The sequence below is a fragment of the Paenibacillus solisilvae genome, from assembly GCF_042656405.1.
GTDB classification, from domain to species: Bacteria; Bacillota; Bacilli; order Paenibacillales; family Paenibacillaceae; genus Paenibacillus_Z; species Paenibacillus_Z solisilvae.
Genome location: NZ_JBHSOW010000121.1, coordinates 1 through 110,222, shown reverse-complemented (window position 1 = coordinate 110,222; position 110,222 = coordinate 1). Strand labels below are relative to the sequence as shown.

Genomic DNA, 110,222 nt, shown 5'->3' with positions numbered 1-110,222 from the left:
GGAAGAACAGGAAAAGCTGATGGCCGTTGCCGGCGGATACGGTTCGCCTTTCGGACAATTCTAAATCTTGTTATCCCCTCCGGGAACGTTTTCTCGTCTTCCGGAGGGGGTTTAATGTCCCGTGGTGAGCGGTGCTGGTGAAGCCAGATTGATCGGGCGTTGAAAATATCATTCGGGGGCGAAGTTGAAATGGATCAAAAAAGTAAAACGGCAGGTCAAGGGTAATCCCTTAACCTGCCATTTTTGTTTCGCGAAATTGATTTCCCAATTATACGCGTTTAGGAGCCAGTTCAATCGCTTGGCGAAGAGCTTCCTTCATGCTCTGCTCGTCAGCAATTCCTTTACCGGCGATATCAAATGCGGTACCATGGTCTACGCTGGTCCGAATGATAGGCAGACCAACGGTAATGTTAACCCCGGCCTCTAATCCAAGCACTTTAATAGGGCCATGTCCTTGATCATGGTACATCGCCACAATGATATCAAAATCGCCACGTGTTGCGCGGAAGAACAGTGTATCAGCGGGCAATGGTCCTACAACTTGAATTCCTTCTTCTTGTGCCTGTTTGACAGCAGGGATAATTTTTTCCTCTTCTTCTCCATAGCCAAAAAGTCCATTTTCCCCGGCATGCGGATTAATACCGCAGACAGCAATTTTAGGCGATGTATAGCCTGCCTTTTGCAGCGTTTCATGCGCCATGCGAATGACTTTATAAACACGTTCCGGATTGATCATTTTAACGGCATCAATAATTCCAACATGAGTTGTTACGTGAATAACCTTGAGCTTTGGCGCAGACAGCATCATCGAAAAATCTTTCGTATCCGTTAAGTCGGCCAAAATTTCAGTATGACCCGGATAAATATGCCCGCCTTTGTGAAGTGCTTCTTTGTTCAATGGAGCTGTACAAATAGCATCGATCTCACCGGCATTGGCAAGTTCAATCGCTTTCTTTAGAAAGCTAAAGGACGCATGTCCAGCTTCGGCGGATACTTGTCCAATTGGAAGATCCGCTGGAAGCAAGTTCAAATCTAGACAGTCCACTGTGCCATATTGAAATTGAGCCTCCGAGACAGATTGAATGCTGCGGATTTGCAGTCCGGTTTGAACGAAGCGATCAGCTCTCTCCATGATTTTAGAATCTCCGATGACGAAAGGTCTGCAAGACTCATAAACCAGGGGATCATGTAGTGATTTCATAATGATTTCAGGGCCAACGCCTGCAGCGTCTCCCATAGTAATACCAATAATGGGTTTATTCATTTGATTGTACTCCCTTCAGAACCTTTTTTGAATTCAGCAAACTATTTTCATTACCAAAAGCGCCGGCCTTCGTGACAACCCATAAAGGTTTATTCCCTACAAGTTTTCCTAGTGGAATCCCGGGTTCAATTTCTTTGATAAGTTCAATACCAGATACACCAAGATGTTTGCATACGGCCTTGGCCGTATCCCCGCCAGTTAGGATAACCCCTTGTAGTTCTACCTCTTTCATAATACCGGAAGCAATCTCACCCAATATATTTGCAATTCGGTTGGACACTTCCGTATGATTGAATCCTCTTTCGGCGCCTGCTGCTTTAGACGATTCGACATGCTCCGGAGAGGAGCTTGCATAAAGGGATACATCCGATCCTGCTGATATAGCAGTCAGGAGTTCTGTCCGACAGCGCTTGATCTCCTGCAAACTACCCTCATCGGAAGTGATGATCTTAACCGTGTTTAATTCCACAGCTGTTACCAGCGGATTCATGTTGTACGTAAAAACCTGGCTGCGGGTTACTTTGGAAATGCTTCCGGCAACTAAGAGTACAGGCTTATTGGAGACAGTTAGAGTTAGAGGTGTACTGCTTCTAACCGGAAAAGATAACGCCATTGGAAGGTAGTCTGCAAGTCCTGCTGATCCTGCCCATAGTATTCGATAATCACTTGCAGCCATCATTTCAGCGATTTGCTGCACATCTTCTTCTGTAACAGCATCGAATACAATAATCTCGATATGCTCCTGAAGCAAAGCTTTTATGTGGGATAATACCTGTTTATTACCTGCATGAAGTGTTTTTAAAGGTATAAGTCCGACTTTCCGTTTCGATTGAGAGGTAAAAAGTTTTACTAAGTTTGACTCTTTAACGGGACACTTGGGATCTCGGGCAATTTCCGTTTGATCAATCGGTACGCCATGCAGAAAATGGATGCCATTTAATGTAGTTCTGCCTATTTTAGGAAAGGCGGGGGCTACAACTGCAAAATCCACTTGGATTTTATCCATTACAGCGTCTATTTCTATACCCAAATTACCTCGCAGCGTAGAATCCATTTTTTTGTAAACATGCTTAAAACCTGATTGCTTTACCTGGATCGCTGCTTCCGTTACCCTTTTGAAAGCAACTTCCTGGGAAACGGAACGGCTATCCGTATCTAGAACTACAGCATCCATTTCTTGAGTGTCGGCAGAAAAATGCTCTAAATCAAAGATAACTTGGGTTTCAAGGCCCTTTCTTGCGAATTGCACACCTGAATCAGAAGCTCCGGTTAAATCATCTGCAATAATAGCTATGGTTCTAATGATATGCTACCTCCTTACAAAATCTACCTTTTTTATTTAAAGGCGTACAAAGGTCCCGGAAGTTAGTTCCGGGAAGATATACGCTGAAATAAACTATATAATTTGATTTTTGGCACCAATTTTTTTGGAATACCAAGCAGTAACGATCGGTACAAGTATGGCTGTTACGATAACACAGGAAGCAACTAAGGCAGTTGCAGAAGGGACAAGGGGGGCATAAGCTGCATTGGCGGCAGCTACAGCAGCGGGAACACCAGCTGCGTTACCGGCAGTTGAAGCAGCCGACAATCCGGCAATTCCGTTGCCGCCTATTAATCGGTCTGTAAACAGCAAAGTTACACCTGTAATTAGAACGACAGACATACCCAGCAATACGCCTAAGAAACCAGCTTTCCAAACATTCTGAAGATCAAGGCCTGCACCAAGAGCGAAAGCAAAGAAGGGAACCAGAACTGGAACGGCTTTTCCAAGAAACTCTCTCATTTCTTTATCTAAGTTCCCTAATATCATTCCTACGATAAGCGGTAAAATCGCACCTACAAAGGTTTGCCATGGAAAAGCTGCCAATCCCGCCACTCCTAAAGTGACCATCGTAAAGAATGGCCCGGATTCCAGGCTCATAACCGAGTAAGCGCCGACATCTTCTTTTTTGCCGAATTGGCCCATTAAAGCCATATATAATCCACCATTGGTATCATTCATAGCGGCTACAATAGCTAGAACGGAAATTCCTGCAAAAAATCCACTGTTTACCATGCCATTTCCAAGGAATTGTGCTGATATGAAACCGACAGCCATGGCTATAATAATTTTTGTGACGAGTAAGGTACCTCCTTTTTTCAGAATATAAGGAGTTGCCTTGAAATTAATTGTTGATCCCATACAAACGTAAAAGACTCCCAAAATCGGCAAAGCTCCTGTCATAAGAGCCCCTGTAAATGAACCAAAAGTTTTGCCCATACTTGGAAATAATGTGGTTATTACCGCTCCTAAGAGTAGCGGCACGATCATCATGCCTCCAGGAATTCGTTCAATTGCTGCCTTAATCCTCATGTTGTGACCCTCCTGATATATAGTGCGATCTTCAATAGTAGTTGTTGCAATATGCAACATTTTGAATTGAACACGCTTTACAAACTTATTATAATGGAGGCGTACTCATGCATCAATACAAAAAGTGTTTAATATTGCAACATATTCTTTAGTTTTCGCCATAAAGTAGAGCGATTAATGCCTAATCGATTGGCAGTTTTCGATTGGTTCATGCCTTCATTTTGAAGGATTTCCCATAATACTCTTTTTTCGATCTCCTCCCATGTGCCTGATAAGTTTAAAAGTACAGAGTGGCTTGCTGCTTCCGTTTGTAATGTTTCCTTAACTTTGAGCCATCCTTCCCTTGCTTCCTTGATGCCTATATAATTTCCATTTGTAACCGAAAGCATGCATTCTAAGACTATTTTCAATTGGTGTATGTTTCCTGGCCATAGTTTTTGCAAAAGATCTTCTTCTAATACTTCTTGTCGTATGCCGACAATTTGCTTGCCATGGCGTGAATTATAATTGGCAATTAGGACGCGGGCTATCTCTCCAATATCCTCTAGCCGCTCACGAAGCGGCGGCAAATGTAAGCTGGTATCTGCGAAAAGCTTGACAAAATCTTTTAACATTTCTTCTTTTTTTAATAAAATTTTTATCGAAAGCAGTGAAGTAACTATAAGGTGTGTATGAGTTCCAGCTTGTACGGCAGCAAGCAGCTTTCGCTGGAGATCCTGACTGACATGCTGAATTTCTTGGAGACAAATGGTTCCGACCGATTCCATATAGAGCAGCCCTGGCGCGATATCCGTACCAAACAAAATAGACTCTTGTTCTGTTTCTGTTAATGTGCTGCACGGAAGGACGTATAATCCATCACTGTTTTGTTTGCTTGCAGAATGTATAGCTTGAGAAAATAAACGCTTCCCGCTGCCAGCTTCCCCTGTAATCCATATAGGCTTATCAGTTTGGGCAAGTGCCTTAGCCCGTTTGATGGTTTGCTGGATAATGAAGCTAGAGCCTATTACCTGTGCGAAAGTAGCAATACGGTCACTCACTTCAAAGACACTGGAAACAGGATTTTTAACACTATTTTCTTGGGGATACATATAGACTAAATAGGTATGCTCAATTGCTATAGAAGGAACAACAATTTCAATTTTCAATTGGCGCTTATGGAACCATTTTGTTTTTTGTTTATTTACAGAGGTTACATCACTTTTGGAGACTTCCTCTAAATAACGACCCCAAGCCGGGTCAATGCCTGCAAGATTCATTCCCCGCATGACCGAATTATCGTAACCTAATAATAACGAGGCAGCATGGTTTGCATAACGAATAACGCCTCGGTTATCTAACGCAAGTACTCCTGTCCGGTGATGTTCTAAGATATGTTCAAAAAAACGTTCGTTTTCCTGAGCTTTCAATATAACATCATAGATGCGTTTTACTTCTGAGAGTGCCTCCAATACGGATTCACGACCTGATGTAATAAGGATGCCGTTATAACCCATCTCTTCAGCTGTACGTACCGTGATTGCATCTCCAAGGACGATTTTTACGCCGTGCTCAAAAGCTTTTTGCAGCGAGGCATGGGCTTCGGATTCATGTTCAATCGAATAAATCGGAATTTCAAAATCGAGCAGGCTCGAAACGGCCGCAGCTCCACGGCATATATTGGGGAAGCCGATGATAGCTACCTTGGTGTTGGAGTCTTTAACTAAGGTAAGAACCCGTAAAATATCGTAACCTGAAACGGGAATATCCACTACCGGAGTAGAGACATGTTGTCTAATAACCGATGAGGTTCCCCCCCGGCTTAAGATGACGTCGTAAGATTGTCCTTTGGTCCCGTCTACGATTGGAATGGCATTCTGAAGATCGGCAACTTCAATATCCATCTCTATCCGTGAATCTTCAAGAGATATACTTTCTAATAAACCCTTTAACCCGGGATAAGGGGCAATGGCTAATACTTTGATTTTCATCTTGCGACCTCGCTTATAAGAAATGTTGATTGTTGCAAAATATAACAACTCTTATTAATTATACACGAAAGTAAAGGACTTTTCCGTTCAAGTGTGAATATAAAAATTCGCTTCGCTTGTAATACGGTGAACCGTATCGCAAGCGAAGCGAATTTTTATTGAATGAATAACAAGGACAACCTCAAAAGGCTGTTGCGATTTATGAATCAGGCTTATCTTATATTTCCATTATTTGTATTGTTTTGGAAAGCAGCTGAGGGTCTAGCTTTTTGATGAATTCATAAAAACGGATAGCCAGTTGTAATTGAAATAAATGTTCAGGGTCTCTAACAGAAATCTGCAGAATCGACTCAATACGCTCTAATCGGTATAAAACCGAATTATAATGACGGAAAAGTAATTTGGCCGTTTCCTTCACATTTCCGCTCTGATAAATATAACAACTAAGCGTTTCTAACAATTCGTCGTTATTTTTACCTTCTTTTCTTAATAAAGGCTTTAGGATTTGCAACAAGGGCAGTATTAATTCTTCATTATTAGCCATTCCATAAAAGCTGTGATAAATGCCTAACTGTTCAAAGTAGCAAAGAGAGCGTTCAGGGTCAATGGCGGCAAAGATGCTAAGGGTATCCTTTGTTTCCCGGTAAGCAGCATGTATATGGTCTATCGTTTTTGTTGAGCTGATGCCCAGCCTAATAAATTTCAGGTGCGCTTCATCCTTTAAATACTGCTCTATTTCGGGCAATGAGAAGCTTTTGTTGGAGTAAACCTTTTCTGGAATAAGGATTGCTAATTGCTGGTCGATGGGGACGATTAAAATTTCTTGTTGAACTAATGTCTTGTTCCGAAGGATACGATCCTGCAGAGGAATTTCACCAATGCTCGATGTCAATATACATATATAACGGTCATACAAGGATAGCCCAACAGCGGATGCTTGAAGAAGAATGGCCTCTTTCTCCGTAATTTCTCCCAGTATCCATTTCCGTAAAAAGATTTCCTTGAATCGTTCCTCCACATGATGAATGCCATATTGATTCGTTAACTTAAGCGCTAATAGTTTAACAGCATGCTGTAAGATCATCACATGTGATGGTGAAAGCTGCAGGTCTGATTGATTGAAGGCGAGATAGCCTAAACATTCGGAATTACGCTCAATTGGAATCCAGCAAGTATTTTTTACCCCATTGGATTGGTTATATAGTTTGATCCCCTCGTAGGCTTGAACCCGGGCTTGACGACTCGATAGCATACCTCTTTCCGGCCATTCCAACCCCTCAATGGGACAGATGCGTTCACCTTTAAAAGTCAACAGAGAAAATTTGTGGCTTAGGTAGAACGACAAATTTTCTACAAATGTTTTCAAGCTTTCTCCCATAACGAGAAGTTGTGTCAGATGCTGCAAACTTTGATGGACTTGGTCCATCATTCGGACTTTATGACTTAAGATTTCATCCAATACTTCGGAAATGACGTGCGAAAAATTGGTTTCCATAGAAAGGTCTATGATAGGGATCTGGTAAATATCAGCATGCTCCAGCATTTTTTTGGGGAGAGTATAAATATAGCGTTTCCTTTTTATTGCGATAGCCGTAATGTTTCTTTCAGCAAGTCCGATGATCAGTTTTTCCTGAGCCAGAATATTATCTTTAATTGAAAATCCGGTAGTAAGCAGAAGGTCTCCGACTCGGACCTGCTCGTAAATATCAGGAACCTCCATGACATTTACATTGGTAACAAGGCGATGAATTCCGCTCTTTCCGGCTAATATGGGTTGATTATTGAATAAATGACTTCTCCTCTGGATCAGCTCGACAACAGAAATACCATCCATTGTTTATTCCTCTCCTTTGTTGTATGTGGAATATAAAATTACATAACATGGTGATTCACATCAACAAAAGTCGATTGTAACTGAATTACAAAAAATATAGATCGATTTGTAGTGTGATAATAATGAAAGAGGCAAATGCATGTAATATATTATAACATAAGAAGGAGAAATGAAATAACTTCACATATTTTCAAGAAAGGTTGGCTGCAAAATGGGGATGAAAATTGGGGTATATAAAGTGGCTATGGATTCACCCGGCGATACATCCAAGCTTGAAAATCTGATTCGAAATGGGGAAATCGATCCCGAGAAGATTATCGCATGTATTGGAAAGACGGAAGGAAACGGAGGGGCCAATGATTTTACCCGGAAGCTCGCTACATTAAGCTATCAACTGATGCTGTCAAGATATATCGGAAAGGAACAGAGTGAAACCATTGTTTTTGTTTGGTCTGGCGGGACGGAAGGGGTTCTTTCACCGCATGCCACTTTTTTTACTAGAAATGATGACGAGATGGACGAGTTGGACAATAACGTTCCAGGGTTGGCTGTCAGCATCCAAACCACTGCGGATATTCCCGCGGAGCATATTGGCCGTATGCCCATGGTTATAGAAGTAGCTCAAGCTGCAAAAAAAGCGATGACGGACGCAGGAGTCAGCCATCCAGAACAGGTGCATTATGTTCAGGTCAAGGGTCCTCTTCTTACACCTACACATCTCCGTGAAGCCGCAGTTAGTGGAAAGGAGCTTGTAACCAAAGATCCGAATCTATCCAAGGGTTTTGCCAGGGGGGCTATGGCTTTAGGAGTGGCTCTGGCTTTAGGTGAAATCCAAGAAACTGATTTAAGTGAAGAAATAATTAATAAGGACATGTCCCTCTACAGCAGCGTCGCCTCTACTTCAGCAGGAGGGGAAATGACGAACTGTGAAGTCATCCTTATGGCGAATACCAATAAAGGCAGTGGACCTTACAGCATAGGTCATTCTGTATTAAAGGATGCAATTGACACATCAGGGATCTGCCAAGCTATACGTAATGCGGGATTGGATGCAATAAATATACCAACTGTAGAACAGCAAAATCAGATCGTGGCGGTTTTCGCTAAGGCTGAAGCGAGTCAGGAGATCAGAGGGTGGAGAACGACGATGTTATCCGATGCGGATATTCACTATGAGCGACATGCCAGAGCGGCTGTGGGCGCTGTTATCTCCAGCATTACCGGTAACTCAGGCATATTTGTCAGTGGTGGAACGGAGCACCAATGTCCTCCCGGCCACGCGCCGATTGCGTGTATCGTGAAAAAAAATGTGGATTAAGATAAGCGAGGAATGAAATGGGTAATTACTGGAATGTATTGCTTGAAGTAGTATTACCGATTTTCATGACCTGTCTATGCGGGATCCTGATTCAGAAATGGAGACGGATCGATATCCAAAGCCTTGCGGATGTGAGCTTATATATATTAGCTCCTTGTCTTGTTCTTGTTTCTCTGGCTGAATCCAAGCATAATACCGCAAATATCAAGGCCATCATCCTTTTTACTTTATTGCATACCCTCATTTGCTGGGCTGCAGCCTTGTTAACTTCCTACCTGCTTCGCTTTAAAGAAGAGTCCAAGGCGACCCTCTCTTTAACTACCATCTTTGGAAATGCCAATAATTACGGACTGCCCATACTTTTGCTTGCTTATGGGGCGGACGGTTTCTCACAGGGTATCAATTATGTGATTATGCAAATCATACTTGTAAACACGTTAGGGCTTTACATTGCTTCAAGAGCCAAAGTGAGTACAAGGCAAGCGCTTTTGCAAATTGGTAAAACTCCATTGCTTTATTCAGTCCTAGTAGGAGTAGTCATATTTGTGAGTCACATTGCAATCCCCAAAGGTATTGCGAACGGATTGCATTTAATGGGAAATGCGTACGCAGCGGTAGTTATCCTGATACTTGGCGTTCAACTCCGCAATATCAGCTTGAATGGAATTAAAAGATGGGAGGTTTGGGTTGCAGTAGGCTTAAGAGTAGTCATCGTACCGATACTTTCTATGCTCTGCATTGCATTATTGGGTATAAAAGGTCTCTTGGCCTCGGTCTTATTGGTACAATCGAGCATGCCTGCAGCCATCAATACTTCCGTGCTGGTTACCAAATATGGCGGTGATAAAGAATTAGTCACATTAACTGTAGCTATCACAACGATCATCAGTTTCGTGACACTGCCCTATTACATCAATATGAATTGACCATGAGAGGAGTTAGGGGAACTTGGATATGTCTACAGAACGGCAAAATCGTCCTTTTTCGATAATAGATGCAACTTTCAACGAGCTTCAACAAGCCATGGAAACGGGAATGGTCACTTCCAGAGACTTGGTGGAGACCTATTTGAATCGTATTGAAGCCAATGACCGCAAAGGACCTAAACTCCAAGCAATGCTTTCGATAAACCCTTATGCCTTAGAACAAGCGGATGAGCTTGACAAAGAAAGACAGCAGCAAGGTTCAAGAGGGCCTCTGCACGGGATCCCAATTGTAGTTAAAGATAATTATAATACAGCAGACATGCCGACTACTGGAGGGACAAAAGCACTTGCTGGTTTTGTTGCTTCAACGGATTGCCATATTGTTCAAAATCTTCGAAACGCGGGAGCTATTATTTTAGGAAAGACAAATCTGCATGAATTAGCCTTATTTGGATTGTCGTGGAGCACACTGGGGGGTCAAACGAAAAATCCATATGATTTAACCAAAACCCCAGGGGGGTCCAGTGGAGGGACCGGTGTGGCGGTAAGCGCCAACTTCGCTGCAGCCGGTACAGGAACCGATGCGGTCAATTCCATTCGGTCCCCAGCATCGGCAAACAATTTGGTCGGTATTCGTCCCACGAAAGGTTTAATGAATCTCGAAGGGATCTTGCCGGTCTCATGTACACAGGATAACGCAGGTCCAATCGCAAGAACCGTAGAGGATGCAGCTATTTTGTTTGAGGCTATGGAAGGTTACAGCCATACGTATAGCAGTGATTTAAATAATCACGGACTCAATGGGAAGAGAATCGGAGTTTTACGCAGCTTTTTCGGCAAATCAGAGGTGCATGAAGAGGTAAACCTGATTGCCGAACATACATTACGTCAAATGCAGGAATTAGGCGCCCAGATGATCGACTTGGCCGCGATTGATTTGGAGGCGGAACGGCTGCTCCTGGAACTTGATGTACAAAGGTTTGAAATAAGGAATGAGCTAGAACGTTATTTTACAATCCATCAGGCTCCTGTTCAGACGATGGAAGAACTTCTTATTAAAGGGAACTACGAACCATCGATCGAAAAGTTTTTGAAAACGGCAATTGCTATAGAAGAGCCTCTTAACCATCCTGAGTATCACAAACGTTTGAAAAAAATTAATGAATTAAAGGAAGAGCTGTTATCTATTTTTTCTGAGCACCTTCTGGATGCCCTCGTTTATCCTCATCAAAAAAGATTGGTTGTTGATATAGGGGAAGCTTCTCAATACGATAGAAACGGTATTCTTGCTGCGCTAACTGGATTTCCTGCCATAACATTTCAAGGCGGCTTTTCAAGTCCTTCTAAAACGGCTCCTATAGGTATACCGATTGGGATCGAACTATTAGGGAAGCCTTATGATGACGCTAAGATCATACAAATGGCTTATGCTTGCGAAGCAGCGGTAAAGGAAAGAAGAATTCCTCCCTTTACTATTAACGATATTTAGATTGTGTAAGTAAATGTAACATAAAATAATAATAAAACAGTCATTAAATATGAATTAATTAGAAATAAAGGATATTTATGGGTCAATAATTTTTTATATATAGAACTAAACATGACATTGTAATCACAATATTGTTGACATACAACAATAACCGCGTTATATTATATAACAACAACACATTGGTTAGACCATTGGTCCAAATTGGTTAGACCATTAGTCCAAATGGGGGAATAAGTTTTATCGGAGGAAATTATCATTGAAAATTACATGGGTAAAACCTTGCTTATTTTTACAGGCGTACTCATATGTGCGATCGGAAACGTGTTTTTTGCAATTCCCAATCACATTACCGCCGGCGGAATAACGGGTCTAAGTACACTGCTCTATTATTGGTTTAACTGGAATATGGGTGTCGTATATTTTTTGTTAAATGTACCTTTATTCCTGATAGCATGGCGCTTTAGTAAATCTTTATTTTTTCAATCCATTTCCGGTATGCTGCTTTGTTCTATCATGATCGGATTATTAACACCGCTATCAGAGGTATACGGAGTCAAGCATCTATGGGAGGGGAGCTGTTTCGGAGGTCTGGTAATGGGGTTAGGGCTGGGCATCCTGGGTTTTGCCAATGCAAGTCTTGGTGGAGGCTCGTTAACCGGAAAAATACTGAACATGAAATACGGCTTTTCCTTCAGCTTGAGTACGATGCTGATTGACGCATCCGTTTTACCATTTGCCTGGTTTGGCATTGGAGCCCATCAAACGTTATTTTCCATCATTTTTGTCGTAAGCAGCGCATTTGGAATCAGGATTGTTGACTTCTCTATCAGATCCATATGGACAGCCAAAAATATAAAACTATCGGGTGATAAATCATGAATCCAAATGAAATGTTTTGGGAAAAGTTAGAAAGTGCTGGTGTAATAAATGAAGCGCAAGCCTGGAAGTGGATCAATGATACGATTCCGAAGGCAGCGCATTTTGTGGAATCAGATCCGGAGTATCAAGGAAAAGAAATTCAAATGGATCTACGATTTGTTGAGCCTTCTACGGTTCCTTTATGCAGATGGATGGGTTGTTATCCGGAATTGAAGGATGGAAGAGGCGATTTGACGGCTATTGCGGATTGGTCCTTCTCGCTCTACACGCAATATCTTTCCATTGAAGAAGCTTTTGAGGATAAAGAGCTGCTGCAGCAAGCATTTCTTGATCAGTCAAGGATCAAAATCGGAATTACAAACGATGTCTATCAACCCTTCGCTCCACTGCCAAACGATTACAGCATGGTTAGACATCACGCCCTCATCTTATATTTGTCGTTCGATTGGCTGACGCAGGAAGAGAAGGAACGCTGGAAAACGGTATGCCGTAACGCGGGTGAATTTGTTGTCAAAGCCTTGAAAGGCAGCAAGAATCCCTTGGAAGACATTCGTCAATGGGAGAACAATGGACGTCAAGTCATGTTAGCAACCGCATCGCTTACCAACACAAAGGAGGGGGCGGAACAGATCTTGCAGGATGAGATCGTTATGCAGGATGTCAAACGTTATTACTCGCTCACCTATTTTGGAATTGATGTTTTAGCGCGCAGTCATGCCAAAGCCGGTGATTCCGACGAATGGAATTTTGAACAAATAAAGGCGCTGTCACAAGATGATTATCTCGAGCAATCCATTATCGATTATATTGCAGACTGTAATAAAGGAAGTGTAGGCATATGAAAATATTAGTATTGGGTCCTGGGAAAATGGGAGAAGCGATGTCACGATTACTGCTGAAAGCCGGACATGAGCTTCATGTGTTGATGAACCGAAATCCGGAGCCGGTGCAGCGGTTGGTCTCCGATGGAGCGGTGATGGTAACCGATTTGCTACAAACTGCATCTGAAGCTGATATTGTTTTTTCGATGCTCCCGAATTTGCCTGAAATTGATAGTTTATTGTTTGATAGAGGCGTTATGAATGTGATGAGAGAGGGAACATTGTTCCTGAATATGAGTACGGTCTCGCCAACAGGCATACAGCAATTGTCTGAGCGATTGGCAGGAAAAGGAATTCATACGATTGATGCGCCGGTAAGCGGTGGACCGGTCAAGGCAACCGACGGTACGCTTGCGATTATGGCAGGCGGGGACAAAGAGATATACGATACCTACTTGCCGTTGCTGCAGATTATGGGAGAGCATATCTTTCATACTGGACCTGTAGGAACCGGACAAGTTGCCAAGCTTTGCAACAATTTACTGGCTGCCATCATCATGACTGCTAATGCGGAAATCTTGTCCATGGGTGTTAAAGCGGGAGCCGATGCTAAACAAATTAGGGAGATTCTACTCCAATCAACCAGCTCGAACCGTCTTTTGGCAGACTGGATTCCTAAAACAATATTGGAAGACACCTATGAACCCGGCTTCGCTTTGAAGTTAATGTATAAGGATATCGATCTGGCCTTGCAATTAAGCAAGTCGGTGGATACGCCATTGTTTCTTGGAGGTATAACCCAGCAGCTTTTCCGTATGTTAATAGGTCAAAATCCGGAAAATGCCAATTCTGACTATTCTGTGATTGGAACGTTCTATCAAGACGCTTCAAATATCCGTATCGCTGACGGTAAACCATTAAGAAACGAGGAGTGATAGTTTATGGGGGCAGAGATAGTCATTGACCAAGTCAACATGATTTTCGGGTCCAAGGAAAAAGCAGTCACAGCATTAAGCGGTATTCAGCTTGAAATCGAAAAGGGAGAAATCGTTTCACTGCTTGGGCCGTCAGGCTGCGGGAAATCGACGCTGCTCCGCATAATGGCCGATTTGTTAACGCCAACCACGGGAAAAGTTCTTGTTGAGAACGAGGCGCCAATACAAGCGCGTCTCCAACGAAAGTTTGGAATCATCTTTCAAACGCCGACCTTGCTGGAATGGCGAAATGTGATCGATAACGTTTCTCTTCCCCTTGAGTTTCTCGGTCTTAAGAAACGCGAACGGAAAGAAATCGCAATGGAGCAGTTGACCATTGTCGGACTAGAAAAATTCGCAGAATACCATCCTTGGCAGCTGAGCGGCGGGATGCAGCAGCGTGTCGCGATCGCTAGGGCGCTCACCTTTAACCCGCCAATCCTGTTGATGGATGAGCCTTTCTCCGCATTGGATGAGTTTACCAAGGAACGTCTTCATTTGGAAGTGATTCGGATTCAACAGAAGACCGGGAAGACCGTCGTGTTTGTTACGCATAGCATTCCGGAAGCCGTCTTTTTGTCGAATCGAGTTGTGGTCCTTTCTGCTCATCCGGGCCGAATCAATCATATCATGGAAGTTGACCTTCCTGAACCAAGAGATCTCTCGGTGAGGGAGCATCCGAAGTTTTTCAACTACATGACCCAGGTTCGAAAATGCTTTGATGGGGGCGTTTATGATGAGGATCTTCTTGCTTAATAAAAAAAATATCAATTTTATATATTGGCTTTTCACCATTTACCTTTTATGGGAAGCTGTTGCTTGGAGTATCCGAAATGTGCTGCCAGTCAATATGCCAGGCACAAAGTGGCCCTATATCTCTCGCATCCTTCCTTTTATCATGAACAATTTACCGCAGCTCCTTCAACAGGGGGGAGTCACCTTTCTAAACGCCATGTCCGGTTTCTTCGTAGGAGGCTTGGTCGGACTTGCGTTAGCCGTGTTGATGAGTCTCTCAAAAACAATCGAGCGAACGATAACGCCCTATATTGTTTCTTCTCAAATGGTTCCGATCATCGGATTGGCTCCGATCGTTTTTGGAATTCTGCACAATGCAGATTTATCGCGAATCACTATGGCCGCTTATGTGACTTTCTTCCCAGTAACCATAAACAGTCTTGCAGGGCTTAGCGGAGTGAAAAAGGAACAGAGGGAACTGTTTAACTCTTATGCCAGTCCGACGTGGAAATATTATTGGAAACTGGCCATTCCCGCAGCACTTCCACAGTTTTTTTTAGGATTAAAGCTTTCTGCTCCGTTGTCCATCACGGCATCTATCGTAGTGGAATTAATGGGGGCGCCAAACGGTATCGGCGTGCTTATGGTGAGCAGTCTTTATTATGGTTCCGCGCAATCGGATATGTTCTGGGCTACTGTATTCTTCAGCGCTATTATCGGATTAGCTGCTTTTCTGCTCATTTCGCTTATCGAGCGTCTCATTACACCATGGCAGCCTGAATTCAGAGTAAGAGGGGGGAGAGGGAAGTGAAGACGGATGGACAAGCCATTATTTATAAGGAAACTTACTCTAACCCCACTTTTTTAAGTTGGCTCTCTAAAAATCATTACAGCTTTTATCCTTGGCTAGTAGGGATTCTCATGCTGCTGTTATGGCAGCTGCAGGTTCTTCATCGACTGTTTAGATTGGAGCTGTATCAGCTGCCTATTCCTTCCGGCATATGGGGAGCGTTTCGCGATCAATACGATTTGCTGCTGAACTATACAGGTTATACGGGGATTGAAATTTTTGGGGGATTTCTTATAGGATCGCTGCTTGGGTTTCTCATTGCGATTCCTGCATCCTTATTTCCAGATGGAGGACGCGGGGGCATTGCAATTATCGCGATGATCAATGCTGTTCCGATTGTCGCCTTGGCTCCTGTGATGAATAACTGGTTTGGCGACGGAGTTGCATCGCGGATCGGCGTTGTATCTGTGCTGACTATGGCGACGATGTGCGTCAATACATTTAAGGGAATGACATCCATTGACCACTCTTACTTTGAATTGATGCAGTCGTATGCGGCTTCGAAATGGAAGGTTTTCTATAAAATCAGGCTGCCCCACGGTTTGCCGAATGTTTTTGCAGCGCTGAAAATCAACATGACCACTAGTATTATCGGAGCGATTGTCGGAGAGTTTTTCTATGCTTCCCGCGGACTCGGATATTTACTCTCGGATCAAATCAAATTGGCGAATATGCCTCTTTCATGGGCCTGTATTACACTAGCAGCTATTCTTGGCATCACACTTTATTTCGTCGTTCAATCGACGGAAAGGTTTTTCATACCTTGGAAAAAATCTCATTCGGGAAAGAGTTGATTGGCAAAGGAAAAAGAAAAAATCGGGAAGTGTTTTAAGCTCCAAAAAAATGCATCTAGTAAAACAACATTTGAGAGGGTGGAGAGAAGTATGAAATTTAAAAAGAATAGTGTGCTGCTGCTTGTTTTTATGTTGATGATGTCGGTTGTCTTGGCTGCTTGTGGTAATGGAGGAAGCAGTACGGACAGTACGGGGAACGCCGCCGCTGACAATACTTCTAGCAATACTCCACAAAAATTGACAAAGGTTTCAGTTCAACTTAAATGGGTTCCCCAAGCGCAGTTCGCAGGTGTATATGTAGCTAAAGCAAAAGGTTTTTTCGCTGATGAAGGTATTGATGTGGACATTCACCCAGGCGGACCGGATGTTATCATTGAACAACAAGTCGTAAACGGAAGCGCCGATATCGGAATTACCGGAGTCGATAGTTTGTTGGTCAATCAAGAACATGGACTTCCGATCGTCTCGATTGCTCAAATTTTGCAAAAGAGCAGCCAGCTGCTAATGACCAAAACCAAGTCCGGGATTGATACTCCTGAGAAAATGACGGGCAAAAGAGTAGGTAACCAAGGGGGAAGCCAGCAGTTCCAATTGCTATCTTTCTTAGATAAATACGGTATGAGTGCGAAAAATGTTCAATTGGTAAAACAAGGATTTACGATGGACCAGTTCTTAAACGATCAATTGGATGTCGCTATGGGCGCAATCTTTAACGAATATCATGTTATTTTGGAAAATGGATATAAACCGGAAGATCTAAAAACCTACAGTTTTGGAGATGCCGGCGTCGGAATGCTGGAAGACGTTCTGATCGCGAAGAAGGACTGGCTGGCAGACAACCGTGACCTGGCCGTGCGTACAACCCGGGCTATTCTCAAAGGATGGCAATACGCGATCGCAAACCAGCCGGAAGCTATTGATATCGTTATGAATGAAATAGCCAAGGGTTCATCTACACGTGAGCACCAGGAAACGATGCTTTTGGAAATTGCCAAGCTGATTTTACCTCCAGGAAGTCAAGCTAGCAGCTTAGGTCAAATTGACCCTGCTGCATACCAAAATACTGTAAATATTGCTGAGAAATATGGAATTGTGAAAAATAAGGTTGATCTGACAAAGGTTTACGATAAAACCATTGCAGAAGATGCGGCTAAAGGACTGTAAAGAAGATAAAACAGGGACAGGGCGGGTGAATGGTTCATCCGTCCGTTCTCCCATAATATGGAGGTAAACTTATGAAAACTATAATCCAAAATGGCACTATCATTACAGAAGCGGGTTCGATTCAAGCAGACCTCCTGATTGACGGTGAGCAAATCGCAGCAATCGGCAGCATTACGGGGGATCAAGCATCTGCGGATACCATAATTGATGCGAAAGGCTGCTATATATTACCAGGCGGCATTGATGTCCATACACATTTGGATTGGAATTTTGCCGATTTGAAGACGGCAGATGATTTTGTGACTGGTTCTAAGGCGGCGGCTGCGGGCGGTATCACTTCGATTATCAATTTCACCAATCGCAGGGAAGGACAATCCTTGTACGAAGATCTTTTGGAATGGAAAGAGCGTGGGAAGCCATGCAACGTGGACTATGGATTCCATGTCATTATCAACGATTATAATGAACAAATGCTTGAGGACCTGCCTAAGCTTCTGGAGGCGGGAGTAAGCTCAATCAAGCTGTTTATGGCCTACAAAGACGTTTTCCAGGTGGACGATGGCGCGATGTTCGAAATTATGAAAGAGACAGGCAAGCTTGGCATCATGACCAATGTCCATGCGGAGAATGGGGATGTTATCGAACAGTTGATCGCAAGGCACATTCGTGAAGGTAAGACCGATCAGGTCTACCACAGTCTGAGCCGGCCAGCCGAACTCGAAGCTGAAGCGGCGCACAGGGCAATTGCCATCTCGGATTTGGCGGACGCCCCTTTGTATATTGTGCATGTCAGCAGCGCGTTGTGCATGGATGAAATCGCTGCTGCGAAAGCGATGGGGAAAAAGATTTACGGTGAAACATGCCCGCAGTATCTTGCACTTGACATAACAGATTTGGAAAAGCCGGATGGCAGCAAATATGTATGCTCGCCGCCTCTCCGTGAAAAATGGAACCAGGAAAAGCTGTGGGAGGGATTGTCAAACGGCACACTTTCCACCATTGGTTCTGACCATAGTCCTTTCCATTACGCAGATAAAGAACGTCTAGGCGGCAACGATTTTTCAAAAGTTCCGAACGGAGTTCCAATGATTGAGGATCAATACGCTGTCGTTTTTCATCACGGGGTAATGGAAGAGCGAATCTCGCTTGATACATTTGCACGTATCACCAGCACAAATCCGGCCAAATTGTTCGGCATGTATCCTCAAAAGGGTACCATTGCTATTGGATCGGATGCAGACCTTGTTATTATGGATCCGAGTCAATCTCGTGTGATCTCAGAAGCTACGCAGCAGCAAAATGTTGATTACAATGTATTTGAAGGCAAAGAAGTAAAAGGCGTGATTCGCTATGTGTTGTCCAGAGGGGAAGTTATTGCTCAAAACGGCGCATATACCGGACAAGAAAGCCGGGGGAAATATTTACATCGTTTACCGGTAAGTGATAACATGAAACTATAATATCATCTTATAGGATTGGGCTGTTTATTTTGAAACCTATCGGTAAGAATAATCGTAAATTTGAAGACGTTTTAATTCAGATAAAAGATGAAATTGTATTGAAAAACCTGAAGCCCGGCGACAAGCTGCTGCCTGAAAGGGAGATGTCCGAAACCTTACAGGTTAGCAGGACGTCTGTAAGGGAAGCGCTGCGCATCCTGGAATTTTTCGATGTCATTCAATCGAAACCTGGGGAAGGTACAACCATAAGAAAACCGAACATCGCTAACTTGTTAGCGAATTTCTTTCCCTTTTTTCTTCTGCCGACTTCCATAAACATCGAGTTACTAGAGGCGCGGAAGGTGTTGGAGGGCGGCATTGCGGCATTGGCGGCTGAAAAACGTACACATCAAGATATTGAGAAAATGCTAGAAGCCCTAGAAGGCTTGCTTTCGGATGATTTGGATATACAAATTCAGTCTGATCTGGACTTTCATCAAGCGATGTCCCATGCTGCAAACAACAAAACACTTTCGGATATTTTATTCGTTGTATCCGATGTTTTTGCCAAGAACCTTCAATCTAATCGTTTGCATTTGTTCAAGATGCCCGGCGCCAAAGAGATGTTATATGCTCAGCACGAATCTGTTATCGAAGCAATTGCAGCCGGTGACGGAGAGAAAGCGAGAGAAGCGCTTGAACAGAGCTTGGATTTTGCTATTGAAAGGATCAATCATTCTAAGCTTCATAAAACGTTAGGTAACAATCATTGACTTATTAAATGGAAAAGAATGTCCTTTTTCCTGCAGCTATAGAAGGGATGAGCATCATTTATGAAGCCTTACGTTTTTATCGACAGACCGATTCCCGCTGAAGCAGAAGCTTATATCGCTGAGCATTGCGCTTACTCGATTTGGGATCGGAAAGATCCGATACCGCCTGATGTATTACAAGAAGAACTGTCACAGGCTAACGGATTATTAACCTCTGGCAGGAAAATAGACAGCAGCTTCCTTGAGGCAGCTCCTCGGCTGAGAGCTGTCAGTACGATCAGCGTTGGTTACAACCATTTTGACATAACGGCCATGAAGGCCCGCGGGGTGATTGGGACGAATACGCCTGACGTTCTGAATGAAACCGTAGCCGATCTGGTATTTGCCCTAATCCTGAGCTCTGCTCGCCGAACACCGGAGCTTGACAGATACGTGAAAGACGGGCTTTGGAAGCCGGGTGACAATGAAAATTTATTCGGCATTGATGTTCATCACTCTTCACTCGGCATCATCGGCATGGGCCGAATCGGTGAAGCGATCGCTCGTCGAGCGAAATTCGGTTTCAGCATGGAAGTAAGCTATTGCAACCGATCACGCAGGGAACATGCAGAGCAGCAGTACGGTGCAGTTTACATGACCCTGGAGGAGCTGCTTCGAACGTCGGATTTCGTTTTACTGATGACGCCGTTGACTCCGGAAACCGCTCGTTTGATCGGACGGGATCAATTTAGGATGATGAAGAAGACAGCCATTTTCATTAATGCTTCGCGCGGTCAGACGGTTGATGAAACGGCTTTAATCGAGGCGCTGCAGGAAGGAACAATACGTGCAGCAGGACTTGATGTGTTCGATCGTGAGCCGATCGATCCTGACAGTCCCTTGCTGCGGATGCCGAATGTGGTGACTTTACCGCATATTGGATCGGCAACCGCCCGTACCCGTTACGAGATGGCGATGCTGGCGGCACGCAATCTGGTACTTGCCGTCACCGGACAAACTCCGCCTAACGTGGTTGCGGAACTTTCCTAGGCGTACAGTTCAAACGATTTACAGGAAGACTCAAGATCAGTCAGCATCCTATATGCGAATGATGATAGATAATGTATGCATTGGTTTAACTGGAAAGATAGGTTTTAAAATAGAGCGCGGCCTTCGGGTCAGCGCTCTTACTTTGTAATAAGGTTGAAAATTATTGTGAAGCTTGAAGCATTTCGTCTCATGCGTGCTCACCTTCCTTCTCCTTATTCTTGCGGATTGCACCGACAAACCATAATAATAGTGGAATGAATATAAAATTTACAGGAAGCACAAAGGGGATTAAGTATTTCTGGTTGTATTCGATCCCGAAAAGTTCGTTAGCGGGCAGCATGGCAAGGAAGAGAACAATAGGTATAACGACCCAAATCAATGCTCGCCAATTTTGGATGCGAAAAAATTGCGCAGTGCCGTAGCAGCATATAAACACGTACAAACTTAATTTGATAAAAAAGCTTGTCATCCAGACCACAATAATGATTACATCCACATTTTGAATAAACTCCATCATGGAAATAAATCGGACTACATCATAAAATGCATACATCATACGACCAGATAAATTAGGTCCGAAAGTCATGATGACGAATAGGGTAGCGATAAAAACAAAACCGAACGCAATGCCCACTCCCCATATTGCTTGGGATGGCCCCTTCTTTGGTTCGTTCATAAAGGCTATGAGCATCACCAACATGAAAGTTTCCGCCAACAGGGAAGTCGGCGATAGAGAGCCTTTCATTATATCCTTCCAACCGGAATCCGTAAAAACTGGAAGCAGCATATGCCAATCCAGATTGTTCAAGCTTAGACAGAAAATGAATATAAGCGTGATAAAAATTAGAGGGCCTATTACCTCGCTGCACCGTGCAATTCCTTCTATGCCACCTTCATATAGAGCGTATAAAACTAAGAGCAGCATGGAAGCAATGAGGATAAGTACGGGTGTTCTGTGAAACAACGCAAGGTGAAGGAAGTCCGAGGACCTACGTATAATAACAGCCGACCCTGTATACCATTGGAAAAAATAAGTTATAATTACGATTTTTCCGAGCCATTTCCCCAAGATCGTCTGGGTAAATTCGATGAAGGTTTGATTAGGATAAAGAACAGAAACCTTGGCTGAAACGTATGTAATTCCAATACCGGCCACCCCGGCTAACAGGACAGAAATCCACGCGTCTTGTTTAGATTGAGCTATGGCCTGAGTTAATCTAAGCAAAATCATTCCGATTTGCATAGAAAATATTAACCATAAAATCTGTAATCCGGATATTTTCAAGTCTACGTCTCCTTTCCTGTTCGGAGTCTTATGTCCTGAATTTGAATAAAGTGGTAATAAAACAAACATTTAATAAACTTGTTATTCCCATTAATAGTAATATCAATCCAAAATTACTTATTTAACTCAATTACATTACTGCAGTATGAAATTGGCAAATAAGCTTTGATTATTCCTATAAATATCTGTTTAGCCGTCGTTCAATAGCTAGGCTTGCTAGGCAGTCATTCCAGACGGTTCAGAAAATACGAAACGACCGCTCTCCCGTGGAATACCGAGAAGCGGCCGCTGCTTAATATAAATGTCTTAGATTGTAATGGTTATGTGCGGGTTTAATTCCTGCTGACTGTCCGGAATACCTCTTCTTGGCTCTGCGGCTTGTCCCGTGGCCTCAACCAGCCTATAACGGCACCTCCCATGCAGAAAAGGAAGCAAATTCCAAACAAGACCCGCAGAGATAAGTTAACATTATTTTCGCTAGAGTCGTACCCCATGTCGCCTACAAGCAAAGTCGCCAGACCTATCCCGGCGATCATGCCGAGGTAACGGACCAGCGCAAGCAGGCTGCCGGCCAAGCTAATCTTCGATTCGGGGGCGGAGCTCATGATTTCCGCGTTGTTTGTCGCATGGAACAATCCCATGCCAATTCCAAATAATACGAGATGAAAACTTATACTGATCACCGTAACAGAGCTGAAGCAAGCGATAGACAGCATCGATACCGAGCAGAACAGAGATCCTAACGTTATTGGAAAAAAACCGCCGTAGCGGTCACGAAACCAACCGGCAAAAGGGGCGACCACTCCCATGAGAAGCGGCTGTAATATAAGAAGTGCACCGGTGATCGAGGTCGAATAGCCGAGCTGCCCTTGGAGGTAAAACGTGATCGGAATGATCGTCGCCACCTGCGACAAATTGATGAAGAAGCTGCTGGCGTTGCCGAGCAGTATTTTACGCTGGCTGAATAGTTCGCGGTCGATTATACCGTAAGTAATGCGTCTCTGGTATAACCATAAAGCGAAAATCAGAAAAAGACCGATTGCAGCTTCGACCTTAGCCGCAGACGTAAATCCGTTGGAATCTTTGCTTGCTTCAGCGGCCAGCATCAGAACTGAAACGGCAGCCGCAAGCAGGAGTGAACCGGGGATGTCCAACGATCCTTTCATTCCGCTGCCTTTGCTGCGAGGAAACCAACGAAGACCAAGTATAAAGGCGATTAAACCGAGCGGAACGTTTATTAAAAACAGCCAAGGCCAACTCGTAAATTCAAGCAGCATTCCGCCTAATGCCGGGCCTGTCAATGTACCGGCGGATATGACGATAGCGTTAACGCCAAGGGCGCGGCCCCGTTCATGATCGGGGAACAACTGGCGAACTAACGCCTGGCTGTTGGCCATGATCATGGCGGCCCCCAAGCCTTGCAGACATCTGGAAAGCAAAAGACCGAAGAGATTGTGTGAGAAGACTATCAACAAGGAACTGAGACTGAATATGAAAAAGCCCCAGCTGTATATTTGACGTCGTTCCAGCCGGTCCGACAGCTTTCCGAGGAAAGGGAGCAAGGCTGCCATACCCAGCAAATAGATAGTCGATACCCATTGTATTTGCGCTAATGGAACGGAAAACTGCTTGGACATCATTGGCAGGGACACATTCACGATGCCGACATCCAATGTAGACATGAGGGTGCCCATGTTAATAATTTGCAATATGGCCCATCTCTTCGGGTTGCTTGTCATGTTATTTATATTCACCCCATTCCTGGAATCAGTCTTAGGAATAGAAATCGATTACTATACAATTCCATTATATCTCAATTAAATCTATTGTCCAAAAGATTTATTCCAAATATTCAAATTAATTTGCTGCAAATGGCTCCATTCGTTGAATTCAATCGAATCGGTTCGGTTCGGCTCGAAAAATAAGCTATTGACGTCCGCGAATTGTGTTAGTATCATGTAAACATACTTAACATAAGCGATTATATCTCATCAAACAGCTTCGATAATTAAAATGTTCCGATGATTAAAATGTTCTGAGGTACATGATCCATTCTTGATTTTTTTTCGAAAAAAAGAAATCGATTTCTATAAATTCCCTTCTACCTTGATCCATTCATTTTACAATTGGCTCCTTAATCTGTGTATAACGTAAGTTGTTATATAATTTAATTCTAAAATAGGAGGTAGTCATTTTTAACGAGTAATAATATCAGATTTTTCAGACTTTAATTTACCTCTCAAGCTTTGTGACAAATCATCTTGGAATGGAACATTTTTTCCTTGAAACGAGAAGATCACGTAAGGAGGAATGATTGGTCAATGAGAAATGTTTCGGACGAACAGCATGCGAGAGAAATCTCCAAAACCATGTACCGGTATGACAAGACGGCGAGCCATCGTTCGGCAGTTTTAGACGATGTAGGGAAAGAGCAGGTTCAACGTTATTTGGAAGAAGGGTACCTTGTCATCGACCGGTTTCTTTCGGATCGGGAAATAGGAGCGGCGCTGAACGAAATATCTGATATTATTCATGAGCGGCTTCAAGGTCCCAAAGTCCAGTTCATTAAACCGAAGCATGAATTAAAAACCCCTGAGGAACGGGAACTGGCAGTCCGGAAAGTATACGATTATATCGATTACGCACCGGTACTTCATGAAATTGCGCACCATGAAAGACTCCTTCAAGTAATTGAGAGCCTGCTTGGCGATAAACCAATGCTGGTCGGAAATCAGGGACTCCTGAAGCCTCCATACGGAGGAACGGAAAAGCCGTGGCATCAAGATATGGCTTACGGCGGATTATTCTTCAAAAAGCAAATTCTCGGCGTATGGATCGCTCTCGACGAAGCCGGGCTGGACAACGGATGCATGCATATCATTCCCCGTTCGCATTTGGGAGGTGGCGTGCCTCATTATTCGATTCGTGACTGGCAAATGTGCGACAGCCATGTAGATGTGGAGCGTGACGTTGCCGTACCTCTCAAGCCTGGAGGAGCACTTATTTTTTCCGGTCTTCTACATCATGGAACCCCCGCTAACTTCTCTGCCCAAAAAAGACGCGCTCTCCAGCTGCGTTATGCGCCGGCATCTTCGAAACTTATGAAAAAAGAAGAATTTAAGTTGATGTTTACAAACGAATTGACGGACGCGGAATGCTGATCCCCTATTAGAAATCGATTACTATCATAGAATGCAACTAATAGAAATTCCCATCTGTTTACTTCGTCAAATATTATCCACGGCGCTTCGTTTAGCCGAAGTTGAGAACTTTATTTGATCAAGGGAGGATTTTTTCAATGGTTAAAAGAAGACGAACGCTTGCCGCCACGGTAGTACTGGTTTCCGTGATTGCCACGACCGGCTGCCAATCCCAGGGAAATAAAGTGGATTCCACCGCAAAGCTTGATTTGTCCAAGCCTGCGGAAAATTATTCGCTGCCTATCGTAACAGATGGATCTGTTACGCTAACGTTTTCAGGGAACGATAATTATTACGCTCCCAGAAGTTTTTCGCAAAATCTTCCGGTATGGGCACAAATCGAGAAAAAGACCGGCGTAAAAATCAAATGGGACGTCACTCCCTCCAGCCAATACCAGCAAGTGATTAAAGTGCGCTTGGCGGCTGCCCAGGATTTGCCGGACATTATTACTATCCCTGACCAGTTTCCAACGAAGCTTGCAAGTGACGGGTTAATTATTCCGCTGGATGGACTGATTGATAAATACGCTCCGAATATTAAAAAATATTTACAAGAGAACCCGGATCTTTACAAGTATATGCAGGCACCGGACGGCAAAATTTACGCTATTTCTGCAGATGTCACCGGAGCGGCCTACGCGGATCCGAACGGTCTAATTATTCGACAGGATTGGTTGGATAAATTGGGGCTAACGGAACCGAAAACGTTGGACGAATGGTACACGGTGCTGAAGGCATTTAAGGAGAAAGATCCGAACGGGAACGGAAAGCCGGACGAAATTCCGTATTCCCCGAATTATAATTTGGATGGAATCAACGTCTTCGGAAGCGCATTAGGTCTGCATTTGTTTTACAGCTTTGGTTACTTTCCGGACGAGAACGGGAAGATTCAATATGAATGGATGGACCCGAGAGCCGAGAAATTGATCGTCTGGTTAAATAAAATTTACAAGGAAGGTCTGCTCGATCCCCAATTTTTAAAAAATACCGACAGTGACATCTTTTCTAATATTTCAAGAAACCTTGTAGGTTCAACTAACCATTTTATAAACAACGTGAACCGCTATAATGTCGCGCAGCAGAACGCCGGTATCAAAGATGTCAATTGGCAGCTTACGCTTCCGCCCGAGAATCCAGGGTATAAGGGCTTTTATGAGAAGTACGGTCCGATGAGCGGGTGGTGGGGAATCAGCAAGGACTCCAAAAACCCGGAAGTTGCGATCAAATGGCTGGATTATATTTATGCCAGCGAAGAAGGCAGCACCGCGCTCGCTTATGGAATCGAAGGCCAAAGCTATACGATCCAAAACGGACAGCCCGAATTTACAGACTGGGTCGTTCATAACCCGGACGGATTATCATTTAATGAAGCGCTCCGTTATTTGGGAGCCATGCCTACAACGCCGTGGATCAGAAACGCCAAAGGTCCTCTTTACCAACAAGCTGCCGCTATTCTCAGAAAAGACCCGAAACTCGAAGAGATGGCAAAGAAGGTCGAATCGTATCTGACCGATCCTGTTCCGCTCAGCATGCCTTCACTCGACGAAATCCAACAGGTCTCCAGCATTCAAACTGATATCGATACATATATGGAAGAAACGCTTTCGAAATTTATAACCGGACAAGAAGAAATCGATTGGGCAAAATTCGTTTCCACACTCAAATCGATGGGGATCGACGAGATAATCAAAACCAAGCAAGCCCAGTATGATCGGATGACAAAATAGGAGGGGATAAGATGAATGTCAGGGTGGAATTTCAGGCGGATGTCCGGAAGAGCGATCTGCAAACCGATATCCGTCATAGCTGGATTCAGCAGTTGATCAAGCATGCCAGACGTGATAAAGTCCTGCTCCTCATTATCTCGCCCGTGGTCCTCTATTTTTTCATCTTTCATTACATTCCAATGTACGGTATCATCATTGCTTTCAAAAAATTTCAGCCCATAAATGGGATCCTTGGCAGTCCGTGGGCTGGATTTATGTATTTTGAGCAATTTTTCAATTCCATTTATTTTTGGCGGCTGCTGAGAAATACGCTGCTATTGAGCTTGAACACTTTGTTCTGGGGATTTCCGGTACCGATTCTGTTTGCTCTCCTAATAAACGAATTAAGAGAGAGTCTGTTCAAGAAGACCGTGCAAACAATCAGCTATTTGCCGCATTTTATTTCGATCGTTGTGGTGATCGGTATGATCGTCAACTTTACTTCACCGACAGACGGTATCATTAATCTGCTGCTGGCTAAGCTGGGTATGGAGCCGATTAACTTTTTAAACAGCCCGGATTGGTTCCGTACGATTTATGTCTCTTCTGGCATTTGGCAGGGGTTTGGATGGGGATCGATCATCTATTTGGCGGCGATCTCCGCCATTGACCCGCAGATCTATGAAGCGGCCGAAATCGACGGTGCTCGAAGATGGCACAAAATGATGCATGTCACTTTACCCGGCATACTTTCCACCGTCATCATTTTATTCATTCTTGCCGTCGGCCAATTGATGGAAGTAGGCTTTGAAAAAATATTGCTGCTCTACAGTCCGACCACATATGAAACGGCTGATGTCATCTCCACTTTTGTGTATCGGAGAGGTGTCATAAATTCCGAGTACAGCTTTTCCGCCGCAATCGGGTTGTTCAACAATTTGATCAACTTGACGCTGCTGTTGACTGTCAACTATGCAAGCAAAAAAGTTTCGGAAACTTCGTTGTGGTGATGGGAGGGATGCGGTCTTGGTGTCGTTTAATAAATCGACCGGCGAGAAGGTAACGAATGTGTTGATTTACATCAGCATGTGGGTTGTCATCATTATTACATTGTATCCGTTCATCTATGTTTTCAGCATGTCGGTCAGCGAACCTAAATATGTCGTGGATAAATCTGTATGGCTCTGGCCGAAAGGCTTCTCACTCGGTTCTTACGGCAAGGTATTCGAAAATCCGGATATTTGGAGGGCTTATTCCAATACGATTTTCTATACGGTTGCAGGAACGGTGATTAACGTCTTGATGACGATCCTAGGAGCTTACCCCCTATCGAGGCGCGGTTTTTTTGCCCGCAAGCAGCTTATGATTTTCATTGCCTTAACCATGTTTTTTAGCGGCGGGTTGATTCCTTCCTTTCTCTTAATCAATAAGCTTGGTCTGTACAATACACCGTGGGCGATCCTGCTTCCAGGGGCAGTCAGCGCGTTTCTCATCATTGTTGCGCGTTCATTCTTCCAAGGCATCCCTGAGAGCTTGCACGAATCCGCCAAATTGGACGGGGCGAACGATTTTACGATTTTGCTTCGGTTGATTATCCCGTTGTCCATGCCGATCATAGCTGTATTGACCTTATTCTACGCCGTCGGGCATTGGAACAATTTCTTCTCGGCGATGATTTATTTGCCGGACGCCAAGCTGCAGCCGCTGTCGTTATATATGGTCAAAATTCTAATCCAGAATCAGGATAGAATGACAGAGGGCATGTCAGACCAAAGCGACATTGCTTTGTTCGCCCTACAAGTGAAGTATTCCATTATTATCGTGGCGGTGCTTCCGATTCTGGTTGTGTATCCGTTTTTGCAAAAGTATTTTGTCAAAGGCGTTATGATAGGTTCCCTGAAAGAATAGAAATGCTGCGAAAACCAGCGAGATTGGGAGGATTAAGATGAAGAAATATGCGATTGTCGGTACTGGAAGCAGGGCGCTGCACATGTTTGCCAAGCCCATGTTCACGGAACTAAAGGATGACGTGCAACTGGTTGGGGTATACGACATTAACTTGCTTAGGGCCAAATTGTTCAGCCAAGAGTGCGGGGATGTTCCGGTTTACCCCGATTTTGACAAGATGCTAAAAGAAGGCGAGCCGGATACCGTTATCGTAGCGACAGTCGACCAGTTTCACCACGAATACATTATTCGCGCTCTGAACGCAGGCTGCGATGTTATTTCGGAGAAGCCGCTTACTACCGACGCCGAAAAATGCCGGGCCATCCTTGAGGCGGAACAGCGGACGGGACGGAAAGTCGCTGTGACGTTTAACTGTCGTTACATACCGTACGTCGCCCGGATCAAGGAGTTGATCAAGGAAGGAGCGGTCGGGGATATTCTCAGCATTCACTTTGAATGGAATCTCGACACTAGGCATGGGGCGGATTATTATCGCAGATGGCATCGGTCGATGGCAAACAGCGGAGGCCTGCTGATCCATAAAGCGACCCATCATTTCGACATGCTGAACTGGTGGCTTGAGGAGGACCCTGAAGAGATCAATGCGTTCGGTTCTAGACGGTTTTACGGGCCAACCCGGGAGAACAGGGGGGAACGATGCTTAACCTGCAGCCATTCGGATAGCTGTGAATTTTATTTCGATATTACGGCGGACGAATTCGCCAAAACCCATTATTATGAGGTGGAAGCTGCAGACGGCTATATCCGGGATCAATGCGTGTTCGGCGATGACATCGACATCTACGATACGATGGCCGTCAATGTCCGCTATTCGGGAGGTGCCTTGCTGACCTATTCGCTGAATGCCCACTCTCCTTACGAAGGTTGGAAAGTCTCGATCAACGGATCCTTGGGCAAAATCGAAGCGCAGGATATTCACAGCGGTCTGCAGGCGGACGAACCGACCCGATGGATTCAGGTGTACAACCGGAAAGGAGAGCAGCTTAGCTATGCGATTGAAAAAAGCGGCGGCGCCCATGGCGGAGGGGATGAACGCTTGCGAAGAATGATATTCGTCGGAGACGTGGCCGATCCGCTCGGCCAGCAGGCCGGCACCCATGCAGGAGCGATGTCTATGTTGATCGGGGCTGCTGCAAATCTATCGATCGTTTCAGGGAAACCCGTTACCATTAAGGAACTTCTGCATGAACCAAAGGAGGAGACAATCGAATGCGTATCCAAAGTTTAGAGAATTACACACTCTCGATTTATGATGTGAAGGATCAATTGAAGCGAATGGTTTACTCCCGTTCCCAAGAGGCTTTTGCGGATGGAGACGAAGCGCGCGACACGATTCAAACCAAGGAACAGTTGGAGGAGCGCCGGACTTACCTAAGGACGAAGTTCATTGAAGCCATTGGCGGGCTGCCTCCCATGGATACCCCTCTCAATGCGAGGGTACTTGGCGCGGTAGCTGGTGATGGATTCTCCATTGAGAAAGTCGTGTACGAATCCAGGCCAAATACATTCGTCACGGCGAACCTATACGTGCCGGAGGACATCAAGTCGCCTCGGGGTGCCGTACTGTTCATGTGCGGTCACCATGATGAGGCGAAACACCATCCGGAATATCAGACGGTTTGCCAGTATCTGGTTCAAACGGGGTTGGTCGTCATGGCGATCGACCCGATCGGGCAGGGAGAACGGCTTAGTTATTACGAACCTTCCATACAAAAGCCCACAGTAAGAGGCTGTACGGGTGAACACGATTACGCGGGGAGCCAATGTTGGCCGCTTGGCGACGGTCTGGCAAGATATTTCGTGCACGATGGGATGAGAGCGATTGATTACTTGTGCACCCGTCCCGAAGTCGATCCTGCCAAGATCGGCGTGACCGGAAATTCCGGCGGCGGGACTCAAGTCTCCCTGATGATGATTTGCGATCCGCGCATCGCCGCGGCCGCTCCGGCAACGTTTATTATGAGCCGGGAAATTTATCAGCTGGCAGGCGGGGCGCAGGATGCTGAGCAGATCTGGCCCGGCATGTCCGCGCTGGGCTTTGATCACGAAGATATCCTTCTCTCTCTCGTGCCGAAGCCGGTCTTGGTCATGGCTGTGAGATACGATTTTTTCCCGCTCGAAGGGACGCGAAGGACGATCGCACGGACGAAACGTTTTTGGGATATGTACGGGGCAGGGGATTGCCTGCAATCGGCGGAGGACAATTCGGTCCATCGTTATACATCCGTATTGGCGAAAACGGCCGCCCAGTTTTTCTCCAAGCATTTGCTCGGGGAAGCGGTAACACCTTCCGACGATCGAATCAAACCGTTCGAACCGGCAAGCTTGTGGTGTACAAGATCCGGTCAGGTCCGGGGGGAATTCCCGGAAGCGCGAGCGGTCTATGAGGAGAACTGGGACCGGGCGGATGAATTGGAAGCCTTGCGTTCGGAGCATACCGAAGAGCAGCGGAGGGAGAAAGCGCTGTTCTGGCTGAGAGAGAAGGTCTTCTCTCTACGAAAACCTTGCGATTTGAATCCAAGGCTTTACATGATGCAAGGGCAGGTTGACGAGCTTCAAGTGTACAATGCAATCTGGTGGGCGCAGGAAGGAATCTTTAATCATGCTTTTGTTTTCAGGGATTGCCGGTATGAAGGCATCGAATTGCCGGTAACTTTTGCCGTATGGGACGGCGGAACCAGCCGCATGCATGCTCATTTGCAGTGGCTGCGTCATACCTGCGCTATAGGAAGAGCCGTTATCGTGCTCGATGTTTCCGGTGTCGGACCTTTGACTCCTCATTCGTTGATGAATAACGACCCGTTGGAGCTTTATGAAATCATTCACAAATTAACGAACGATTTGATGTGGTTGAACGACAGCATGGCGGCGCTGCGAACCTTTGATGTAATCAGGGCGCTTGATCTACCGGGATGGCTTCCGCACATGAAAAGCGATGATTTGCAACTCTACGCAAGCGGATGCCAAGGGATGTACGGCGAATTGGCGTCGGTATTGGACAGACGGATCCGGAGTATTAAATCAGAGAACGGTTTGGGAAGCGTCGCGGACTGGGTGAGATCGAGGCATTATGATACACACGATATTATGAGCGTCGTGCTGCCGGGAATGCTTCATTATTTTGATTTGCCTGATCTGGTAAAATGGCGGACTCAAGTCATTCAGAAACAAGAAGTATAAATGTAGAAGATTCCTGTTCTTCCTTGCAGGCCGATTGTTCCTCGCATGGGGACTGCTCGTTGTCTTCCTGCTGTTCGTATTCCTCCATGCCAATGAGCTGTTAGAGGGCGAACCGCAGAAGGAGTGAAGCCGTTTGTTTATGCGGGCGACAATCGGTCTGATCAGTACGGCACTTATAGAAATCGATTACTAGACTCCCTGTCTTTTATCGTTTTTTTCGATTCAATTAACTAGCTCCTACAATATATAGGGAGGTATATTAAATGAATTTATTATCTACGATTAAAGGTTCGATGCTGGAATCCTGGTTGCCTTCCGGTTGGGATTTGGCGGCAATCGACCGATGTTCCGGACATTCGCCGGAGCAAGTTTTTGATCGGCAGAACCATTGGAATGACGAATTTCAGCCTGTCATTTGTGACACTATCCACGAATTTGATACATACATGGGGCACGAAATGGCTCTGAAGATTAAAGCCTCCAGGGAACGTGGAGAAAAGCTTGCGATGATTCTGCCTGCCGGGCCTATGGGAATGTATAAATGGGCCGTTTATTTTCTTCAGAGTTGGGGGGTCCATACCGATCATGTGTATGGTTTCAATATGGATGAATGGAGCGATTCGGAAGGAAATACGCTGCTGCCGTCCAATCCTGGTTCTTTTCAATATGGAATGGAACAAGCTTTCTACGGTCCATTAGGGGAGTTAACCGTTCCTGAGAACCAAAGAAATTTCGCTACGAAAGATAATCTTCCAAGGTATGCGGATAAATTGAACGACCTTAAGGCGCAAGGTGCAAAGTTGATTGTCGTTTACGGGATCGGCAGAGTATTCCACATTGCCTTCTGGGAGCCGCATTTTGCCGCAGAATTTGAAAGCGAACAGGAATGGGCGAAACAGACGCATCGTCTTGGCGCTAACCTGCATCCGCTGACGATCGAACAAAACGCCATTACAAGCTTTAAGAGCCGCACGACTCTGGTCCCTTGCTATGCAAATACGATTGGACCGGGCTTGTTCCTCCAAGCCGATTATGCGATCGGAGGAGCCGACGGCGCCATGGGCCGGGGTATGATGTGGCAGGGAATGTCTTTATGGACGACATTAAGATACGGCCAATCCCCTTGGGTTCCATCGTCTTATATGCCTACAATGCCGGGCAAGTTATTTTTCTTGAAGGAACTGGCCGGTCCTCTGACGGCTGAATTGAATTAGGTACGAAAAGGAGAAGCTGCGATGAACATTCTAGCAATTGGTGCCCACCCGGACGATTTGGAAATTTCCTGTGCCGGAACTTTGACAAAATTGAAGCAGGCTGGACATGAAGTGGTTTTATGCCATGCCAGCAGCGGAGATAAAGGCCATTACCAAATTCCTGCGGAGGAGCTCATCCGTATCCGTCAACTGGAAGCGCAGCAAGCGGGGGAATTGATCGGCAGCCGGGTCATTTCCCTGGGGTTAAAGGATGGAGAGATCCATTCTGAAAATGAATCTGCAAGGACTGTATTTATCGAACTTATTCGCTCGGTTCAACCCGATATGGTGATCACTCATGCGCCTAATGATTATATGCCCGATCACGTTGCCGTCAGCAAGCTTGTTTTTGACACGACATTTATTGCGACTATTCCCGGGTTTTCCAACCTTTATCCGATTGCCAAAAAAGTACCCGCCTTATTTTATATGGATAATCTCTCCGGGATTGATTTTCAACCAACGATTTATGTCGATGTCACCTCTACGTTTAAAACGAAGCTGGACATGCTTCGGAAACACCAAAGCCAGTTGGTCTGGTTAAAGGAACATGATGAAGTAGACATTGTAGATTTTGTTGAAACATTGGGGAAAATGAGGGGCATTCAGGCAGGATGCAGATATGCAGAAGGATTTATTCAGCATATGGCATGGACTCGGCCCAATTCGGTAAGATTCCCTGTTTGAACCAGGCGATTTTTTCTATGCCGCTTAATTGAAGGAGGTCGTAAGGATGACGATCAAATTTGCTGTAGTCGGGACAGGCTGGGTTGCCGGGGAATACTTGAAAGCGATCAATGGCCATCCACAAGCAGAAATTTATGGGGTAGTGTCCCGAAACCGCGATCATGCCCAACATCTAATAGCCCGGTTAGGAATACAAACAAGGATTTTTGATTCATATGAGCAAGCGGTGAAAGATCCGCAAGTAGACGCGGTCGTTCTCTGCTCTACGCCGGACGTTCGCGCGGAACAAACGATTCTGGCTGCACAGCATGGAAAGCATCTTGTGATTGAAAAGCCCATGGCCATGGATAGGGAAAGCCTCTGGGCGATGGCTCAAGCTTTAGAAGAAAATCCGGTAACGACCGTCGTCAGCTTTGTTCTCCGTTGGAACCCGGCGTTTAACACCATCAAGTCTTTGATTGACGACGATGCATTAGGCCGCGTCTTTATGGCACAAATTGATTACTGGCACCATATTGGCCCGCACTATGATCAATATCGCTGGAGCAGCAAAAAAGAACTGGGAGTAAGCAGCATGCTTTCCGCGGGCTGCCATGCGGTAGATGCCGTTCGTTATTTTGCCGGTGATGTCGAGGAAGTTACTGCCTACAGCTGCTCGACGTGGTCACATTCGGAATATGAATTTGATCCGAACGCCATTGCCATCTTTAAATTAAAGAACGGCGGCATTGCCAAAGTTTCTTCATCCCTCGAATGCAAGACCCCATATAAATTCAACATTCATCTCCTTGGCGAGAAGGGTTCGGTTATGAATAACCAACTTTTCACACACAAACTTCCCGGTCAGACCGATTATGCGACTATTCCCACGATCCTTCCCGATAGCGGAGATGTAACCCATCATCCGTTCGTACAAGAAATTGAAGATTTTGTAGAAGCGATACTGGGGGGAAGACAATCCAGATGCGATTTCTTCGATGCCTTCAAATCGATGGAAGTTTGTTTTGCGATCGATGAATCGGCCGCAACCGGAAATAAAATCACTTTACCGTTGTCGGGATAGGTCGATCCGCATATGACAGGCAACTCAAATCCGCTGCACAACGCCGACCGGTAAAAACCGGTGGAAGGGGGATAAACATGCCCGTTTTAACGCAACCCGCAAGGAGTCAAACCGTTCTGGCTGCACACGGACGAAGAAAAAAGTTGAGTCGTAATGATTTGATGGGCTTTGTTTTCGTCTCACCGTTAGTATTTGGGATTTTGGCTTATGCGATCTATCCGATGTTCGTCGCACTTTATATAAGCTTCCAACAAACGTCAGGCGCGACGTTGGCGGGAAAATGGGTCGGGTTGTCCAACTATAATTATATACTTCATGATCCGGTCTTTTGGAATTCACTTTATAACACCTTTTATATGGGCATCTTGTCCGTTGCTTTGGGGATCACCGTTTCGTTCGTTTTGGCCAGCATGATCAACAGTGTCAAGGGTGCCCGGTTTAAAAATATTTTCAAGGGTGTTTACTTCCTGCCCAATGTCGTGTCTGCAGTGGCAACGACCCTGTTGTTTTCTTTTCTGTTTTTTCCGACGAATCAAGGGCTATTGAACTTTGCTTTGGGAATTTTCCACATTGAGCCAATCGGTTGGTTTACGGACCCGAAATTTTCTCGTTTCAGTATTGTGCTGATGAGTATGTGGGGAGCGCTTGGCTATAACACGATTATTTTCATTGCCGGTTTGCAAAATGTCCCCCGGGATCTGTATGAAGCCGCCGAGGTTGATGGAGCAAACGGTTTGAAGAAGTGGCTGCACATAACAATTCCGTATATGCGGCCGATCTTCGTGTTCATGATCGTTTTGGGTACGATCGGCAGCATGAAACGTTTTACGGATGTTTGGCTCATCGGCGGAACGGCCGGAAACCCCGGGGGGACGTTATTGACCTCGGTCTTGTATATTTACAGGAATGCTTTTCTGGCCGGACAGATGGGATTGGCAACAGCGGCATCCTACCTTTTGTTCATTGTCATCCTCATCATGACGTTTTTCATGCTTAAATTGAATCGAAAGAAAGACAGTTTTGATTGACGGGAGGGATGAACCATGTCTGCCTTCGTATTTAAGGCTGCTTCCAGGCGCCGCAATGAAGCCATCGTCCAATGGATGCTGTTGATCTTATTAACCATAGGTTCTTTTGTCATGATCCTACCCTTGATATGGATGCTGAGCACCAGCTTTGACTGGTCTGCCAGACTTGAAATCGGTTTTCCGCCGAGATTTTGGCCCGAGGATCCGTCTTTAAAAAATTATAAAGCGGCATTTACTAACGTTCCCATGTTGAAATACATTTTCAATTCATTGGTGGTCAGTGCCGGAGTCATTGGTGTGAGTGTCATGTCCGCGCTGCTGTCCGGGTACGCTCTCTCCAAAATCCGTTTCCGGGGATCCAATCTGGTTCTCGTTCTGGCTTTAAGCACAATCATGATCCCGTTTGAAATGACCATGATTCCGCAATTTTTGTTGTTCAGCAAAATAAACCTGATCGATTCGTACTGGGCTTTTTATTTGCCGGCATTGAACTACGCGTTTGGAACCTTTTTGGCCAAAGCGTTTATCGACCAGCTTCCCTCAGGTTTGCGGGAGGCGGGCGTCATCGACGGGGCCAATGAGTTCACGGTATTCGGTAAAATCTATTTTCCGATATGTACCCCTATTGTTGCGACGCTGGTCATCCTATTATTCCTTGGGGTATGGAACGACTTGCTATGGCCGCTGTTAGTGCTGAAGAGCGCGTCCAAATTTACGATCCAGCTGGGCCTTGCGATGTTCACCTATAACAACGGGATCAACCGTTTCCCATCGATTATTATGGCAGCCACGATCGTAAGTCTAGTACCTGTTATCTTCGTATATCTTTTTCTCCAAAGATATATCATCGAAAGTATTGCTCTGTCAGGGATCAAACAGTAATAGATTCCGTCTGACAAATCTGGTGGCGGGATCGATATAAAGCCAAGTTGTGTAACCGCGGTGTCAAATTGCAATTCAAATTGAAAGGAGTCTGACTATGAAAAAATTTGTTCTCCTTTTCCTAGCAATGACGATGGCCTTTTCTCTTGCAGCTTGTTCTTCGAACTCGGAAACCGCATCCGATGACGCGCCGGCAGTTACCAAAATTTCAGACATGTCAGGAACCGTGAGGGTTGCCTTGGCGGGCTGGCAGCTCGATAACGGGATCGATCCTCTTACCGGTTCGGATAGCGTCGGACTTAATCAATTCCTGAATGAAACCTTTAAGAAAATGTACCCGAACATTAAATTGGAGATCTATCAGGTCCCTTGGGAAAACGCAAAGGCCAAAGAATATTCTATGCTGCTGTCTAATGACGTTGACGTGTTGTATACCGGCGGAGCGTACGCATCCCAATGGTATCAAGAAGGAATGCTGCGTGATATAGATGATCTGATAGCAGGAGATTCGAAATTCGATCCGAACATTTATCTAGATGGGGTTTGGAGTAATTCTTACAGCACGAAGTCCCCAGATAAGAAGCATCAGTTCGGTATTCCTGCCGTTCTCGGAAGAAGAATGACCATTTATGACAAGAAGCTGTTTGAAGACTGGGGAGTTTCTCTCTTACCCGAAAAAGCTACGGCAGATGATATTTTGAATGCAGCATTGAAGATGACAGGCAAGAATCCAAAAACCGGCGAACAGAACTATGGATTTTATTGGAGCGGAAATACGATCAACGGTTCCACTTTCGTAGCGTTAACTCTTGCGTTTGGTGCAAAAGGTGCTGAAGGAAGCCTTAGTGACATGAAGAACATCAAGTGGCAGCTGAATACTCCGGAAATGGTCAAAGTAATGGAGTGGTTGAAAAAAGCGGCGCCGTTAGCACCTCCTGGATTTGTGAATTCTCAAGGGGGGGAAAACTTCGGTTTGGCTAAAAACAATATTGCGATTGGTCTTGATCAGACCGGCGCCCCCACGATGAGCGATTATACAACCTCCAAAGACAAGGCCCTGTTGGATCGTTTCGCAACAGCGATGAATATGGGACCAAAAGGAGAAAGCTGGGTGGCCGTCGACCCGTTCATCATGGCCAAGAACGCCAAAGATGTCAAAGCTTCGTGGGAAGTAATGAAATTCCTGTCCGGATATGAAACACAGAAGCATAACTACCAATATTTCGCCAATACCCCGACGTTGAAGAATCCGGATTTCATACTGCCTGAAGACAAGTACGTAAAGGAAGCGCTGAACATAGCTAACGTTGGTCATTCCGAATTGATGGATGAAGCCAATCCCTTCTTCTTGAGCGATATTTCACCAGCTGTCAACGGCTTCATTAGCCAGGCGGCAAAAGGAAACGCGCCGGACATCCAAACATTCCTGAACGGTCTGCAAAAGCGTGCGGAGAACTGGTCGAAGAATTTGAAGTAAACAGAACGGGGCGCGGCAAGTATGCCTCGTCCCCAAAAAATCTCTCAATAAGAAAGGAACGATTATGATGCTTAAAGGGATCAATCAATGGTGTTTTCCGGAAGGCACTTCGCTTGAGAAAATATTCAATACCTGCCAAAAAGCTGGATATGATGCGGTGGAATTGAATCTTTATGAGCCCGGAGGTATCGGGCTCACGATGGACACCACTGCGGTTGAAGCCGAGGCGATTGGCGCGATGGCCCGCAAATTCGGCTTGCAGCTGCGCAGTTTGTCTACCGGGCTGCTCGGAAAATACCAGCTGTCCTCGAATGACGAAGCCGTTCGGGAAATGGGCAGAAACGCGATAAAAAAACAGCTTCAACTTGCCGGTGTGCTCGGTATCGATACGATCCTTGTCATTCCAGGGCGGGTCAATGAGCAAGTTTCCTACGATGTATGCTATAAACGCAGCCAAGAGGAGTTGTTGAAAATATTGCCGGACGTCGAGGCTAACAAAATTTACCTCGGTATTGAAAACGTATGGAATAAGTTCCTTCAGTCCCCGCTGGAAATGGCCCAGTATATCGATGAACTGAATTCACCTTACGCTGCCGCTTACTATGATGTGGGAAACACTTTGATTCTTGGCTTTCCCGACCAGTGGATCCGAATCCTAGGTCACAGAATCAAAAAAGTGCATGTGAAAGATTTCAAAGCGAACGTGGGCAATTATAACGGATTCGTTCCTCTCATGGCCGGCGATGTGCCTTGGACCCGCGTTAGAGAGGCATTGCAGGAGATCGGATATACGGATGTGCTTACAGCGGAGCTGGATCCGTACGCGAGCGCGCCCGATCAATTGATTTACGACACCTCCAGACATTTGGACGTCATTATTCATGGGGAACCACGATAATTAAAAAGAGGAAAGAGGTGTTGTAAGATGAAAGTAGGTTTAAGTACATACAGTTTATCCAGAGCCGTCAAGTCCGGAGAAATGGATGTTCTGCAGGCGATTGAATGGATCGCCGCAAACGGCGGAGAGCATGTAGAAATCTCCCCGTTCGGATTTAATTTGGAGGAAACTCCCGAGTTAGCCGACGCTATCGTTCAGAAAGCCAAGGAGGTGGGAATTGAAGTTTCCAACTATTGCATTTCCGCCAATTTTATTAAGCCAAGCACGGCCGAGTATGAAGCCGAAATTGAACGCGTAAAAAGACACGTCGATATCGCGAACCGGTTAGGTGTCAAAACGATGCGGCATGACGTAGCCTCGCGGCCAAAAAACGAATGCACGATTGAACGGTTTGAATCGGATCTGGAAATGCTGGTACGTGCATGCAGAATCGTTGCTGATCACGCAGCGCGGTACGGAATCACGACAAGCATCGAAAATCACGGATTTTATATTCAATCGAGCGATAGGGTCCAAAGGTTGATTCATGCCGTCAATCGTACCAATTACAAAACAACGATGGATATCGGCAATTTCATGTGCGTTGATGAGGACCCGGTGTCTGCGGTTAAAAAGAACATTCCCTATGCTTCCATCATTCACTTGAAAGATTTTTATCTCCGACCGTCTTACCGAAACCCTGGGGAAGGATGGTTCGAAAGCTTAAGCGGCAATTATTTGAGAGGTGCGATTTTCGGGCAGGGGGACATCGACGTGACTGAAGTGGTAAGACGGATCAAGGAATCGGGCTATGACCGGTATATTTCCATCGAATTCGAAGGGATGGAAGATTGTAAGCTGGGCTCAAGAATCGGGATTGAAAATGCAAAGCGTCTATGGTTGGAAGCGTAACAGGGGATAAATCTCAATTTCAATTCGAGTTGAAGAAATGGCTAAACAAAAGGAGACGGTTGAATATGGTACGAGTAGCTGTAGTCGGCGTAGGCGGGATTGCTGCAGAACATCTGAAAAATTTGCATGACAATGAACAGGCAAAGCTTGTTGCGGTTTGCGATATTGTGCAAGCCAATGCCGATAGGGTGGCTGAACAATATGGGGTTGTTCCTTATACCGAATTCGATTTGATGCTGGAAATGGAAACAATCGATGCGCTGTTCCTTTGCGTTCCTCCTTTTGCTCATGGAGAAATGGAGGAGAAAGCAGCTGCACGAGGAATTCATCTCTTTGTAGAGAAGCCGGTAGGTTTGGATATGGAGACGGTTGAAAAAAAAGCGAAGGTGATTCGTGAATCCGGAATTATCGTAGGAACGGGCTATTGCTTGCGTTATTTGGATACCGTGGTGAAAGCCAAAGAATATTTGCAGGGCAAGACGATCGCCATGGCCCGTGCCCACCGGTTCGGCTCATTGGTGACTGTACCTTGGTGGAGCGATATGGCCAAATCCGGCGGCCAGCTTGTTGAGCAAACCACTCATAATGTGGATTTACTCAGATACTTGGCCGGCGATATAACGCAAGTTTCGGCAGATATGGCCTTACGGGTAATGGATGATGTTCCAGGAATCAATATACCGGATGTTTATTCCGTCAACTTCCGTTTTGCTTCAGGGGCGGTCGGACACATCGACACCTCGTTTGTTGACCAACCTGACGGCCGTTCAAGCCTGGAAATTATCGGACGTGGATTCAGGGTAAGCATTGACGGCACCACTTTGACCATTATGGAGAAAGAAAAGACGATTACGCATAAAAGCCGGGTAAATTTCTATAAAGAGCAGGACGATGCGTTCATTCAAGCGATTGTTACTGGGGAAACAAGCGGCATTTTGGCTCCTTACGAGGAAGGGATGAGAACCTTGGAGGTCACGCTGGCCGCCCATCTCTCCGCTGAATCGGGTTCATCCGTTAAGATCTGAACAACCGGGAAGGGTGATAATGTAATGAACAAAATGAGATTTGCCATTGTAGGTGCCGGAGTAATTGCGCCGTTTCATGCCAAGGCGATTGTACAGCATCCAGACGCTGAACTGGTAGCCGTCTCAGACATTGAAGTGGCCAAAGCGAAAAAATTGGGCGAGTTATACGCTATCCCTCACATTTATTCCGATTACGAACAAATGCTGAAGCGGGATGACATAGATGTGGTATCCGTAACGGTTCCAAGCGGCCTTCACCGCGAAGTTACGATAGCGGCAGCACAGGCAGGAAAGCATGTTTTGTGCGAGAAGCCGCTGGAAATCACATCTAACAAAATGACTCAAATGATCGAAGCATGTAAACAAAACGGAGTAAAGCTGGGCTGCGTGTTTCAACGGCGTGTCATGCCTACGTCCATTCTTGCCAAAAAGGCAATCATGGAAGGAAAATTAGGCAAGCTTGTGTTGGGAGATGCCTATTTAAAATATTACCGCAGTCCGGAATATTATCGAAGCGCCGGCTGGAGAGGCACCTGGGAATTGGACGGCGGCGGCGCTCTCATGAATCAAGGGGTACATGGAATTGACTTGATCCAATGGTTGACGGGTGACGTTTCATCCGTCTTCGCTTATTCCGCTCCGCTGCTTCGTGAAATCGAAGTCGAGGATACGGCGGTGGTAGTGCTGAAATACAAAAATGGGGCTTTCGGGGTCATTCAGGGCACTACTTCCGTATACCCGGCTCAGGAAACCAGATTCGAGCTTCATGGTGAAAAAGGCTCCATTATTTTTGGAGACAGCGGGTTTAAACAATGGAAATTTATCGACAGTGAAGAAGAAATGCCCCAGGTGGAAGCGATGGTCAACTCAAGCAGCGATCCGGCAAAAATTGCCAGCGACGGCCATTACATCCTGGTGGATGACATGATTAAGGCCATTCGGGAAGATCGTGATCCATTGATTTCCGGAGAAGAAGCGAGAAAATCGGTGGATTTGATATTGGCCATTTATGAATCTTCCAGAACAGGAAAAGAAGTCGTATTATAAAGGAAGTGATCCGATGAAATTTGGCGTTTGTGCAAGTATCGACCAAGCCGGGATCGTGAAGAAAGCAGGTTTTGATTTTATCGAGTGCACGGTCGTTTCGTTGCGACCTGAAGAAGGAGATGACGCTGTTCGCGTTCTTCTGGATAAATACCACGAGAGTCCGATTCCTGTGGAAGCATTCAATATTCTTTTGCCGAGGGATTTGAAAATAGTAGGCGAAAACGTGGATGATGATAGAGTGAAACGGTATTTGGAAAAAGCTTTGGAGAGAGTAAAGGCTGTCGGAGGCGAAATGATCGTTTTCGGGAGCGGCGGTTCAAGAACATTGCCAGATGGATTTTCCCGCGTTAAAGGAGAGGAGCAAATTCTTCATTTTCTCAATATAATTGCGGATTTCGCGGACCCATTGGGTATTACAATCGTTATCGAACCGTTAAACACTACGGAATCCAACATCATTAACAGCGTACCTGAAGCCGTTCATTTTGCTCGCATGGTGAACCGCAAGTCGATACGCGTTCTTGCGGATTTTTATCATATGTATAAGGAAAACGAACCGCTCGAGAAAATCGTTCTTTACCAAGAATGGATCAAACACATTCACGTATCGGACAGCCGGTATGCGCCGGGAATGGGCGATTATCCCTATGAGACATTTGTTGATTGTGTCAATAGGGGTCATTATGACGCGCGTATATCCATTGAGTGCCTATGGAGTAATTTTGAGCAGGAAACGGCCCAGTCAAGAATGTATCTGCATCGGCTTTTTGAAGCCGGCCGCTAAGACCTCATACTAATTTTCTCATTACAACTGTTGGAGGAATGGAGTCAATGAATATAGATCGCAGTGAATTTGTAAAAGTCGACAAGGACAAGATGAAAAGCTTTGTTAGTACTCTTGCACAAGAAGCCGGCATGCCTGAAGAAAAAGCGAAATTTCTGGCTGAGCTTTTAGTCAAAAATGACCTTAGGGGTATATTTAGTCATGGCTCCAAACAGATTGCCGCGTATGCCCGCATTATGCGTGACGGATTGATTAATCCGGATCCCCAGATAAATACGGCAAAAGAATCCTCTGCGACGATTATTATAGACGGAGATGGGGGCCTTGGATATTTCGCCGCTTACAGAGGAGCGGAGGAAATGATTGACCGATGCCGCAGCATCGGTATAGCAGCCGCTGTTACCCGCAATCACGGGCATATCGGCGCAGCGGGGATCTACTCCCGTATATTGGCCGAGAATGGCCTCATTGGTTATGTTACATCTGGTCATCAGCTGTCTCTTCGTCCTGAGGATTCCATCATGCGGGCAGCGGGAGGTTCTCCGATGTCATTTGCCGTACCCGGCGGAGAAGAGGTTCCGATGGTGCTTGACTTTGGCACAATGCATGACTTGTATGAAAGCTCTCCTCATGTATCGGAACTGTTTAAACTCGCTCCCGGACTTGTTTTTCGCAGCATGGGCCTCGGTTTTATGTGCCAAGCATTAGGTGGCTTTCTGGCGGGTGTTCCGGTAGAAGAAGAGAGAGCCAAACTCCGGTATCAAGGTGCGAATCAGGGTTCTTTGATCATTGCGCTGGATCCCGGCCGCTTCATAGACATTGGAGACTTAAAAAATGAAATGGATACTTACATGAAGTTAACAAGAGAAATGCAGCCTATGCCAGGGTATGAGAGGGCGAGTTTACCCGGAGTTCTGGAATCTGAGCGAGAGGCGGACTGGGGAATCTCAGGTATTCCTTTAGATGAGAATCATAAGGCTGTCCTATCCGATGCGGCCGCTGAATTTGGAGTGGAGCTGCCATTTTAGACTAACATTCATGGAACACCCTCTAGAAGGGGTAGAATATAAAAAGTGAGGAGAATGGAGATGTCGATACCTTTATTGTTCGGTCCATACGGAAGCGGTGAGCTGCCTGCCAACATTAAAGATTATGGCGTCAACGCCAGATGGTTTCACGGGTTTAATGAAGCAACTTTCGCAGCTTGCGAGGAGCAGAAATTGGAAGCCTGTGTGGAATTCCAAACCTTTCGCGCCGATTTCCAAAAGCATCCCAATCTAATACCTATCGGGATAGACCACAAACCGATTCGATACGGCCGGTTAGTTCAGGGGATATGTTTATCACAAAAGGACTATTTGACCCAAATCGAAGAGGAACTGCTGGCTGGTATGAAGCAATTTAAACCAAGAGGTATATGGCTCGACTACTTGACCTATGCAGGATGGTTCGAAACTTCTCAGCCAGATCTGCAGGAAAGCTGCTTTTGCCGGGACTGTATCGCCGATTTCTGCAATTTTGCAGCTGTTGACGCCACAGCTCCTGAAGAAATATTAGCAAGCTATTCGGAGGAATGGAAGAATTATAAATGTCGTAAAATTGCCGATTTAGCGCTTCATTATTCAAGACTGATCAAAGCTCGCATGCCTGAATGCATAGTCGGCGCTTATATGTGTCCATGGACGCCCGATGAATTCAATGGCGCTCTGACCCGAATATTTGCCCAGAATTATCAATGGTTAGCAGAAGCTATTGATGTGTATACCCCGCTTATTTACTGTTCGAAAAGCGGACGCAGCCGTGGCTGGGGACGGGAGTGGCTCGAGCAGTCGGCTGAATTTGTTCCAGACCATCGCAAGGTTCAGCTGATTTTGGATGGTTTGGATTACCCAGAGAGCCTGGAGGAAGCTGCGGCATCGGATGTACCATCATGGGGCATTCAGCTGTATGCAGGTGCCCCGCTGTTTCATGATCCGGACAAAGCGCTCGCGTTCAAGCATTCGGTTGAGGCGATCCGGAGTCATTGCAGGAATGAGGAGACCTCTTTTTGAACAATGTCGGCAGGGTAAACAGCCCGAAGCTTTCACAGGGATATTGCCCCTTTAAGACCAGATTGGCATAGGTTATTGAAAATTTAAAATAGCAAGATTGTAAAGAAAATAATCTTTCTTACAATCTTGCTATTTTTTCCTTCGAATTTCTCATGGAAAGCCGAATTTATTTTGTGGACAATACTTAAGATCAGCTTCTGTATTAGGCAAATCAGCGTCTCTTTCTGATCCTTTATTAGGTGGGTACTAAGCCTAAACGTTATTCTTCTCTTCCGGCGACGGAATTGCGTTCAATTAGTTGGGGCTGCAGCATGAAATTAAGATAAGGCTTCTTGTTCTCGATCAGCATTTCCATCAGCATGCTGCATGCCATTCGACCCATTTCATAATCAGGCTGCTTGATCGTCGTCAAAGCCGGTGTGATCATTTGTCCGAATTCAATGCCGTCAAATCCGATGACAGACATATCCTGAGGCACGGAAATCCCTTGCAAAGTCAATTCGTTAATAATGCCGAAGGCGGTCATATCATTGCAGGCAAAAATCGCCGTTGGCCGGTTGGGACGCTCGAGAAGTCTGCCCGTCAATCGTTTGCCGTTGTCAAATTCATAAATCCCGTCAACAAAAGCTTTTTCCCCTTCCGCTTCTGCTTCCTCCAACATGGGTTCCAATCCAAACTGTCCCATCGCGTCTAAATACCCTTGATAGATGCTTTCGCGGCTCGGACGATCCAGCGGAGAGGTGACATAGGCGATGTTCCGATGCCCCTTGCCAATCAGATAAGTTGTCGACATATAGCCGCCTTTGCGGAAATCAAATTCGATCCGGCATACTTCTTTCTCGTCGATTTCTTGATCCAAAGCAATCACGTTCAATCCTAAATCGATTAATTGTTTTAGAAGTTTGGCGTTTTTGGAGATGGATGAAATAATGAGGCCTTTAATCTGCTTTTCAAAAATGGTCTTCATGTATTGTTCCTCAAGTTTTGGATTCTGATGAGAATTGCATAGTAATACATTGTAGTTGTGACTGCGAGCGATTTCTTCGATTCCCAATATAACCGACGAATAAAAAGGATTGGTAATAGACGGGATGATAACGCCCAAAGTCATATTGGTATTGGTTTTTAATTGTTTTCCGAGGGAATTGGGAATATATTTCAGCTCTGAGGCGGTTTTTAAAATTTTTGCCCGCATGGCGGGACTAACCGGGTACTCGCTGTTGCTCAACACCCTGGAAACGGTTGCGGAAGATACGTTGGCTGTTTTGGCGATATCGTGAATCGTTATTGTTTTTTTCATTGAACAATCTCCATTTATGATTTATGATAATCATGATCAATTACTATACCTTTCTATTATATCAGTTAAATCGATTTTCTTAAACCCCACCGGATTCATCCCGAACAGGCAAACACTTCCATGTCATATTTCATTCCTCACTATAATCGAATGACGTCGAATAACAAGAGATTTTATCCAATAAAAAGAAATGACAGCGTTTTCCCATAATGTTACTGTTGACTGTTGTCGAAGATGTTAGTAATATGTAATTAAACATAACATAAGTTTAGAAGGGGTCGATGATCAAAAGAGATTTCCAAAGTGTTCGGCCAATCTGAAAGATTCGAAGATTGTACTGCAGAAGCAGTAATTTTTTCCTGGAAAAAGAAATCGATTACTGTAATTATTTCTACCGGTATGAGGATTTGAAAAATTCATAGAAAAGAGTGAAGGCGAATGTTAAAGAAATGGAATCTCATGCTGGCTTCGATTGTTGCTCTTTCCTTATTGCTGGCGGCTTGCTCCAGCTCCAACTCCAGCTCCAATGGTGCTGCATCGAACACTGGGACGGAGGAAGCCGGAGGGAAACCGGGAGGAACGGTCGAATATTGGTCGATGTTCAGTGAAGGGGAACCGCTGCAGCTCTGGCTGGCTGACGCTTTTAAACAATTTGAAACGGAAACGGGCATCAAGGTTAATCCGACATGGGCGGGAAGAGACGTCATCACGAAGCTGCGGAGTAATTTGTTGGCAGGCAAGGTTCCGGATCTGATCGAACAATCGAACTCGGAACTGACGGCCGGCCTTGTGTCCAATGAGCTTGCCGCTCCTTTGGATGACTATTTGGCAACGAGCGCCTACGATTCGGATCAAAAATGGATGGATACGTTCATTCCCAACGTGATGAAACAGATGCAATATACAGACTCCAAAACGTACGTTATCCCGCGGGATACCTATACGTCAGGCTTTTTCTACAGTGCAGCCCTGTTCAAGAAGCTTGGTCTCCAGCCTCCAACAACATGGGAAGAGTTCCTGAAGGTTTGCGAAGCGTTAAAGAAGCAGGGAATCGCTCCGATTGCCGCGGACGGAAATATTCAATTTTATAACTTCTGGTATTTCTCCTGGCTCGCGATGAGAGAGGTCGGACCGGACAAGCTCTACGCTGCTGCAGGCGATAAAACAGGCGAAGCGTGGAGAGATCCAGGATTCCTTGAAGCGGCCAAAAAGTTACGTTATTTAATCGATCAGGAGTACTTCGCCCAGGGCTATGAAGGCTCCGCTTACCCATCGGGTCAAGTAAATTGGGTGAACGGAAAAGCGGGGATGATTCTGAACGGCGCTTGGCTGCCTTCCGAATTGGCAAAACAAACGCCGGATGGATTTGATATGCAGATGTTCAAATTCCCGGATCTTGGAGCTTACGACGGCACAACCGCAGAGGTATGGGTTAACGGCTGGCTGCTGCTGAAGGACGCTAAAAATAAAGATGCCGCCGTTCAGCTTCTGAAATTTTTGACAAGTAAGCAGCAAATGGACAAAGTCGCTCAGCTCGGCACCCCGGTATCTACGCTGCAGTCAGTAACGCCGAAAGCTTTAACTGCACAGACGGAAATTTTCAACACCGCTTCGAAAGTGATTCCAAAATGGGGCGGATTGGAGAAAGATTTCGCTGAATTGAATAAAAGAGTATTATGGGCGGTTGACGACCAACTGTTCTTCGGCAAACTAACGCCAGAACAATTCATCGAACAAACGGTGAAACAGCAAAAAGCCTTTTACGCCAATAAATAAATCATGTAAGCGAATAAATGATTAAGTCAGCGGGATATTCTTGCAGCATCCCTATCCGTAAGAGCAAGGATAGGGACGTCATGGGGGGAAACTATGAGACAAATCGGCCGATCGAAGATGATTATTCCTTTTGTGGCGCCCGCGCTTCTTGTGTACGTCGTATTCTTTGTATTCCCGGCTATTCAAGCGCTTTGGGTCAGCTTTCACGAATGGTCAGGCTTTGTACCGAAAATGAAGTTTGTGGGACTCTCGAATTTCAAGGAATTGCTAAAGGACGACATGTTCCTGATGTCGCTTAAGAACACCTTAACGATCACTTTTATCGGCGGATTCTTTGTCGTCGGGCTGGCGCTGCTCTTTGCCGGCATGTTGAACCGAACCAATCTCAAAGGTTCAAAAGTGATCCGATCCATCATTTTTTATCCCAATGTGGTACCGGCCGTTGGGCTCGGCGTGCTTTGGGTGTTCATGTACAACAACGATTTCGGGTTGATTAATGGCATTCTGAAACTATTCGGTCTGTCGAGCTTCGCGCATGTTTGGCTGGATACCACGTGGGCATTCACATCTGTTCTCGTGGCGATGATTTGGGCGTATGTCGGGTTTTATCTTGTCATTTTGCAGGCCGGAATCAATAAAATTCCAAACACACTTTATGAAGCGGCCGAGGTGGAAGGTGCGGGTTATTGGACTGTATTTCGTACAATTACGATCCCGCTTATTTGGGACAGTTTGATGGTTGTGGTCGTCCTTTGGCTGATTAACTCGGTGAAAGCGTTCGATTTGATTTATGCGATGACGGAAGGGGGACCTTCCGGAACGACGCAGACCGTGAGCATCTATTTATATGACATGGCATTCGGCAAAAGGGTCGCCATTTTCCGTATGGGGTACGGGACGGCCATGGCTGTCTTCCTGCTGATCTTGGTTATCATCGGTACCTCTATTATACGAATGGTCTCACGAAGAGAAAAAATCGAATTTTGATAAAGACGGGGAGGCGAAAATGTGGCAAATGGCAAAATACAACGAACATCGTCTTCCGTGTTGTCCGCTCAGCCATTCTCATTGGGCCGCAAGTTGGTCAAACAGCTGGCTGAATTGCCGTATTACATCATATTAGGAGCCTGGTCGGTTTTCACGATATTTACCTTTATCTGGTTGATATATTCCTCCTTTAAAAACAATCAGGAGCTGTTCGCCAACGTTTGGAAATTGCCTGCCTCGCTGCATTGGCAAAATTATAATACGGCTTGGGTTTCGGCCCAAATGGGCACTTATTTTCTGAACAGCGTGTGGGTTGTGGGAGCTTCCATCGTATTGACGATCGCACTGTCCGCACCAGCCTCGTATGTATTGGCAAGGCGGACGTTTTTCGGAAATACGGGCATTGTTACCTTATTTATCATGGGAATGGCAATACCCCACCAGCTTCTCCTAGTCCCGATTTTCATCCTGCTGAATAATATGCACCTGATCAATACGCTTTCAGGACTCATTCTTGTCTACACGGCCGTTTCGCTGCCTTTTACCATTTTTCTGCTGATCGGCTTTTACAAAACGCTGCCGACCGAGTTGGAGGAATCGGCCGCAATTGACGGAGCGTCGGAGTTTGTAACTTTTATCAAGATCATGTTTCCACTCACGCTTCCGGGTATTATAACGGCTGCAATCCTGAATTTCATTACGCTCTGGAGTGAATACATGCTCGCGCTGGTCTTAATCAACGACAACGCGAAACGGACATTATCGCTCGGTGTTTACAATTTAAAAAATACAATGACTTTCACGTCGGATTGGGTGGGCATGTTTGCCGGGGTCGTCATCTTAATGATTCCTTCGGTCATCATTTTTGTGGCATTATCGGAGAAAATCACTTCCGGTATGACGGTCGGCGCGACGAAAGGATAACGGGCGAATATCGCCAAAATCATATGGAGGTTATCAGTCATGCTGCATATTTCATTATCCGGTACGCCCCGCGAGCGGGGATTGGTGCATGGGGAAAGCTACCGCAAGCAAATCCATGAGCTCTTGGAGCTGGCGAAATCGAAGTTTCTGCATAGCATAAAGCTTGATGAAGCGAACGTATTCTTAGATCGAATGTTCCTCTATACCAAGCTTCACGAGCCGGAGCTTGTCGAAGAGATGGAGAGCATCGGTAAAGCGGCATCCGTCGATTTGCAGGACATTTTTTTGCTGCATGCGGTTTCGGCCTTGTCTTCCTTTGGCCCGAACTGCACCAACATTACGGTTCAGGATTCCGCCGACGGGCCGTTGCTCGGTAAGACGAGCGATATCGGAGAGGATTATTCCTATTATATGCTTCAGCAGACGACGACACACGACGGTCAGCGGTTTATCGCGGCGGGTTGGGTCGGAACCGTGTGGATGGAAGTTGGAATGAACCATCACGGTTTTGTCGTCGGGCAATCGTCGGGACCCATCGCACCCGAACAGGACGGGTCCGGACTGCCCACGCTGCTGTGCCCGAGACCGCTATTGACCCGCTGCCGGAATGTCCCGGAAGCCATTGCTTATTTGCAGGACCGCAGGATGGCCGGGAGAGGATTGAACATGATGCTTCTTGACCGGGAGGGCAACAACGCTGTCGTTGAAAAATCGGGCTCGTATCAGTCGGTTCGTGCCGCCACCGACGAAATTCTGTTCTGCACGAATCATTTTCTTTCGCAGGAAATGAAGGATTTCAGGGGACTCGGAATGCCGGGGATTGAAGAAAACTCCCGGTCGCGATTTTCATATTTATTGAATACTGCATCTACCAAACCTGCGGTTTCTTTGAACCAACGGCAGCTCCAGGAGCTGCTCCGGAGCCATGAAGGACATATCTGTCAGCATGACGATCCGGATTTAACCACACATTACGCTTTTATCGCTGCCCCGCGGCAGCTGGAGTTTATGGTGACGGAAGGTAATCCTTGCGAGAACGAGTTTCTATCGTACCGATTATAAGTAAGAAAGCCTGCAGATCCGATTCTTATTCAGTTGGGAGATGTATAAATGAACGTATTTGCAGACGTGCATTGCACGATCGGTCAAGAGCAGGACGTCCCCTTTGACGTTGATGAATTACTAGGCATCATGGACCAATACCGTATCGAAAAGGCAGTCTTGTCGCCTTCTCATCAAGAGATGGTTGTTGAAAATCAGTCGGGAAACGATGCGATAATACGATATGTTAACGCCCGACCGGACCGTTTTCTAGGCTACGCTTCCGTAAACCCCTGGTATGGGAAAAAGGCAGAAGCTGAGCTGAGCAGGGCTCTTGATGCAGGATTGTCGGGCGTGAAATTTCACCCGGCGCTTCAAGGTTTTTTTCCGTTCGATTTACAGAAGCTCGATCCCCTGATGAAGATCGTGGAAGAGTACAGGGTACCGGTATACTTCCATACGGGAACTCCGATATTTTCGCAGCCGCTGCAGGTGGCTGAGCTCGCCTTGAATTATCCGAGCATCCCATTCATCATGGGAAGGATGGGGAATACCGATTTCTGGATCGATACGCCGCGAGCGTTCGCCATGGCGGATAATTTGTATGTTGATACTCCTTATACGATGCCAAGGAATATTGCCAGACTGGCCCAGATCGATATCAACAGAATTTTGTTCAGTGCCGACCTGCCTTATTCCCATGCTGGAATCGAGCTGAAGAAAATAGCGGATATCGGGTTGGAGCCGGAGGATCTTGCCAAAATCGGCAGTGAAAATTTCAACCGGATATTTGGCGGTAAAGCACGGAGCGGGGAGGGTTAGCAATGATCATCGATTTTCACACGCATCTTCTGGGCGGCGAACAGTTTGGCATCGGATTCAGAACCGGAAGCGATGCGCTGCAGGTTCTCGATCGGTACGCGATCGACAAAGCTGCCGTATTTACGGTAGACGGGTTTTGGGGAGATTATGCCGAAGGCAATTCTTATTTATACGAGCAGTCCAAGGCGTATCCGGACAGGCTGTTTCCGTTCGCTACGATCAACCCGCGCGACGGCCGACAAGGGCTGCTTGAGCTGAAGAGATGCCTGCTTGATTTGGGCATGCGCGGAATCAAATTTCATCCTTGGCTGCAGGGCTTCTCGCCGCTTGAACCGTTTATGGACGACATTGCCAAGCTGGCCATCGAATTTGACGTTCCGATTTTGTTTCACGACGGGACGCCGCCTTATACCAGTCCACTGCAAATCGCTCAGCTTGCGGCTAAATTTCCGGAGCTGAAAGTCGTATTGGGTCATGCCGGGCTGATGGATTTGTGGCCCGAAGCCATCGCTGCCGCGAATCGGTACAACAATATCATTCTTTGCTTTAGCGGCGGAACACCATATAAAATCTACGAAAAAATAGCCGGAATGGTAGACGAGGATCGGATCGTCTTCGGCACCGATGTGTTTGGCGACGATTATGTGATGGCCTACCAATTGGCGAAAATAAAACATCTTGCTATCGACGAAACGAAAAAACGAAAAATTTTAGGTGAAAACGCAAAACTGCTGCTCAAAATAGAGTAAGATTATAGTACGAAAAAAAGAAATCGATTACTATCGATTACTATCGATTGATACTGCATTTATAAATCCACAATTCTGGAGGGAAACGACGATGAAAGTAAAAATGATGGATAGTCCACAGGAACTCGGCCGGGAGGCCGCCAGACTTACGGCACAAGCGATCAATGAGGCGATTGCTGAACGGGGCGTTGCAAGAATCGTGCTATCGACCGGCGCATCGCAATTCGAAACATTAGATGAACTGCGGACTTTGGATGTCGACTGGTCGAAAGTGGAGATGTTTCACTTGGACGAATACGTCGGAATCACCGAGGCGCATTTGGCAAGCTTCCGCAAATATTTGAAGGAACGCTTTACAAGCAAGGTATCTTTGCAAAATGCATATTTTGTCGACGGTGAAGGCGAATACGAGGACAAAATGAAGCGGTTGTCTGAAGAGCTTCGCAAAGCGCCGATCGATATCGCACTTATCGGAATCGGGGAAAATGCGCATATCGCCTTCAATGATCCACCGGCGGATTTCGATAACCAACAACCCTACATCGTTGTAAACCTGGATGAATCGTGCAAGCGGCAGCAGGTACGGGAAGGATGGTTTCCGACGGTGAACGATGTGCCGGAATTTGCCATTTCCATGTCCGTGCATCAAATTATGCAAAGCAAGAAAATTATTTCCGCCGTTCCGCACGCGGTGAAAGCCCAGGCAATTAAGCAGACGCTGGAGAATGATATCAATCCGGATATCCCTGCAACGATCTTGAAGACTCACTCCGATTGGACGCTTGTCTTGGATCGTGAGTCTGCCGCCGGTGTAGAAGTAGCAAAATGAACATAGGGGGAAATCCGGCATGCTGAAATCCAAAGCTCACAAAATCGTCGATCATCAATTCAATAACTGGGAGAACGAGGTTGAAGGAAAATGGGTTTACGACGATTTCCTGCGTAACGAACATTATCGGCATGGGTGGATTTCTTTGACAAGCCTGTTAAGCGACGAACATAACAAGCGGATCTATGTCGGTCTCGGCTCCTTCGATACGAATCTGCTGTATGCATTCGACCGGGAAAGCGGAACTTTCCGCGATTTGAATTACAGGGCTGCCGCCGATCCGTTTGACGCGAAATTTCATTGTTCGTTGGAGATGGACAGCAGCGGGGATCTGTACGGTGCATTGGCACAATTTCATGACGTGGACAAACAGTTTGTCGCTAAAGGCGGGAGGCTGGTGAAGTATACCCCTTCCACTTCGACCTATGAGTTTTTGGGAACTCCGGTGGAGGGGGCTTACATTCAGTCCATAGCCTTAGACCGGAATAGACGCAGGATATACGGTTTTACGTTGTCACCTGAATATTTGTTCGAACATGATTTGACCACCGGAAAATCGCATATAGTGATGACGGTGGGCAATAGCTTTGAGCTTTGCCAAAGCCATAATCCTGTCATCGATGATAACGGATATGTTTGGGGCACATATGGAATCACCCGAGCATTCTGTTACGAGACGGGAATCGATTCCATCCGTTTGTTCAAGTATAACCCGGATGACGGCGTAGTCGATTTTCTGGATCACGGACTTCCGCGTATCGGTTCCAAAGACAAAGGGACGGTGGACCGCGCCATCAATATCGGAGACGGCTACTTGTATTTCGGCGGAGTGGCGGGTTCCTTCTCCCGCCTGGACCCGAGAACCGGTGAAACCAAAAGCTACGGAAAGCCTTGCCCGAACAAGCGACTTGCTGGGCTTTGCCTTGGAAAAGACGGAAATATTTACGGCGTGGGCGGCGACAACTATTACGTCACGGTGTTTCGTTTCGAACCACAATCGGAGCGCCTCGAAACCCTCGGAAGAATATTCGACGAGACGATTCAGGAAGGGCCCGTACGCATTCATACGGCTGTGATGACGGACGACGGCACCCTGTTCTGCGGCGAAAACGATAATAATTACCGCTCCAGCTATTTGTGGGAAGTCCAGATCTTGTGAAAATATTGCGGTTATCACGAGGAGGCCGAGGTGAATCATGATAGAGCGGGTTTTTAAGGCACGACATTGGCAAAACGGCAGGACGGTGAAGGTTGGCGTTGAAAACGGCCGAATCTCCGAAGTGGAGGCGGTGGACGAACCAGCTGATCTCTGGATTGCTCCCGGATTGATCGACGTGCAGTTGAACGGCATCGGCGGTCATGATTTGAACAACTATGAAGTGACGGTGGAGACGGTAAAAGAAATTGTAAAGCTGCTGCATCAAGGGGGAGTCACCCGTTTTTGTCCGACCATCGTTACCGGTCCGAAGGACCGGATGCTGCATTGCATTCGCACGATTGCAGACGCCTGCGCAAGCGATCCGATGGTGGATAACGCCGTAATCGGCATCCATGTGGAAGGTCCGTTCATTAGTGAAGAAGATGGGCCTCGGGGAGCCCATAACAAGGATTGGGTGCGGGACCCGGACGTGGAAGAATTCATGGGTTGGTTCCGTGCGGCGAACGCAAGGATATGCAAAGTAACGCTCGCTCCTGAAAAGTCCGGCGCCATTGCGTTTATCCGGTTGCTGAAGAGAATGGGCATCGTTGCCGCGATCGGACACTGCAGCGCAACCGAAGAGCAGATCAGTTCGGCTGTGGAAGCTGGGGCTTCAATGAGCACGCATTTGGGGAACGGGGCGCATCCCTATATCAAACGTCACCCGAATTATATTTGGGCGCAGTTGGCGGACGACCGACTATGGGCCGGATTGATCCCTGACGGTCACCATCTGCCTGCTTCCACGCTGAAAGTCATGATACGCGTCAAAGGTGACAAAGCCATTCTCACAAGCGACGCGGTTCATCTGGCGGGCCTTCCTCCGGGCAGGTATTCAACGGGTATTAATGACGATGTGATCCTGGAAGAAGACGGGCTTTTGCATTTGGCGCATACCCGCGATATTATGGCGGGGGCTGCCACGCCGCTGCATCTCGGAATACAGAGAGCGGTTCAGTCTGACGTTTGCTCTCTTGAAGAAGCGATACGGATGGCCACCCTTCATCCGTCCAGGCTTTTCGGACTGGACCGGCAGGGCGTAGGCAAGCTGGAAGTCGGTTCACCCGCTGACTTTATCTTATACGGATCCGATAATGACCGGATTTTTGATATCGTACAAACCGTTTCAAAAGGAACAGTTGTTTTTGAAGTCTAGTTCAAGCCCGGCTCAAGCTGTGCATGATGACCCGAAGTATCTCGAGGAAAGGAGGGAGAACCGCAATGAACGATGTGATCAGGCTGCATCCAAAGGATCATGTGGTTATCGCGTTAAGGGATATCAAGCAAGGCGAAACGATTCAAGTTGACGGTGAACCCGCCGGATCCGTTTTGCGGGCCGAATTGCTGGACGATGTGTCCAAAGGGCACAAAATTTTGGCAATCCCCGTCAACAAAGGGGAGGACGTTCTTAAATTCGGCTATTCAATCGGGAAGGCGAAGGAGGACATCCCCGCTGGAAGCTGGGTTCACACACATAACCTGGAAACGGGATTAAAGGGCATTTTGGATTACCGCTACGAGCCTTCCGGGCATGCGCCAGCCGCCGGCGAATCAGATCACGTGTTCCAAGGCTATGTCAGGGAGGACGGATCGGTAGGAATCCGTAATGAAATCTGGATCATCAATACGGTAGGATGCATCAACAAAACATGCGAATCGCTGGCCAGGCTGGGGACATCGGAGTATGAGGGACGGGTTGAGGGGATCTTCCATTTCCCTCATCCGTTCGGATGTTCTCAGCTAGGGGACGATCTGATGAATACGCAGAAGCTGTTATCCTCGCTTGTACGGCATCCGAATGCGGCAGGGGTGCTTGTCGTCGGGCTGGGCTGTGAAAACAACCAAATCGATTCCTTCAAGGAAGTTCTCGGGGATTTCAACCCCGAACGGGTCCTTTTTCTGAAATCGCAGGAAGTTGAAGATGAACTGGAAACGGGTCTGGAATTGATCGGACAGCTGGTTGAATATGCCGAAAAGTTCCGCCGTCAGCCGGTTCCGGTATCCAAGCTGAAGGTCGGACTCAAGTGCGGCGGATCGGACGGATTCTCCGGTATTACTGCAAATCCGCTTGTAGGTGCTTTCTCGGATTTGATCGTGGCCGAAGGAGGGACGACGATTTTGACGGAAGTTCCCGAAATGTTCGGCGCGGAAACGATCCTGATGAATCGAGCTGCTGATGAGCAGGTGTTTGACAAGATTGTCCATTTGATAAACGACTTCAAACAATATTTTATCCGGCATGATCAGGAAATTTACGAGAATCCTTCTCCAGGCAACAAAGCGGGGGGAATCAGTACGCTGGAGGAAAAATCGCTAGGTTGCACACAGAAAGGCGGACATGCTGTCGTTGTCGATGTGATCCCCTATGGAGAGCAGGTTTCCAGGAACGGACTGAATTTATTGCAGGCTCCCGGCAACGATCTGGTGTCGGTGACCGCGCTTGCCGCGGCGGGGGCACACCTTGTACTGTTTACGACTGGGAGAGGAACGCCATTCGGCGGGCCGGTGCCTACCGTGAAGATCTCCACCAATACTGAGCTTGCGGTACGCAAGAAGAATTGGATCGACTATAACGCAGGACAGTTGATTGAAGACAAAGGTATGGACGAATTGAAGCATGATTTTCTGATTCAGATGTTGGAGATTGCCTCGGGTGAAAAACAAACAAACAATGAACGTAACGGTTTCCGGGAAATCGCCATATTTAAAGACGGTGTTATTTTGTAATGGCTTTATGAAATGTAGAAACGTTATTGAGTTATTACCGATCGATAGTGCAATCGTGAGAATGAGCAGGATGAGCGGCCATCCTGCTCGTTTAAAATACTAGCTATCCGGAAGAGCGCTGGCCGCGATGCAGAACCAGGAAGACCGGAATGCATCCTCCTCAAGACCAAAGGAACATTAAAGTCCCTCCATTTGAAGCTTTGCCTGATTGTTCCTTTATCTTCCGACATCGGCAATGTCCTTGTCCAAAATCGACATTGTACCCGCGCCACGCCTAACTCGGCTTCCTCTGAACCACCAATTTACCTCTCTTGCTCTCTTAGTCTTGGTTTCGTTCTTTCCACCACTTCCACCACTTCCACCACTTCCAGCACTTCCAGCGACTCGCAGATCCGTATGTATAGTCAAGGCGATAGCTTTCGTCGGCGGGCGTATGCGGATAACGCGACGTCCACCTGAGAAATACGTGTCATGGCGAGTGTGTTGACGCCTTTAATATCGCTGCTCAAATTGCTGCCAACCATCGGCCAAGGTTTGGATAAATTAGAATGATATTGCCTGTTCCGGGGAATAACAACCTCAAAGGATGATAGCGGCGGCCCCCTTAATGCGGACGAATTATTGAACAAAACTAGTCTGCGGTATTTAAGACGGAGGATATTATGAAAAGATGGATGATCCAAAAGGGACGGGCAAAATCTTCATTACATGCTGATTGGAACGAAGGTAAGCTTTTAGACAAGTTGAACGCCGATACCGGGAATGCGGAGTTCACTACAGACATTGCCCGCAACGAACAAATGTTAAGAGACATCTTCAAAAATTGTTGCGATGTCGTTTTCCGCAGCATACAAATTCATGACCAAACTAGAGTTTTGCTGGTTTTTGCCGACGGACTCATCGACCGAAAAACGCTTGACGGAAACATTCTTAAGCCCTGGATGTTCGAAGGACTGCCGCAAGGTATGATGCAGCTCGATACGATCGGACAAATGATCGATCAACAGGTCGTTGCCATCGGGAACACGAGCCGGGTTCATCAAATCACAGATGCTGTAAACGGCGTGCTGAAAGGTAATGTCGCTATCCTTGCCGATGGAGAAAGCAGCGCACTGCTCGCTGAAATTAGTGGATTTGAAACACGGTCTATTGAAGAACCGCAAGCAGAACATGTTGTTCGCGGCCCAAGGGAAGGTTTTACGGAAAGCTTGGGGATAAATTTGACCTTGCTGCGCAGAAAAATTCGTAGTCCGCGGCTGAAAATGAAGAAGTTGACACTTGGAGAAGTTTCACAGACTGACGTCGTGATTGCATATATCGAGGGAATAGCTAAAGACTCTGTTGTAGAAGAAGTCCGAAAAAGAGTGGAACGGATTCAAATTGACGGATTGATAGACTCGGGGTACCTGGAAGAATTCATTCAAGACCAGCCCTTCTCGCCTTTTCCGCAAGTTCAAAACACAGAACGTCCGGATGTTGTCGCTGCCTCCCTGTTGGAAGGAAAAGTAGCGATTATAATGGATGGAACTCCATTCGCACTTATTCTGCCGGTTACGTTTTGGTCGTTTTTGCAATCGGCGGAAGACTACTACGAGCACTTTTTAATTATGTCGGCCATTCGCATGATCCGTTACATCTTGTTAGTTTCATCGCTTATTCTTCCTTCCGTTTACGTTGCGGCCACTACTTTCCATCCGCAGCTAATTCCTACTCTTTTATTGCTGAGCATCGCCGCTGCCCGGGAAGGCAATCCCTTTCCGGCAGTGGTGGAAGCGCTGCTAATGGAATTCATGTTTGAAGCGTTAAGAGAAGCGGGAATCCGTTTGCCTAAAGCTATTGGTCCGACCGTCAGCATTGTCGGGGCGCTAGTGATCGGGGAAGCGGCAGTACGCGCAGGAATTGTATCCGCGCCGATGGTCATCGTCGTATCGATAACCGGAATCGCTTCCTTTGTCGTTCCGCGCTATAATTTTGGGGCTGCCTTGCGCCTGCTTCGTTTTCCTATCTTGATTTTAGCGGGCACACTGGGTTTTTATGGGATAAGTTTATTTTTGATTGCGCTGCTCAGCCATTTGGTTAACCTTCGCTCGGTTGGCGTTCCGTATTTCTCGCCGTTTGCTCCGCAATTTCCAAAACAGTTCATAAAAGAGGTTTTGATACGCGCACCTCATTGGTCAAGATACAAACGGCCCAAAGAATTTGTGGACGAAAATAATATCCGCATGGCTGAAGGACAGGAGCCGAGTCAGAGTAAGGGGAAGCAGCCGTCTTAAGAGTTGACTGAAGGGAGCCCTGGACTTGAAAATATCCGGAATACAGATGCTGTGGCTAATGTTTTCCATGCTAGTCGGTATGACGTTGTTAAGATTGACCCAGACCATTTCCGAAGCTAAACAGGACTCCTGGTTGGCCATGCTCATAGCCGGAGGGACTGGCGTTGGAGTTACATGGCTGACGGCGAAAGTCAGTCTTCTTTATCCCGGCCAAACCTTTATTCAATACACCAAGACCATATTAGGGAAATGGTTAGGGACAGCCGTTATTTTGACCTATATTTTTCAATGGATTACGGTAACGGGGGTTATTTTTCGCAGGTCTTTGGATTTCATACACCTCGCGTTGTTCCATAATACCCCTTTATTTGTACTTGTTTGTACCATGCTGTTGGTAGTGGCTTACGCCACTTACGAAGGAGGCATTGAAGGAATTGCCAGGTGCAGCGAGGTCATAGGTCCGGTCATATGCATCATGCTTCTTCTTATTTTTGCTCTCAGCATAAACAATCTAGATTGGAGACAACTGCTGCCGATTTATGTGGACACGGGGTTGAAGGAAATCTGGAAGGGCTCATTGTCCCCAGGATCCTTGTTGGGGGAATCTGCTGTCGTGGTGGTCATGCTCATATCGTTCATGACGGTTCCGGAGAAAGGACCTTCCCGGGCGATGTGGGGAGTGGGTCTTGCGTTCGTATCTGTCTTTGTCGCAACCCTGTTCGTCATTATGACTTTCGGACCCAACCTTTCTGCCCGGATGGTGTACCCGTTTTATGAGGTAGTCCGGTTCATTTTCATGATGGAGTTCATCCAAAATGTCGATGTCGTCGTCATTGTCATCTGGATGACCAGCTTTTTCATCAAATTGTGTTTATATCTGTTTGTTACGAGCTACGGTACAGCGCAATTGCTTCATGTAAAAAATTGGCGAAAGATGATTTGGATCATATCGTTCGTTGTTCTCATTCTTGCCTTAGTGCCCAGGAACGAGCTTTTCAGCATACAGTACAACCAAAAATACATTATTCCTATTGTGGTTCCATTCAATTACATCTTCGTTCCCTTGTTACTATGGGTTGTCGGGGTTATCCGCAAGAAAGCAGCGACGGAGGGAACAAAAAATGAAGCGAACGGCTAGCATGATGATATTGTTCTCCTTGTTTGTCATTACAGGCTGCTGGGACCGCGTGGAGTTAAACGACCGGGCTATTATGCTCGGATGGGGGATGGATATCCTGGAGGACGGCTCTTACCGGGGAGTCGCCCAATTCGTGGTGCCTTCCACAGCCCCGAAAGCAGAGGGAGGGTCGTCCAAAGATCAACCCTATTTTGTGAAAACCGGTATCGGAAAAAATATACTGGATGCCGCGGAGGATATGCAGCGGAGTAATTCACGGAGGGAGTTCGCAGGTCATCGTCGCGCCATCTTTTTGGGTAAACGTTTGGCAAAACATGGACTGCGCGAGGTCATCGATGAATACAGCCGCAATTCGGATCTCCGGCTTCGTTCTGATGTGTTTATCATCAAGAACGGCGAAGCATTGGATATGTTAAACCGACCCTATCCTTTGGAGGTTGTTCCATCCGTTGCCGCTATCAAAGCTCATGAAATTATCGGCATTCGACCGGAAACGACGCTGCGGGATTTCCTTATTGCCGCTTCCGGAGAAGAGAGCAGCCCGACTCTTCCCCTTTTGGAATTGATAAATAATGATCATTTCGGAGGGTGGAAGCTGGCCGGGATTGCCATTTTTAACGAACAACTTAAAATGATTGGAAATTTGCCTGATAAAGAAGCCAAATTGAGGCGCTGGATTATCGGGGGACTTAAGAAAAAAACCTTATCGGTTTCCATGCCTGAAGGGAAAGGGAATTTCGTCGTTGATACCGTTCAGTTGAAAAGTAAGATTCAACCTGTAATCAATGGAAAAAAGGTGCAAATAAACGTTATGCTTTCGGGCAAGGGCGTAGTCAGAGAAAATAACACAAATCTTGACTTATCCGAGCCGAAAAATCTTAGATTGCTTGAGGAAACGCTGAATAAGGAGGTTGAAAAGAGCACTTTACAAATGATAAAAAAAGTGCAAAAAAATCTAGGGACGGATATTTTTAAGTTCGGCACAACGATCCACCGGCAATATCCAAAGGAGTGGAAAACGCTAAAAAAGAATTGGAGCGAGGAATTCGCTAAAATTGATGTCTCTGTAAAAGTGAAAATAAATGTTCAACGGGTAGGAATCACCGGTCCGCCAACATGGCTTCCAAAAAAGGAGATCAAAAAGAAATAAAGGATAATTATTGTTTTGAAGGTGTGAATGCTTGGGATCCGATTGGCCTTATAAGAGGTGGCGCCGTATCCGAATAGTTCAGTACATAATGAACGAGCTAGCGTTCATAAACTATCTTAGTTGAGCATAGTAGCAGGGAGGTATTCCATCCTTATGCCCGAAAAGATAAAGCTGCAAAAGTTCCTCGATGAACTGCCTATTCCTAAGACAATATCCCCCGTAAAGCGAAGCAATGACTGGACTTACTACGAAGTTACCATGAAGGAGTTTACCCAAAAGCTCCACAGGGATCTTCCACCTACCCGCTTATGGGGATATGAGGGTACATACCCTGGTCCAACTTTCGACGTCATGCAGAATGAAACGGTGTTCGTCAAATGGATGAACAATCTTCCCAAAAAGCATTTTCTCCCAATCGATACGACGATTCACGGTTCTGAAATCACTCTGCCAGAGGGCAGAACCGTTGTACATTTACATGGCGCCACAACTCCGCCCCATAGCGATGGGTACCCCGAAGCCTGGTTTACTCGTAATTTTGAACAAACGGGTCCTTTATTTCAAAGAGAAATATATGGCTATCCAAACATCGATCGGGCTACGACATTATGGTATCACGACCACACGATCGGAATCACAAGATTGAACATCTATGCGGGACTCGCGGGATTCTATCTGATCCGCGACAAGCATGAGGAGTCCCTTAATCTTCCGAAGGGAAGATACGAGGTCCCTCTATTAATCCAAGACCGCTCGTTTAACCCGGACGGTTCTCTTTACTATCCAAGCTGTCCAGATAATAAGGATGTTTGTACTCCTTATCCTTCGTTAGTTCCCCCTTTTGATGCGGATACCATTCTGGTTAACGGTAAAGTCTGGCCATATATGGAAGTTGAACCAAGAAAATATCGATTTCGTATTTTAAATGCCTCCAATGGCCGAATCCTAACATTAAAACTTGACTCCGGGGAGCCCCTTAACCAAATTGGATCGGATGGCGGCTTTCTTGAGCAACCAGTGAAAATGAATGAAATAGTTCTAGGTTCCGCTGAGCGCGCTGATGTCATTGTGGATTTCTCCAGGTACACCGGTCAGACCATTACTCTCAAAAATGTTACGAAAAGCGCATCGCCTGAAACAACAGATGTCATGCAATTCAGAGTGACAGTTCCGTTAAGAAGTGAAGATACTAGCTCTATTCCGGCTTATTTGGGGAAAATAAACCGACTCACGAGAAACATGGCACAGAGAACAAGGGATTTGCCCCTGATTCGAATTAAGGATGAATATGGCCGATCCTTGAATTTATTGAGCGGAAAAATGTGGAATGACCGCATATCGGAGGTAATCGGGGTAGATACCGTTGAGATATGGCGATTGATAAATGTAATCGATGATGACCCACACCCAATCCACGTGCACTTGGTTGATTTTCAAATTCTTGATCGTCAGCCATTCGACGTCGCTCTTTTTCAACGGACGGGAAAATTAATGTTTACAGGTCCAGCCAGTCCCCCCGAACCAAATGAAATGGGACTCAAAGATACGGTTCAGACTCCATTCGGTTACGTTACCTCTATAATTGCCCGTTTCGGCCCGTTTACTGGCCGGTATGTGTGGCATTGTCACATGCTGGAGCATGAAGATTATGAAATGATGCGCCCTTTTGAGGTGGTTAGAGATAAGAATAGATGGCTTTAAACCACAAAGGCGAGACTATCGTGTCCCGCCTTATTTCTTTTAGTATATTGAAATTCGGCTTACTTATCGGTTATATCCAAAACGTGTTCCTGCCAATGAACGCCATACATCATCGCACTTCAACAGAGTCTCGACATCCAGCGGTTCCCCCTCAATCGAAGCGATATTCTGCTCGATCTGGGCCAGGCGGCTTACCCCGGAAATGATACTCGTCACGGATTCTTGCGCGGCGCACCATTTCATCGCAAGTTGCAGGATACTTAGTCCGCATTTGCCAGCAATCTGGGTAAGCTTGTCGGCAGCGGCAAAGTTCTCATCTGACCAGTACCGGTCAAAGTATGCTCCATTGTTGGCAAACCGAGTATTTTCCGCAGGTTGGCCTGGCTTATGTTTACCGGCCAGTAACCCCCCGGCGATAGGATTGTAGATGGCCATTCCCATGTCATGCGCTTTTAAAAAAGGAACGAGTTCTGTTTCTATGCCGCGGGTAATAGGGTTGTAGACATTCTGAGTGATAATGGGCGCTATATAATTGCGTTTGTCGCAGATAGACAGCATATCGGCGATCTGCCATGCGGCATAGTTGCTGACGCCAATATAACGAATTTTCCCCGATTTTACCAAACTAGACATGGTTTCAATCGATTCTTCAATGGAGGTTTCGTAGTCGGGCGCATGCATGTAATAGATGTCGATATAATCAGTATCCAGTCTCTTCAAGCTGGCATCAACAGCAGATAGGATATTTCGGCGGCTTAGTCCCGCGTTATTTGGGTTTTCACCCATATTACCGCGTACCTTGGTCGCAAGAATAATCTCATCACGCCTGCCTTTGAGACCCTTGCCGACGATCTTTTCGCTTTCGCCCTGATTATAAGAGTTTGCAGTATCAAAGAAATTGATGCCATGCTCAAATGCGTAGTCCATGATTTTAAGACTGTCAGCTTCGCTTGTTTGCCCTCCGAACATCATGGTTCCAAGACTCAAAATGGAAACTTTAAGACTTGTTTTTGACAAGTTATTATACTGCATATGATAGCCTCCAATTCAAGATACTTTGCCTTACTTGGCCAGATTCTAGATTTCCCAGCTTTTTCAACCTGCCAATAGGATGCTCGCTAAATCGGAGAATCGTCTTTAGAATGTAGTCTTATCTGGATTTTGGGAATATCCGCAGCAGCCTTTTAAATTTGAGATAACATGCACATCTTGTGCCGAAAGCTCGAAATCAAAAACATCGGCATTTTCTTTGATGCGCGATTCAGTTACGGACTTGGGCAAAGGCAAAAAGCCCATCTGCAGGCACCAGCGAATGCAGATCTGTGCAATGCTTTTTCCGTATTTCTGTGCAAGAGCCTTCATTTCGGGCACTTCAAAGATTAATCCGGTTCCAAGCGGGCTGTAAGCTTGCAGCAAAATGTTATGGTCTTTACAATAAGCTACCACCTCATCCTGCGTATCTCCTGGACAAAGTCGAATTTGATTGACCATGGGGGCAATTGTCGCCGTTTTCATTAGCTCGTCGATATGGTGAGGATGGAAATTACTGATACCGATGGAACGTATGCGCCCGGCATTATACAATTCCTCAAATGCCCTCCATGTGCCTGCGTTAGCTTCTTGCCAGTGATCTCTGAACTTGATGGGATTCGGCCAATGAATCAAATATAGATCAAGATAATCCATATCCAGATTCTTCATTGTTTGCTCAAAAGCTGCCATTGTATTCTCGTAGCCATGTTCCGAATTTTGCAGTTTGCTGGTTATGAAAATATCTTCTCTTGCAATACCGCTTTGTTTTACCGCAATACCGACACTTTCCTCGTTGCCGTATCCGGCGGCGGTGTCAATGTGGCGATATCCCAGCGCGATGGCATCCTTTACAGCAGATACGGCGGTTTGTCCATTCGGCGTCTGCCATGTACCGAAACCTATACATGGAATCTGAACTCCATTATGTAATTGAAAACAATCGATTAACGCTTTCATTTTTTTTCCTCCTAAATTTTATCTTGAGTAAACAGAAGATATAAAGTATAACGGAAGTATAAACCTTAACGTTAACATTAAGTCAATAATAAAAGTAAAAAATTTAGAAAGGAAATGTATATGGAATATTCTATTAAACAAATATCGATGAAAACAAATTTAAAACCGCATGTTTTGCGTTATTATGAAAAAGAAGGATTACTGCCTTTTGTCAACCGGAGCGAAAGCGGAATCCGGCTTTATTCGGATGACGATTTGGAATGGCTCGGATTAATTTGCTGCCTAAAAAATACCGGAATGTCCATAAAGCAAATTAAAATTTTTGTTGAATTGAGCGTACAAGGTGAGGAAACGATAAAACAAAGATGTAATATTATGGTAGAACATAAAAAAAGTGTTGAAGCACAAATCGTGGAAATGCAAAAACATTTGCAAAAGGTTGCTCATAAGATAGAATATTTCACCGCTCAATATGAAAAATACCATGCAGTTGTGCGCTGATGATTGGCCGTGAGCTGATCGATAGCCCGATACCAACAAGAGGTCGCCCGGAACCGCATCCGGGCGACCTCTTTGTCTTCGTTATGTGCTTAAACTAGCGTAGTCAGGTCAGCCGGCGGCTTTGATGAGCGTTGGCATTTTGCGGAAATGCGTTGCCTGCTCATAATCATACGCCATGCCGAGAATATCGGCTTCACTCCACATTTTGCCGACGAAGGCCAGCTCGAACGGCGAACCGCTCGCATAATAGCCAGCTGGCACGGTGACAAGGGGGACGCCTGCAATGTTGATTTCGGATACGGTCGTCGCTCCGATATTCTCTGTCTTGTTTGCCAGCTTCGGCGTTTCCTTGAACATTTGCGGGAAGGCGAGTGCATCCAGATCATAACGTTTCATGACGGCGTTAATGATCCGCAGGTACTCCTTACGCACCTTCGTAAAATTGGTCAAATCCGGGAACGCCGAGGGATTCTTCAAAGCATCCGGATAACGGGCCAGTACGGCAGGGGTTTGGCCGGTCTTGGCGATCAATTCATCGACCGAATTGATTGCCGCCGAAGGTCCGAGGCGCTTCAGGTACTGCTCCATGTCGTATACGACGGATTCGATGCCTACGGAGCCGGCGGCTTTAACGAAGGCTGCAAAGCCGGTGCCGGCGAACGGGTCAGCCACAACCGTTGCGCCCTGCGCCTCCAATTCCTTCACGGCCCGATCGTACAAGGCTTGCGTTTCTTTGGTCAGCGGCTGATTCCGCCAGCCCGGACCATACAAGCCGATGCGCTTGCCCTTCAACTCGAAGTCGTTCATCTTCGAGGTATAGCCGTCATAGGGCATATTGCCGATTGAGGCGACCGTCTTCGGGTCTTCAGGCGTGTACCCTGCAATTGCATCCAGCATGAGCGCGGCATCGTGCACGGTGCGTCCGTGTGCACCGACAACGTCGCGTGTGCTGCCGCCGAGTGGAACGACGCCTACGTTCGGAACAAGGCCGAAGGTCGGTTTTATCCCAACCAGTGCCTGTGCGGCGGCCGGGTTCTGAATCGATCCGCCGGTTTCCTCCGCAATACCCAATACGGCGAAATTGCCGGACACGGAGGTGGCGGTACCGCTGCTGCTGGCACCGGGGGCGAGGCTGCGATCCACTGCGTTATATGTATCTCCCGCCCAACTGGTGCTGGCCCTTGTGCCGTCCGAACTGAAAGCTGGAATATTCGTTCTGCCGATAATGATGGCACCGGCCGCTTTGAGACGAGCTACCACGGGGGCGTCCTTCTCGGGTATGAGCTTGATGCCGCCCGAGCTCGGATCCAACGGTTTCCAGCCCATCGTCGATGGGAAACCCGCCATATCCACCGCTTCCTTCATGACGATCGGAATGCCGGCAAGCGGCCCCAGCTTCTCGCCCGCCGCCAGGCGCCGGTCATAGTCCCGTGCCAGTGCGAGCGCGTCGGGGTTCATTACGGTAAAGGCATTATAGTTTGATTCATAAGTATTAATTCGATCGAGGTAGGACTGAACAACTTGCTCTGCCGTATACGTTTTCGCCGCATAGCCGGCTTGAAGCTCATCCACCGTAACCTCGGCAAATTGAAATTCTTTGGCGGCGTTAGCCGGCACCATAGCAATACCGGTTGTTAACAGAACGCCAATCAGCATGGAACTGCATACCCGTTTGAACATTTCCAATCTCCCTTCCACTTTTAAAATATGTACAGCCGCAATGATTTTGCATCCCCCAAGTAAGCTTACAGGCAACCCTCGCTTCCCGATTTATTCGAAACCCGGCATCCGCTTCAACAAGCCGGTTAAGACTGGCTTCGTGACACATAAAAGGTAGCACAAAACAAACATCATGTGAATATAGCTAACATTAATTGCATCAAAATACCCAAATCACCAAATTATATGAAATTTTTGTCATAAAATATAACATGAGATCCCGATTCCATGTACAAAATTGGGAATATCTGCTAAATAAGCCAGACGGGAGCGGGCTGTGGACAGGCGGATCACGGGCACGGTTCGTGCAGAATTTAAACTGTTTCCGGAACACGGGTTACTCATTTGCCTGGAAGTCAATATGTCAGCACGAGAAGGAAAAGTAGAAAAAGCTTTAAATTTTGGGATAAACTATTCAGCTTGATCCAGAATGGCTGGATTCCAGATTTTCTCGGGAATACTTACTCTAACGATAGCAATGATTACTAGAGGCTGCATAGGAAGGGCGTCATAGAATGGCTGCAAAATAGGAAGGACATCTGGTAAAAAGGACTTAAACTTGTTGATCGAAGGGGATAATATCACAAGGGCGCTTAGCGCAGCTATCAAAGTACTATAAACTAGTAGGTTGTCTTTCAGCTCATACATGATATATGATTATTTAGAAGAGAGAAACATTGCTAATTTTGTCGAATTTCGAAAGCGTTTTAACAACGATAAAAAGGGCGGGTGTTCGTGCTAAAGAATTCAAAAATCTTCCGTAAATTTCTAATCTCCTACATCGTTATATTAATTATACCTAGCATTGCAGGATCTATGTCTTACCGCACCTCGATCGCGGTAACGCAATCGATTTCGATCGAAAACAGTATTACGCAGCTGCAGAAGGCTCAAGAGATTTTGGAACGCCGAATGGCGGAGGTTGAAGGCTTTACGAGGCAATTGGCTTTAAACGAGGATCTGTATGTCTTAATTAATAAAAAACCGAATAATCTAGACGTATATGAAATATGGAAAATGACGAAGCAAATATCATCATATAGTCAAACTAATGATTTTTTACAGAATTTTTACATTTATTTAAAAAATTTCAATATTATTTTAAAGCCGGGCTCCGCTTATTTTCGCCCTGAGCATTATTATCTTACTTCCTACTACAATGATTTATCTCTCGACGAATGGAAAAAAACCTTTTTTGGGAAAACGCATAGCAGGGAAATCTTGCCGCTTCGTCCTTTCGTCAATGGAGGAACGCAAACGTCTGCGATCACCTACTTGCAATCGCTTCCATTAAGCAGCACGAACGGATCTTCACCTGCCATTGTGGTCGTCAATATTGACAGCGGAACCATTGACAGCCTCCTGTCCGATTTTCAAGACCGATATGGCGGCTGGGCTAATATAAGCGATGAACAAGGACATACCATCAGCATTCAGGGAACGGGCAAAGCGGAAATGGGCAAATTAGACGGCGATCCCCGCTTCGATAAGCAAAAGATCAGCCAATTTTATAATGGCGATTTGGTCATCACTATCCGTTCCAAAACGAACGGTTGGATATACCAGGCTGGAATTCCGAGAGATGTCTTAATGGAAAATGCGAATACCATCAAGTATATCTCTTGGGCAGTAACCGGTGTCGCGCTGCTCATCGGTCTATTGGTCGGGCTTGTGCTATCTTATCGGAACTGTGCCCCGATCAATCGGCTGCTTGGCATCATGAAGGAGCAGTTCGGCAAGGATGAAGCCATCGGCCGGAATGAATATGACTTTTTATATGGGAATATATCAACGATCATCACCAATAATAAGCATTTGGAATCCGAATTGAACAGACAGCTACCGTTGGTTCGGGATGCTTTTCTTAAACGGTTGATTGCCGGTGAATTCCGAACGAGGGAAGAAATCGAATCCGCCGTCGTCTTGGCCGACATCGGGCTAAACGTCGATACCGGCTATGCCGGAATATTGCAAATCCACGGCTATGCCGGTATGGATAGCGTCGAGATCCTAAATGAGCTGAATACGGCCCGTCTGATCCTGAAGCAGGCTATGCTCGATGATGACAGTCATATTTTGCTGACGGATTTGGGCTCCGATCGCATAGTCGCGATATTCGCCTCCAAATCGGGCGAGGCCGGTACGGAAGCGGAACGCGAGAACATCCAAAATACGTTGGATAAACATGCACGTTTTGTCTTTGACGAATACCGGATAACGATTACGGCGGCATTGGGAAATTACTTTTCTACGGCCATGGAGGTCAGCTATTCCTTCGAGCAGGCGAGGAAGACAATGGAGCACACCGGGGATACAAACGGGCAAGGTACCCTGTGGTTTAGCGAAATTCAGATGAAGAACGAGACCTATTACTATCCGCTTGAATTGGAATTGCGTCTGATCAGAACGATCCGAGCGGGAGATATCGATGAAGCCAAAAGTATCGTCGGATTGATCATTGCGCGGAATACCGAAACGTGGGAGCTTTCCGTCGAAATGAAGCATCAACTGATTGGCGAATTGAAAGGCACTCTACTGAAATTGCTCGATCAGAAAACGTTTCTGGAATCCGATACATTGGAGAACGTCAAGAACCGGATTATCGACATTTCAACGAATGATGCGATCGAACCGATCCAACGGGAAATTGACGGGATTATGGAAGAACTGTGCGAGTTGATCGCAAGCAAAAAGAACGCCGCTCAAGCTAAAATCGTGGAGCAAATCAATCAATACGTGGCGGAGGCCTATGGCGATCCTCAACTCAACTTGTACCGGATTGCAGAGAAGATGGAACGGCCGGAAAAATACATTTCCCAATTGTTCAAGGAAGTAACCGGCACCAATTTGTCCGACCATTTGGAAAAGATCCGAATGGATCAAGCCGCCGTGTTGCTAAGCGCTAACGACCAAACGATAGATGAAATCGCTTCGCGTGTAGGTTATAACAGCTCGCATACTTTCCGAAGGGCTTTCAAAAGAGTAATGGGAGCATCGCCAAGCTCTTATAGACAAACCGTCAAAGATTGAAGGGACTGCCGAAGCAGTCCTTTTTTTATTCGTTATAGCGGCCAATTATCCGGCTGATCGGCCAATTTTTTCTCCTAATACCGTCCAAAAAGGAATTTTGAATGAAAAATACGCAGATGTACCTTGAAGCAGAAGCCGGTTAGGCCTTAAATTTTGTTATGTTGAAAGCGTTGCCACATGCTTTCCAAAAATGCATTTGGATCAGTTGCTGGGATCTGTTGTAACGAGCAAGCCTCGGCTTGTAATTTTCGAAAAGGGGGAACTGAATTGGCTAGAGTAGTCGCTGTAAAACATGAAACGAAAAAGGCGGTGAGGTCGCGGTCGTCTGCCATCACAACTCAGGCGGGCAAAAGCTTGCGCAAGCATTGGCAGCTCTATTTACTTGTTATTCCGCTGGTTGTTCATTTTATTATTTTCAAATACATTCCGATGTTTAACGTCGTACTGGCCTTCAAGGATTACAACATTATTAAAGGAATTTGGGGCAGCCCCTGGGTTGGCATGAAGTACTTCAACATGTTCTTTCACAATCCGGTTTTTTTTACGCTGCTGAAAAATACCCTGTATCTCTCGTTGTACTCACTGGCCGCAGGCTTCCCCATTCCGATTATTTTGGCGCTTGCGCTAAACGAAGTGAAGAACGCACGCTTCAAACGAACCGTTCAGCTGGTTACCTATGCGCCTTATTTCATCTCTACCGTAGTTATGGTTTCTATTATCATGCTGTTTCTTTCACCGAATACGGGGATCATCAATATGCTGCTGGGTGTGTTTGGCATCGATCCAATCAATTTTTTGGGAAATCCGAACATGTTTCGGTCGGTCTATGTCTGGTCCGATATTTGGCAGGGCGCTGGCTATGCCGCCGTCATTTATTTGGCAGCGCTTGCTGGTGTTGATCCTTCTCTTTATGAAGCGGCGAAAGTCGACGGCGCCTCACGGCTTCAAAAAATTTGGAACGTGGATCTTCCAGGAATTCTTCCAACTACCGTCATCATTTTGATTTTGAGCGTCGGGAGCATTATGGGCGTCGGATTCGAAAAAATATATTTGCTGCAAAATCCGCTGAATACGGTTACATCCGAAGTTATTTCCACGTATGTGTACAAAATCGGGTTGTTGAATTCAAACTACAGCTTTGCGACTGCGGTCGGTTTATTCAATTCCCTCGTTAACATGATTTTGCTCTTTATCGTCAACGCCGTGGCCAAACGCGTATCGAACAGCAACGGGTTATGGTAAAAGCTTCCCAAAGAAAGGAGCCATCGATATGGCAAGCATAAGACGACCCATTCAAGAATCGGTTGGTGACCGATTGTTTTTAGCGCTAGTTTATCTGTTCTTGACGGCAGTTTTAATAGCAGCGCTTTATCCGCTTATATTTGTTGTGAGTTCTTCATTCAGCAGTCCATCCGCCGTATCGGGAGGCCGAGTTTGGCTGTGGCCGGTCGAAGCCACCTTGATCGGCTACAAGTCCGCACTCCAAAATAAACTGATTTTGACCGGTTACACGAATTCACTTATTTATACGGTTGCCGGGACGCTCATAAGTGTAACAACGACGATCATGCTTGCTTTTCCGCTCTCCCGCAAATCGTTCTTCGGGCGCGGCGCTCTCACCGTATTTCTCGTATTCACGATGCTGTTTTCCGGGGGATTGATTCCGACCTATCTCGTGGTGAAGGAAGTCGGGATGATCAATACGCCCTGGGCGCTGCTGATTCCGAACGCCATCTCGGTTTGGCAGGTCATCATCGCGAGGAGCTTTTTCCAGACTTCGATTCCTGAGGAGTTGGCGGAAGCCAGCGAAATGGACGGCTGCAGCGATTTCCGTTACATACTCAGCGTGGTGCTCCCGCTTTCCAAGCCGATATTGGCTGTATTGTCATTGATGTACGCAGTAGGCCAATGGAATGCTTATTTCGATGCACTTATTTATTTGAAAGACAGCAGCTTGTATCCGCTGCAGTTGTTCCTGCGGTCCATCCTGATTCAAGACGCCAATATTGTCAGTACGATCGGTTTGGGCAGTATAGCCCAGAAGCAGCAGCTGGTTGATCTCATGAAATATTCGATTATCGTCCTGTCAAGCTTGCCGGTTCTGATCATTTATCCGTTCGTGCAGCGTTATTTCGTTCAAGGGATGCTGATCGGTTCGGTTAAAGGGTAGCCTCCCCTAACGGCCAATAAATGACTGTCATCGAAAGGGGGGATGCCGCGTAGATAAGGTCATGCGAGTTGTAATTCAAAAAAATGTGAAATAATCAAAAGGAGAGGTTCCATTTTGAGAAAAATATGGACAATTTCGGCAGTCTGTGTCATGGCTGCAACCGTTATCCTGTCGGGCTGCTCCAAAGGGAATAGCGCCGATCCGGCGACTTCCGATGCGAAGTCGACCGGTCCGGTAACGATCAAAGTGTTTGCGAATAACGATTCAGCCGACGGTCAAGGCTTGGAATCGAACGCGTTTACGAAGACGCTGGAGTCGAAATTCAACATCAAATTCCAGTGGACGCCCATTCCATCCGACGGCGCCGCGGAGAAACGGAAAATCGCGCTGGCCAGCGGCGACTATCCGGATTTGTTTATGCTCATTTCGTATATCGACCATTTCGGGCAAGACGAGCTGCTGCGTTTGGGCCAGCAGGGCGTCATCGTCCCGTTGAACGACTTGATCGACAAATACGCACCGAATATTAAGAATACGTTGGAAGGGAATGCGGACTACAAAGCGATGAATATGGCGCCAGACGGCAAAATCTACGGGCTTAACGGACTGAGCGCCTGCTATCACTGCTCCTTCCCGAACAAAATGTGGGTAAACAGCACTTGGATGAAGAAGCTGAATATCCCTGTGCCGAAAACAACCGATGATTTCAAAAAAATGCTGGAAGCCTTTAAAACAAAGGACCCGAATGGCAACGGCAAAGCTGACGAAATATCGCTCAGCGGTTCGACGACCGTTCACATCATCCCCTTCCTGATGAATGCGTTTATTTATGATGACGACCGCACGTATCTGATGATAAATAACGAAGGCAAGGTCGATTTCTCCCCAAACAAGCCGGAGTGGAAAGCGGGCCTGCAGTACATCAAATCGTTGTATGACGAAGGTCTGATCGATCCAGGCGCATTCACGCAAAACGGTGACGCGTACCGTAAAATCGGTGAAAGTGCCGATGCTCAAATCCTTGGCGCAGGCGCAGGCATGCACCCTGCTATCTTCGTTGACATTGCGCCAGGCAACAAATACTCCAAGGATTATGATTCGATTCCTCCGGTAACCGGACCGAATGGCATTCAATACGCGACTTTCAGCTACACCGGCAACCCGGGTGCATCTTTCGTCATCACGAATAAAGCAAGCCAAGAAGCGCAAATTGCCGCCATCAAGGCCCTTGATTACATCTATACGTTTGAGGGACAAATGGAGGCCAACGCCGGTCTTGAGAATGTCGACTGGCGCAAGCCGAAGGAAGGCGAAAAGGCGCTCGACGCATCGATGCAACCGAAATGGGTCACGATTAATCAGCCGTCCAGCGAACCGCCGCATAACAATGCATGGGGCTCCTTGGGTCAGTATAATTTGAGTCCCGAATTCCGCGGCTCGCAAGTGCAGTCGACGGATATTTACAGCATCGACGGCTACGAGCGCCGGTTGTTTGAAGCAACCAAGAACAACTACGATGGCAAGCAGCCGGAGAAAATATTCCCGTACTGGGGTGTCTGGATCGATCCGAACTCCGCGGAACAAGCAGGCATGCTGCAAACCAACATCAATAACTACGTCGATCAAAACGCGCTTCAATTCATCACGGGCAACAAGAGCCTGGATAAAGACTGGGACAGCTATATCAAAGGCATTGACAGCATGGATCTCAAGAGCTATCTGGAGATCATGCAAAAAGCTTACGATTCTTCAAGCAAATAGGCGGCCGCATCAAGCTAACAACATCTCAAGCTGGGGCGCTCTATTGTCACGATAAAGCGCCTGCTGTTTGAAAGCTTCATTTTTAGTAGGCTATTCCGTTATAAAAGGAGAACAATACGATGCCCCAATTGGAACGTTACGAATGGTGTGATTTTTGGTGGGAAGAGGCAACTAGTCAGGATAAGCCGAGAGTACTTCTAATTGGCGACTCGATCGCCAGAGCGTATCGCCCGCATGTCAGTAAACTGCTGCAAGGCGTCGCTTACACCGACATGCTGGCTACCTCGAAGGCTGTTGATAACCCGTGTATATTTCGAGAACTCGATTACATTATTTCGCATAGAGAGGATTTTACATATAAGGTAATCCACGTGAATAATGGCCTTCATGGCTTTCATTTAACCGCCGCTGTCTATGAGCGTCACTATGATCAAATGATCGGCCATTTGCTAGAGCATTCGCAATCGGCCAAAATCATCATCGCCTTGACTACCCCTAAAACCATATCAGGTGATCCGAAACAGCTGGACCCGGAGATTAACGATAAGGTAAAGGAAAGAAACAGGGCGACAGAAAGACTGGCTGCCAAATATAATCTCGAAATTGTCGACCTTTATACGCCGATGCTGGGTGCCAGCGAATATCGGGTGGCCGACGGGTACCATTACAATGCTGCCGGAGAACAGGCGCAAGCCGAGATCGTTGCCGGCGCGATCAAACAATCGTTGCTGTGAACCAAATTGAAGTCCTCGAGAAGAGGTTCTACGTCGATCATTTTTGAATTCGAGAGGAGAAATCGGATGAATAGGATTTGTAAAAAGGCAAAACTGATTTTTTTGGCGTTCATGTTCATTGTCGCACAATTGGGGATTTTCTTGCCGAAGGTGCAGGTGGCACAAGCGGAGGCACAAGCGGAAGCACAAGTGAAGGATACTGGGTTTGCACAGAAGCCGTTTATGGGCTGGAGCAGCTACAGCATGCAGGTGTATTCGGGCAACGGGCAATGGATCACAGCCGACCAGATCAAGGCGCAATCCGACGCCATGCACGAAAAACTGCAATCCCACGGATACGAATACATCAATATTGATGCCGGATGGCCAGGGAGTCAGGACGAATACGGACGTCCCGTGCCAAGTACAACGCTTTTCCCGAACGGCTTGCAAGAAGTGATCGATTATATTCACAATAATGGACAAAAGGTCGGTCTCTATACGATTCCGGGACTTTCCCGCGAGGCGTATGCGGCGAATTTACCAATATACGGTACGACGGGCTGCCACATGCAGGATATCGCCCAACAGCCTCTACACGGAATTGATTATTGGGGTTACGTCTTAAAGATCGATTTTAGCAAGCCATGCGCTCAAAAATATATTGATTCCATGGCTGACTTGTATGCAGAGTGGGGTATCGATTTTCTGAAATTTGACAGTGTCACGCCGGGATCGGGTCACAACGACTTGTCCCTCGATGCGCGTGGCGACGTCAAAGCATGGTCCCAAGCGCTGGCTCCCCATCATATTTGGTTCGAGTTGTCCTGGGCGCTTGACCACAATTATGCAGACTATTGGAAAAAATATTCAAACGGCTGGCGCGTCGATTGGGACATCGAATGCTATTGCGGAAATCAAGCGCTGACCACCTGGGCCAATATCGCCCGCCTGTTTCCGGATGCCAATTTGTGGTGGCGGGACGCGGGACCGGGAGGCTGGAACGATTTCGATTCGTTGAATATCGGTAACGGGGCGATGGACGGCTTGACAAAGGACGAACGGAAGACCGCCATGTCGCTGTATGCCATATCGTCGGCGCAGCTGTATATGGGCAATGATATGACCAACCTGGACGATTACGGTCTCGAGTTGCTGACAAACGACGAGGTGATCGCCGTCAACCAAGCGGGACATCCGGGGCATCCAGTATCGATGGCGACGGATCAGCAGGTTTGGTACGCTAATAACGGCGACGGCACGTATAGCGTCGCATTGTTCAATCTGGGCAGCACCCCGGCGACGGTTAAGGTGAATTGGAGTGACATCGGTCTGAGTGGTTCCGCCTCCGTCCGCGATTTGTGGAGCCATAAGAATCTGGGGACATTTGATACCGGATACAGCTCGGTAGATTTGGCCCCGCATGCTTCCCGCTTATTCAAGGTCGTGTCAACGGGCGGCACTTCCGCCATCAACGACGACGAGAGGATTTCTTATTCGGGTACATGGACACGAAACGGCGGCAGAGAATTGGCACAGCCCGCACAGAACCTTGTTGTAAACGTGAACGACTCATCGACGGTGGACAGCACGATCAGCCCACTTACGGCGAATTTTGACAAGAAAGTGGCGAACCAGGCTGATATTGCAACGACATTGATCGGCAATACGTTGACAGGCATTAAAAACGGCAACACGGCATTGGTGCAGGGTCAGGACTATACGGTATCCGGCGATCAGGTCGTGATCAAGAAGGAATATCTTGCCACCTTGCCGGTCGGCACAGCGTACCTGACCTTCTCTTTCAATGCGGGAGCGGCTCAAACGCTTACCGTTTCCGTTAGCGATACGACGCTGAAAGACGGCACGATCAGCACAACCTCGGTGAGCTACGACAAGAATCCGGTGAAGCAAGCTGAACCGTCTGTAACGTTGACGCTCAATGGAAACACTTTGAGCAGCATTTCGGGCGGCGGAACACCGTTGAATCCGGACACCGACTATAAAATTTCGGGCGACCGGCTTATTCTGAAGGGGGAGTACCTCGCTGGCTTACCAAGCGGAATGACGAGACTGACGCTAACCTTTAGCTACGGTGCTTCCCTGATACTGGACGTCGCCGTAACCGACACATCCAAAGGCGCTTCGCAATCCCTTAATGACAACGATGCTGGAATTGTATACACCGGGTCCTGGGGATATTCTAATGGACGCAACCTTGGGGATTATATGAATGACGTGCATTATGCCGAAACCAATGACGATTCATTAAGCTATACGTTCACAGGAACAGGAATCGAATACCTTACGGAAAAGGATCCTTCCCAGGGCGATATCGACTTCTACGTGGACGGCGTGTATAAACAAACCGTTAGCACGCATGATATTGCGCGTTCGGGTGAACAACTCATTTACAGCATTACCGGATTGGACTATGGAACGCATACCCTGAAGGCAGTGAAGAAAACGGGTGTCTTTATGCTGCTGGATAAATTAAGGGTCATTCTGCCCGATCTGATCAGCCCCGATTCGGAGAGCTTCGATAAGAAAGCGATCGAACAGGCTGACTTAACGGTTACCTCATCCGTATACGGGAGCGCCGACGGCTTGAAAGGTATCGCGGGCGGCGGGTCAGCATTGGTAGCCGACACCGACTACACGACAGCTGGCAATCAAATCACGCTGAAGAAGGAATACTTGGCGGCCCAACCGCTCGGCACAACCAATCTGACGTTTACCTTCAACTCGGGAGCGGCACAAAACCTGTCCATCGCGATAAACGACTCGTCGGTAACGAATAGTACGATCGGTACGACTTCGGCAAGCTTTGACAAGAAGTCGACGGAGCAGGAGGACGTGTCCGTTCCGGTGGAGCTGAACGGAAACGAGTTGGTCGGCATTGCCGGTGACAGTACGGCTTTGACGCCGGGAACCGACTATGCGGTTTCGGGCAGCGAAGTCATCATCAACAAGAAATATCTCGCCACCTTGCCGGTCGGTACGACCAATCTGGTCTTTACCTTCAGTGCGGGTCCGGCTCAAAGCGTTGCCGTCACCGTAAGCGATACGACACCTACGTTTAGTCCGAGCGCCGTGAGCTTTGATCGAAAGCCGACGGAGCAGGCTGGCTTATCGACGACCGTAACGCTTCATGGAGATGCCGTCAGCGGCATTGCGAATGGCGGAGCGGCGTTGGCTGCCGGAACGGATTATTCGGTTTCGGGAGGCGTCATTTTCCTCAAGAAGGAATATATGTCTACGCTGCCGATCGGCGTAACCAACCTGACGGTTAATTTCGCGTCCGGAGCGGCACAAACGCTATCCGTAGTCGTGTTCGAGAGCTCCAGAGGACGTGTCGTTACTCTCAATGACGATGCACCGGGGATTATGTTTACGGGCAACTGGAACCGCAGCACCGGCCGAAATCTGGGAGACTACATGAATGACGTGCATTGGACCGAAACCGGACACGACTATTATGAATACACGTTTACGGGAACGGGAATTGAAGTGGTGTCGGAGAAAGATTCGTCGCAGGGCGATATTGACTTTTATATCGACGGCGAGCTCAAGCAAACCATAAGCACGTACAGCAGCTCACAACAAGTCCAACAAACCGTATACGCCATTTCGGGATTGCCTTTTGGAGTCCATACCTTGAAGGCAGTGAAAAGAACCGGGAATTATATGCTGCTGGACGGATTCAGGGTCATTTTGCCGGATCTGATCGTCCCGGATACCGCAAGCTTTGATAAAAAAGCGCCGGCCGACCTGACGATTTCCATGACACTCGATGGAAGCAATTTGATCGCCATCTCCAACAACGGGACAACGTTGGTGAAAGCTGCCGACTACACGGTATCGGGCAACGAAGTCACGATCAAGAAGGAATATCTGGCGTCACAACCGGTTGGCGCGACTTATCTGTCGTTCACTTTCAGGGGGAATTACCAGGATGATGTACATGCTGCGGAAATGAACAACGATTCTTTTACGTATGCTTTTAGGGGAACGGGCATCGACTTGATTTCAGACAAGAGCCCCGAGCAAGGCGATATGGATATTTATGTGGATAACAAACTTGTACAAACGGTGAGCGCTTATAACGCCGTCAGAATTACACAGCAGACGTTGTTCAGCATTTCCGGGTTGAAAGATCGCCCTCACACCCTCAAGGTCGTGAAAAAGTCGGGAGCCTACATGGTACTGGACAAATTGCTCTACACGATTGCACCGGATAAAGGAAACGGGAAGGATAAATAAGTATAGCAACAAACGCTAACGCCAAAGCATCCTGCGGCGACGCTTCCGGAACTAGAGACAACAGCTAATGGTGCAATGGCTAAACAAATAAGTATTATCCCTTTTAAGTAGACAGCGTGTAAAAGGCGCACTACAGTTTACTTGAAAGGGATTTTTTCATGGCGAAATTAGGAAGACCTATTGTGTGGAAGTTAAACAAAGTTCTGCGATGTAATGTGAAATTAATGCAAGTATAGAAAGAAGGATCATAAACAACAATCGAATAAGGAGTCAGTGAACAATGGGACTACTCGGGTAGAAGGTACGTCACTTTCGAAGATGGGGTTGTAACTACTATACAAGAATTAGATCGACAATTATAGATTGCTTTCGGACAGTACTTAATGATCTGAGAGCCTAAACTAAAGGGCTCTTTAAAATTGTGAGTGATTAACTTACGTGGTGCGTGTCGTACGCGTGCTTTCCCCGAAGATAACCCTTGTAGATAAGCGAATGACCTCGAAAGGCCTATTTGGGCGCTGCATCCGGTACAGCAGCTCCTCTGCAGCCCGTAACCCCAGTTGAAATTCATTATTTGTAACCGTTGTAAGCGAAATATCCAGAAGCTCCGTTTCTTTCATCTGATCAAAACCTGATATGGCGATACCTTCCGGAACCCGCATTCCATTCTCCTTTACGAACCGGATGGCATGAAGCGCCATAAGGTCGTTGCCGCATACTAATGCGGTAGGAAGCTGCTCGAGCGCTCCAAGTGTATCGGCAATCCCATCAAAGGATTGATAACTAGTAGCATGTTTGCTCGTTATGCAGTAGCTTGGATTTCGCGGAATATTCGATTCATGAAGGGCTCTGCTAAATCCTATCCAACGCTCGAGAAAGCTGCGGGATGTAATATCTCCTATAAATCCGATCTCCCGGTGTCCAGACTCAATCAGATGACGGGTAATCCGGTACACGCTTTCCTCGCTCTCCATCAATACCAGATCGGCTTTGAGGTCGGTTAGCGGCAGTTCGGCATTCAAATCGATAAAAACCTTCGGCAGTGAGTGCGCCAGTAATTTCTCGGTGTAAGCCTTGTTCAGCATTCCCACCACGATAAATCCGTCGATTGTACTGTTCAGCATGGGAGGCACCATGAGGGATATGATATCTTCATCTTTGATAAAGGACATCTTCATGTCGTAACCGCTTCCTCTGAGCACATCTTCGACGCCTCTCATCAGGTTCATCCAATATCCGTTTGTACTAACTTCTATTCGAGTTAAGTAGGCAATGCTCTTCGTACTTCGGGAAATAGCGGGTCGTTCGCCGGCGCCGGGGACCATCTTGTTATAACCCATTGCAATAGCCGCTTCAATGACTTTTTTCCTGGTCTCATCCGAAATGCTTGCGTGGTAATTTAGTGCCTTTGACACTGTGTTTCTAGAGATACCTAATGCATTGGAGATGTCGTAGGTTGTCACTTTTTTGTTCACAAGTTTCCAATCCCTCTTTTGTACGATTAATAGTTTAATTTTAATAGTTGGTGAATATTTGTCAACTATTGTACAAAATTTGCAACTTTGTTTACTTTACGAATTGACGAATCATTCAGATTGTAACATGATTTCAGTTTAAAATCTTACTGAATACAACAAATAACACCTGCGAAAAAATAATATTTACAGTTATATACTGTGGTGTTATAATTTACGCGAACAGATTGGTGTGCAAAATGACGATAATGTAACGTTCGTAACAGTGCGTGTTTATCTCCTTTGATACAACAGTCTTTTTTTGAAAAGGGGATGAAAGCGCTTTATTTTGCGAAATCATTTTCTGTTTGAAACAGGATCGGGCTTGGGTTCTTGCAATAAAAAAATTATTTTATGGAGGCGTTAACGATGGCAAAAGTTCGTTTTCTAATGATTGGTGTCGGGGGTATGGGAAGGGAGCACATCCGCAGACTTTTGAATGTGCCTGAGGCCGAAATCGTCGCTTTGTCGGATCCGTCCGATAAGGCAATCAACCTAGTGAAGGAAACTTATCCCGAGCTCGCAAACATAGCCGTCTATGCGGATTACCAGGAGGCGATCTCCCAGTCCGGCGCGGACGCCGCTGTTATTGTTTCGCCTCACAGCATGCATTTTGAACAGGGAATGGCATGCCTTGACGGCGGCCTCCACGTGCTCATGGAGAAGCCGTTCGTAAGCGGGTCCGATCATGCGGAGCAGATTATTGCACATGCCAAGAAGCAGAACCGGCATTTGGCTGTCGCCTACCAGCGTCACCTGATGGGCCCGTATATGTATATCCGCGACTTGATCGAGAAGGGGGAACTGGGGAAAATCAACTACATCTGCGCTTATCAGGCGCAAAGATGGCTGATCGGCGCAACCGGGTCATGGAGGCAAAACCTTGCGTTATCGTGCGGCGGGCAATTGAACGATTCGGGCAGCCATCTGTTGGATGTCGTGCTTTGGGTAACTGGTCTCGAGCCGGAAAGCGTATCTGCTGTCATTGAGAACCACGGCAGGGAGGTCGATATCGATTCCGCCGTGACCGTCCGTTTCAAGGGAGGCGCTATCGCGACCTTTAATGTGGTTGGCAGTGCCAGCATCAGCTGGCATGAGGATGTTTCCATCCACGGTGATAAAGGATCGGTCTTATTCCGCAACAACAAGATATTGGTTGCGAGGGAAGGAGAAAAGTCCCTTACTGAGGTGTCGGTAGAGGAGCTTCCAGCTTCGAGCGATCCGGACATCGATTTCGTTGACCTTGTACTTGGCAGGGTGAGTGAAGCAGCTGCACCATCCAGCAGCGGTTTAAGAATCGCCCGATTAACGGAAGCGGCATGGGAGAGCGCCGCTAACGGCAGCAAGGTTATCTCGTTATCAGAATAATTGCGGCCGGGGCTTATCTAAAGAGGAAGCGATACGGAGGCGAATACATGATTAGAGGATTGACCCGAGCCGGACTGGGATCAACGTGGAGCAATGAGGAATTTATCCGTAAAGCTGCAGAATACGGCTTCGAATCGGTGGACATAGACGCGAAAAGTTTGATTAGTACTTTGGGCCCGGAGGGAGCTGCAAGCTTGCTTGCTGAAACCGGCATTGCGATCGGCGCGATCGGGCTCCCGGTTGATTGGCGCAGTACAGACGCAGAATTCAAGCAATCGCTGCCTGCCCTCACCGAGTCAGCTGCAGCTGCGGCTGTGCTCAGCTGTACACGCTGTGTTACGTACATTCTGCCTTCCACAGATAATCCGTCCGCCCGCTTTATGGCGCAGGCTGTCTATCGGCTTCGTGTCTGTGCAGAAATTCTAGGCGCATATGGGCTGCGGTTTGGCCTGGAATTCGTTGGACCTCACCATGCGCGCACGTCCAGGAAAAATCCGTTTATTTGGACAGTGGAGGAAACGCTCGATATGGCCGCCGCAATTGGCCTTCCGAATGTCGGACTGCTGGTTGATTCTTATCACTGCCATACGACCGGATTCAAACCGTCCCAACTGGAGCAGTTGAAGGCAGAACAAATTGTACATGTTCACATCAACGATGCCAAAGATTTGCCGGTTGAGGAGCTGAGAGACAACGACCGCCTCTATACAGGCGAAGGCGTAATAGACTTGAAAGGCTTCCTCACCGCATTGAAGAAAACCGGCTATGACGGGCCGGTAGCACAAGAGGTGCTGACTCCAGAGCCGCCCGCAGGTGATCCTGAGGAGCTTCTGAAGCGGACAAAAGCAGGCTTTGACCATGTATTTCCGGACTAATCGGTTACGTTTTAAGTTTGACGCTAACGAAACTTTTTCGTTAGAGGTTTTAGTCAAGGACGTTCATTCCAGCGGCATCGTTCACGGCTTTCTTCAACGCCGTGAGCGTGCCCTGAACGTACAGCTTTCTTCCTAATTGTACGGAAATGTGTTGTAACCATCATTTTGGAAGCGATTACATATTTGCCGCGGTTGAACATTGAGGAGGGGTTGAAGGTGAAGAAACGAATCAAAACGAATTGGGTGGGGCTGACGCTGGCGGGCATGACGCTGCTGGGCACCGCTTGCTCGAACGGCGCAAACAGCGAAAACAATGCGCCGGCGAACAACGAGACGGCCAATAATGCCGCGTCAAAGAAGCCGTTTGATATCAGCATAACGCTGAATGGCGGCCCGAAAACGCCGGATTCGTGGAGTGAGAAGACATTAGAGGAGCAAGTGACAGATAAACTCGGCAGACAGGTAACGATCGACCCGATCTTCCTGCCGGCTTCAGAGGTAGATACGAAGATCAACTTACTGATGAGCGCCAAGAACACCCGGCCGAATATTCTATGGACCGGCGATACGAAGGAATATTCGAAGTGGGTCCAGGCGGGCATCGTTCAAGACCTTACCCCATCACTGCAGAAATACGGCAAAGAAATTATCGATTACTACTCCAAGGATACGTTGTTTTATCATTGGGATTCCAGCGGCAAATTGTATCAAATCCCCGGAGATGTTGCGGAAGCCGGCACCATGACCACAATCATTCGCAAGGATTGGTTGGATAAATTAGGGCTTCAGATGCCGAAAACGCTGGATGAATTCGTTCAAGCACTCCGTGCCTTTACGAACGATGATCCGGACGGCAACGGCAAAAAGGATACGTACGGCTTGTCGGGCGACTACTATTTCCGCAGTCTCGCTCCGTTCTTCTACGCATACGGGGTAGATCCCGATGCGTTCATCAAGCAGGATGACGGATCAATCAAATACGGCGCCACCATGCCACAGGTAAAAACGGCGCTGCAGCAGATTGCCAAGCTGTATGGAGAAGGCGTCATTGACCCCCGAATGGCCAGTGCCGCGAACAATACAAACGAAAAAGTCGATGAAATTTATGCTTCCGGCAAGGTCGGGGCGTTCTACCGGTGGGTCGCCTACTTCAATCCGTCTAGCAATGCGACAATGAATTTTAAACAGAACAACCCGGGCGGCGAATATATTGCAATCGATCCGGTGGCGGGACCGGACGGATTCAAGTCGGACATTCCGTCTGCCCCAAGAGGCTGGTGCTACCTGGTCGTGACCGACGCGGGCCCCGCTGACGAAGCGGTGCAGGTGCTCAATGTCATTGCTTCGCCGGAAGTCAACTCCTTGCTCCGCTTCGGCAAGGAAGGTGAGCATTATACAATGGATAACGGCGTGTATAACAGGAAAGTTACGCCAGACGAAGCCAACAAGCTTGGACTCGACAATTTCTCATGGGTAATCACACGCAAGGACGCGTCCAATCTTTCCAATACACCCGAGGTGACCAAGCTGTTCGAATATAAAATCAAAACGTCCCAGCCGATGCGCGACAAGATCGCCATATTCAAAGCGACGAACCGTCCGCAATGGGACAAATATTCCACGGATATCCAAAAAGCTCGAGACGAGGCGTTCTGGGGCATCATTACCGGCAAGCTCGGCATCGATGCATTCGACAAATTTGTAGCCCAATATGAGAAGCTGGGCGGTAAGGAAGTCGATGAAGAAGCGAACACGCTTTACAGTGCACAGGAAGAAGAATACGCCAAGTATGACAAATGGTACGAGGAAAACATCACACCTTATAAGTAATTTTTTGCACAAGCCCAGCCGGCTGGACCGTCTTTGGCAGGCAGCATCGCAAACGTGCAAAAATAGAAGACCGGACGAAGTTTAATTGCAAAAAGGAGAAGAGTAAGCTCCGACCCGGAGCTTCTCTTCCATTTCAAGAAGAGATGAGGTGTCCGAATGGAACCCGCTGCAAAAACCATGGTAGAGGCGAATTTGAGTTCAACCAGCCAACGGAAATTGTGGAAGGACATCGTGCGCGACAGGTACTTGTATCTGCTGTTGTTACCCGGTATGCTGCTGATTTTTGTGTTTCGCTACGCCCCGATGTACGGCATCGTCATCGCCTTTAAGGATTACAATATTTATAACGGAATAAAGGGCAGCGAATGGGTCGGCTTCGAGCAGTTCAACAAGTTGTTCCACTCCCCTCATTTCTACGAAATATTGCGGAATACGCTGGTGATCAGCGTGTATAAACTGGCGGCGGGATTTTCTGTTCCCATCATCCTTTCCCTGCTGCTGAATGAATTAAAGAACGTGGTCTTTAAACGGATTACGCAATCGATTATTTATTTGCCCCATTTTGTGTCGTGGGTCATTTTCTCCGGCATCATTATTACCTTCCTGAACCCGGTCGACGGCCTGGTCAATTATATAATCAAAGGTGCCGGCGGGAAGCCTATCGATTTTCTCATCAATGTGGATTACTTCCGTTCCATTCTCGTGGTGAGCGATCTGTACAAGGAAGTAGGATGGGGAACGATCATTTATCTGGCGGCCATGTCGGGCGTAAACCCGGAGCTGTACGAGGCCTCAAGAATGGACGGGGCGAATAAAGCGAGGCAGATGTGGCATGTGACGCTTCCGGCGATTCGACCTGTTATTATCATTCTCGTTATCCTTAGTCTGGCCAACATTCTGGAAGCTGGGTTTCAGCAAATCTTCCTGCTGTACAGCCCGCTCGTATACGATGTCGCCGACATTATCGATACTTACGTCTACAGGGTGGGGATTGCCGATGCCAATTACAGCTATGCAACGGCGGCTGGTGTATTTAAGTCTTTGATCGCGATGATCTTAATCGTATCGGCCAATAGAATCGTGAAGAAATTCGGACAAGATGGGCTCTGGTAGGAGGTGAGGACTTGATTGGATTATCGAAGGGCGAACGGTTGTTTCTTGTGCTGAATCAATTGTTTTTTATAATACTGATGGTTATGATGATCTATCCGTTTTGGTATATCGTCATGGGCTCGTTAAGCGAACCGGAAATGACAATGGGCGGCGGATTTTTTCTGAAGCCTGAAGGCTTCTCGTTATCCGCCTACAAGGCGGTATTGCAAAATGTATCGCTGCTGACCAGCTTTCAGGTGACGGTTATCTCGACCTTGGGCGGTGTGCTGATCGGGACTTTCTTCACGGCGACGACGGCCTATGCCCTTTCCAGAAAGCGGCTGCGCGGGCAAAAGACCTTTGCGCTGCTCGTTCTGTTCACGATGCTGTTCAGTGGCGGGCTGATCCCCACGTATCTTCTGGTCAAGGGGCTGGGCATGATCGATTCCTACTGGGCGCTGATTCTGCCGAATGCAATGGGGGCATGGAACATTTTTGTCATGCTGAGCTTCTTTCGCGGCATACCGGATGAGCTGGAGGAGGCGGCCAAGATCGATGGGGCGGGCGATTTGACTGTGTTTTTCCGTATCGTGCTCCCACTTTCCAATGCCGTCATTGCGACGATCTCCTTGTTTATCGCCGTCGGGTACTGGAACGATTTCTTCAGCTCCCTTCTATATATGACGGAAAAGAATATGTGGCAGCTGCAGATGGTGCTTAATGATATAATCAGCAACACGAGCGCTGCCACCGAGCAGTCGGGACTCTCCATCGGCTTTCAAAACCAGGTGAATGTATTTACGGTTCGGATGGCTGCGATTATGGTATCCACGATTCCAATTTTGATTGTCTATCCGTTTTTGCAAAAGCATTTTGTGAAAGGCGCCTTGATCGGTTCTGTCAAGGGATGAGTGATTTCTGCTTTGATAAGCTCCCTCGGAACGATAGCTGAATAAGAGACATTTCGAAGAAGGAGCTGCTAAAGTAGCTCCTTCTTTTGCTTTCTCATGCTAACGGAACGTTCCGGTCGGGATTTAAGCCCATTTATGGCGAAGGCGGAAAAGAGTTGGAAAATGTTTGTTGACAAAATCCGGAAATTGGAATACGATTCATATAATTAAATGAATGAATGAGTCATTCATTTTTATCGGGGGAGGACTTTTAGATGATGGAGAGAATAAATACGAATTGGACAGTCAAAGGTAAATACGTCGTCATTACTGGTGCAACCAGCGGCATTGGGCTTGCAGCTGCGAAGGAACTCGCGAGCCGAGGCGCATATCTGGGAATCGTAGCGCGAAATCGGGCAAAAGCGAATGAGGTAACGGCGCAGCTGAAAGCCATAGCTGGGAACAATGCCATAGTGGACGTTTTTCTGGCGGATATGGCTTCTCAGCAATCCATACGTCAAGCAGCTTCGGACATCCTGGAGAAATGGCCCAAAGTGGACATTTTGATTAACAATGCCGGTGCTATGTTTGTAACGCGGAAGATAACTGTTGACGGCGAAGAGATGACGTGGGCGGTTAATCATCTGGCCCCCTTTTTGCTTACGAACCTGCTTCTTGACCGGTTGAAAGAAAACGGCCATGCTCGCGTAATCACAACCGCTTCTCACGGTCACAAGATGGCCCGGAAGGGTATCCGATTTGACGATCTGAGCGCAAAGGGATTCTACGGTTTTCCCCAAAATCTATTAGGCGGAGCAAATTTTCGCTACGGGGAAACCAAGCTTGCGAACATTATGTTCACGGCTGAATTGGGAAGGAGATTGGAGGGAACCGGAGTTACGGCTTCATGCTTCGATCCTGGTCTGGTATCGACGAACTTTAACCAGGACAACGGAAAGTTAGCCCGTCTGACCATGGCAGTGATGAAACGGTTCTCCCGCACCCCCGAGAAGGGTGCTGAAACTTTGGTGTGATTGGCGGACTCGGGCGAAATGAACGCTTCAAGCGGGCTATACTACAGGGATACACAAAAAATTGTTCCATCCGAGTCGGCTCGGAATAAGGATGCTGCCAAACTTCTATGGGAGGTAAGCGAGGAAAAAATCCGCAGGTAATAGCCTTAAACGATAGAACTATGGAGCGTGAACAAACGTTGAAACGAGTAAATGATCCTAAATCCGATATCTCTCTCGAAGAACGAAGGGAGCAAATCATAAAGGCAGCGCTTATCGTTTTTGCCAAGCGAGGAATAGGCGGAACGAAAATGAGCATGATTGCGTCTGAAGCCGGCATCAGCCATGGGCTGTCCTACCGTTATTTCAGCTCCAAAGAAGAGCTCTTCACTGTACTTGTTCAGAAAGCGATCGACCAAGCGCAGGCTGCGATTCGTAACGTTAGTCATCTATCGTGTTCACCGAAAGAACAGATTAGGGCATTCACCCAACAAATGCTCGATGAAAACCATAAACATTTTTATGTTGATCCAGCATGCGCAAACGTCCAATCGACGGCTATTGGCTGCAAGAGGTTGATAATTTAATGAAGCTGATAACGAAATGACATTCGAGCGTGGTCATCGTCGTTTCATCAGCGATTTCCAGCTTTCTTGATAAAATCCTTCAAAAAAAGGAAGTGTTAAACAATGAATTTCGAAATGGTTATGCAGGACCTTGAAGCTCTTGGCAAGGAACGAACCAAGAAAATATACGTATCCAATGGCGCGCACGAACCGCTTTTTGGTGTGGCTACAGGCGCAATGAAGCCCATCGCCAAGAAAATTAAAAAAAATCAACCTTTGGCTGAGCAGCTTTTCACCACGGGGAATTACGACGCCATGTACTTTGCCGGCGTAATTGCAGACCCAAAGGCAATGACTGAAGCTGATTTTATGCGTTGGATAGATGCGGCTTATTTTTATATGCTTTCCGATTATGTGGTGGCAGTAACCTTGGCAGAAACAGATATTGCACAAGAAGTTGCCGATAAATGGATTGCAAGCGGCGAAGAGCTGAGAATGTCAGCGGGCTGGAGTTGTTACTGCTGGCTTTTGGGTAGTCGACCGGACGGTGAATTTTCCGAAAGCAAACTTGCCAATATGCTTGAAATTGTGCAAAATACGATTCACGATTCTCCCGAACGAGCAAAATACGCTATGAATAATTTTCTTTACACAGTGGGGGTATCCTATTTGCCTCTCCATGATAAGGCGGTCGAGACCGCAAAGGCAGTTGGCCCAGTAGAAGTCAAACGGGACAAGACAAAAAGCAAGTTTCTACTCGCTTCCGAAAATATTCAAAAGGCAGTAGATAAAATGCAACTTGGTTTCAAACGCAAATATGTAAGGTGTTAAGATAACAGAACACGATAGTTAAGCATAAAGGGTTCCATAGTTCAACAAAGAAGGAGCAAATTTGCCTAGGCAGTTGCTCCTCTAGTTGTATCAGTACTTTCAAATTTTCGGACTCCAATACTACGAGAAACAATAACTCAATAATGACTTTGAGGCAGCCGGCTATTGAGATGGGCTTTCGATCAGTGTTTTAAAACAAGTCCCCGAAAGTAACCGATCTATTGATGTTCTGAAGCGAAATATCGGCAGCTCTCCCGGCTCAAGCCCCTCCCGGTAGATATACCGAACGAATTTGTGCAACGCGATATATGAAATCGGTTATAAAATCGAAAGAATAGAAGAAAACGGAAGATAGGTCCGTGCAAAGTCCAGATTTTGGACTGTGCTAACGTTTCGGGGTATGGAAGGCATATGTTAAGATAAATGCATTTAATAAAGCGCTATCATCGCTCTTTGATCTGCTATTTTTCAAATCGGCTATAAGAACCGACGATCGAAGGGGTCAAGACGTTCAACCCATGCGAAATGTTCAATGACGACGGCCGGAAAGTCGGAGAAACGTTCATAGCGTTCGAACTATAGAAGGGGGATTGCAGAGATGGAGAAGCTGTTTTCAATTCCGTTATTGCCGGCGGACTACGAAACTTATGGGGCGCTGAAAACGGTCAGAAGACTGTCCCAAATGAAATCGCTGTACGCCGACCAGGAGGCCGCGGACCGGCTGCTTGAGAATGGGGATCCGGTCATCTACGAGGTTTATGAGCTGCCCCATCCGAACGACGAAACGGATTTACTGGTCAACATCACGGTGCTGTATCCTGGCTATGTCGGCGATGAGCCATACATGACAAAGGGACATTTTCACCGGGAGCCCGATACCGCCGAAGCCGTCATCGGTCTGTCCGGCGAAGGGGAACTGCTGGTTCAGAACCGTGAAGGTGAGCTGCGGTCATTGAAGGTGGCGGCTGGCCGGATCAGCTATGCCGGCGGAGGATGGGCCCATCGGGTTGTGAATACCGGCAGCGAGAATCTCGTCTTTTTTGCGGTCAGCGGCGCCAATATCGTTCACGATTATGAAACTGCGGCGGAGTTGAATTTCAAAAAGCGGCAATGACACTGCCGCTTAGTAGGATAGCGAGGAACTTATGTGTATAAAATAAATACCGATTTAGTACGTAGATTAATTAAAAAGCAATTTCCACAATGGGCAGACTTACCTGTCAATCCTGTTGAAAAAGGCGGATATGACAACTTTACATTTCATTTGGGCGATGAGATGAGCGTGAGGCTGCCAAGAGACGAAGGTCACGCTCCGCAGGTTGAGAAAGAAGCTCACTGGCTGCCAAAGCTAAGACCTCATCTTTCGCTACCTATTCCTGTTCCTCTGGCAAAAGGGAAGCCCGACGAAGACTATCCATTTTTCTGGTCAGTTAATAGGTGGATTGAGGGAGAAACCTTAAGGCATGACAATATCTCAGATATTAATGAATTTGCCGTTGAGCTTTCTATGTTTATAAAGGAGCTTCAAAGAATCGACGCATCGAATGGTCCTGCAGGCGGGGAGCATAACTATTTTAGAGGTTGTCCTCTAACTGTGTACAACGATTGGACTTTATCAGCGCTTGAAACACTTGGTGGTTTAGTAGATAAAGATAAGTGCCTAAAAATATGGCATCAAGCAACAGCATCCGAATGGACAAAAAAGCCTGTTTGGATTCACGGTGACATAGCTCCAGGAAATCTTCTTGTAAAGAACGGCAAATTATCAAGCGTAATTGACTTTGGCATTATGGCAGTTGGCGATCCTGCAATAGAATTAACCATGGCATGGACATTTTTTGATGACAATAGCAGGAAGGTGTTTCTTCAATCTACGGGTCTTGACATCGAAACGGAAAACAGGGCAAGAGGCTGGGCGTTATGGAAAGCACTAATAACATACGCAGGGGAAGATAAGGAATCTGTATCTGTAAGAGAAGCGAAGAAGGTTATCGATGTTTTACTGAGTGAATAGTGATAAGTGATCACGATAACAGAGACCACGTGGTAACCTCGAAGAAAAAAACATGCACGTTGACCGTGAGCAGGCCTTGAACAGTCATTGAGATTTGTAGAAAACGGTTGTGCAGAAGTTTGTTCTGCACAGCCGTTTTTTGATCGTATAGTTAGTATGGACATTATGCAGCAGTTCGGGTTAGGCGTCCCTAAAGTAGATAACGACGAGTGCGGACCCTGCTTCTCTTATATGTTCACCAAATGAAGGATTCCCTCATGGACGCCATTTGTCAGCACCCCGCCGTGGTAACAAACGACGGTTTGAATATTGTACTCGAGCAGCTGCTTCAATGAGTAGCCTATGCACCGGTGAGAGAGCGGCTGAAGACGGAGCTCCTAATGCATTTGGCCATCGTTTGGGCGAAGGGCCCCGCTTTTCATGACAAGCAGGGCATGAACGCACTTTGGGAGCTGCTGACGAACTACGGCGATATATTCTGCGTCTGGTTCGACGGCGCTTGCGGCGAAGGGCCAAACGGCAAACGCCAAGAATATGATTGGGATTCGTATTATGCCGTGATTCGCGAGCTGCAGCCAGGTGCCGTCATCTCGGTGTGCGGGCCAGACATCCGTTGGTGCGGGAACGAAGCCGGCCGCTGCCGGGAGTCGGAATGGAGCGTCGTACCGGCATCCGTGCGAGCCAATGAGAAAATCCAAGAGAAATCGCAGCAGGCCGATGACCGCGAGTTCGCTCGCCGATACGACTCGGAAGATCAAGATTTGGGCAGCCGGGCTATTATTCAGCATGAACGCGAGCTCGTCTGGTACCCGGCCGAAGTGAATACATCTATTCGTCCCGGCTGGTTCTATCACGCTTCGGAGGATGATAAAGTCAGGCCGCTCGAGGAGCTTCTGCATATTTATTACGGCTCGGTCGGCGGAAACGCGTCGTTCCTGCTCAATATTCCGCCTGATACCCGCGGACTGTTTCACGAGAACGATACAACTCGCCTGCGGGAGCTTGGGGATGCGATCCGGAATACGTTCCAAACGAATTTGGCCGTCCATGCCTCCGTTAATGCTTCTGAAACCTTGAACGGATACCCGGCTGAGAGAATACTGGACGGAAATCCGGATACCTACTGGGCTCCCGGGGAAGGTACCGAGCAGGCCAGCATCAAGTTTGATTTGCAAAGTGAAATGCCGTTGAACCATATTGTGCTGCGGGAACACCGATACAGCCAGCGGATCGAGCGATTTGAGTTGGCATATCAAGAAGGCGGCCAGTGGAAGCCGCTGTACAGCGGCACAGTCGTTGGCTACAAGCGTATCTGTCGATTCGATACCGTTACAGCGCGATTCCTGCGACTTACGATTACGGAGTCCAGATGGTGTCCAACGATTTCGTCATTTGAAGTATATCGGAGTTTATAAGTGGCAATAGAAAAAGACCGAATGCCCCGCGTTTAGCTTACGGGTATTCGGTCTTCATATACCGCTTATTACAGGCTGGGCATCGAATGCCGATACTGATTCGGCGACATCCCAATCCAACGACGGAACTGCCTGGAGAAGTGATTGACGGATCGAAATCCCAATTGTTCAGCGATCGTATATACGGTGAGGTTGGAGGTGGCAAGCAGTTCCTTTGCTTTGCTCCACTTTCTCCGGCTCAAGTATTGACGAGGCGATAGACCGTACACTTTGGAAAAAATTTTGGAAAGCTGACTGCGGCTTATATTCAGTTCGCCTGCGATGGCGGATATGGAGGGATTCACGGTTAGATCCACCGTAAGTCTCTCTTCAAAAGCATGCGCAATATCGACTTCATAAGCGGAAATCTGATGTTGGGCGATGGTATGAATTGGTGAATGAATCTCTGATAACTGTATGATTTCTTGAATAATGAGCAGGACGTAGGCTTGCAGAGCCAGCCGCTGATGCAGAGCCAGCGAGATTATTCTGGATTCAGGATTCTTCGACGGTTCACCCGTTAGCAGCCCCTGCTGCATGAGCCGTTCCAGCTCGGGAATCACCTTGGGCAGGATGCTTTCCTTCGCAAGCTCAGAAGGGATCAGCCTGTAAGGTGCGGTCCCCAGTCGATTCCGCGCATCCAGATCGTCGAGGTCGAAGTGAATATTGAAGAACCCGTAATGCGAGTCGGACACATTGGCAACACTGTGAGCCACGCCGGGCTTTATTAAGAACCAATCCCCTGGATTCATCTCCACCATTGCTCCGTTTATGTCTTGAACAGCCTTCCCCTCCATACAGCAGAGAAGTTCATACAGATGATGATGATGCTTAGGGTAGGTCCAATTATCTGGTTTAATACCAAAGTGACAGCCGACAATCTGCAGCGTACTGGTCATATTCTGAAAGTTAAATATCATGTCCACTAGGTATCTCCCGCCTGCTTATAGGATTTGATTGGATTATAGCACAAGCCTGGAGGATGAAGCAGACTTTTTGACACAAATGGTTAACTAAATGAGGAGTTTGTGCATTGTTGAAAGGACATTGAACTAGCTAACATAGTAAACATCAAAAACATTATCATATGGGGGAACTGCTATTGAATAATCTATCGATTCACGGACCGCAATTCATGCTGGGAGAACGCAGGGTTCAGATTATTTCCGGAGCCATTCACTATTTCAGAGTCGTCCCGGAGTATTGGGCGGATCGCCTGAAGAAATTGAAAGCCTGCGGATTTAATACCGTTGAAACCTATGTCCCGTGGAACTTTCATGAGCCGGACGAAGGAAGGTTCGTATTCGAAGGGATGGCGAATCTGGAGCAGTTTATTGAGCTTGCTGGGGAACTTGGCCTTCATGTCATTGTTAGGCCGAGTCCTTACATCTGTGCGGAATGGGAATTCGGCGGCTTGCCTGCTTGGCTGCTTGCCGATCCTGGAATGCGGTTTCGTTGTTACCACAAGCCTTACTTAGCGAAAGTGGATGCCTACTACGATGAATTGATTCCCCGGCTGGTGCCGCTGCTCTCGACGAACGGCGGACCCATCATCGCCATGCAAATCGAGAACGAATATGGCAGCTACGGCAATGATAAGGCTTATTTGAGTTATTTGAAGGAAGCACTGATCCGAAGAGGCGTAGATATACTGCTGTTCACATCGGATGGACCGGAAGACTTTATGCTGCAGGGCGGGATGGTTCCGGGCGTTTGGGCGTCCGCTAATTTTGGATCGCACCCGGATGAGGCCTTCCGGAAGTTAAGCGAGTATCAGCCGGGCAAGGCACTTATGTGCATGGAATATTGGAACGGCTGGTTCGACCACTGGGGAGAGAATCATCATACCAGAGCTGCGGCAGATGTGGCCCGTGTGCTGGATGAAATGATGTCTGCCTCGGCATCCGTCAATTTCTATATGTTCCATGGCGGAACGAATTTCGGTTTTTATAATGGAGCCAACCACCAAGAGAAGTATGAGCCGACGATTACAAGCTACGATTATGATGTTCTTGTCAGTGAATGCGGCGATGTGACGGAGAAATTCCATGCCGTTCGGGCCGTGATTGCCAAATATACGGAGCTTGGTCCGCTTGAGCTTCCAGAACCGATATCCCGAAAGGGCTATGGCGCCGTTCAGATGACGGATTTTACGCAGCTGTTCACATCCCTTAACCAATTGTCATCACCGGTTCAGAGCACATGTCCGGAACCGATGGAGCAGCTTGGACAAAACTATGGATTTATCCTGTATTCGACTCGAATAACGGGTCCACGGGCAACAAGCAGGCTGAATTTGCAGGAGGTACGGGACCGGGCCATATTTGGGGACGATCGAGCGGTGGAATCCAGACCATGAGCTGGCGTTTGCCGTACCACCGGAAGGCGTTACGGTGAGCCTATTGGTGGAGAATATGGGACGGGTAAATTATGGCCCCTACTTGAAGGATCCGAAAGGAATAACAGAGGGAGTTCGCTTGGGCCAACAGTTTTTATATGACTGGACGATTCATACGCTTCCACTGGGCGACTTGTCCAGCCTCTCATTCGAGCCCGTCGTTCATACGCTGCATAATATACCGAGCTTCTACCGGGGTGAATTTCTTGTAGATGAGCCCGCCGACACTTTCCTGAATATGAAGGGGTGGACGAAGGGCGTTGCTTATATCAACGGCTTCAACCTGGGTCGTTATTGGGAAGTCGGACCGCAACAAACGTTGTATATCCCTGCTCCGCTGCTGCGCAAAGGAAAGAACGAGATCCTATTATTTGAGCTTCATGGCTGCGTGTCTCCGAAGGTCATGCTGCAGGATTATCCTGTGCTGAACAAGGTGGATGCCCAATAGCCGCAAGTGAATAAATGACTAAGGAAGTGAACATGTGAAGATTCATTTTCTCGGAACGGCGGCTGCCGAAGGATTTCCCAATGCTTTCTGCAGATGCGACGCTTGCCGTGAGGCGTGGAAGCGCGGAGGGAAAAACATACGAACGCGAAGTTCGGTCATTATTGACGATCGGATTAAAGTCGATTATTCACCGGATTCCTATATGCAGGCGCTGCGTGACCGAATCGATCTGGGAGCGATCGAGCATCTAATTGTTCACACATACGCACTATGACCATTTCAACCCGGATGATCTGTTCAGCAGAGTCGAAGGGTATGCCCATGGTATTGACAAACCATTAACCATCTACGGCAATGACGCCGTAATCGGGCGCAGTATTGCAGCACTCGGACAGTACGCAGGAGATCGATTCGAATTTCAGCTCCTTCGGCCTTTCCAGGCGATTTCCCTAGGCGATAGAGTGGTGACACCTCTGCTTGCGAATCATGACCGGACAGAGACCTGCATGCTGTTCTATATCGAGAAGGACGGTAAACGATTGTTCTACGGCAACGATACCGGCTGGCTGCATGAGGATACCTGGAATTGGCTGAAGGGAAAGGTTATTGATCTGGCGATCCTAGACTGTACCCACGGGTATACGCATAATAATCGAAACCCCAATCATATGGGGATTGAGACCGTACTCGAAGTCCAGCGCGTACTTCAGGAGGAAGGCAATCTAAGCAAGAACGGTCAAATCTTCGTTACGCATTTCACCCATAATTCTGGGCTCTTGCATGAGGATTTTGAGCGAATATTCGAACCGGCGGGCATAAAAGTAGCTTACGATGGTCTGGTCATTCACATTTAGCATGCTGGGCTGCGGTATCGCCAGGAACTTATTCCAAAAAAGGAGACTAGCAGATGGGGAGAAAAATGAGATTTCGCGATGACGGCACTTTCGTCATTGTTCAATTCTCGGATGTGGAGTTTATCGACGCCGATGATTATGATCCAGCTACACCGGAAATTAATCAGATGACAAGGGCGACCATGGATTGCGTCATCGAGCACGAGAAGCCGGATCTTATCGTATTTGCCGGAGATGTTACGGCTAGCGCGAGAGGGAGGGACCCGATTCAATCTTTTCGCAATGCTGTCGCAGCAGCGGAAGAGAAGAGGATACCTTGGGCGGCTGTATTCGGCAATCATGATTCGGAAGGAGCGGTTTCTCGCCAGCGCATGCATGAAGAGCAGCTGGCTCACAGCTATTGCGTCGCCGAAGCCGATCCGCCACATATGAGCGGGGCCGGCAATTATAGTATCGTGCTGCTGGATCAGAACGATGAAATGGCCGCTGCTTTGTATTTCTTGGATAGCGGAGATTATTCCTCTATCCCGTCCGCCTTAGGTTATGACTGGATTCATAGAGATCAGATCGATTGGTATGTCTCCGAATCGCGAAGCTTGTCGTCTATGAACGGAGGCTCTCCGCTACCGGCGCTGTCGTTCTTTCATATTCCGCTGCCGGAGTATCAGGAAGTATGGAATAACCATATTTGCCTGGGACACGGCTTCGAGCGGGTAAGCTCGCCGCGAATCAATTCCGGTTTATTCACGGCGATGGTGGAGACGGGAGATATGATGGGGACGTTCGCAGGCCACGATTACGCGAACGACTTCTGCGGAACACTGCATAACATCCGCCTGTGCTACGGCCGCTCTACGCGATATGTGAGCTATGAAGACGGTATCCGCAAGGACCGGTTCAAGACTGGGGCCAGAGTCATCCGCTTAAAGGCGGGCGAACGGGAATTCGATACTTGGATTCGCCAGAATGACGGTACGATTGCGGATCTGCCTGAGCATCAACCGGAGCAATCCGGCTAAGCATTAGCAGGCACTCTAAATATATTCAGTCGATGAAGGAGCCGAAAAGAATGACGCAAACATCACCAGCATTCGAGACCATTTGTTTAAGCTCGCTCAGTAAAGTGTTCGCTGACGCAGAGCTATGCGATTCCGCTATAACGGCTGGAACCGCTCTCTGGAAGGAGGTATACACCTTCCAGGTCGCTTACCGTTCCCAGCATCTGATCAAGGGGCTGCAGGTAGAGGCGCAGTCGCAGCTCCTGCCCTACATCACCATCCGGTCGGTTGGGCTATCTCCTTCCGAGCTGCCTGTCTACTCGGACCCCGACGTCAAGTATAGCAAAACGCATCCGGGTCTGTTTCCAGATCCGCTATATCCGCTTGCGGAGGGATTACACGCCTTGCCGAATCAGTGGAGAGCGATATGGATTACAGTCGCGCTTCCATCGCTTCAGGCTTCCGAATCGGCGGGAGTTGAAGCAAGCTCCCGCTTTACGATCGACGTGAAGCTGTCAGATGATGCGGGCAATAAGCTGGGCGAGGAATGTTTTACGCTGGAGGTTCTGCCTGCGGAGCTGCCGGATCAGAAGCTCATTCATACGGAATGGTTTCACTGCGACTGTCTTGCGACGCAGTACGGTGTTGAGGTATTTAGCGAGGAGCACTGGCAGCTTATCGAGAGATACATAAGCAATGCAGCGGATCATGGCGTCAATATGCTCCTCACTCCATTGTTTACGCCGCCGCTGGATACAGCTGTGGGAGGGGAGCGTCCGACCGTTCAACTGATTCATGTAGAGCAGATAGGCGAAGATCTCTACCGTTTCGGGTTCGATAGACTGGAGCGATGGGCCCGGATTTGTGGGAAATACGGCGTTACATTCTTAGAGTTTTCCCATCTCTTCACGCAATGGGGGGCGCATCATGCCCCGAAGGTTATTGCAATGGCGGAGGGCAGCGAGAAGCAGATATTCGGCTGGGAAACGGATGCCGCCGGCGAGCCGTATCGGGCCTTTCTGGATCAATTTCTTCCTGAGCTTGTGCGGTTTATTAAGGCACACGGCTTGGAGAAACAGGTTTATTTTCATGTTTCGGATGAGCCTCAGATCCATCAGCTTGAGCAGTATCGGCAGGCAAGCGACTATCTGCGCAAACATCTGGGCGAATTCCGCTTCTTGGACGCGCTTTCCGATTATGAGTTCTATGAGCATGGGCTTGTCGAAATTCCGATACCGGCCAACGATCATATCGATCCTTTCATTGAGCAGGGTGTCGAGCCTTTATGGACGTATTATTGCTGCGCTCAGAATCGAGAAGTGTCCAATCGTTTTTTCAGCATGCCGTCCTCGAGAAACCGAGTGCTCGGGGTTCAGCTGTACAAATTCGGCATCCAAGGGTTTCTGCACTGGGGCTATAATTTCTGGTACACGCAAGGCTCAACAAGAGCAATCGATCCGTTCAAGGTAACGGATTCAGACCGCGCGTTCGCCTCAGGAGATCCATTCGTCGTCTATCCCGGTGCCGATGGACCGATAGATTCCATCCGCTGGGAAGTATTCCGCGAAGCGCTGCAGGATCAAAGGGCGATGGAACTGCTGGAAACCTTGGCAGGCAGAGGCAAAGTACTGGAATTGCTGGAAGAGGGGTTGGATGAACCGCTCAGCTTCAAGACTTATCCTATTGATTTGAACTGGCTGTTAAGCACGAGGGAGCGTATGAATAAAGCGATTAAGGAAGCACTGTCTATAAAATGACAATATCAGGGAGATGTGATAACCATGCCGAAACAAGGTACATGCCAAAGAGTTTTTATACTTGGTATGGACGGAGCGGGCAATTTTGTTCGAGACACGGATACCCCGCATATGCATGAGTTTTTGAAGAGAGGAATCCTTACTTACGACGCGCAAGCTGTGTTACCGACGATCAGTGCAGAATGCTGGGGCTCCATGCTGCATGGTGTCCTTCCCGAGAAGCACGGGTTGAATAATGACCGTGCGGAGCTGGAAGCGTATCCGGAGGATTCCCCTTATCCGTCCGTTTTCAGACTAGCCAGAGAGAGATGGTCCGATGCCAAACTTGCGGCTTTCACGTCTTGGTCCCCAATCAATAGAGGGATTATCGAGGATGGAATCGGCGTCCATAAAGTGTGTTTGCCTGATGAGGAATTGGCTGCTTCGATCGAGACGTATTTGGAAAGCAACACGGATGTCAAACTGCTCTTCATGCAGCTGGACGAACCGGACGCCTCCGGTCACGACAGCGGCTACGGCAGCGATTCACCCCTGTATTTGCAGGCGATTACGCGTTCGGATCAGCTTATCGGGAAAGTATTGGATAAGATTGAGCAGCTGGGGTTAATGGAGGACAGTCTCATTATGATTGTAACGGATCACGGAGGCGGAGGCGCAGCGCGTTATAGCCACGGGAGCGATCATCCGCAAGACAAGACCGTCTTTTGGGGATGCGCAGGACCAGGCATCGAGCCGGGTACACCTATTTCGAACCTTTCGATTACCGATGCCGCTGCGATTGTTGCCTGTGCCTTGGATCTGGAAGCACCGGAACATTGGGATGCCGTTCTACCCGAAGCTTTGTTTGGCCAAAGCCTGAAGGAATAAGAATGCGAGGCATGATTAAGGAGAATATGTATGGCCGAAAAGGCGCAAGGATGAATGATCTTTGCGCATTTTCGGCATTCACTTACGCTGCTTCACTCAATTTGGATGGAGCAATTGTTCGTTTACTTCCCGAATCGCTTGCTGCAGCCCCATCCCGTTATAGCGTTTGACGATCTCCTGCCACATTTTAACCGGATCGCCTTTGCTAAACGCGACTTTCGTCAAATCTTCCTGCGGATTGATTGCAGCGCTTAACTTGTCCTTATTCGGGGTGGAAAGCGATATGATCGATAATGATATCCGAGTCGAGAATAGGAGCCGCAAATGTATGAACTGGATAGACAGTTTCGGGTTCAGCTGCAGGTTCACGCTGCTCCCAAAAGTGCGACTTGATTTATCATTCGTTGACAATGGCCGTGCAAGACTCATCTAGTGATACGGATACTGAGGATTCCGAACGCTTTTCCATCCTTCCGGATAACGGTTGTTTCACCGTTTAGCTGTGAGGCTATAATGGATAATGTTTATTACAAGCGATAAGAAGCCGCTATTGAGGTGATGGCCAGTACATGTTGTTCTCTCCTTTAAAACCGATGATTGTTTCTATGGGCATGGAAGCTTTTGATGATGATAGGTTTATCTTTGAACCTAAATGGGACGGCTTTAGAATACTGCTGCATAAACAAGGAAATCGAGTGGAGGCGTATACCCGTAATGGTAACGTGGTTACGAGCAAGTTTCCTGAATTAAGAGAGGCTATAACCTCCATCAAGGCTCCTGCTGCTATTTTAGATTGCGAGGGAGTTTGTTTACGCGGCGGTAGAACTGTTTTTGATGATTTTTCATATCGCTGTCGTTTAAGTGATCCTAAAAAAATTTCCGCAGCAGCACAGACTCACCCGGCAACATTTATTGTATTCGATGTATTGCTTACGACAGGTGAACATTTAAATGAACCATTATTGACCCGGAAAATGAGATTGAATGAAATCGTCGCTTCAACAGACTTTTTAGCTTTAACGGCTTATATAAAAGGGCAGGGAAAGGCCTTGCATGCATGGACAATTGAGCAGGACATGGAGGGAATTGTCGCCAAACGCCAGGATTCCAATTATATATTGGATGTTGTATCTAAAGACTGGATCAAAATCAAAAATTTCAAATACATCGATACCATTATTCTTGGTTATCGGACTGAACCGCAATTTGGGCTGGTAGTAGGGCTGCACTTTAGGACCGTTCGTTATAAACCAGTTGGTATTGTTGAATTTGGTTTCAGCTCTCATGAAAAGAAGGCCTTCATAGAAATTGCTAAGCAGCTTCATACAACGAAAGAAAAGAAAACACAATGGATTGAACCGAAGCTTTGCTGCCGAATTCAATACTTGGAACGAACGGACCGCCATCAGTTACGTACAACTGTGTTTAAAGGATTTCTATTCGATAAAAAAGCTGAAGATTGCTATTGGATTTATTGAAAATAGGAACAAATCATACACCTGTTGATCTCTTCAATGGATGATTTCAATATTCGAAGAGCATGCCCTTACTGGGTCATGCCCTTTTTTATTTACCAGGTTTTTTTGCTTACTGGGCAGGAGGATAATAACAAATAAGCTTAAGAGCTTTTGTCGCTAATCCCACCTATTACGGGCATCAGCCTGCAGCTTCTTTGATAGTAACTATACACGAGGTAACATACTGATAAAGCTTTCACTCCTTACAGGCGGGGAGAGGTAGTCCTATAATGGAAGAGGATAAGTCTATTCCAATTGACGAAAGCGAGGAAGCTAACATGATGGAGAAACGGCAGTACGGAAATACCGGGATGAATGTGAGCATACTTGGATTCGGCGGAGCGGAGATTGGCTTTGAGGGAGCGACGCTGGATCAGGTGGACAAGCTCCTCGGCAGCGCGCTTGATGCAGGGCTGAATGTGATTGATACGGCGGAATGCTATGCAACCAGCGAGGATCTGATCGGCAGGGCGGTATCGCATCGCCGCGATGACTATTATTTGTTCACCAAGTGCGGCCATTCCTCCGGCTTCGATCAGCCGGATTGGGATCCAGCTATGCTGGAGGCCAGTATCGACCGCAGCTTGAAGCGGCTGCAAACGGACTATGTCGACGTTATTCATCTGCACAGCTGTTCCGAGGAGCTGCTGCGTCAAGGCGATGTCATTGATGTGTTGAAGCGGGCGAAAGAGAAGGGCAAGACGCGTTTTATCGGATACAGCGGCGATCATAAGGCCGCGCAGTACGCCGTTCAATGCGGCGCATTCGACTCCCTCGAAACGTCAGTGAACATCGCCGACCAGGAGGCAGTAACGCTGACGATCCCGGAAGCGCAGAAGCGCGGTATGGGCATTATTGCCAAACGCCCGATTGCGAATGCCGCATGGAAGACAGGGAGCAAGCCGGAATCCGGGTATCACCATACATACTGGGAGCGTCTGCAGACGCTGGATTACGATTTCCTTCGAGGCGATTTGAGCGAATCGATCGGGATGGCGCTGCGTTTCACCCTGTCCATTCCGGGTGTGCACACCGCGATTGTAGGAACGTCCAAGCCTGACCGTTGGCTTGAGAATGCCCGCCTGCTGGAGCAGGGGCTGCTGACTCAGGTGCAGTACGAGACGATTCGCGCGCAGTGGCAGGCGAAGGCTGCAGCCGACTGGTTTGGCCAGGGCTGAGCGCTCTGCTTGGAGAATGCCCCGCAGCATGCGATAAAAACAGCGGCAGTCTCCTCATCAGACAAGTGTCGAATAAATGAATTCCCTGTTAATGGAATGAGCAGGATTTAAGCATAAACGGGTAAAAGGTTAAAGAATTGCAAACAAATATGCCGCTGACAACGCCAAAGAGAATCAATAAACCTTCGCAGTCATTCATTTCGTTATGTACGCGCTTGCAACACTGTGGGATGAATCTATTAAAATTCAGGAGGTTGAGAGTACAATGGAGCAGCAGGTAAAAACCGGCTTGACGAAGAGCAGTGACAGCAAGAAATACGGAATCATCGATTGTGATGTACATCCTTCTCCCAGAAACACGGAAGAGATTCGTGCTTATATGGCCCAGCCATGGAGGGACCGCTATCATGGAAGCACTCGCGGTTTCTTTGGCAATCCGGTTCACGGCGCGCGTCTGGATGCAACCCCGCCGCAAGGCGGGCCGACGGGCTCGGACCCGGAATTTCTAAGGGAGCAATTAATCGATAAATATGGCCACGCCCATGCAATTCTGCTGCCGCGGGCCTTTTGCAATTTGCAGCCCGACCCTGATTTTGGAACCGCTATCGCCGCTGCGTATAATGATTGGCTTGCTGACACGTGGCTAAGTAAATACAACCATGATGGCGTATTCAAAGGATCGATAACGGTCAATCATCAGGACCCTCAGGCGGCGGCGCGGGAAATCGAGCGATGGGCGGGGCATCCCCATTTTGTCCAGGTGATGACCGATTCCGGAGCCCGGGCGCCGTTTGGCCAGCGGCAGTATTATCCCATTTATGAAGCGTGCGAGCGCCACGGACTGCCGCTGGCCATACACCCGGGCACGGACGGAATGGGTATTAATATTCAGCCTTCTCCAGGCTTTCCCACTCATTATATCGAATGGCATACCTGTCTTTCCCTGGGCTTTCAGGCCCATCTCGTCAGCTTCCTGACAGAGGGTGTATTCGAGCGGTTTCCGAACTTCAAGATTGTGCTGACTGAGGGCGGCGTCTCATGGCTGCCCGGCTTAATGTGGCGACTCAATGCCGAATATAAGGCACTGCGGTTTGAAGTGCCGTGGATGAAGCGCCGCCCCAGCGACTATTTGCGGGATCATGTCCGGCTCTCCTCCCAGCCTTTGGAGCGGCCTGACGATGACCGCGAGCTGCTTCAAATGCTTCAGATGATGGATGCCGAACATATTCTTATGTTTGCCAGCGATTATCCGCATTGGGATTTCGATTCGCCCACCCACGCTTTTCCCAAGCTGCCCGAAGCGATGCACAGACGTATTTTTTACGAAAATGCCCGTGAGCTGTACAATTTATAACTAAATTTGCAGGGAGGCCGTTCAGGTATGGGAAGACATGTAATTGGAGCCGCAGGGGATCTGCCTCCGGGCGCGAACAAGATTCTAACGATTGAAGGCCGGTCTATCGGGGTGTTTAATGTAAGCGGAACCTATTACGCCCTCAAGAACAGCTGCCCCCATCAAGGCGCTCCTCTGTGCGCGGGAAAGGTAACCGGAATGACATTGCCGTCCGAGCCGGGACAATATCTGTACGGGCGGGAAGGCGAGATTCTGCGCTGTCCATGGCATGGCTGGGAGTTTGATATTCAGAATGGAAAATCGATTTATGATCCGCATAAATGTCTGGTGAAGACCTATGAGGTTGCCGTTGAAGCAGAGGCGGATGCGGATGAAACCCCTTCTGTAGAGACCTATGAGGTAAAGGTGGAAGAAGCGAAAATCGTCGTATATATCTAGGGCTGTGTTCGGATTAAGGTTATCCACGTATCGCAGAGAGGCGGGTTTTCCAATGAAAATTGCCAGTATTGAGACCTTCACAACGAAAGAAATCAATATCGTCAGAATCCGGACGGATGACGGAAAAGAAGGCTATGGGCAAACAGCCCCTTATATACACGCGAATATCGCCGCTTTGGTGCTTCACCAGCAGATCAGTCCCTATGTGCTTGGAGCGGATGTAAGCCGCATGGAGGACATTGCTCCCCTGTCGGAGAAATGCATCGAGGGAGAGCATAAGTTTCCCGGATCTTATGTATGCCGTGCGGTAGGAGGGGTGGATACGGCCCTGTGGGACCTTCATGGCAAAATACAAAATAAAAGCGTATGCGAGCTGCTCGGCGGCACCCAAACAGCTGTCCAGGTGTATGGCTCCAGCATGAGCCGCTCCATTACTCCCGAACAGGAAGCGGAGAGACTGACGCGGCTAAAGCAGTCCCACGGCTTCAAGGCGTTCAAAATCCGCATCGGCAGCCCTTTCGGGCATGATGAGGACGCATGGCCGGGCAGAACGGAAGCCATTGTTCCGGCAGTACGCGAAGCGATTGGCCCGGATACCTTGCTGTATGTGGATGCGAACAGCGGGTTTTCCCCGGAGCGGGCGATCGAGGTAGGGCATATGCTGGAGCAGTACGACGTATGCCATTATGAGGAACCTTGTCCTTATCCCGAACTGGAATGGACACAGCAGGTGAACCAGGCTCTAAGCCTGGCGGTGACCGGCGGTGAGCAGGATACTTGCCTGGCTCAGTTCAAGCGGATGATTTCAATGCGGGCCGTGGATATCGTTCAGCCGGACATTTGTTATGTAGGCGGTTTAAGCCGTGCATTGAAGGTCGCTAAGATGGCGGAGGAGGCGGGAATCGCCTGCACGCCGCATTCCGCGAATCTGTCTATGGTCACAGTGTTTACGCTGCATATGATGGGAGCAATCCCGAATGCCGGCCCGTTTATGGAGTACACGATCGAATGGGACAACAGCTGGACGGACGGACTGTTTATGCCTCCTCTTAAAGTCGTCGACGGCTCGGTGGCAATTCCCAAAGGTCCGGGCTGGGGAGTTCAGATCAATAAGGAGTGGCTGGAAAAGGCCGACTACCGGATTACAAGTCTGTAATCCCCACATGCATAGGCGCGCATATTACTTGGTGTGCGCCTTTTATTATTTCTGCACAAAAATCAAAGCTGCCCGGCGGCAAGAACATATAGGTTTAAGAATCCGCGTAAACCGCGTTTTTTTTATGGGTAAATATAGTTTCTTGTCATTGGTTCATTCGAAATTAATGGTACGCTAGTGGATGCGCAGGAGCCATGGGGCTGAAAGCGCTGTATAAGATCTATAATAATCAGCGTCCTCCGTATATAATAAATAACATATCGTCCAGCCCTCATTGCACCAATTTACGCAGACTTCTATTTTCGAATATCTAAAGGCACGCCTGCCTTCCATCTTGGAGGAATGTTCATGGTCATGATTTTCGCTTTTCTAAAAAAATACCGGGTTTCTTCAATTGCGGCTCTATTCATGATGCTGATAGAGCTAGCCGTAGAGCTGATGCAGCCATTGATGATCTCCAAAATTATTGACAATGGCATCCGGCAGCAGGACCTGTCCGTCGTGTGGCTGTGGGGCGGCGTATTGACCGGAAGTGCAGTTATTGCGTTCAGTGCCGGGATCGCAAGTTCTTTCTTTGCCTCGCATGCAAGCCAGGGGTTCGGATACGATCTTCGGGAAAAGCTGTATGACAAGGTGCAATCGTTCACCTATCCAGTATTTAACCGATTCTTCACCTCATCGCTGATTACGAGATTAACCGGCGACATTAACCAGGTTCAGGATCTGGTATTCATGAGCCTGCGTTTCATGACGCGCGTACCGCTCGTTGTGGTCGGCAGCGTCATCATGGCACTCGTCGTGCATGTGCAGCTCGGGCTGCTGCTGGCGCTGACGATTCCGATTCTTCTTCTATTTGTCTTATGGGTGATGAAGAAGTCTGCCGAATTATTCCAGAACGTGCAGCTCCGGCTTGATAAAGTTAACGGGGTTATTCAAGAAAATCTCACGGGCATTCGGCTAATCCGCGTCTTCGTTCGCATGAGCCATGAGGTCAACCGGTTTGCACGGTCGGTCAGCGAATTAACGAGAGGCACGGTATCTGCGCTTCGGCTGACAGAGACGACAATGCCTTTCATTCTCCTGATCATCAATGCCGGCATCATCATGGTTCTTTGGTTCGGCCGAATTGAAATTGCAGGCGGCAGTGCAACGGTGGGTGAAGTGGTGGCAGTCGTCAATTATTCCCTGCGGACGATCGGAGCTCTGTCGGCCTTTTCCTGGGTCGTCGTGTCCTTCTCAAGAGGACGCGCCTCCGCACAACGTATTGATGAGGTGCTCTCCACTGTTAATGATGGATTCGAAACCCGGTACAGGGAAGAGCAGAAGACGCTGCCCATTCAGGGACGTGTGGAGTTTGAAAGCGTCAGCTTCTCATATCCGGGCAGCGAGGCTGCCACTCTGATGGATATCTCGTTTAAAGTTGAGCCCGGTGAGCGGATCGCGATCATGGGTGCAACGGGGTCGGGTAAATCTTCTCTCGTGCAGATGATTACCCGCCTATACGAAGAGAACAGCGGGTTGGTGCGGATCGACGGAACGGACGCCAGCAAGATGGATATTTCGAGGCTGCGCGGAGCAATTGGCTATGTGCCTCAAGAAGTGCTGCTCTTTACCGGCTCGATTCGGGACAATATTGCATGGGGGCTGGAGAACGCCAGCCTGGAACAAATCAAGGAAGCCGCTAAGCGGGCACAGATTCACGATACGATCAAGCAGCTGCCGCAGGGGTACGATACGATGATTGGGCAGCGCGGCGTCAATCTGTCCGGCGGGCAAAAACAGCGTCTGACTATCGCCCGGGCACTGGTGCGGAATCCCTCCATTTTGATACTGGATGATAGCACCAGTGCGCTGGATGTGCGCACGGAAGCCGCTTTGCTTGATGCGCTCACCAGCCTGTCCTGCACGACGTTTCTCATCACCCAGAAGATCAGCTCCACGGCGTCGGCGGACCTGATTCTGCTGCTGGACGAAGGGCGGCTGATTGCGAAGGGAAACCATACAGATTTGATGGATGGCAGCACACTGTACCGTCAAATCTATAAATCTCAATATGGAGAGGAGGTCCAGCATGTTCAAAGCTCTCATTGAGCCATTCCGCCATCCTGCGCTGCAGGTGGATGTTCGCACGATGAAGGAAAATACCGGGAGTAAACCGAGAGCCAAAGCGAAGAACTGGTCGGGGACATTGGGACGGATTTGGACTTATCTGGCCCATCACAGGGGCCGGCTGGCGCTCGTCCTGTGCATGGTCATATTGAGTTCCGCATTAGGGCTGCTGGGTCCTTATCTGTTAGGCGCCGCGGTCGATGAATATCTGTTAGGCGCGGGCGGACGTTCATGGATTCAATTTCTGCTCGGACTGACGGCCGTATACCTGCTCTTCTCACTTACTTCCTGGCTGCAAAATATATGGATGATCGGAATCGCACAAGAGACGGTGTACCGGATGCGCACCGATCTATTCTCCCATCTGCACCGGCTGCCCATCTCTTTCTTCGGTAAACGGCAGCAAGGTGAGATCATGAGCCGGCTGACCAATGACATGGAGAATGTGAGCGCGACGCTGAACAGCTCAGCCATTCAAATTTTCTCCAGTATACTGACGCTTATCGGCACACTCGCCGTCATGCTGTGGCTCAGCCCGCTGCTGACGCTGCTGACTTTTGTTGTGGTACCGCTCATGGCGCTCGGTATGCGCTGGATTACCCGCCGGACCGGTCCGCTGTTCAAGGAGCGGCAGCGCAATCTGGGTGAGCTGAATGGTTATATAGAAGAAACGCTCTCCGGTCAGCGGGTAATCAAAGCATTCTCGCAGGAGTCAAGGGTTATCCGCGGCTTCACCGAGCGCAATGACCGGATCAAGCTGTCGGGCTTCTGGGCCCAGACGATCTCGAGCTTCATTCCCAAGCTGATGAACGGATTAAACAATTTAAGTTTCGCAATCGTAGCCGGGGTCGGCGGTATATTAGCTATACAGGGAAAGATTACGGTTGGCGTCATTATCGTGTTCGTTGAGTATACACGGCAATTCACGAGGCCCCTTAATGATATGGCCAATCAATGGAATACGATGCTGTCCGCTATCGCGGGCGCCGAACGCGTATTCGAGATATTGGATGAAGAGGCGGAGGCCAAAGACGAAGGGACTGCAGCTGCACTGAGCCATGTGGAGGGTGCCGTAACCTTCTCTAATGTTTCTTTTTCCTATATTGAAGGCGGAGAAACGCTGAAAGATATTAGCTTCGAAGCGAAGCCTGGGGAGATGATCGCTCTGATTGGCCCGACCGGAGCAGGAAAAACAACACTGATTCAGCTCATCTCACGTTTCTATAACCCGGACAAAGGGAAGATCACCATCGACGGGCGGGATATCACTTCGATTCGGCGCGAGAGTCTGCGTTCTCACATGACATTCGTCCTGCAGGACTCCTTCCTATTCGAAGGGACGATCCGGGAGAATATCCGGTATGGAAGGCTGAACGCCACAGACGAAGAGGTCGAGGAAGCGGCTAAGCTGGCTAATGCTCATTCGTTCATCATACGGCTCGCGGATGGTTACAATAAAAGGCTTCAACCGGGTGGCAGCGGTATCAGTCAAGGGCAAAAGCAGCTTCTTGTCATCGCGCGGGCCATCCTGGCCGATCCTTCGATTCTCGTTCTCGATGAAGCGACGAGCAGCATCGACACGGTCACAGAGATCAAGATCCAGGAAGGACTGCAGCGGCTGATGAAGGGGCGGACCAGCTTTGTCATTGCCCACCGGCTGAATACGATCAGGCAGGCCGACCGCATTTTAGGACTGAAGGAAGGACGCCTGCTCGAACAAGGCTCTCATGATGAACTGTTGGCTCTAGGAGGCTTTTATAGCGAGTTGTATAATGGACAGCTAAAGAGAGCCGGAAGCAGCCGATAATTTAGAGAAGGCAGCCGGATCTATCGAGGCCACTGAAAAAGTCCAAATCTTATAAACAGGATACCTTACCTCCACTTCGAGGGAGGGTATCCT

At 47.4% G+C, this 110,222-nt stretch carries 88 protein-coding genes and 3 pseudogenes; 77 read left to right on the top strand and 14 right to left on the bottom strand.

Features of this window, described 5'->3' with window-relative positions:
• Window positions 1-268: 268 nt before the first annotated feature.
• From pdxA to ACFPYJ_RS30345, 5 genes are all read right to left on the bottom strand, one after another.
• Window positions 269-1,264 (bottom strand): 4-hydroxythreonine-4-phosphate dehydrogenase PdxA, encoded by a 996-nt coding sequence (gene pdxA / locus ACFPYJ_RS30365; protein WP_379191997.1) that lies wholly within the window; start codon window positions 1,262-1,264, stop codon window positions 269-271.
• Window positions 1,257-2,549, bottom strand: a complete 1,293-nt coding sequence (locus ACFPYJ_RS30360; protein ID WP_379192002.1) for a four-carbon acid sugar kinase family protein — start codon at window positions 2,547-2,549, stop codon at window positions 1,257-1,259. The genes pdxA and ACFPYJ_RS30360 overlap by 8 nt, the downstream gene beginning before the upstream one ends.
• Window positions 2,550-2,660: 111 nt before the next feature.
• Window positions 2,661-3,620, bottom strand: coding sequence for a 2-keto-3-deoxygluconate permease (locus tag ACFPYJ_RS30355; RefSeq protein WP_379191996.1), 960 nt, complete (start codon window positions 3,618-3,620; stop codon window positions 2,661-2,663).
• A gap of 128 nt (window positions 3,621-3,748) precedes the next feature.
• Window positions 3,749-5,590, bottom strand: coding sequence for a sigma-54-dependent Fis family transcriptional regulator (locus ACFPYJ_RS30350; protein WP_379191995.1), 1,842 nt, complete (start codon window positions 5,588-5,590; stop codon window positions 3,749-3,751).
• Window positions 5,591-5,807: 217 nt separating this feature from the next.
• On the bottom strand, window positions 5,808-7,424 hold the full coding sequence (locus ACFPYJ_RS30345; protein ID WP_379191994.1) for a PucR family transcriptional regulator: 1,617 nt from the start codon (window positions 7,422-7,424) through the stop codon (window positions 5,808-5,810).
• 211 nt (window positions 7,425-7,635) lie between these two features.
• Here ACFPYJ_RS30345 and atzD point away from each other — a divergent pair, with 211 nt between their 5' ends.
• From atzD to ACFPYJ_RS30280, 13 genes are all read left to right on the top strand, one after another.
• The gene (gene atzD, locus ACFPYJ_RS30340; RefSeq protein WP_379191993.1) at window positions 7,636-8,742 is read left to right on the top strand and encodes a cyanuric acid amidohydrolase; all 1,107 of its coding nucleotides are present in this window, start codon (window positions 7,636-7,638) and stop codon (window positions 8,740-8,742) included.
• 17 nt (window positions 8,743-8,759) lie between these two features.
• Complete coding sequence (locus ACFPYJ_RS30335; RefSeq protein ID WP_379191992.1) at window positions 8,760-9,668, top strand: AEC family transporter; 909 nt, start codon at window positions 8,760-8,762, stop codon at window positions 9,666-9,668.
• Between the two features lie 28 nt (window positions 9,669-9,696).
• Window positions 9,697-11,157, top strand: a complete 1,461-nt coding sequence (locus ACFPYJ_RS30330) for an amidase family protein (protein WP_379191991.1) — start codon at window positions 9,697-9,699, stop codon at window positions 11,155-11,157.
• Window positions 11,158-11,424: 267 nt separating this feature from the next.
• On the top strand, window positions 11,425-12,036 hold the full coding sequence (locus ACFPYJ_RS30325) for a YitT family protein (RefSeq protein ID WP_379191990.1): 612 nt from the start codon (window positions 11,425-11,427) through the stop codon (window positions 12,034-12,036).
• Window positions 12,033-12,878 carry a hypothetical protein gene (locus tag ACFPYJ_RS30320; RefSeq protein WP_379191989.1) on the top strand — a complete coding sequence of 282 codons (846 nt, stop codon included), beginning with the start codon at window positions 12,033-12,035 and terminating at the stop codon, window positions 12,876-12,878. Before ACFPYJ_RS30325 ends, ACFPYJ_RS30320 begins: the two co-directional genes overlap by 4 nt.
• Window positions 12,875-13,792 (top strand): NAD(P)-dependent oxidoreductase, encoded by a 918-nt coding sequence (locus ACFPYJ_RS30315; protein WP_379191988.1) that lies wholly within the window; start codon window positions 12,875-12,877, stop codon window positions 13,790-13,792. Before ACFPYJ_RS30320 ends, ACFPYJ_RS30315 begins: the two co-directional genes overlap by 4 nt.
• Window positions 13,793-13,798: 6 nt before the next feature.
• The gene (locus tag ACFPYJ_RS30310) at window positions 13,799-14,587 is read left to right on the top strand and encodes an ABC transporter ATP-binding protein (protein WP_379191987.1); all 789 of its coding nucleotides are present in this window, start codon (window positions 13,799-13,801) and stop codon (window positions 14,585-14,587) included.
• Window positions 14,588-14,666: 79 nt separating this feature from the next.
• On the top strand, window positions 14,667-15,377 hold the full coding sequence (locus tag ACFPYJ_RS30305) for an ABC transporter permease (RefSeq protein WP_379191986.1): 711 nt from the start codon (window positions 14,667-14,669) through the stop codon (window positions 15,375-15,377).
• On the top strand, window positions 15,374-16,210 hold the full coding sequence (locus ACFPYJ_RS30300) for an ABC transporter permease (protein WP_379191985.1): 837 nt from the start codon (window positions 15,374-15,376) through the stop codon (window positions 16,208-16,210). Before ACFPYJ_RS30305 ends, ACFPYJ_RS30300 begins: the two co-directional genes overlap by 4 nt.
• Entirely contained in the window at window positions 16,211-17,374 is a 1,164-nt protein-coding gene (locus ACFPYJ_RS30295; RefSeq protein ID WP_379191984.1) for an ABC transporter substrate-binding protein, read from the top strand.
• A 71-nt stretch (window positions 17,375-17,445) separates the two neighbouring features.
• Window positions 17,446-18,834, top strand: coding sequence for a dihydropyrimidinase (hydA, locus tag ACFPYJ_RS30290; protein ID WP_379191983.1), 1,389 nt, complete (start codon window positions 17,446-17,448; stop codon window positions 18,832-18,834).
• A gap of 29 nt (window positions 18,835-18,863) precedes the next feature.
• Complete coding sequence (locus ACFPYJ_RS30285) at window positions 18,864-19,586, top strand: FadR/GntR family transcriptional regulator (protein ID WP_379191982.1); 723 nt, start codon at window positions 18,864-18,866, stop codon at window positions 19,584-19,586.
• A 60-nt stretch (window positions 19,587-19,646) separates the two neighbouring features.
• A complete protein-coding gene (locus ACFPYJ_RS30280) occupies window positions 19,647-20,615 on the top strand; it encodes a 2-hydroxyacid dehydrogenase (RefSeq protein WP_379191981.1) in 969 nt (322 codons plus the stop codon).
• Window positions 20,616-20,802: 187 nt separating this feature from the next.
• Here the strand turns inward: ACFPYJ_RS30280 and ACFPYJ_RS30275 are convergent, their stop codons facing one another.
• Together ACFPYJ_RS30275 and ACFPYJ_RS30270 are read right to left on the bottom strand one after the other, a co-directional pair.
• Window positions 20,803-21,900, bottom strand: coding sequence for a GerAB/ArcD/ProY family transporter (locus ACFPYJ_RS30275; RefSeq protein ID WP_379191980.1), 1,098 nt, complete (start codon window positions 21,898-21,900; stop codon window positions 20,803-20,805).
• 332 nt (window positions 21,901-22,232) lie between these two features.
• Window positions 22,233-23,639, bottom strand: a complete 1,407-nt coding sequence (locus ACFPYJ_RS30270) for an MFS transporter (protein WP_379191979.1) — start codon at window positions 23,637-23,639, stop codon at window positions 22,233-22,235.
• Between the two features lie 582 nt (window positions 23,640-24,221).
• On the opposite strand from ACFPYJ_RS30270, the gene ACFPYJ_RS30265 reads away from it, so the two are divergent.
• From ACFPYJ_RS30265 to ACFPYJ_RS30175, 19 genes are all read left to right on the top strand, one after another.
• The gene (locus tag ACFPYJ_RS30265) at window positions 24,222-25,061 is read left to right on the top strand and encodes a phytanoyl-CoA dioxygenase family protein (RefSeq protein ID WP_379191978.1); all 840 of its coding nucleotides are present in this window, start codon (window positions 24,222-24,224) and stop codon (window positions 25,059-25,061) included.
• A gap of 137 nt (window positions 25,062-25,198) precedes the next feature.
• Window positions 25,199-26,827: an extracellular solute-binding protein gene (locus ACFPYJ_RS30260; RefSeq protein ID WP_379191977.1), complete on the top strand. Its 1,629-nt coding sequence runs from the start codon at window positions 25,199-25,201 to the stop codon at window positions 26,825-26,827.
• An 11-nt stretch (window positions 26,828-26,838) separates the two neighbouring features.
• A complete protein-coding gene (locus ACFPYJ_RS30255) occupies window positions 26,839-27,816 on the top strand; it encodes an ABC transporter permease (protein ID WP_379191976.1) in 978 nt (325 codons plus the stop codon).
• A 19-nt stretch (window positions 27,817-27,835) separates the two neighbouring features.
• Entirely contained in the window at window positions 27,836-28,714 is an 879-nt protein-coding gene (locus ACFPYJ_RS30250) for a carbohydrate ABC transporter permease (RefSeq protein WP_379192001.1), read from the top strand.
• A gap of 37 nt (window positions 28,715-28,751) precedes the next feature.
• Window positions 28,752-30,002, top strand: coding sequence for a Gfo/Idh/MocA family protein (locus ACFPYJ_RS30245; protein WP_379191975.1), 1,251 nt, complete (start codon window positions 28,752-28,754; stop codon window positions 30,000-30,002).
• Entirely contained in the window at window positions 29,984-31,954 is a 1,971-nt protein-coding gene (locus ACFPYJ_RS30240; RefSeq protein ID WP_379191974.1) for an alpha/beta hydrolase, read from the top strand. The genes ACFPYJ_RS30245 and ACFPYJ_RS30240 overlap by 19 nt, the downstream gene beginning before the upstream one ends.
• 263 nt (window positions 31,955-32,217) lie before the next feature.
• Window positions 32,218-33,168 carry a 6-phosphogluconolactonase gene (locus ACFPYJ_RS30235; protein WP_379191973.1) on the top strand — a complete coding sequence of 317 codons (951 nt, stop codon included), beginning with the start codon at window positions 32,218-32,220 and terminating at the stop codon, window positions 33,166-33,168.
• Between the two features lie 21 nt (window positions 33,169-33,189).
• Entirely contained in the window at window positions 33,190-33,894 is a 705-nt protein-coding gene (locus ACFPYJ_RS30230; RefSeq protein ID WP_379191972.1) for a PIG-L deacetylase family protein, read from the top strand.
• A gap of 46 nt (window positions 33,895-33,940) precedes the next feature.
• Window positions 33,941-34,957 (top strand): Gfo/Idh/MocA family protein, encoded by a 1,017-nt coding sequence (locus ACFPYJ_RS30225; protein WP_379191971.1) that lies wholly within the window; start codon window positions 33,941-33,943, stop codon window positions 34,955-34,957.
• A gap of 77 nt (window positions 34,958-35,034) precedes the next feature.
• Window positions 35,035-35,985 carry a carbohydrate ABC transporter permease gene (locus ACFPYJ_RS30220; protein WP_379191970.1) on the top strand — a complete coding sequence of 317 codons (951 nt, stop codon included), beginning with the start codon at window positions 35,035-35,037 and terminating at the stop codon, window positions 35,983-35,985.
• A 75-nt stretch (window positions 35,986-36,060) separates the two neighbouring features.
• Complete coding sequence (locus ACFPYJ_RS30215) at window positions 36,061-36,867, top strand: carbohydrate ABC transporter permease (RefSeq protein WP_379192000.1); 807 nt, start codon at window positions 36,061-36,063, stop codon at window positions 36,865-36,867.
• 97 nt (window positions 36,868-36,964) lie between these two features.
• Entirely contained in the window at window positions 36,965-38,344 is a 1,380-nt protein-coding gene (locus tag ACFPYJ_RS30210) for an ABC transporter substrate-binding protein (protein WP_379191969.1), read from the top strand.
• A 64-nt stretch (window positions 38,345-38,408) separates the two neighbouring features.
• The gene (locus tag ACFPYJ_RS30205; protein ID WP_379191968.1) at window positions 38,409-39,242 is read left to right on the top strand and encodes a sugar phosphate isomerase/epimerase family protein; all 834 of its coding nucleotides are present in this window, start codon (window positions 38,409-38,411) and stop codon (window positions 39,240-39,242) included.
• Window positions 39,243-39,269: 27 nt separating this feature from the next.
• Window positions 39,270-40,133, top strand: coding sequence for a sugar phosphate isomerase/epimerase family protein (locus ACFPYJ_RS30200; RefSeq protein ID WP_379191967.1), 864 nt, complete (start codon window positions 39,270-39,272; stop codon window positions 40,131-40,133).
• Window positions 40,134-40,198: 65 nt separating this feature from the next.
• Window positions 40,199-41,158, top strand: a complete 960-nt coding sequence (locus ACFPYJ_RS30195) for a Gfo/Idh/MocA family protein (RefSeq protein WP_379191966.1) — start codon at window positions 40,199-40,201, stop codon at window positions 41,156-41,158.
• Between the two features lie 24 nt (window positions 41,159-41,182).
• On the top strand, window positions 41,183-42,205 hold the full coding sequence (locus ACFPYJ_RS30190) for a Gfo/Idh/MocA family protein (protein ID WP_379191965.1): 1,023 nt from the start codon (window positions 41,183-41,185) through the stop codon (window positions 42,203-42,205).
• Window positions 42,206-42,218: 13 nt separating this feature from the next.
• Entirely contained in the window at window positions 42,219-42,989 is a 771-nt protein-coding gene (locus tag ACFPYJ_RS30185) for a sugar phosphate isomerase/epimerase family protein (protein ID WP_379191964.1), read from the top strand.
• A 47-nt stretch (window positions 42,990-43,036) separates the two neighbouring features.
• Window positions 43,037-44,017, top strand: a complete 981-nt coding sequence (locus ACFPYJ_RS30180; RefSeq protein WP_379191963.1) for an Ldh family oxidoreductase — start codon at window positions 43,037-43,039, stop codon at window positions 44,015-44,017.
• A 60-nt stretch (window positions 44,018-44,077) separates the two neighbouring features.
• Window positions 44,078-45,040, top strand: coding sequence for a hypothetical protein (locus ACFPYJ_RS30175; RefSeq protein WP_379191962.1), 963 nt, complete (start codon window positions 44,078-44,080; stop codon window positions 45,038-45,040).
• Between the two features lie 259 nt (window positions 45,041-45,299).
• On the opposite strand, the gene ACFPYJ_RS30170 is transcribed toward ACFPYJ_RS30175, so the two are convergent.
• The gene (locus ACFPYJ_RS30170) at window positions 45,300-46,340 is read right to left on the bottom strand and encodes a LacI family DNA-binding transcriptional regulator (RefSeq protein WP_379191961.1); all 1,041 of its coding nucleotides are present in this window, start codon (window positions 46,338-46,340) and stop codon (window positions 45,300-45,302) included.
• A 438-nt stretch (window positions 46,341-46,778) separates the two neighbouring features.
• On the opposite strand from ACFPYJ_RS30170, the gene ACFPYJ_RS30165 reads away from it, so the two are divergent.
• The 14 genes from ACFPYJ_RS30165 to ACFPYJ_RS30100 all read left to right on the top strand — a co-directional run bounded on the left by ACFPYJ_RS30165 (window position 46,779) and on the right by ACFPYJ_RS30100 (window position 63,655).
• A complete protein-coding gene (locus ACFPYJ_RS30165) occupies window positions 46,779-48,116 on the top strand; it encodes an ABC transporter substrate-binding protein (protein ID WP_379191960.1) in 1,338 nt (445 codons plus the stop codon).
• A 93-nt stretch (window positions 48,117-48,209) separates the two neighbouring features.
• Window positions 48,210-49,103: a carbohydrate ABC transporter permease gene (locus ACFPYJ_RS30160; protein WP_379191959.1), complete on the top strand. Its 894-nt coding sequence runs from the start codon at window positions 48,210-48,212 to the stop codon at window positions 49,101-49,103.
• Between the two features lie 21 nt (window positions 49,104-49,124).
• A complete protein-coding gene (locus ACFPYJ_RS30155; RefSeq protein ID WP_379191958.1) occupies window positions 49,125-50,027 on the top strand; it encodes a carbohydrate ABC transporter permease in 903 nt (300 codons plus the stop codon).
• Between the two features lie 39 nt (window positions 50,028-50,066).
• Window positions 50,067-51,089 (top strand): C45 family autoproteolytic acyltransferase/hydolase, encoded by a 1,023-nt coding sequence (locus ACFPYJ_RS30150; RefSeq protein WP_379191957.1) that lies wholly within the window; start codon window positions 50,067-50,069, stop codon window positions 51,087-51,089.
• Window positions 51,090-51,137: 48 nt separating this feature from the next.
• Entirely contained in the window at window positions 51,138-51,890 is a 753-nt protein-coding gene (locus ACFPYJ_RS30145; protein WP_379191956.1) for an amidohydrolase family protein, read from the top strand.
• Window positions 51,891-51,892: 2 nt separating this feature from the next.
• Window positions 51,893-52,639 carry an amidohydrolase family protein gene (locus tag ACFPYJ_RS30140; RefSeq protein ID WP_379191955.1) on the top strand — a complete coding sequence of 249 codons (747 nt, stop codon included), beginning with the start codon at window positions 51,893-51,895 and terminating at the stop codon, window positions 52,637-52,639.
• A 91-nt stretch (window positions 52,640-52,730) separates the two neighbouring features.
• Complete coding sequence (locus ACFPYJ_RS30135; protein ID WP_379191954.1) at window positions 52,731-53,468, top strand: glucosamine-6-phosphate deaminase; 738 nt, start codon at window positions 52,731-52,733, stop codon at window positions 53,466-53,468.
• A 19-nt stretch (window positions 53,469-53,487) separates the two neighbouring features.
• Window positions 53,488-54,627: an NHL repeat-containing protein gene (locus ACFPYJ_RS30130; RefSeq protein ID WP_379191953.1), complete on the top strand. Its 1,140-nt coding sequence runs from the start codon at window positions 53,488-53,490 to the stop codon at window positions 54,625-54,627.
• A 37-nt stretch (window positions 54,628-54,664) separates the two neighbouring features.
• Window positions 54,665-55,822, top strand: a complete 1,158-nt coding sequence (gene nagA, locus ACFPYJ_RS30125) for an N-acetylglucosamine-6-phosphate deacetylase (protein ID WP_379191952.1) — start codon at window positions 54,665-54,667, stop codon at window positions 55,820-55,822.
• Window positions 55,823-55,887: 65 nt separating this feature from the next.
• Window positions 55,888-57,393: a UxaA family hydrolase gene (locus ACFPYJ_RS30120; RefSeq protein ID WP_379191951.1), complete on the top strand. Its 1,506-nt coding sequence runs from the start codon at window positions 55,888-55,890 to the stop codon at window positions 57,391-57,393.
• A 662-nt stretch (window positions 57,394-58,055) separates the two neighbouring features.
• Window positions 58,056-59,666, top strand: coding sequence for a spore germination protein (locus tag ACFPYJ_RS30115; RefSeq protein ID WP_379191950.1), 1,611 nt, complete (start codon window positions 58,056-58,058; stop codon window positions 59,664-59,666).
• Window positions 59,667-59,691: 25 nt separating this feature from the next.
• Window positions 59,692-60,804 (top strand): GerAB/ArcD/ProY family transporter, encoded by a 1,113-nt coding sequence (locus ACFPYJ_RS30110; RefSeq protein WP_379191949.1) that lies wholly within the window; start codon window positions 59,692-59,694, stop codon window positions 60,802-60,804.
• A complete protein-coding gene (locus ACFPYJ_RS30105; protein WP_379191948.1) occupies window positions 60,788-61,954 on the top strand; it encodes a Ger(x)C family spore germination protein in 1,167 nt (388 codons plus the stop codon). The genes ACFPYJ_RS30110 and ACFPYJ_RS30105 overlap by 17 nt, the downstream gene beginning before the upstream one ends.
• 153 nt (window positions 61,955-62,107) lie before the next feature.
• Window positions 62,108-63,655: a multicopper oxidase family protein gene (locus ACFPYJ_RS30100; RefSeq protein WP_379191947.1), complete on the top strand. Its 1,548-nt coding sequence runs from the start codon at window positions 62,108-62,110 to the stop codon at window positions 63,653-63,655.
• Window positions 63,656-63,718: 63 nt separating this feature from the next.
• Here the strand turns inward: ACFPYJ_RS30100 and ACFPYJ_RS30095 are convergent, their stop codons facing one another.
• Together ACFPYJ_RS30095 and ACFPYJ_RS30090 are read right to left on the bottom strand one after the other, a co-directional pair.
• Complete coding sequence (locus tag ACFPYJ_RS30095) at window positions 63,719-64,687, bottom strand: aldo/keto reductase (protein WP_379191946.1); 969 nt, start codon at window positions 64,685-64,687, stop codon at window positions 63,719-63,721.
• A 105-nt stretch (window positions 64,688-64,792) separates the two neighbouring features.
• Window positions 64,793-65,644 (bottom strand): aldo/keto reductase, encoded by an 852-nt coding sequence (locus ACFPYJ_RS30090; protein ID WP_379191945.1) that lies wholly within the window; start codon window positions 65,642-65,644, stop codon window positions 64,793-64,795.
• Window positions 65,645-65,764: 120 nt separating this feature from the next.
• Here ACFPYJ_RS30090 and ACFPYJ_RS30085 point away from each other — a divergent pair, with 120 nt between their 5' ends.
• Window positions 65,765-66,145, top strand: coding sequence for a MerR family transcriptional regulator (locus ACFPYJ_RS30085; protein ID WP_379191944.1), 381 nt, complete (start codon window positions 65,765-65,767; stop codon window positions 66,143-66,145).
• A 108-nt stretch (window positions 66,146-66,253) separates the two neighbouring features.
• On the opposite strand, the gene ACFPYJ_RS30080 is transcribed toward ACFPYJ_RS30085, so the two are convergent.
• Window positions 66,254-67,825: an amidase gene (locus ACFPYJ_RS30080; protein ID WP_379191943.1), complete on the bottom strand. Its 1,572-nt coding sequence runs from the start codon at window positions 67,823-67,825 to the stop codon at window positions 66,254-66,256.
• A 774-nt stretch (window positions 67,826-68,599) separates the two neighbouring features.
• Between ACFPYJ_RS30080 and ACFPYJ_RS30075 the strand changes: the two genes are divergently transcribed.
• From ACFPYJ_RS30075 to ACFPYJ_RS30050, 6 genes are all read left to right on the top strand, one after another.
• A complete protein-coding gene (locus ACFPYJ_RS30075) occupies window positions 68,600-70,894 on the top strand; it encodes a helix-turn-helix domain-containing protein (RefSeq protein WP_379191942.1) in 2,295 nt (764 codons plus the stop codon).
• A 267-nt stretch (window positions 70,895-71,161) separates the two neighbouring features.
• On the top strand, window positions 71,162-72,136 hold the full coding sequence (locus tag ACFPYJ_RS30070; RefSeq protein WP_379191941.1) for an ABC transporter permease: 975 nt from the start codon (window positions 71,162-71,164) through the stop codon (window positions 72,134-72,136).
• A 28-nt stretch (window positions 72,137-72,164) separates the two neighbouring features.
• Window positions 72,165-73,064, top strand: a complete 900-nt coding sequence (locus ACFPYJ_RS30065) for a carbohydrate ABC transporter permease (protein WP_379191940.1) — start codon at window positions 72,165-72,167, stop codon at window positions 73,062-73,064.
• Window positions 73,065-73,178: 114 nt separating this feature from the next.
• Window positions 73,179-74,825: an extracellular solute-binding protein gene (locus tag ACFPYJ_RS30060; protein WP_379191939.1), complete on the top strand. Its 1,647-nt coding sequence runs from the start codon at window positions 73,179-73,181 to the stop codon at window positions 74,823-74,825.
• Between the two features lie 119 nt (window positions 74,826-74,944).
• The gene (locus ACFPYJ_RS30055; protein WP_379191938.1) at window positions 74,945-75,559 is read left to right on the top strand and encodes an SGNH/GDSL hydrolase family protein; all 615 of its coding nucleotides are present in this window, start codon (window positions 74,945-74,947) and stop codon (window positions 75,557-75,559) included.
• Between the two features lie 66 nt (window positions 75,560-75,625).
• Entirely contained in the window at window positions 75,626-79,801 is a 4,176-nt protein-coding gene (locus tag ACFPYJ_RS30050) for a X2-like carbohydrate binding domain-containing protein (RefSeq protein WP_379191937.1), read from the top strand.
• A gap of 434 nt (window positions 79,802-80,235) precedes the next feature.
• Here ACFPYJ_RS30050 and ACFPYJ_RS30045 read toward each other — a convergent pair whose 3' ends face one another.
• The gene (locus tag ACFPYJ_RS30045) at window positions 80,236-81,276 is read right to left on the bottom strand and encodes a LacI family DNA-binding transcriptional regulator (protein ID WP_379191936.1); all 1,041 of its coding nucleotides are present in this window, start codon (window positions 81,274-81,276) and stop codon (window positions 80,236-80,238) included.
• Window positions 81,277-81,684: 408 nt separating this feature from the next.
• Between ACFPYJ_RS30045 and ACFPYJ_RS30040 the strand changes: the two genes are divergently transcribed.
• From ACFPYJ_RS30040 to ACFPYJ_RS29990, 11 genes and pseudogenes are all read left to right on the top strand, one after another.
• On the top strand, window positions 81,685-82,683 hold the full coding sequence (locus ACFPYJ_RS30040; RefSeq protein WP_379191935.1) for a Gfo/Idh/MocA family protein: 999 nt from the start codon (window positions 81,685-81,687) through the stop codon (window positions 82,681-82,683).
• Between the two features lie 47 nt (window positions 82,684-82,730).
• A complete protein-coding gene (locus ACFPYJ_RS30035) occupies window positions 82,731-83,558 on the top strand; it encodes a sugar phosphate isomerase/epimerase family protein (RefSeq protein ID WP_379191934.1) in 828 nt (275 codons plus the stop codon).
• Window positions 83,559-83,774: 216 nt separating this feature from the next.
• Window positions 83,775-85,388: a type 2 periplasmic-binding domain-containing protein gene (locus ACFPYJ_RS30030; RefSeq protein WP_379191933.1), complete on the top strand. Its 1,614-nt coding sequence runs from the start codon at window positions 83,775-83,777 to the stop codon at window positions 85,386-85,388.
• 156 nt (window positions 85,389-85,544) lie between these two features.
• Window positions 85,545-86,501, top strand: a complete 957-nt coding sequence (locus ACFPYJ_RS30025; protein WP_379191932.1) for an ABC transporter permease — start codon at window positions 85,545-85,547, stop codon at window positions 86,499-86,501.
• A gap of 11 nt (window positions 86,502-86,512) precedes the next feature.
• Complete coding sequence (locus ACFPYJ_RS30020) at window positions 86,513-87,391, top strand: carbohydrate ABC transporter permease (protein WP_379191931.1); 879 nt, start codon at window positions 86,513-86,515, stop codon at window positions 87,389-87,391.
• 254 nt (window positions 87,392-87,645) lie between these two features.
• Window positions 87,646-88,545: pseudogene (locus ACFPYJ_RS30015) on the top strand (SDR family NAD(P)-dependent oxidoreductase).
• A 38-nt stretch (window positions 88,546-88,583) separates the two neighbouring features.
• Window positions 88,584-88,970 (top strand): TetR/AcrR family transcriptional regulator, encoded by a 387-nt coding sequence (locus ACFPYJ_RS30010; RefSeq protein WP_379191930.1) that lies wholly within the window; start codon window positions 88,584-88,586, stop codon window positions 88,968-88,970.
• A gap of 102 nt (window positions 88,971-89,072) precedes the next feature.
• Window positions 89,073-89,780, top strand: a complete 708-nt coding sequence (locus ACFPYJ_RS30005) for a DNA alkylation repair protein (RefSeq protein ID WP_379191929.1) — start codon at window positions 89,073-89,075, stop codon at window positions 89,778-89,780.
• A 598-nt stretch (window positions 89,781-90,378) separates the two neighbouring features.
• Complete coding sequence (locus ACFPYJ_RS30000; RefSeq protein ID WP_379191928.1) at window positions 90,379-90,894, top strand: glucose-6-phosphate isomerase family protein; 516 nt, start codon at window positions 90,379-90,381, stop codon at window positions 90,892-90,894.
• A gap of 33 nt (window positions 90,895-90,927) precedes the next feature.
• Window positions 90,928-91,794 (top strand): aminoglycoside phosphotransferase family protein, encoded by an 867-nt coding sequence (locus ACFPYJ_RS29995; protein WP_379191927.1) that lies wholly within the window; start codon window positions 90,928-90,930, stop codon window positions 91,792-91,794.
• 410 nt (window positions 91,795-92,204) lie between these two features.
• Window positions 92,205-93,209 (top strand): annotated as a pseudogene (locus ACFPYJ_RS29990) (discoidin domain-containing protein); the annotation flags it as partial.
• A 68-nt stretch (window positions 93,210-93,277) separates the two neighbouring features.
• On the opposite strand, the gene ACFPYJ_RS29985 reads toward ACFPYJ_RS29990, so the two are convergent.
• Entirely contained in the window at window positions 93,278-94,168 is an 891-nt protein-coding gene (locus tag ACFPYJ_RS29985; RefSeq protein WP_379191999.1) for an AraC family transcriptional regulator, read from the bottom strand.
• 167 nt (window positions 94,169-94,335) lie between these two features.
• On the opposite strand from ACFPYJ_RS29985, the pseudogene ACFPYJ_RS29980 reads away from it, so the two are divergent.
• The 6 genes and pseudogenes from ACFPYJ_RS29980 to ACFPYJ_RS29955 all read left to right on the top strand — a co-directional run bounded on the left by ACFPYJ_RS29980 (window position 94,336) and on the right by ACFPYJ_RS29955 (window position 100,570).
• A pseudogene (locus ACFPYJ_RS29980) lies at window positions 94,336-96,094 on the top strand (glycoside hydrolase family 35 protein).
• A gap of 34 nt (window positions 96,095-96,128) precedes the next feature.
• Window positions 96,129-96,368 carry an MBL fold metallo-hydrolase gene (locus tag ACFPYJ_RS29975; protein WP_379191925.1) on the top strand — a complete coding sequence of 80 codons (240 nt, stop codon included), beginning with the start codon at window positions 96,129-96,131 and terminating at the stop codon, window positions 96,366-96,368.
• Window positions 96,346-96,948: an MBL fold metallo-hydrolase gene (locus tag ACFPYJ_RS29970; protein ID WP_379191924.1), complete on the top strand. Its 603-nt coding sequence runs from the start codon at window positions 96,346-96,348 to the stop codon at window positions 96,946-96,948. The genes ACFPYJ_RS29975 and ACFPYJ_RS29970 overlap by 23 nt, the downstream gene beginning before the upstream one ends.
• Before the next feature lie 53 nt (window positions 96,949-97,001).
• Window positions 97,002-97,967 (top strand): metallophosphoesterase family protein, encoded by a 966-nt coding sequence (locus ACFPYJ_RS29965; RefSeq protein ID WP_379191923.1) that lies wholly within the window; start codon window positions 97,002-97,004, stop codon window positions 97,965-97,967.
• Window positions 97,968-98,017: 50 nt separating this feature from the next.
• Window positions 98,018-99,703, top strand: a complete 1,686-nt coding sequence (locus tag ACFPYJ_RS29960; protein WP_379191922.1) for a DUF4091 domain-containing protein — start codon at window positions 98,018-98,020, stop codon at window positions 99,701-99,703.
• 24 nt (window positions 99,704-99,727) lie between these two features.
• On the top strand, window positions 99,728-100,570 hold the full coding sequence (locus tag ACFPYJ_RS29955; RefSeq protein ID WP_379191921.1) for an alkaline phosphatase family protein: 843 nt from the start codon (window positions 99,728-99,730) through the stop codon (window positions 100,568-100,570).
• A gap of 96 nt (window positions 100,571-100,666) precedes the next feature.
• Here ACFPYJ_RS29955 and ACFPYJ_RS29950 read toward each other — a convergent pair whose 3' ends face one another.
• A complete protein-coding gene (locus tag ACFPYJ_RS29950) occupies window positions 100,667-100,981 on the bottom strand; it encodes a hypothetical protein (protein WP_379191920.1) in 315 nt (104 codons plus the stop codon).
• Window positions 100,982-101,139: 158 nt separating this feature from the next.
• Between ACFPYJ_RS29950 and ACFPYJ_RS29945 the strand changes: the two genes are divergently transcribed.
• The 7 genes from ACFPYJ_RS29945 to ACFPYJ_RS29915 all read left to right on the top strand — a co-directional run bounded on the left by ACFPYJ_RS29945 (window position 101,140) and on the right by ACFPYJ_RS29915 (window position 110,129).
• Window positions 101,140-102,048 (top strand): ATP-dependent DNA ligase, encoded by a 909-nt coding sequence (locus ACFPYJ_RS29945; protein WP_379191919.1) that lies wholly within the window; start codon window positions 101,140-101,142, stop codon window positions 102,046-102,048.
• 320 nt (window positions 102,049-102,368) lie between these two features.
• Entirely contained in the window at window positions 102,369-103,265 is an 897-nt protein-coding gene (locus tag ACFPYJ_RS29940) for an aldo/keto reductase (protein ID WP_379191998.1), read from the top strand.
• 265 nt (window positions 103,266-103,530) lie between these two features.
• Window positions 103,531-104,619, top strand: coding sequence for an amidohydrolase family protein (locus ACFPYJ_RS29935; protein ID WP_379191918.1), 1,089 nt, complete (start codon window positions 103,531-103,533; stop codon window positions 104,617-104,619).
• 27 nt (window positions 104,620-104,646) lie between these two features.
• Window positions 104,647-105,057, top strand: a complete 411-nt coding sequence (locus ACFPYJ_RS29930; RefSeq protein ID WP_379191917.1) for a Rieske (2Fe-2S) protein — start codon at window positions 104,647-104,649, stop codon at window positions 105,055-105,057.
• Window positions 105,058-105,109: 52 nt separating this feature from the next.
• The gene (locus ACFPYJ_RS29925) at window positions 105,110-106,213 is read left to right on the top strand and encodes a mandelate racemase/muconate lactonizing enzyme family protein (RefSeq protein ID WP_379191916.1); all 1,104 of its coding nucleotides are present in this window, start codon (window positions 105,110-105,112) and stop codon (window positions 106,211-106,213) included.
• A gap of 348 nt (window positions 106,214-106,561) precedes the next feature.
• The gene (locus ACFPYJ_RS29920; protein ID WP_379191915.1) at window positions 106,562-108,304 is read left to right on the top strand and encodes an ABC transporter ATP-binding protein; all 1,743 of its coding nucleotides are present in this window, start codon (window positions 106,562-106,564) and stop codon (window positions 108,302-108,304) included.
• A complete protein-coding gene (locus ACFPYJ_RS29915) occupies window positions 108,285-110,129 on the top strand; it encodes an ABC transporter ATP-binding protein (RefSeq protein WP_379191914.1) in 1,845 nt (614 codons plus the stop codon). The genes ACFPYJ_RS29920 and ACFPYJ_RS29915 overlap by 20 nt, the downstream gene beginning before the upstream one ends.
• Window positions 110,130-110,222 lie beyond the last annotated feature (93 nt).

Excerpts from the sequence above, each read along its gene's own strand:
- pdxA (WP_379191997.1), bottom strand. The coding sequence starts at position 1,264 with ATGAATAAACCCATTATTGGTATTACTATGGGAGACGCTGCAGGCGTT.
- ACFPYJ_RS30120 (WP_379191951.1), top strand. The coding sequence starts at position 55,888 with ATGAACGATGTGATCAGGCTGCATCCAAAGGATCATGTGGTTATCGCG.
- ACFPYJ_RS30170 (WP_379191961.1), bottom strand. The coding sequence starts at position 46,340 with ATGAAAAAAACAATAACGATTCACGATATCGCCAAAACAGCCAACGTA.
- ACFPYJ_RS30140 (WP_379191955.1), top strand. The coding sequence starts at position 51,893 with ATGATCATCGATTTTCACACGCATCTTCTGGGCGGCGAACAGTTTGGC.
- ACFPYJ_RS30240 (WP_379191974.1), top strand. The coding sequence starts at position 29,984 with ATGCGTATCCAAAGTTTAGAGAATTACACACTCTCGATTTATGATGTG.
- ACFPYJ_RS29925 (WP_379191916.1), top strand. The coding sequence starts at position 105,110 with ATGAAAATTGCCAGTATTGAGACCTTCACAACGAAAGAAATCAATATC.
- ACFPYJ_RS30135 (WP_379191954.1), top strand. The coding sequence starts at position 52,731 with ATGAAAGTAAAAATGATGGATAGTCCACAGGAACTCGGCCGGGAGGCC.
- ACFPYJ_RS30165 (WP_379191960.1), top strand. The coding sequence starts at position 46,779 with ATGTTAAAGAAATGGAATCTCATGCTGGCTTCGATTGTTGCTCTTTCC.
- ACFPYJ_RS30320 (WP_379191989.1), top strand. The coding sequence starts at position 12,033 with ATGAATCCAAATGAAATGTTTTGGGAAAAGTTAGAAAGTGCTGGTGTA.
- ACFPYJ_RS30245 (WP_379191975.1), top strand. The coding sequence starts at position 28,752 with ATGAAGAAATATGCGATTGTCGGTACTGGAAGCAGGGCGCTGCACATG.
- ACFPYJ_RS30260 (WP_379191977.1), top strand. The coding sequence starts at position 25,199 with ATGGTTAAAAGAAGACGAACGCTTGCCGCCACGGTAGTACTGGTTTCC.
- ACFPYJ_RS30330 (WP_379191991.1), top strand. The coding sequence starts at position 9,697 with ATGTCTACAGAACGGCAAAATCGTCCTTTTTCGATAATAGATGCAACT.
- atzD (WP_379191993.1), top strand. The coding sequence starts at position 7,636 with ATGGGGATGAAAATTGGGGTATATAAAGTGGCTATGGATTCACCCGGC.
- ACFPYJ_RS30065 (WP_379191940.1), top strand. The coding sequence starts at position 72,165 with ATGGCAAGCATAAGACGACCCATTCAAGAATCGGTTGGTGACCGATTG.
- ACFPYJ_RS30325 (WP_379191990.1), top strand. The coding sequence starts at position 11,425 with ATGGGTAAAACCTTGCTTATTTTTACAGGCGTACTCATATGTGCGATC.
- ACFPYJ_RS29915 (WP_379191914.1), top strand. The coding sequence starts at position 108,285 with ATGTTCAAAGCTCTCATTGAGCCATTCCGCCATCCTGCGCTGCAGGTG.
- ACFPYJ_RS30255 (WP_379191976.1), top strand. The coding sequence starts at position 26,839 with ATGAATGTCAGGGTGGAATTTCAGGCGGATGTCCGGAAGAGCGATCTG.
- ACFPYJ_RS30195 (WP_379191966.1), top strand. The coding sequence starts at position 40,199 with ATGGTACGAGTAGCTGTAGTCGGCGTAGGCGGGATTGCTGCAGAACAT.
- ACFPYJ_RS30350 (WP_379191995.1), bottom strand. The coding sequence starts at position 5,590 with ATGAAAATCAAAGTATTAGCCATTGCCCCTTATCCCGGGTTAAAGGGT.
- ACFPYJ_RS29955 (WP_379191921.1), top strand. The coding sequence starts at position 99,728 with ATGCCGAAACAAGGTACATGCCAAAGAGTTTTTATACTTGGTATGGAC.
- ACFPYJ_RS29920 (WP_379191915.1), top strand. The coding sequence starts at position 106,562 with ATGGTCATGATTTTCGCTTTTCTAAAAAAATACCGGGTTTCTTCAATT.
- ACFPYJ_RS30190 (WP_379191965.1), top strand. The coding sequence starts at position 41,183 with ATGAACAAAATGAGATTTGCCATTGTAGGTGCCGGAGTAATTGCGCCG.
- ACFPYJ_RS29965 (WP_379191923.1), top strand. The coding sequence starts at position 97,002 with ATGGGGAGAAAAATGAGATTTCGCGATGACGGCACTTTCGTCATTGTT.
- ACFPYJ_RS30315 (WP_379191988.1), top strand. The coding sequence starts at position 12,875 with ATGAAAATATTAGTATTGGGTCCTGGGAAAATGGGAGAAGCGATGTCA.
- ACFPYJ_RS30160 (WP_379191959.1), top strand. The coding sequence starts at position 48,210 with ATGAGACAAATCGGCCGATCGAAGATGATTATTCCTTTTGTGGCGCCC.
- ACFPYJ_RS30105 (WP_379191948.1), top strand. The coding sequence starts at position 60,788 with ATGAAGCGAACGGCTAGCATGATGATATTGTTCTCCTTGTTTGTCATT.
- ACFPYJ_RS30080 (WP_379191943.1), bottom strand. The coding sequence starts at position 67,825 with ATGTTCAAACGGGTATGCAGTTCCATGCTGATTGGCGTTCTGTTAACA.
- ACFPYJ_RS30055 (WP_379191938.1), top strand. The coding sequence starts at position 74,945 with ATGCCCCAATTGGAACGTTACGAATGGTGTGATTTTTGGTGGGAAGAG.
- ACFPYJ_RS30215 (WP_379192000.1), top strand. The coding sequence starts at position 36,061 with ATGCTGTTGATCTTATTAACCATAGGTTCTTTTGTCATGATCCTACCC.
- ACFPYJ_RS30310 (WP_379191987.1), top strand. The coding sequence starts at position 13,799 with ATGGGGGCAGAGATAGTCATTGACCAAGTCAACATGATTTTCGGGTCC.
- ACFPYJ_RS30345 (WP_379191994.1), bottom strand. The coding sequence starts at position 7,424 with ATGGATGGTATTTCTGTTGTCGAGCTGATCCAGAGGAGAAGTCATTTA.
- ACFPYJ_RS30335 (WP_379191992.1), top strand. The coding sequence starts at position 8,760 with ATGGGTAATTACTGGAATGTATTGCTTGAAGTAGTATTACCGATTTTC.
- hydA (WP_379191983.1), top strand. The coding sequence starts at position 17,446 with ATGAAAACTATAATCCAAAATGGCACTATCATTACAGAAGCGGGTTCG.
- ACFPYJ_RS30115 (WP_379191950.1), top strand. The coding sequence starts at position 58,056 with ATGAAAAGATGGATGATCCAAAAGGGACGGGCAAAATCTTCATTACAT.
- ACFPYJ_RS30235 (WP_379191973.1), top strand. The coding sequence starts at position 32,218 with ATGAATTTATTATCTACGATTAAAGGTTCGATGCTGGAATCCTGGTTG.
- ACFPYJ_RS30220 (WP_379191970.1), top strand. The coding sequence starts at position 35,035 with ATGCCCGTTTTAACGCAACCCGCAAGGAGTCAAACCGTTCTGGCTGCA.
- nagA (WP_379191952.1), top strand. The coding sequence starts at position 54,665 with ATGATAGAGCGGGTTTTTAAGGCACGACATTGGCAAAACGGCAGGACG.
- ACFPYJ_RS30185 (WP_379191964.1), top strand. The coding sequence starts at position 42,219 with ATGAAATTTGGCGTTTGTGCAAGTATCGACCAAGCCGGGATCGTGAAG.
- ACFPYJ_RS30265 (WP_379191978.1), top strand. The coding sequence starts at position 24,222 with ATGAGAAATGTTTCGGACGAACAGCATGCGAGAGAAATCTCCAAAACC.
- ACFPYJ_RS30280 (WP_379191981.1), top strand. The coding sequence starts at position 19,647 with ATGAAGCCTTACGTTTTTATCGACAGACCGATTCCCGCTGAAGCAGAA.
- ACFPYJ_RS30200 (WP_379191967.1), top strand. The coding sequence starts at position 39,270 with ATGAAAGTAGGTTTAAGTACATACAGTTTATCCAGAGCCGTCAAGTCC.
- ACFPYJ_RS30145 (WP_379191956.1), top strand. The coding sequence starts at position 51,138 with ATGAACGTATTTGCAGACGTGCATTGCACGATCGGTCAAGAGCAGGAC.
- ACFPYJ_RS30000 (WP_379191928.1), top strand. The coding sequence starts at position 90,379 with ATGGAGAAGCTGTTTTCAATTCCGTTATTGCCGGCGGACTACGAAACT.
- ACFPYJ_RS29945 (WP_379191919.1), top strand. The coding sequence starts at position 101,140 with ATGTTGTTCTCTCCTTTAAAACCGATGATTGTTTCTATGGGCATGGAA.
- ACFPYJ_RS29940 (WP_379191998.1), top strand. The coding sequence starts at position 102,369 with ATGGAGAAACGGCAGTACGGAAATACCGGGATGAATGTGAGCATACTT.
- ACFPYJ_RS30230 (WP_379191972.1), top strand. The coding sequence starts at position 33,190 with ATGAACATTCTAGCAATTGGTGCCCACCCGGACGATTTGGAAATTTCC.
- ACFPYJ_RS30025 (WP_379191932.1), top strand. The coding sequence starts at position 85,545 with ATGGAACCCGCTGCAAAAACCATGGTAGAGGCGAATTTGAGTTCAACC.
- ACFPYJ_RS30050 (WP_379191937.1), top strand. The coding sequence starts at position 75,626 with ATGAATAGGATTTGTAAAAAGGCAAAACTGATTTTTTTGGCGTTCATG.
- ACFPYJ_RS30005 (WP_379191929.1), top strand. The coding sequence starts at position 89,073 with ATGAATTTCGAAATGGTTATGCAGGACCTTGAAGCTCTTGGCAAGGAA.
- ACFPYJ_RS30150 (WP_379191957.1), top strand. The coding sequence starts at position 50,067 with ATGCTGCATATTTCATTATCCGGTACGCCCCGCGAGCGGGGATTGGTG.
- ACFPYJ_RS30085 (WP_379191944.1), top strand. The coding sequence starts at position 65,765 with ATGGAATATTCTATTAAACAAATATCGATGAAAACAAATTTAAAACCG.
- ACFPYJ_RS30095 (WP_379191946.1), bottom strand. The coding sequence starts at position 64,687 with ATGCAGTATAATAACTTGTCAAAAACAAGTCTTAAAGTTTCCATTTTG.
- ACFPYJ_RS30090 (WP_379191945.1), bottom strand. The coding sequence starts at position 65,644 with ATGAAAGCGTTAATCGATTGTTTTCAATTACATAATGGAGTTCAGATT.
- ACFPYJ_RS29985 (WP_379191999.1), bottom strand. The coding sequence starts at position 94,168 with ATGATATTTAACTTTCAGAATATGACCAGTACGCTGCAGATTGTCGGC.
- ACFPYJ_RS30205 (WP_379191968.1), top strand. The coding sequence starts at position 38,409 with ATGATGCTTAAAGGGATCAATCAATGGTGTTTTCCGGAAGGCACTTCG.
- ACFPYJ_RS30210 (WP_379191969.1), top strand. The coding sequence starts at position 36,965 with ATGAAAAAATTTGTTCTCCTTTTCCTAGCAATGACGATGGCCTTTTCT.
- ACFPYJ_RS29960 (WP_379191922.1), top strand. The coding sequence starts at position 98,018 with ATGACGCAAACATCACCAGCATTCGAGACCATTTGTTTAAGCTCGCTC.
- ACFPYJ_RS30130 (WP_379191953.1), top strand. The coding sequence starts at position 53,488 with ATGCTGAAATCCAAAGCTCACAAAATCGTCGATCATCAATTCAATAAC.
- ACFPYJ_RS30035 (WP_379191934.1), top strand. The coding sequence starts at position 82,731 with ATGATTAGAGGATTGACCCGAGCCGGACTGGGATCAACGTGGAGCAAT.
- ACFPYJ_RS30180 (WP_379191963.1), top strand. The coding sequence starts at position 43,037 with ATGAATATAGATCGCAGTGAATTTGTAAAAGTCGACAAGGACAAGATG.
- ACFPYJ_RS30100 (WP_379191947.1), top strand. The coding sequence starts at position 62,108 with ATGCCCGAAAAGATAAAGCTGCAAAAGTTCCTCGATGAACTGCCTATT.
- ACFPYJ_RS30175 (WP_379191962.1), top strand. The coding sequence starts at position 44,078 with ATGTCGATACCTTTATTGTTCGGTCCATACGGAAGCGGTGAGCTGCCT.
- ACFPYJ_RS30040 (WP_379191935.1), top strand. The coding sequence starts at position 81,685 with ATGGCAAAAGTTCGTTTTCTAATGATTGGTGTCGGGGGTATGGGAAGG.
- ACFPYJ_RS29930 (WP_379191917.1), top strand. The coding sequence starts at position 104,647 with ATGGGAAGACATGTAATTGGAGCCGCAGGGGATCTGCCTCCGGGCGCG.
- ACFPYJ_RS30225 (WP_379191971.1), top strand. The coding sequence starts at position 33,941 with ATGACGATCAAATTTGCTGTAGTCGGGACAGGCTGGGTTGCCGGGGAA.
- ACFPYJ_RS29935 (WP_379191918.1), top strand. The coding sequence starts at position 103,531 with ATGGAGCAGCAGGTAAAAACCGGCTTGACGAAGAGCAGTGACAGCAAG.
- ACFPYJ_RS30355 (WP_379191996.1), bottom strand. The coding sequence starts at position 3,620 with ATGAGGATTAAGGCAGCAATTGAACGAATTCCTGGAGGCATGATGATC.
- ACFPYJ_RS30270 (WP_379191979.1), bottom strand. The coding sequence starts at position 23,639 with ATGACAAGCAACCCGAAGAGATGGGCCATATTGCAAATTATTAACATG.